The sequence below is a fragment of the Streptomyces sp. NPDC058335 genome (assembly GCF_042723915.1).
Taxonomy (GTDB): Bacteria; Actinomycetota; Actinomycetes; order Streptomycetales; family Streptomycetaceae; genus Streptomyces.
Map to the genome: position 1 here is coordinate 1 of NZ_JBHXHX010000005.1, position 87,527 is coordinate 87,527.

Consider the following 87,527-nt stretch of genomic DNA (forward strand, 5'->3'; position numbering starts at 1 on the left):
ACTATCGATGTCCTGCGGTACCCGGGTTCAACACATCGACCCGGGCGATCCTGATGGCGCTCGGCTCCTCCGTTCTTCCCTCTGCGATCAACTGCTTGCCAAACAGGGGACTGCGTACTGCTGGTACTGCTCCACTGCGAACTGCTGGTGATGCGAACTGCTGGTGATGCGAACTGCTCAGTGGCCTGTGACAGCGCCACCGTCACTCTCCGGCAGCCAGCCCCGTCGCCCGTCCTGCGTCTGCTCTGGCTTGGAACCCCACTGCCGGACCTCCCGGTGCGCGCGTCCGCAGCCGACGCCTTCACCGAGGTACCGCTCACTCACTTCACTGCTGGTCCTGCACACGGCGGCCCCTGATCACTGCGGGCCACCCGGTCCGGTCGTCAGTCCCGTCGCCGTCCTGCAACAAACCTGGCTTCGACACTCCACCACCGAACCGCCCTGCCAACTGCAACTGCGCACTACAACCTGCGTACTGCAACTGCGTACTTCTGCCCGCCAGTTCGTGTCTGCCGGGCCCTGCGGTCCTTCTGGCTACGAGAGAAACCATAACCACACCACGACCCAATGTCTACTCCAGCCACGACAGATTTCCGCGCGCTCGACGGCAAGGTAATCGGCATCGGTGGTGGCACCTGCACCCTGGAACCGGTCGACCGGCCAGCCGCGCCGCCCCATGAGCCGCCAGGCGGCCGGCGGCAAGAGCGTGAGCACCCTTCCCGCCGGTAGCGCCAGGGGGTCGGCGCCGACCGGGGTGACCGGTGGCCATCCCAGCGGCTCGACCGGCGAACACCAGCCGTGCGGTGCCTGGTGGGGGCGATTTCGTGGCGTCGGATCCTCCCGTTCGAGGGCATGGCGATGGCCAGAAATGTAAATATAACTATTTCCGTAGTGTTGTGCTCCGGTCGAATGACTGGCAATTCCCTTCGCCCCGTTCAGGTTGGCTCGGAGATATTTCTGCGTAATATGCGGCGGCAGCAACGAACAAGGTTTTCCGGGCGATCGGCAGAGCCCGGTAACCCCACGGCCCCCACAGGAAATGGCCTTTCGATGAAGCTGAAGATCCCGCAAGCAGCTCGCCGCCGCACCCTCTCCGGTTTGCTGGCCTCGGCCCTCGCCGCAACAGTTTCCGCGGCGATGGTCTTCCTTACGCCAACGGCGGCGTCGGCTATCGCACTGCCCGTACCTCTGGGCACGGCCGCCAGTTACTCCGTGCTGGCAGGTGCGGGAGTCACCAACACCGGCAACTCGGTGCTCGCCCACGACCTCGGGACGCACCCGACCCCGTCCATCACCGGATTCCCGCCCGGCCAGGTGGGAGGTGCCATCCACGCTGCGGACGCGGCAGCACTCCAGGCCAAGGCCGACCTCCTCGTGGCGTACAACAACGCCGCCGGCCAGGCGCCGGACTTCGCCCTTCCGGCGGGAATCGGCGGGGGTCCGGCGCTGCTTCCCGGCGTCTACCGCGCCACGGCCGGTGTCGGTATCACCGGCGACCTGATCCTGGACGGTCAGGGAAGCTCCGACGCGGTCTGGGTCTTCCAGATTCCCGAATCCCTGACGACGGCAACCTCCAGCCGGATTCTCCTCACCAACGGCGCCTCGGCCTGCAACGTGTTCTGGCAGATCGGCGAAGACGCGTCGCTCGGCGTCACCACCAGCTTCGTGGGCACCCTCATGGCCGAGAACTCGATCACCGCGAACCAGGGAACGAACGTCGAGGGCCGGTTGTTGGCCCAGGTAGGTTCTGTGACCCTCAACAACAACAGGATCTTCCTCGGCGGGTGCGCGACCTCCACCACTGGTGGAACGACGACGGGAACCACCACCGGCACGACGACGGGAACGACCACCGGCACGACGACCGGAACGACCACGAGCGGCGGTCTTCTCGGCGGTGGCCTGGTCAGCGGCGGCCTCCTGGGCGGACCCATCGTCGGGACCGGCGGCACGTCGGGCAACGTGGCCGGCAACACGTCCGGGAACACCGCGGGTAACAACGCCGGGAACACCGCTGGCAACACCGCCGGGAACACCACGGGCGGTAACACCGCGGGCAACAACGCCGGGAACACCACCGGCGGGCCCGGCGGGCACGACAAGGCGCCGGGCGGGCCGGATCACGACGACAAGCCCGGAAAGCCGGGCCACGGCGGCAAGCTCGACCTCGGGCAGTACGTCCGTCCCGGTCAGCTCGACCACGGCAAGCAGCACGACGAGAACTTCGGCTACGACGACGTGCCCAAGGGCCACGAGGGCGACGACCACTCCAAGGGCCACGAGGGCTAGGCAGCGCACCGCGGCCGGTCCGCTCACGGGATGACGGCGCGCGGCGGAATTCTCATCGAATCCGCCGCGCGCCGTCGGTGACAGCCGGCGCAGAGCGCAGGTGCGAGCTGCTGAAACGAGAAGGACAGGGTGCGCGGTGTCGAGCGGAATTAACTCAATGGACGTGAAGGAAGTTCAGCACTCCGAATCAGGTCCGGTCGTGCGGGAATGTCCTGACGCCACGGCCGCGCCGCCCGGGTTCTCGAAACGTGCTCGTGCACTAAAAGCCGGGGTGTGCACCGCCGTCGTACTGTGCCTGGCAGCGAGTATCGTCCACGTGGTTCTGGTGTTCCTTCACGTGGCACCGGCCAACCCCGTATCCCAGCGATACAGCCCGATGATCAATTCTTGGGTGTACCCCTACTTCGAACAGAACTGGCGGCTTTTCGCCCCGGACCCCGAATCCGTCAACCGGCAGATCCTGGCGAGAACCGCACGCACCGACCGCGACGGATCGGTGCACGTGAGTCCTTGGTTCGACCTGACCGCCATGGACACTTCCGCGGTCGCGCATCAACCGTTCCCGAGCCACACGGCACAGAACATGTTGCGCCGCGCCTGGGCCGGCTACGTCGACTCGCACGGAGGAGACGACAAGGCGCGCACGGAACGCGCCCTGATGATGCAGAAGTACCTGGGCAACATCGCCGCGGACCGCGCCGCCGCCCACGACGGCGGAGCCTTCGACTTCATTCAGCTCCGCGTCGTCGCACGGCCCATCGCCGCGCACGGCACCGCCGCCGCCGCCGGCGATCGTCCCCCGACGCCGGTCGAGAACCGGCTCCTGCCCTGGTGGAAGGTGACCGGCCATGGAGAATGAGGCCCGAAGGACCACGTCCCCTGTCGCCAACCGGTGGCTCGCCGACCGGATCGGCGCCGCGTGGGACCTTCTGACCGGTCGGCCGGTGTCCCTGTACGCCGCGTCGGTGCTGCGTATCGGCTACGGACTGCTCTACCTGGTCTTTCTGCTGCGCGAGTTCCCCCACCGTGCCCAGATCTGGGGCCCTGACTCTCCGTGGACGCCCGCTCTGGCACACCAGCTCTCCGAGCAGACGGGGTGGAAGAGCGTCCTGACCCTGTCCGACGACCGCGCCTACTTCGAGTTCTGCTACGTGCTGGCCCTTGTCACGTCCGCACTGTTCATGCTGGGCTGGCGGACCCGTGCCACGTCCGTCCTTTTCGCCGTCTTGGTGGCGTCGTTCCACGGCCGGGCGATCTTCATGACGGACGGGGGCGACAACCTGGTCCTGCTCATGGCCCTCTACCTCGTCCTCACCGCGTGCGGCCGACGCTGGTCCCTGGACGCGCGCAGAAACAGGCTGAAGGCGGTCCGTGCGGGCAGCCCGCCGGAACCGGCGGGGAGCCCCTTCGCACGGCAACTCCACGATTCCCGAACCACCTTGACCACGGTGGTGCACAACTGCGGCATGTTCGTCATCGCGGCACAGGTCTGTTTCCTCTACGGGTCAGCCGGTCTGTACAAGGTGCAGGGAGCCACCTGGGCCGGCGGCACCGCACTCCACTACGCCCTGAATCTCGAACTCTTCCGGCCCTGGCCCGCGCTCTCCCACTTCGTGGCCGAGTACACCCTCCTGGTCGCGATCGCCGGCTACACGACCGTGCTCTTGCAGGTGGCCTTCCCGTTCGTACTCTTCGGCAGGCTCAAGTACCCGGTTCTCGCCATGTTGCTGGGCATGCACGTCGGCATCGCCGTGCTCATGGGGCTGCCCCTCTTCTCCGGCGCGATGATCATCGCGGACGCCGTGTTCCTTCCCGACCGCTTCTACACCTTCCTCCCGCACCTCTGCCGACGCGCGGCCCGGCGGAAGGACAGGTGGCGCCCCGAACCCGGACAGGCAGCGGGGGCCGGAGTCGTACCCGCGCAAGGCCGGACCGGCGGCGCAGTCGGCTCGCAGCATGTACCTCCGGCAGGTCGGAAAGACACCACGCCTGCCATCGGGCCCGCGTCTCCCCAGGTCCCCCCGGCGAGCGGCTGAGTCGGAGGCGTCGTCCAGCCCTGGGCCGGGCCGGAGCGACCTGGAACACGGGGACCCGACCGTTGCTCAGCAGCCCCGAAGGTACCCGGTGGCGTCCTGGAAGAAGCCGTGCGAACAGGTGGACGCGTAAAGACCGACAGGGCCACGCCACACCTGGGGGCGGCCCACCACCGGGACGGTCAGCCGCGCCGGTCTCTGCCCCTGGTCGGGAGCGACGGCCGTACCTGCCAGCCGGGGGATGCCGGGCGGGGGCCCGTGTCCAGGGTGCCGCCCAGGGCGGTTACTCGTTCTCTCAGGCCTACCAGGCCGAAGCCGCCGCCGTGGGCCTCACCGGGAGTTGGGTGCCGCCTCGGCCGTCGTCGGTCACCGTGACCTCCAGGCGGCCCGCCTCTGGTGCAGGGCGACGGTGACCGTGGTGGCGTCGGCGGCGTGCGTTCGTCAGGGACTCCTGGACCACGCGGAAGGCCGCCGCCTGAACCTCGTGCGGGAGGTCGTCGAGGGGGCGTCGACGGTGAGGGTGGGCCTCGGGGTGGTGAACGCACCGGTCAGGTCGGCGATGCCCGCCATGTCGCCGACCGGGCAGGACGGCGGCCGGCGGCCAGACGCTGTAGCCCTCTTCGGACGCGATCTCCAGATCCACACCGACCGCACGAGCAGGACCCCGACTGCGGCTCCACGGGCGCAGCCTCGCGGCGAGGCGGTTCTCATGTTCCTCACGGCAGGCGGCCCGCCTGCCCCGCGGATCGGCCGAATGGTCGAGGCGGGCGGGTCGTTCCGGGTAGTCGTGGGGGGGTGGTGGGGCAGGGGCGGTCGCCGTCCCACCTGGGTGTTCGGGCTCCGCGCGCGGCTCCGGCGACCTTTCGGCGTACGGGAGTTGAACAATCGCCGCGCGAGCCGCTTCGGTCGCCGACCCGTCCTTACGCTGACGCGCGTGCATGGACAGCGGCAGACGGCGGACGACCACCGGCGGGGCGGCTCCCCCGAGCGGGCGCCCCGGCCTGCGCGCGTGGCGGCCGCGGCGAACCCGCTGCTCGGGCTCCAGCAGACGGCGGGCAACGCGGCGACCGCACGCGCCCTGACCGCGGGCGGTCGCTCCGAGGCCCGCGGGGCGCGGGGGCCCAGTGGCGCGCTGGGCGCGAGTGGGGCGCGCGGTCGGTCGGTCGCCGTGCCCGCCCCGATCGCCGAGGTCGCCGACGACTCCCTCGAACTCCCAGCCTACTTAAGGGACTTCGAGGCCCCGGGGCTCTCCTCGGCGTACGGGCTCACCGGGCACGAGTTCGTCTCCACCACCCTCGTCACCGTCATCGGCCACCGCGACGAGACGATCACCGATATCGCCGACATCGCCGCGGAGCTGGCCGGGCGCCCCGAGACCTTCTCCGGGCGGGGCCGCGCGTTCGCCCTCACCGGGCCGCGCGGCCAGGACCGCTACGACGTCACCGTCACCCTGACCCCCGCCGACGACGACCGTCCCGGCACCTTCGCCCCCGGCGGCGGCGACCCCCTCGACGCGGCCACCAAGATCGACGTGCATCACAACACCTCCGCCACCGTCGCCCAGTCCGCCGGCTCCTCCGCCGGCTCGGGCGCGGCCGTCACCGCGTTCGGGCTGGCGCCCGTCGCCCCCGGCGTCTGGGTCGGCGGCGCGATGACCGCGACCGCGCAGCCCTTCCAGTCGTCCCGGGACACCCGCACCCAGCGCGGCACCGCCGAGCCGCGCGTCCTGCGCAGCGACAAGGGGTCCGTCGAGGTTCCCCGCCGGGTCCGGTACGGCGTACGCATCGCCAAGGACGGCACCCCCGGCGCCCAGACCTTTTCCGGAACCGGTTCCCTCACCATGCGGGTGCCCACCGAACACCTCGTGCCGGTGACCGCCGGGGCGCCGCGCCGCCCGCGCCGACTGCGCGCCGAGACCGCCCGCAAGGTCTCCCTGGCCGACTCCATGGCCCCCCTCGCCGTCGCCGACCGCGCCGCCCCGCACGGAGGGGGCGGCGGCCTTTTCGACGCGGTCGCCTCCGTGCTGCACCCGTCCCTGACCTGGCCCGGAGCACCCGGCCGGGCCCGGCTGTACGAGGCCACGGCCACCGCGACCGTCCTGGAGGACATGCCCCGGCTGCTCCGCGACGGAGTCATCGGCGAGGACCTGACCAGCCGGGACGGGTCCACCACCGGGACGTACCGGATGCGGGCCGCGATCACCGAGCTGGCGCCCGGCTGGGCCACCGGCAGGACACAGTTGCGTACCCACCAGCAGACCCAGCACTCGGTGACCGACGCGGCGGGCAAGGGCCGGGGCGGCACCTTCGGCGTCGGGCCCGCGATCGGTGTCGGCGTCCTCGGCAACGCCGCCGCCGTCCGCGGTACGGCGATGCCGCTCGCGGGCGCCCGCAAGGCGCGGTTCACCGTCGCCGAGCAGACCGTGTCCAGCCGGCAGGGCGCGGAGGTGCGCGGCGACAAGGTCCTGTACCTGGGCACCGTCCGGTTCACCGTCGAGGGCACGGGGCCCGAGTCGCCGCTCGTCCGGGCGGGGCGCGGCGACCGCACGGCCCAGCACGCGATGAAGGTGTGGATCAGCCTGCGCGCCGACGAGGCACGGGAACTGGGGCTGCCGCTGCCGGAGGGGGTGAGCGCGGGGGACTTTCTCACGCGGCCGGAGCGGGACGGGACGGAGGGGGCGGAGGCGGCACGTCTTCGGAAGGGGGAGGCCGGAAGTTCGACAGGGCCGGGGACCCTCGCCGGTGAGGAGGCGACGCGGGCGGCCGGGCGGGACGGCGAGGCGGCGCGGGTGGTCGGGGGGTCCGAGATGTCCGACGTACCCGAGGTGCCCTCGCACGTCGTGCGGCATCTTCCCTTCGGGGCCATGGGCTCCAGCGTGGCCATCAGTCAGCTCGACACCGCACCGATGATGAAGGCCGTCCTCGACCTGTTCGGCACCGATCCGCGCCTGGCCGGTTATCTGCCCGCGTTCGGCGCCGACCGGCAGCCCGGGAACGTCGGCGCGGAGGAGGCGGAGGTCCAGCGGCAGAACTACCGCGAGCTGGTCACCGTTCTGTCGGAGACCAACCTCCGTGTCAACAAGGACCAGTTGCTGTCCACGGGCGTACGGGTGCGGCTGCGCCGCAAGACCCGGTTCCACGCCCACGACGTACAACTGCGGGTCACCGGATCGCTCCGCGAAACCGGTTACCTCGGTGACGCCAAGGACTGGTTGGTGCGCAGCCACACCGGCGTCACCTCCAACACCCAGAGCGGGCGCGCCAGTTCGCGCACCATCGGCGGGATGGCCCTCGGCCAGTTCCGGCTGGTCCCCGGCGCCCTCACCGCCTCGGTCCGCGCCGACCGCACCCGCACGACGACCCGGCGCGGGCAGGGCGGGCCGACCGTACGCACCGACGTCCTCACCAACGGCTCCGAGGACGCGAGCGCGTTCGGCGGGGCTCTCGGCCTGAGCGTCGACGTCACCATGACCAGCCGGCAGCGCAAGGCCGCCCGCGCCCTCACCCCTGGCGCGCCCGGCCAGGACACGCCCGAGGCCAGGCTTCTCGGCGGACTGCGCATGGACGAGCAGGACGTCCGGCTGCTCACGCCGACCGCCTTCACGATGGACGGCGCGGGCAAGGAACGGCTCGACTCGGCGACCGGGGCGCGTGCCGCCGCGCACCGGGACGTCCGTACGGAGTTCGCGGCGGCCGGCATCGGTGACCTCGCCGGGCTCGCCCCGCGGCAGATGGGCGGCAAGGGGGTGCGGGACTGGACGCTGGTGGAGACGGTCGGCGACGGCGGGCCCGTACGCGAGCTGGCGTTCGAGCTGCTGGCGAAGGCCGCCGCCCGCGGCAAGGAGGCCCGCGAGGACCGGGCCCTCCAGACGGAGGGCCTCGCGCCCCGGAACACCCTGGAGGAACGCTTCAGCCCGCAGGCCGTCACCGCCGCCCTGCGGCAGGGCGTCTCCGCCGGGTGGGTCGTGAAGAACCTGCGCCATCCGCGCCGCCTCGCCGGGCTGTCCGGCGCGGTCGGCACCCGGTTCGCGCTCACCGGCCCGAGGATCGTGCACCAGGCGACCGGGCCCGGCACCGAGACGTTCGTGCTGGGCGGCCACCAGGTCACCGGGCAGGAGGGTGTCAGCCACAACACCGCCTTGCAGGGCGGGCTGATGGGCTCCGAGAACGGCGCCGAGTGGCGCCTCGGGCAGGGCGTGGCCGCGGGCCGCAGCCTCGGCAGCGGCGACACCTCCGCCCTCACCCTCTCCGGCACGGTCGAACGCAACGCCCACACCTCGCGCAAGAGCCCGCTGTATCTCGTGCAGTGCGATCTCGTGCTGCGCATGGTCGCGGAGGTCACGGTCACGGGCGGCGGGCCGTACGTCGCGCGCGGCGGGCGTACGGTGCCGGGCGCGGTCGCCGTGTGGCTGACGGAGGCGCAGGCGCGGGCAGCGGGGTTGCGGGTGCCGGGGGCGGGGGCGGGGGCCAGGGTTGCGGAAGCGGTTTCCGACGGGCGGGGCGGTTCCTCACGGAAGGGCAAGGAGCCCGAGAGGGCCGGGGGGACGGCGGCGGCCGAGCGGGCCGGAAGGGCGGGGGAGGCCTCGGCCGCCCTCGGGTCCGGGGCCGCGCCCCTCGTGCCGCCCGCTCCCGTGCCCGGTCTCGCGCGGAACCTGCCGCTCGGCTTCGGGATGATCGAGGACCTGCCCGACTTCGTGCCGCTGCTGGAGCGGATGCGGGGCCGGCTGGACCGGTCCCTCGCCGACGACCTGCTGCCCCGCACGCAGTCGGCGGACCGCAACGACAACGTGCAGCGCCTGCTGCGGGTTCTCGACCGGGACGGTTCGGCGGGCCTGCTGTCGAGCGCGATGGACGGCGGGGTGGGGGTGGAACTCCTCGACGGGCGCAAGCGGCCGTACCGGGCGGTGTTCGCCGTCCGGCGGACGGGGCCCGGCACGTACGTGGACACGGCGTCCGACGGGCGGGACATGGAGTACATCACCTCCGCCGCCGCGCAGCAGGCGTCCGCCCACGACGAGAGCGACTCGCGGGGTGTCGAGGCGGTCCTCGCGGGTGCCGGAAAGCCGGACGGCGGGACCGGGCAGTTCAAGAGCGTCGGCGGGGCGGCCGGTCTGGGCCTCGGGTGGAGCGACGCGCGGCGTACGGCGTCGGCGGGGCGGGCACAGCTGGGCGTGAAAACGGTTGCCGAGGCGAAGGCGCCTTCGTCGCGGATGAACGTACCGATCCAGGCGTCGCTGGAGGTCTGGTCGGGCGACCGCCGGGTGGCCCTCACGCGGTTGGACGGCCTGTCGCTGACGCACCGGGTGCTCAACGCCGACCTGCACGCCCTGTCCCGGATCGCGCCGGTGCCGCCCGCGCAGGCCGGGGTCCGTCGTGCCGCCGGAGGGGACGACGCGCGCGCCGACCGGCTCGGGCCGTGGCGGGCCGGCGGCTTCCGGCTGCCGATGGAGGCGCAGGTCAACGGCTTCTCGGGGGCGCCGAAGGTGCAGCAGGCGGTCGACGAGGCCGTTCAGCGGGCGGGGGGCGGTAACCGCTTCCGGACACGCGGCGAGGCGGCGTACCACCTGCTGCGCGAGGCGGTGTCCACGGAGTGGCTGATCTCGGCGCTGCCGCTGCTGACCGCGGCGGGTGTGGACCTGCCGCCGGTGCACGCGACCGGCGCGTCCGGCCAGGACCTGCGCACCTCGCTGCACGCCCGGCTGCGGAGCGGGCGGGTGCTGGGCGTCGGCGACGAGATGACGTTCGAGACGGTGGCGCAGAGCGGCCTGGACGCGCCGCGTCCCACGGGCGCGGACGGGCAGCAGTCGAACGAGCACGGCTCGACCGCGCGCGGCCTGTTCGGCGCGGGCGTGCTCAACGCCGACCAGTTCCGCATGAACCAGCTTCTCGGCACCGTCGACGGCTCCGGCAGCGCGACGGCGACCGCCGCGAACGCGGCCGGCTCGATGCCGGTCCACAAACCCAGGTCCGCGTCCGTACTCGCCCAGTTCACACTGGACGTGCGCGTGGTCGCCCGCGTCACCGACCGCGTCCGAGGCGGCACCGCGTCGACCGCCGTCCAGGACCTCACCCTCCCCACCCCGGTGATCCTCCGCCTCCCGGCCCCGACAGCCCGCCACCTCCTCACCGACCACTCGAACGCGGCCCACCTGGAGGACAGGGACGACCTGCTCGGGGTGCGGGCGGCGGCGGAGGGGACGGACGGTTCGTAGGCATCGCCGACAGGGAGACCGACCGGAATGCCGTCCCTATACTCGAGCCATGGACCATGAACTGGAGCGTGCCGCTCTCGTCGCGCTGCTGCGGCGTGGCGATCGCACGTGGTCCCAGCTCACCGACCAGGTCGAGGCGGTGGGAAGCGCCCGCGACGTTCTCAACGACGCCCTCGACGTCTCCGGCCAGGGTGCTCTCTTCGACACCGGGCCCGCCGTGGACCTGGATGCCGTCGCCGCCGAGATCGCCACGTGGGAGCGCGAGGGCATGCGGCTCGTGACGATCCTGGACGAGGACTACCCGCTCTATCTGCGGCTCGTCCACCAGCGGCCCCCGTTCCTGTTCCAGCGGGGAACGTCCGTCGAGGACGACCGGCGGGTCGCTGTCGTCGGTACCCGCACGCCGACCCCGCAGGGCGTCGCCCACGCCCGCGCCATCGCGGGTGGACTCGCCGAGCGCGGTGTGACCGTGGTCAGCGGCCTGGCCGCAGGGATCGACACCGCCGCCCATGGCACCGCCCTCGCCGTCGGCGGCCGTACGGTCGCCGTCGTCGGTACGGGCCTGCGGCGCGTCTATCCGGCGCAGAACGCCCGCCTTCAGGAGGAGATCGCCGAGAAGGGTCTCGTGATCTCCCAGTTCTGGCCGGACGCACAACCCTCGAAGGCGTCGTTCCCCATGCGCAACGCCGTGATGAGCGGTTACAGCCTGGCCACCGTGGTCGTCGAGGCGGCCTATCGCAGCGGCGCCCGCATGCAGGCCCGCCTCGCCCTGGAACACGGCCGCCGGGTCTTCCTCATGCGCTCCCTCATGGTCCACGAGTGGGCCCGGGAGTACGCGGACCGTCCCAACACGACCGTCATCGACGGCCCGGACGACGTATTCGGCCAACTCGACTCGCTCGTCCCCACCACGGGCGAGCTCACCTGGGCCTGACGGGGACCGCATGGCAACCGTCGGCGAGTTATCCGCCCGTTACGCCAACTTCCTAGTCCACCCGCTGCTGCCCGGCCCCGGTGTCTGCCAGATCTGCCGTGGCACGGCGAAGGCAGGCTACCCCCACTGCCGGCCGTGCCAGGAGGCCAGAAGAGTCCTCGGCAGCGGGGTCGCCGACGCCGTGGTCCCGGTCAGCCTCGCAGTCAAGAGCGGGCAGTACGCCAACGAACTGTGGCGCTACAAGAACGCGGCGGGCGCGCAGCAGCAGTACTTCCGTACGGGGCTCGCCGCCGTGCTCTGGCACTTCCTCGCCCTGCACGAGAGCTGTATCGCGGCTCACTGCGCGGTACCCGCCTTCGACGTGGTCACCACCGTGCCCAGCACCAGCGGCCGTGCGGGCCACCCCCTTCGCACCATGGTGGCCGACATGATCGGCGCCACCCGCGCGCGCCACCGTGACCTCCTCAGACCCGCGGCGGACGCGCCCACGCTCGGTCGTACGGCATCTGCCTCGCGCTATGCCGCCGCCGGACTCTGGGGCGAGAACGTCCTGCTCATCGACGACACCTGGGCCTCGGGGCAGCACGCCCAGTCCGCCGCGGCGGCTCTGAAGGCGGCCGGCGCCGCCACCGTGGCCGTGGTCGTCCTCGGGCGGCATCTCAACCTCACCTTCGGGGAGACCGCCTCGCTCGTCGAACAGGCCCGCCTGCGCAGCTTCTCCTGGGGTGTCTGCGCGCTGCGCCACTGGCAGCATGCCCGCGTCTGATTCCACCGTTCAGTGCCCCTCCGCCTCCCCCTTCAGCGCCTCCCCCAGTTCGCCCCGGCGGCGGATGCCCAGTTTTCGGTAGGCGCTTGTGAGGTGGGTTTCCACGGTGCGGCGGGCTATGTGGAGGAGGTCGGCTATCTCTGTGTTGGTGCGGCCGGTGGCGGCGAGTTCCGCGATGCGGCGTTCGCTGCCGGTGAGGGAGGCGGAGCCGGTGTGGGCGGTGGTGGTGCGGCGGGCGCCGCCCGCCCGCAGGGCCTCCTCGGCTCGGGAGCGCAGGCGTACGGCGCCGAGGCGTTCGGCGCGTTCGGCGGCCTCGCGGAGGCTGTCGCGGGCGCGGGACCGGTCGCCGGTGGTGGACAGGAGGCGGCCCTGGGTGAGGAGGGCGGCGATCAGGTCGGCGTCCGCCGGGGAGTCGCGGAGCAGGGCCACCGCCTCCTCGGCGAGTTCCAGGCCTCGTCGGCCGCCGGTCACTCGGGCCAGGACGCGCAGGGCCCGGCCGACCGTGCGCGGGGTGTCCCACACGCGGGCCAGCCGCAGTTCCTCCTCGGCCAGGGCGACCGCCTCGCGTGGGCTGCCGAGGGCCAGCCGGCAGCGGGCCGCCGCCGACCGCCAGGGCGTGACCACGGGGCTGAGCACGGCGCGGGCCGACTGGCGGCGGCCGCACTCCAGGAAGTCGTGCAGGGCGCCGGTGATGTCTCCGTGGGAGAAGCGGAGGGTGCCGCGTGCGTACAGGAAGCGGTTCAGCTCCCAGGAGTCGGGCGCGCCCCGCAGGTCGAAGCGGGCCGCGAGGTGCCGTGCCTCCGCCGTGCGGCCGGTTTCGACGAGGGCGAGGAGGGCGTGGGCGTGGGCGTTGGTGGGGCCGCCCGTGGCCGGAGCGTGGGAGCGGGTGTGGGTGTGGGTGTGCGGATGGGTGTGGGGGCGGGTGCCTGTTTCGGTAGCGGTTTCTGTTTCGGTAGCGGTTTCCGTACCTACAGCCGTTTCCGTACCGTCAGCCGCTTCCGTGCCCGCGTCGGCCTCCGACAGCAGGCGGGTGTACTCACCGCGGGCCGCCGTGATGTCCAGGCGGACGTCGTGCAGGGCCCGTTGCATGGGGTGGAGGAGGGAGGGGCGTTGGCCGGCCAGGCCGCGCTCGACCAGGCGTTCCGCCTCGTCGAGTTCGTCGGCCCACTGGGCCACGGCCGCCACGGTGCCCAACAGGAAAGGCTCGGCAAGCGGTTCCGCAGGTTCGGTCAGCAGGGCCCGCAGCCGGGCCATCGCCGCCCGCGCCGAACTCGCCCCGGCGGTCGCCGCGTAGCGCACCAGCAGGGCCTGGCCGGTGGCGCCGACCAGTTCCGGTGAGCGCTCCGCGGTGTCGGTCAGCCAGCGGTAGGCCTCGCGGCGGACCGTCTGGTCCTGGTCGGACAGCAGCGCGGACGCCGTCCGCACCGTGCGGACCAGTTCGGGGTGGCCGGTCAGCCCGTCCTCCACTCCGCGCAGCACCTCCACCGCCGCCCGGACCTCGCCGCGGCCCGCGAGAGCCGTGCCCAGCGCGAGGGCCGTACGGACCCGGTCCCGGGGTCCCGCCGGGAGGTTGAGCGCCTCGGCGAGCCGGGGGAGGCCGGCCGGGGCGTCGGCGGAGGCGTACTCCAGCGAGCCCAGTTCGGTCAGCAGCCGTTGCCGCAGGTCGTCGGGGAGGGGTTCGGCGAGGGCGCGCCGCAGGTAGACGACGGCGTCGTCGGGGCGCCCCTCGCGGACGGCGACGGCGACGGCGTCCCGCAGCACCCGCAGCGCCCACGGCGGTCCGACCGGCCCGCTGCCCAGCAACTGCCGGGCCACGGCGTCGACCCGGTCCCCGCGCCGCAGCATCGCCTCGGCGACCGCGAGATGCGCGGCCCGGCGGCGGGCGCCCGGCCAGCCGCTGAGTACGGCGTCCCGCAGCAGGGGGTGGGCGTAGCGGGGCCGGCCCTGCGCGTCCCCCCGCAGCAGCCCCAGCCGTGTCATCGCGGTGAGCCACCCGGCCACCCGGGCGGGGTCCGCGCCGGTGGCGTCGGCGAGAAGGGCGGCCGTGGTGGCGAGGGGGGCGGGGGAGACCGAGCAGATGGGGGCGACCGTACGGGGCGGGGCCTGGTCTGCCTGTTCCAGGGCCGCCAGGGTGCGGGCGGTCTCCGCCGTCGTGGGGCCCGTGGTGTCCAGCCACCAGGAGACGGCCGCCGGGTAGGCGCCGGGGTACAGGGCGGCGCAGGTATCCGGTACGGGGGACGGCGGCGGGGTGTCGTGCAGGTCGTCGAGGAGGGCGTGCAGGAGCAGGGGGCTGCCCGCGCCGGCGCGCACGCAGTCGGCGGTCCATTCGTCGGGGGCCGTGGGGAAGGCGGCCCGGACCAGTCCGGCCGCGGCGGTGTCGGTGAGCGGGGCGAGGGTGTGGGTGCGGATCAGGGAGGGGGAGAGGGCGTGGGTCAGTCCCGGGGGCCGGGGGTCGATGTCGTACTGGCTGCGTTCGGTGGCCACCACCAGTACCGGTAATCGGTCGACGCGGCGGGCGGCCTCCACCAGCCAGCGCCGGGAGGCCTCGTCGGCGAGGTGGACGTCGTCCACCGCCACCAGCACCGGCGACCGGGCGGCGTACGAGCGCAGCAGACGCCACAGCCGGGCCGCGCTGCCCCGGTCGTCGAGGTCGGGGGTCAGGTCGGCGAACTCCGGTACCGGACCGAGGAGCTGGAGGACGGAGGAGAACGGTACGGCGGTGTCCTCGGGGGAGCAGCGGGCGCGCAGCACGCGCAGGCCGCGGCCGGCCGCGTGGGCGACGGCGGCCTCCAGCATGGCGGAGCGGCCGGTTCCGGTGGCTCCGCGCAGCAGGACGAACCGGCCGCCGCCCGCTCGGGCGCGCTCGGCCTCGGCCGCGAGCAGCGCGTGCGCCTCCTCGCGTTCCCGCAACGGTCCGGTCATGCCTGCCTCCTGGGCTGGACGGGAATTCCCGCGCACGGGTTCCGACGGGGGCGTACGGTCGTTGTGGCGATGCTCACGGTGCGGAGGGGACGGTTCCACGGACCCCGCACCTCGCCCCCTGAACCCCCTCTGACCTGCTGTGATATCCGCGCTCGGCGTTTCTCGTGGTGGCCGGTCCGCTGGTCTCGTGGTGCGCCTCGTGGTGCTCCACGATTGCGCCCGCCCCAGCGGTCACAGAAGTGTGGAACATGTCCTCCCGCCTCCGGCCCGCGCCGAATGGCGGGCTCGTGAACAGGGGGGAAACGGTTGCTCAGCGCACCCCGGACATCCGACATCACCAGCGTCGTCATCAGCGCACATACCGGTACCGGCACGGGTATCAGCGGCACCCCGCGCCGTACGCCCGTCTCCGTGCAGGCCTGCGATCCCCTCTCGCGTGAGGGAGCCGTCAGCCAGCTCCGCTCCCGTCCGGAGGTCGAGATCCGGGAGGAGTCCGGCGTCGGCACGGTGTCGCTGCTGATCGAGGACTGCCTCGACGAGGCGGCGCTGGCCCGGCTGCGCCGGGTCGTGCGCAGCGAGGGCGGGCGCGCCGTGCTGGTCGTGGGCACGATCCGCGAGAACGAGTTGCTCGACGTCATCGAGTGCGGGGTCGGCGCGATCGTGTGGCGCCGCGAGGCCACCGCGAACCGGCTGGTGCAGGCGGTGACGGCCGCCGCACGCGGCGACGGCGACCTGCCCGCCGATCTACTCGGCCGGCTGATCAGCCAGGTGGGCAGCCTGCACCGGGGCGCGGCGAACCGGCCCGGCGCCCCCTCGCTGGGGCTCGCGCCCCGAGAGGTGGACGTGCTGCGGCTGGTCGCCGAGGGCCTGGACACCGGAGAGATCGCCAGCAAGCTGTCCTACTCCGAACGGACCGTCAAGAACGTCATGCACGGACTGACCACGCGACTGCATCTGCGCAACCGGGCGCATGCCGTGGCATATGCCCTGCGGGAAGGCTACATCTGACCGAACGGGCACTCGAAGGCGGACACGCGGGCAGCGCCTTCTGCCCGCCCGCCGACCCCGGCGCGCCTGCGGCCTGACCGACCCGCACGGCACACTCGGCAGATGGGCCCCGCGGGCGAGGGAACGGGCGAAAGAACGGCCGAAGAAACCTGCTCGGCACGGCGGTTGAGGAGCACACGACGGTGATCCACGAGGTGGACGAGGTCCTCAAGGGCCTCCTGGGCGGCGGCGCGCTGGCGGGTTCCGACATCGACGTCTCCTTCGAGGCGCCGACCCGCGACTGGGCGGCCCGTCGCAACGCCCCCACGATCAACGCCTACTTGTACGACATCCGCGAGGACGTGGCCCGCCGGCAGCGCGGCCAGGTCTCGGTGCGGGACGAGCGGGACATCGTCGTACGGCGCCGCCAGCCCCCGCGCTGGTTCCGGCTGTCGTACCTCGTGACGGCGTGGACGCGGACCCCGCAGGACGAACACCGGCTGCTCTCCGCCGTGTTGGCGACCGTGCTGCCGCGCGAACTGCTCCCCGCCGACGAACTCCCGGGCGCACTGGGCGCCCTGGGCCTCGCCGTGCCGTTGACGGTCGCCGGGCTGCACACCGAGTCGCGGTCCCTCGCGGAGATCTGGTCCGCGCTCGGCGGTGAACTCAAGCCGTCCCTGGACCTGGTGGTGACCGCGCCCTTCCCGGCGTACCCCGAGTACGACGCCGGACCGCCGGTCACCGAGGGCGCGGCCGTCCGCGTGCGCGGCCTGGACGGCGACCCGCCCGCGTCCGGCGAACGCGCGCACCGCCCGCACCAGGTGGCGGCCGCCCGAGAGGCCCGCAAGCGCCCGTGACCGACATCCCCCCGCCGACCCCTCTGCTCGCGCGGGTCGCCGAGCTGCGCGCGCGGGTCGCCGAGCTGGTCGACCACCGTGCCGCCGGCGACCCCACCGCCGACGACCCCCTGCGCGGCCTCTACCTCTCCGAGGAGGCGGTACGGCACCTGCTGGCGGCGGAGCCACCCGCCCTCGCGCCCCCGGACACGGTCCCGCCGTCCGCCGCCGGTGACCCGCTCGACCGCCTCGCCACCCGGCTCGCCCTCACCCCCCTCGACACGGCGATCCTCCTCATCGCCCTCGCCCCCGACCTCGACCGGGGCTTCGAGCCGCTCTACGGCTATCTCAACGACGACGTCAGCCGGCGGCGGGCCACCGTCGGGCTGGCCCTGGAGCTGTGCGGGACGCCCACCCACCTAGCGGCGGCACGCGCCCGGTTCCACACCGCCGCGCCCCTGCGCACGCTCGGCCTGCTGGACGTCGAGGAACCCGAACGCCCCTTCCTGTCCCGGCCCTTGCGCGTCCCCGACCGGCTCCTCGCCCACCTCCTCGGCGACGACACCCCGGACGCCGCCCTGCACGGCCACCTCCTGGCCATGCCGGACGTGCTGCCCACCGACGACGCCGACCACACCCACTTCGTCGCCCGGCTCGCCGCCCGGCTGCGGCACGGCCCCCTCACCGTCCATCTGCGCGAACACCGCGAGGGCGACGGACTGGCCGGAATCGCCGCCGCCCTGGCCGCGGCCGGCCTCGGAGCACTGCGCTACACCGGCCCCGAGGACCGCGTCCCCGAGCTGCTGCGCGAGGCCCGGCTCGGCGGCCGGGCCGTCGTCCTGTCCGGCCTGCCCGAACAACCGGCTCCGCTCGTCGGCGCGTTGACGGCGGCGAGCGACGTGACCGTGCTGCTGACCGACCCCCGCCCCTATGACCCGCACTGGAGCGCCCACGACCCGCTGGTCCTGGACGCCCCGCGCCGGCAGGCGGGCTCCACGGCGGCCTGGGCGGCGGCGCTCGGCCCGGAGGCCGGCACGTTCGATCTGGCGACCGCCGTGGCGCCGTACCGGCTCGGCGGGGAACGGGTCGCGCGGGCCGCACACGCCGCCCTCTCCCTCGCCGCCTTCGACGGCGGCCCGCTCACCGCCGCCCATGTCCGCCTCGCCGCCCGGCAGCAGTCGGCGTCCGGGCTGGAGCGGCACGCCCGCCGGATCCGGCCCGAGGTCGGCTGGGAGGACCTCGTCCTGCCCGACCGGCCGCTGACCCAGCTGCGCGAACTCGCCCTGCGCGCCCGCCACCGCGACCGGGTCCTCGGCGAATGGCGGCTCAGCGCGGGCGGCGGCCGGGGCCGGGGCGTGCTCGGCCTGTTCGCGGGCGAGTCCGGCACCGGAAAGACCCTGTCCGCCGAGGTCGTCGCCGCCGAACTGGGCCTGGACCTCTACGTCGTCCAGCTGTCCTCCATCGTCGACAAGTACGTCGGCGAGACCGAGAAGAATTTGGAACGCATCTTCACCGAGGCCGACCGCACCGACGCCGTGCTGCTGTTCGACGAGGCCGACGCCGTCTTCGGCAAGCGGTCCGAGGTGAAGGACTCGCACGACCGGTACGCGAACATGGAGAGCGCCTACCTGCTCCAGCGGCTGGAGTCCTTCGACGGCATCGCGCTGCTCACCACCAACCTGCGCGCCAACATCGACGAGGCCTTCACCCGCCGCCTCGACCTGGTCGTCGACTTCCCGTTCCCCGACGCCGAGCAGCGCGTGGCCCTGTGGCGGCACTGCCTCTCCCACGTGCCGTGCGCGCCCGGCATCGACCCGTCCCCGCAGGCCAAGGACTTCGAGCTGGCCGGCGGCTCGATCCGCAGCGCCGTCGTCACCGCCGCCTACCTGGCGGCCGGGCGCGGGGAGCCGGTCGGCGAGGGGGATCTGATGGAGGGGGCCCGCCGCGAGTACCGCAAGGCGGGGCGGCTGGTGCCGGGAGGGGCGGGCTGGTAGGCCGCCCCTCCCCTGGCACCGTAAGGGACTACTTCACCCGCCACTTCTGGTTCGGCGTGCCCGAGCAGGTCCACAGCTGGAGCTTGGACTCGTTGCCGGTGCCGCCGTCCTTGACGTCGACACACTTGTCGGCCTGCGGATTGACCAGGTCACCGGCGGTGCTCAGCACGAACTGCTGGGCGGGGTTGCCGCTGCACCGGGCCAGCTGGATGACCGCCCCGTCCTCCCGCGAACCCCAGGCGACGTCCATGCACATGCCGAGCGAGCGGACCGTGCCGTCGCCGTTGAAGACCCACTTCTGGTTGGCGGTCCCGGAGCAGTCGTAGATCTGGAGCGGGGTGCCGTCGCGCCCCTTGCCGTCCCGCGAGCCGGTGACGTCGATGCACCGGTCGGAGGCCTGCCCGATGATCAGCTGCCCCGGCACCGGCTTCGGGCTGGCCTTGGGCGCCGTACCGCCGCCGGTCGTGCCACCGCTGCCGCTGCCGCCCGATCCGGACGAGCCGGTGGACCCTGAGGTGCCGGTGTCGTCCTCCTCCGCCGGGACCGAGGGGGCCTCGGGGCTCGGCAGGGGCGCGGCCGAGGCGTCGGTCTTCGGCGCGGACGGCGCCGATTCGACCGGGCTGGGCAACGCCGTGGAACCGGCTTCCGCGAGTTTCTCGGTGGCGCCGCTGGTGACGGCCGGCTTGTACGCCAGCCAGATCATCACGAACGCGATCGCCAGCGCGACGCTCACGCTCAGCGCGGTCGCCAGCCAGCGCGGCAGGAACCCGCGCTGCACGAACGTCCCGTCCACCGCCAGCGGCACCACACCCGACCGCTGCACGGTGAGGGCGTACGGCCGCTGCTCCTTCGACCCGAACCAGATGATCTCCCGCGGGCGGAGCGTCGCGTCGACGAACACCGCGCGCCCCGGCTCGATCTGTACGCTGCCCGGCCGGATGTCGTACGACAGGTGGTCGCCGTTGTCGCCGCCCGCGACGGACGCCGTCAGACGGGTGTTGCCGAGGTTGTCGATCGCGAGGCGGGGGCGGCCGCGGAACCGTCCCTTCACGGTGGGCGGCACCAGCTCGGCGCGCACCTCCGTGAACGGGGTGACGGTCAGATTGCCCTCGGGGACGGTCACGGCGTCCGGGTGCTCGGTCGGCGTGATCCGCACGGCGTACGGGTTCGGGCCCGCCGTCGCGTCCGGAGTGCGGGGAGGAGCGAACGTCAGCTCCACCGTTCCCGTCGTACCGGGGAACAGCCGCAGGGTCGGCGGCTCCACCGTCGTCCAGGGAGCCACACTCCCCACCGGCTCGAAGCGGTACTCGTCGACGACGTCACCGGTGTTGCGCACCCGCAGCCGTACGCGGGTGCTGCCACCAGGGTCCACCGTCGCGGAAGCCGGTTCCAGGGAAGTCCACAGAGTCACCTGTCGACGCTAAGCCGGGGGGCGGCGGCCCGTCAGGAGGCTGAGGGGCAGGACCGCTGCCCGAAGGGGACGGGCGGGATGCCCCGTTCGTAGCCCTCCCATAGCCCCCGCAGCCGCCGCAGCCTTGAACGGCTCAGACGGTGAGGCGGACCGCCTCCAGGTTCTGGGCCTCCTCCATCGGGCTGCCGCCGTACATCCAGTCGGCGGGCTTCGTGCAGCCCAGGCCCATCCAGCCCTTGTTCGCGACGTGGGTGTTCTGGCAGACCGAGCCGTCGTTGACCTTGATGGTGAAGCCCTGGAGCGGGGAGACCGCCTCCTTCGTCGACCCGATGTACATGTCGATCCCGTCGGCCGCCGACGACCACTTGTCGCCCGTCAGCCACTCCTCGACCACATGGGCGCCGTTCCCCGCCGTGCCCTTCGTCCCCGACACGGCGATGTTGAGCGCCTTGATCGGCAGGTCCTTGCCGACCGTGCCCGCCTCGGCGCCGTCGCACACCGGGTCCTGCCAGCCGCGGTCGGCGACGTAGGCGCGGTAGCAGATGTGCCGGCCGTCGCTGCGGGCCGCCATCTCCTGTACGGCCGTGGCGGCGGTCCGCTCCTTCGGCTTCTCCTCCTCGGACGCGCCACCACCGCCGCCACCGCCACCGCCTCCGCCGGCCTGAGGGCTGGCCGAGGCCGCGGGCTCGTCCTCGGACTTCTCCGCCGGGGGCGGCGGCGGGCTGGTGTTCACATTGCCCGGGGCGCTCGGGCTGGGCGGCGGGAGCGTGCTGACGCCGGCCTGCTCCAGCTTCTCCGCGGCCAGACTGCGGACCTGGGGCTTGTAGGCCAGCCAGATCATCACGAACGCGATCGCCAGCGCGAGACTGAGGCTCAGCGCGGTGGCGAGCCAGCGCGGCAGGAACCCGCGCTGCACGAACGTCCCGTCGATCTCCAGGGGCTGGGCCCCCGACCGCCGTACGGCCAGACTGTACGGCTGCTCCTCCTTCGACCCGAACCAGATGATCTGCCGGGGGCGGAGCGTCGCGTCGACGAAGACGGCTCGGCCGGGCTCGATCTGTACGTTGCCCGGCTGGAGGTCGTACGCCAGGCGGTCGCCGGTGTCGGCGCCGCTGAGGGAGGCGGTGACGCGGGTGTTGCCGAGGTTGTCGATCGCGAGGCGGGGGCGGCCGCGGAACCGTCCCTTCACGGTCGGCGGCACCAGCTCGGCGCGCACCTCCGTGAACGAAGTGACCGTCAGATTGCCCTCCGGGACGGTCACGGCGTCCGGGTGCTCGGTCGGCGTGATCCGCACGGCGTACGGGTTCGGGCCCGCCGTCGCGTCCGGAGTGCGGGGAGGAGCGAACGTCAGCTCCACCGTTCCCGTCGTACCGGGGAACAGCCGCAGGGTCGGCGGCTCCACCGTCGTCCAGGGAGCCACACTCCCCACCGGCTCGAAGCGGTACTCGTCGACGACGTCACCGGTGTTGCGCACCCGCAGCCGTACGCGGGTGCTGGCGCCGGGGTCGACGGTCGCGGAGGCAGGTTCGAGAGAGGTCCACAGGCTCACGCGCCTCACGCTAAGGGGTGCCCCCGGCGCCGGTCAGAGGCCTGGGGGCAGCTCCATGTGCCCCCTGGCCCGGGGGAGTTGCCCTCGGGGTCCGGCAGGCGAGGTCGGCAGCGGTACCACCCATGGGCTCCGCCCCCTGCCTCCCCGGCCGATGCCCACCCACACCCGACTCGGTGACTCGAAAGGCGGCGGTCCGCCACTGAGCCCGTCCGGGGAGTTCGAGGACGCCGAGGTCCGGGGGGACGGGGGCGGAGAAATCCCCGGATCTCGCCCCCCTCTGCCCCCAGGTCTGCCCCCAAGGTCCTCCCCACACCCCCACCCACCCCCACAGGATGGATGGTTACCGTCACCGTGGCCTCGTCCCAGGGATTCGTATGCGTAGCCAGGATCAGTCGCCGGACACGACCAGGGCCGCCGTCCGGGGCCCGCGGATCCCCCGCGGCACTCGGACCGGGCCCCTGCCCCTCAACCACGCCGTCGGCACCCGCTCGCCCGAGGCGATCCTCGCCCTGCAACGTGCCGCCGGCAACACCGCCGTGGCCGCCGTCGCGGAGCAGGAACGCCACACCCACGACGCCGGCTGCGGGCACGCCCCGGTCCAGCGCAGCGCCGTGAACCAGGTCATCGCCTCTCCCGGTTCCCCCCTGCCCACCCCCGTCCGCCAGGACATGGAGTCCCGTCTCGGCGCCGACTTCACGGACGTACGCCTGCACACCGACGCGACCGCCCGCCGTTCCGCCGCCGAGGTGGGCGCCCGCGCCTACACCTCCGGCAGTCATGTCGTCATCGGCGACGGCGGTGCCGACCCGCACACCCTGGCGCACGAGCTGACGCACGTCATCCAGCAGCGCAAGGGCCCCGTCGCGGGCACGGACAACGGCAGCGGCCTGCGGATCAGCGACCCTTCGGACCGCTACGAGCGGGAGGCGGAGGCCAACGCCCACCGGGTGATGTCGGCCCCGGCACCGGAACGGCGGGACGGGGAAGCCATGTCCGGGCCGGCCCGGTCCGCGGACCACGGGAACACCGTGCAGCGCATGCGGATGCCCTGGCAGAAGCAGGAACAGAAGCAGGAACAGCAGGGCCCGGCACCGGTCACCCTGCGCATCGGTGACGAATCGGTCACCACGACCCGCCAGGGCGCCTACTACCACTTCAGGACGCCGGCCGGCGGGAACGCCTTCATCCACGACCTGTCGGTGACCAACGGGGCCGTCGATCCGGAACTGGCGGGGCACATCACGCGCTACCTGAACGGCGGCCTGGTGCTGTACCGCGGCATCCCCCGCTGGCACCCGACCTGGCACCAGGTGATCGGGGACGGCGCCATCCCGCCCCTGGGCTCCGGATGGCTGCCGGACTTCGACACGCACAACACCTCGTTCGTCCCCTTCGCCCCCAGGGAGGACATCGCGCGCGGCGCCGCCGTGGGCGCCTCGGGCATGGGCCGGGGCGACCGGGCCCAGTTCGTGGAGGGATACGGCAGGCAGGGCGAGCACGAGGTCGGCATGATGGTCACCGTCGTGGTCGGTCCGGAGCACGACGTCGGCTTCTACAACGGCGGTGAGATCCAGGCCCGCGGTCCGGTGGACCTGCGGAGCATGCAGGTCTTCACCATGGGAACCGATGTGCAGGAGGCGCTGACCGGCACTCCCGGCGATCCGCCCGATGCCCTGCGGAACACCCGGCCGCCCACGCCCACGGACGCCGAGAAGGACGGCTACCGCGCGGAGTTCGGCGGCCTGCGGAAGTAGGACGGGCATGCCCGCGCCGCGGGACCGCCCGGCCGGGGCCGCCCGCCGCCGTTGCCCCTGAGGGCAACCCCCCTGCCCCCACTTCGGCACCGGAGGCCGTTTCGGCGGACGCGCTCCGCGCGTGACCGTGAGAGACGTCCTGACGCGTACCCCGAGGAGAGCACAGCATGCCGTCCTACCTGTCGCCCGGCGTATACGTCGAGGAGGTGGCCAGCGGCTCGCGCCCCATCGAGGGAGTGGGTACCTCGGTGGCGGCCTTCGTGGGCCTCGCCCCGTCCGGTCCCCTGAACGAGCCGACCCTGGTGACCAACTGGACCCAGTACGTGGCGGCGTTCGGTGACTTCACCGACGGCTACTACCTCGCGCACTCGGTCTACGGCTTCTTCAACAACGGCGGCTCGGCGGCGTACGTCGTCCGGGTCGGCGGCAGCCACGGGGGCGCCGCCGGTGACGCGTCCCCGGCCGCGGTGACCGGCTCCGCGGCCCCCGCGGCGCTGCCCGCGGGTGAGCCCGCGCAGCTCGGCACCTTCACCGTGACCGCGAACGCGGCCGGCCAGTCCGGCGGCCCGCTGACCGTGGAGGTCGCCGACCCGGAGGGCGAGGGCCCCGCCGAACGCTTCAAGCTGATCGTCAAGGACGGCGAGAAGCCGGTCGAGACGTTCGACGTGACGGCCAAGCGGGGCAACCGCTCGTACGTCGTCACGCAGGTCAAGGAGCGCTCGAAGCTCATCACGGTGGCGGAGGCCGCGCCGTCGGCGCAGCTGGCCCGCCCCGACAACCAGACGGTGACGCTGGCCGCGCCGCCCGCCGCCCCGGCCGCCGCCGGTACCGGCACGGAGGCCCCCCGGTCCGCGGGCCCGGCGCAGTACCTCGGCGACAGCGCCGACCGCACCGGCTTCGGCGGCCTGGAGGCCGTCGACGAGATCTCCATGGTCGCGGTGCCCGACCTGATGGCCGCCTACCAGCGCGGCGCGATCGACCTGGAGGCCGTCAAGGCGGTCCAGCTCGGGCTGATCGCGCACTGCGAGCTGATGGGCGACCGCGTCGCGATCATCGACCCGCCGCCGAGCCTGAACGCCCGCCAGATCCGCGTCTGGCGCCAGGAGACGGCCGGCTACGACTCCAAGTACGCCGCCCTCTACTACCCGTGGATCAAGTCCTTCGACCCGGCGTCCGGCCAGTCCCGGCTGATCCCGCCGAGCGGCCACGTCGCCGGCGTCTGGGCCCGCAACGACGCCGAGCGCGGCGTCCACAAGGCCCCGGCCAACGAGGTCGTACGCGGCGCGGTGGACCTGGAGATCCAGATCACCCGCGGCGAGCAGGACCTGCTCAACCCCATCGGCGTGAACTGCATCCGCGCCTTCCCGGGCCGCGGCATCCGCGTCTGGGGAGCCCGCACCCTCTCCTCCGACCCGGCCTGGCGCTACCTGAACGTCCGCCGGTACTTCAACTACCTGGAGGAGTCGATCCTGATCGGCACCCAGTGGGTGGTGTTCGAGCCGAACGACCACGCCCTGTGGGCGCGGATCCGACGCAACGTGTCGGCCTTCCTCGTCAACGAGTGGCGCAGCGGCGCCCTGTTCGGGGCCCGGCCCGAGGACGCGTACTACGTCAAGTGCGACGAGGAGACCAACCCGCAGGAGTCGGTCGACGTCGGCCGCGTCGTGTGCGAGATCGGCATCGCGCCCGTCAAGCCCGCCGAGTTCGTCATCTTCCGGCTGGCCCAGTTCTCCAGCGGCAACGGGGAGCTGGAGGAGTAACCGCTCCTCCCTCGCTCCACTGTCAGCAGTCAACTCCCCCAGAAGGACAGCCAGATGAGTCTCCAGCCGGGTGACGCTCTCACTTCGCACAATTTCGGCCTCCAGATCGACGGCGTGATGGTCGAGTACCTCGCCGAGGTCAGCGGCCTCAGCCTGGAACAGGACGTCATCGAGTACCAGCAGGTCTCCGCGCAGGGCAAGCCGGTCACCAAGAAGCTGCCGGGCGTGAAGAAGGCCGGGACCTGCACGGTCGTACGCGGTATGACGCAGTCCGCGGCGTTCAACACGTGGATCACCGAGTCGATCAACGGCGTGATGGGCTCCGCCCGCAAGAACGCCACGATCATGGTGATGGACTACCAGAACAACCCGGTCAAGCGGTACAACATGCGCAACGCCTGGTGCAGCAAGATCGACACCAGCACGGTGAAGGCCGGCGAGGCCGCCGCGCTGACCGAGACGGTGACCATCACGTTCGAAGAACTGGTCATCGAGTAATGCGACGTTCCGTTCTGCGGGCGGCGGCGCCCGCGGGCGGGGAGCAGGAGAACACCCCGCTCCCGCCCGCGGCGCCGGCGCCCGCGCCCGCGCCGGTCGTGCAGCAGCGCCTGCGGACGGAGTTCCCCTTCGAGCTGCCGCGCGGCTACGTCGACGAGGCGGGCACCGTCCACCGCGACGGCGTGATGCGGCTGGCGACCGCACGGGACGAACTCGTCCCGCTGCGCGACATCCGCGTCCAGGAGAACCCGGCGTACCTGTCGGTGGTCCTGCTGGGCCGGGTCATCACCCGCCTCGGCACGCTCCCGCTCGTCCACGACGGGATCGTGGAGAACATGTTCGCCTCCGACCTGGCGTTCCTCCAGGACTTCTACCGCCAGGTGAACGCGGAGGGCCACACCCGCGCGACCGTCGAGTGCCCGCACTGCGCGGAGTCCTTCGAGGTCGAACTCGGCGGGAGCCGCCTGGGGGAATCGTGACGTACGCGACCGACCGGCTGCACGAGGAGATCGCGTACGTCGCCTTCCACTTCCATTGGGGCCACGACGAGATCCTGGACCTGGAACACCACGACCGCCGCCGCTACACGGACAGCATCGCGTCCCTGGTGACGCGCGCGGAGGGCTGAGCGATGGGCTTCCTGGACCGCTTCCGTCGCCCCACGGACAGCTCTGCGGGTGCCGGTACGGCGTCGGGGCCGGGGCCGGACGTGCCGGATGCCGGTGCGGCCACCGTGCCGGTACGTCCGCGTCCTGCCGCCTGGTCCACGTTGCCGCCCGTGCAGCGGGCGGCGGGGGGCGGGGGTGCGGCGGGCATCGCCGACGCCGGCTTCGGCAGCCGCCTGGCCACCTGGCGGAACCCCTCCTTCACCGGTTCACCGTCACCGGCGGTCCTGGACGGCCGGTCGGGCGGCCTGCTGGACCACCTGACCTCGGCGCCGACACCGGCATCGGCACCGGCTCTCGCCGAGCGCCCGGCGGCGGTGGTGCCGGTGGCGGGCGCGGCATCGGCGCCCACGCCTGCGGCGCCCTCGGCGCCGTCCGTCCAGTCCACCACCGTGATGCCGGCACCATCGGCTCGGCCCGCTCCCGCCGCCCCCGCGCGGGGCATCCACGTGCGGCCCGCCCCGCCCCGCCCCGCGGCGACACCGGCTCCGCTGACCAGGTCGACCGCCGCGCCGCTGCAGCGACGCACGCTGCCCGCACGGGTTCCGTCCGCCCCGGTCCCGGCCGCCACCGGTACCGGCACAGACACGGAGACCGGCGGCGCACCCACGGCACCCGGCAAGGAGCCGGCCCCACCGGCCTCGCCGCGCCCGGCCACCTCGCCAGGTCCTGCCGGGGCAACGGGCGGGGTCGAGCACCCGGTGTCCGGGGTGGGTGAGCGGGTGGCACCTGTTGCCCCGGTGGCCCCGCTGGTGCAGCGGTCGGGGGCCGAGGGCGGGGTCGGTGCGGGTACGGCGGTGAGCCCGCGGCCGGTGACCCGGCCGCGTTCCGCGGGTGCCGTCCGGCGAACTGGTCCGACTGTCGGTCCGGGTCCCTCGGCACGGCCCGGCGCGGCTCCCGCCCCGACGGCCGCCGGGACTCCGGGGAGCGGGCCGAACCCCGTCAACGTGCAACGTGCGACCGGCGCGCCCGCCTCGACACCGATCCGTGTCACCCCCACCGAAACCCCGAGGACCCCCTCGCCGTCGCCCTCCACCACAACTCCGCCCAGCACATCCCGTAACCGACCGCCGTCCGGCGCCACACCCACGTCCGGTACCGGGCCCGCCTCCGGTGCCGGGCTGACGTCCGGCACCGCACCCACTTCCGGCGCCGGGCCGACGTCCGGCACCGCACCCACTTCCGGCGCCGGGCCGACATCCGGTACCACACCCACCTCCGGCGCCGGGCCTGCCTCCGGTGCCGCACCCGTGTCCGGTGCCGGGACTCCGGGGAAAATGCCGAGCCCCGTCAACGTGCAACGTGCGACCGACGCGCCCGCCTCGACACCGACCCCTCCCGCCCCCGCCGAAACCCCGAGGGCCGCCTCGCCGTCGCCCTCCACCGCGACTCCTCCCAGCGCATCCCGTAACCGACCGCCCTCCGGTGCCACACCCACGTCCGGTGCCACACCCACCTCCGCCTCCGGAGCTGCCTCCGGTGCCAGGCAGACGTCCGGCACCACACCCACGTCCGGTGCCGGGGCCCCGGGAACAGTGCCGAGCCCCGTCAACGCACAACGTGCGACCGGCGCGCCCGCCTCGACACCGACCCCTCCCGCCCCCGCCGAAGTCACTAGGGGGACCACACCGGCTCCCGCCTCGCCGGTCCCGCCCGGCACGCCCTCTGCCAGGCCCACGTCCGGTGCCGGGCCCGCCTCCGGTTTCGGGCCCGCCTCCGGCGCCGAGCCCGCCTCCGGCGCCGGAACTCCGGGGACCGCTTCGAGCCCTGTCATCGCTCAACGTGCCACGGGCGAGCCCACCTCGACACCGGCCCGCCCCTCTCCCGGCGAAACCACGAGGACGACCACACCATCGCCCTTCTCGCCGGTCCCGTCCGGTGGCCGACCCACTCCCCCTGCCACACCCACCTCTGGCACCAGGGCTCCAGGGGACGTGCCGAGCCACGTCGTCGCACAACGTGCGACCGGCAGGCCCACTCCCACACCGGCCCGCCCCTCCCCCGGCGAAGCCACCAGGGCGGCTGCACCGGCGCCCTCCTCGCCCGTTCCGCCCGGTGCGGGGCTCACGTCGGGTGGCTCTCCGACCTCCGGTTCCGCGCCCACGCCCGGTGCCACGCCCCCCGCCGGTGCCGGGTCCCCCTCCAGTACCCGTCCCGTATCCGGTCCCCGCCCCGCAAGCGGCAGTCCGAGCACCGCACCGAGCGTGCAGCGCTCCCCCCTCGGCTCTACGACGCCGTCCTCCGCGCCTCTCCCGACGGCCAGCCCCTCCAGCCCACCGGCCGTCACCCGGCCCTCGCTCGGCACGCCGACCCCGCCGGTCGAGGCAGGGCCGGTCCTGGCCGACGTACCGGCGTCGACGGAAACCCCGAAGCCCCCCGCCGTACAGCGCGCGACCGTGTCCGGCGCCACGGCACCGGTCCCACCCCGCCGCACGCCGACCGCGCCTCAGCAGCCTGCCGTCCCGGGGCACACAACTCCCGTGCTCCACGAGGCCGTAGCGACCGGGCGGCCGACCAGCCCGACGGACGTTCAGCAGCCGGAAACGCACAGCGGCACGACACCCGCGGTCGCCTCGACTCCCGCCCCCGGCAAGCCAGTCGTCGCCCCCGCCCACACGCCACCGGCGCCCCCCGTCCAGCGGAGCGCTCGCCGGGCAGGCCTGGGCGCCCCCGCGCGAGGACCCGCGGGTCACGTCCAGGCGCCCTCGGCCCACGTGCCCCCGCTGTCGTCTCCCGCCGCTGCCCCGGTCCCCGCGGCCCCCGTGCGGAGCACCCCGCGCCCCGCCCTCGGCGCTCCGCTCCCCGCCCGGCCCTCGGGCGCGGTGCCGCTCGGCGCGCCCGCGGCTCCGCCGGTCGTGCAGCGCGCCACCGCGCCACGTGGCTCCACCGGACGCACGGCGACACCTCCCACACCGCTCCCCGGCATGTCCCTGCCCGGCAACGCCCCGGCACGGTCGGGCACCGCCCCGGCCGAGGTCCGCCCGGTCGCCCCCCCTGTCCCCCCGCCCGTCCAGCGAACGGCGCGTCCCATCGCCCCCCACGCCCAGTCCGCCGTACCGCGCACGACGACCACGCCGCCGCCCGGATCCACTGCCGGCTCCACCCCCGTCCCCACCCGGACAAGGCCCATGAAGACCACTCGCCCCGTCGCCGTACCCCTGCGCCGTATCGCACCCGGTGCCGATCCCCGCCCCGTCGTCCAGCCCCGCCGGGCGGCGCCCCCGGCCGCCCTCCCGGCCCTGCCGGCCGCGCAGGCCCCGCTCCCGCCGGCCCCGCCGCCCCGAGCCGCACCACCCGCCCCACCGGTCCAGCGCGCCCCGGCCCTCCACAGCCCGCCCTCGCCTCCACCCCCCACCGTCCCCGCACCCACCCATGCCCACGCCGACGCCCCGCCCCCCTACTCCGAAAGCCCTCCCCCGCCCGCCTACTCGGAGGTCCCCCGGGGTGGTTTCGACCCCCGTGCGCTCACCGACTTCCAGTTGGACGAGCTGACCCACCGTCTGACGGGCCGCATCACCCGCCTTCTCCGGACCGAACTCCGCCTGGACCGCGAGCGCATCGGCCGCCTCCGCGACCCCCGGCACTGACCGCGTACGCGACCGCCACCCGCCCCGAACGCACCGATCCCACCGCTGAGCGAGAAAGGCCCCTCGATGTCCCGCGATCTCGACCCGGGCTCCACCATCTTCTTCACCCTGACCATCGACGGGGAGAGCCTCGGTTACTTCAACGGGTGCGAGGGGCTGTCCTCCCAGGTGGAGATCGAGCACCGGCAGGAGGGCGGCAACAACGGGTTCGTCTGGCAGCTCCCGTCGCGCGTCACCTTCTCCACGATCCGGCTGACCCGGCCCCTCACCCCGGACACCACCAAGGTCGCCAAGTGGATCTCGTCGGTCACCACGGGCGTGACCCGGCCGACGGCCCAGATCGCGGCGCTGCGCGCGGACGGTTCGGAGGTGGCGCGGTGGGGCCTGATCGACGTGCTGCCGGTCAGCTGGCAGGGGCCGTCGCTGGACCCGGCGAATCCGGGCGTCGCGACGGAGGTCCTGGAGATCACCCACCACGGCTTCACGGACTGAGCGGAGGGGAGCAACGTCATGGCCAAGGGAAGCAAGGGCGGCGCCGGCAAGAGCCTCGTGCGGGCCACGCTGGCGATCCACGAGCCGCCCGTCGGTTCCAGCACCACACCGGGCGGGCTCATCAAGTCGTTCGGGTTCGACTTCAACCCGTCGCAGCTCCAATTGGGCCGTCGTGCCCAGTGGAAGGTGACGCCGACGGCGGCCGTCCGCGACGGTTCCGTACCGGAGTTCATGGGTCCGGAGCCGCGTGAGATGACCGTCGAGATCTTCCTGGACTCGTCGGACAAGCCGGGCAGCAACACGGTCCTGAAGAAGGTCGAGTCGCTCCTGGAGTGCTGCGAGGTGACGACCAAGAGCATCGCCGCGAAGCAGCCGTCGCCGCCGTGGGTGGTGTTCCAGTGGGGTTCGTTCTCGACGGCCCGCTTCACGTCGTACGTCAGCAGTGTCGATGTGAGCTACTCGCTGTTCGGGACGACGGGTGTGCCCATCCGGGCCACCTGTCAGGTGCGGCTGCACGAGATCCCCAGCAAGACGAAGGGGCAGAACCCGACGTCGGGCGCGCTGACCGCGCAGCGGGTGCACCGGGTCGTCGCGGGGGACTCGCTCCAGTCGCTCGCCTGGCGGGAGTACGGCGACACGGCGGCCTGGCGGACCATCGCCGAGGCGAACGGCATCGACGACCCGAACCGGCTGGCCAACGGCACCGAACTGGTGCTGCCCGCCGCCGAGGAGGTGCGTTTCTGATGGTGCAGTCGGCGTATTCGAGCGTCATCCAGGTCACCCTGGGCGGCCGGCCGCTCCCTTCCGACTTTGCGCCGCTCCTCGTCGAGGGGTGGGTGGACCAGGGGCTCGGGGTGCCGGCCGCGTTCCGGCTCACCTTCCGCGACCCCTACCACCAGGTCCTCGGCAAGCTGGGCGTGAAGTTCGGCACGCCGGTCGTCCTGGCGCCCGTCGCCGACGGTCAGGGCGCCGCGAACCCGCTGCTCACCGGGGAGGTGTGCGGGCTGGAGGCGGACTACGACGGCACCGGCTCCTTCACCGTGATCCGCGGCTACGACCACGGTCACCGGCTGATGCGTCAGCGCCGTGTCGCCGCCTACCGCAACCAGAGCGCCTCCGACATCGCCCGCAAGCTGGCCGCGCAGGACGGCGTGCCGGTCGGGCGGATCCAGGCCACGAAGACGGTCTACGAGTTCATCAGCCAGGCCAACGTCACCGACTGGGACTTCCTGGCCCGGCTCGCCGACGAGAACGAGATGGTCATGTCGGTCGACGCGAAGGGCAAGTTCCAGTTCGTGCGCCCGGACCCGGCCTCCGGCGCGCCGGCCACCTCCACCCCCGGCGACAAGAGCCCGTTCGTCCTGGAGGCCGGGACGGACATCCTGCGGCTGCGGGCCGCCGTCACCTCCGCCGAACAGGTCGGCACGGTCGAGGCGCGCGGCTGGGACGTCACGACGAAGAAGAAGCTCACCGCGACCGCACCGGCCAAGAGCAACCCGGGCATCAGCATCGGCACGACGCCCGGTGAGGCCGCCGCCAAGTTCAAGCCGGCGAAACTGGTCGACGCGCAACAGCCGTACGACCGGCAGTCCGAGGTGAAGTTCGCCGCGGAGGCCCTCGCCGACGAGGTGACCGGCTCGTTCGCCGAGCTGGAGGTCGTCGCGCGCGGCACCCCCAAGCTGCGGCCGGGCCTGCCCGTCACGCTCGCCGACGTCGGCGCCCCCTTCGAGGGCAAGTACACGGCGACGTCCGTACGGCACGTCTTCGGCGACGGCCGGCACTACGAGGCGTGGGTCACCGTCAGCGGCCGGCAGTGGCGGTCGCTGTACGGGCTCGCGTCCGGCGGCGGCGACCCGCACAACGGCCTGCGCCTGCCCGGCACCGCGAACGCCCTGGTCACCGACATCATGGACCCGCTCAAACAGGGCCGGGTCAAGCTCCAGTTCCCGTGGCTGGACGACGCGTACGTCAGCGACTGGACGCGGGTCGTGCAGTGGGGCGGCAAGGACGGCGGCTCGATCTTCCCGCTCGACGTGGGCGACGAGGTGCTGGTCGCCTTCGACCGGGGCGCCCTCGACCACCCGTACGTCATCGGCGGCCTCTACAACGGCAGGGACAAGCCGACGCCGGTCAGGGACGTGCCCCTGCACGACGGGGCGCGGCGCCGGGCCGCCCGGCACACCCTGTCCGACCGGGACGGCAACCGCGTCGACCTGCTCAGTCAGAAGACCGGCGGCCGCAAGCAGGGCGTGCGGGTGACGTCCGGCGACGACCGGCTCGTCATCAACCTGGACCGGACGAAGACCGAGATCACCGTCGACAGCAAGGGCGCGGTCAGCATCACCGGCTCCCGGTCGGTGACCGTGAAGGCGGGCACCGACCTCACGCTCAGCGCCGGCCGCAACCTCGCGATCAGAAGCGGCGGCTCCCTCACCCTCAGGGGCAGCCTGGTCAACATCAGGTCCCTGACGGGCGTGGTGTCGGTGGACGCGGCAGGCCTGCTCAACCTCAAGGCGGTCGGCGCCGCCACGCTCAGCGCGGGCACCACCGTCCAGGTCAACTCCACCACCAACGTGGGCATCCGGGCCGCGACGGTCATGCTCCAGGGCGCCGTACTCGTCAACGCCAAGCCGTACCCGCTGCCGTGACGACGCACCGACGGCACACCGTCGAAACCAGGAGAAGGCAGGTGGCCGTCTGATGGCCGAGCAATTCGTCGGATCGGGCTGGGCGTTCCCGCTCCGCATCGGCCCCACCGGGGGCATCGCCCTGGTCAGCGGCGAGCGCGAGATCGAGGAGGCGATCCGGCTGGTCCTCGCGACCGCGCCGGGCGAGCGCCCGATGCGGCCGGAGTTCGGCTGTGCCATCCACGACCTCGTGTTCGCCCCGGTCAACGAGGCCACCGCGGGCCGCATCCAGCACGAGGTGTACGCCAGCCTCGACCGCTGGGAGCCGCGCATCGAGGTCACCGACGTCGAGGTCACCGCGGGCGCGGAGCAGGGCGTGCTGTTCATCGACGTCCGCTACGCGATCCGCGGCACCAACAACCCGCGCAGCCTCGTCTTCCCCTTCTACGTCATTCCGTCCCACGACGAGCCGGACTCCCCGGCCTCCTCGGGTACGGCTTCCGAAAGCGACCGCTGATGGCTCTGCCCTCCCCCAATCTGGACGACCGCCGCTTCCAGCAGTTCGTCGACGACGCCAAGCGCTACATCCAGCAGCGCGCCCCGGAGTGGACCGACCACAACGTCTCCGACCCCGGCGTCACCCTCGTCGAGACGGTCGCCCACATGGCCGACCAGATCGTCTACCGCCTCAACCGGGTCCCGGAGAAGAACCACCTCGCCTTCCTCGACCTGGTCGGCATCCACCTGTTCCCGCCGTCCGCGGCCCGCGCCGACGTCACCTTCTGGCTGTCGGCGCCGCAGGAGGAGACCGTGCTGCTGCCGGTGGGCACCGAGGTGGCGACCGTGCGCACGGAGAGCGAGGAGGCGGTGGTCTTCGCGACGGAACGCGAACTGTCCGTCGTACCGTGCGAGTTGCGTCATCTCGTCGTGCAGCACCAGGGCGAGCCGGTCGCCGACCGGACCACCGACCTGGCCGAGGGCAAGGACCTGCTGTGCTTCTCGGAGGCGCCGCAGCCCGGCGACTGCATGCTGCTCGGCCTGAGCGCGGCCGTCCCGTACTGCGCGGTCGCCCTCGAACTCGACAGCCGGGTGGACGGCGTCGGCGTGGACCCGCGCCAGCCCCCGCTCGTCTGGGAGGCGTGGACGGAGGACGGCTGGCAGTCCTGCGAGGTCGACCGCGACGGCACCGGCGGCCTCAACCGGCCCGGCGAGGTCGTCCTGCACGTCCCCGCGGGCCATGTCCTGTCCCGCTCGGGCGGTCAGGAGGCCGGATGGCTGCGCTGCCGCGTCACCGAACCGCTGACCGGCCAGCCCTTCTACACCACCTCGCCCACCGTGCGCTCCGCCGAGGCCTTCACGGTCGGCGGCACCGCCCCCACGGTCCACGCCGAGACGGTGTACGACGAGGCGCTCGGCGAGTCGACCGGCCTGCCCGGCCAGCGCCTGCGCCTGGCGCACGCCCCGGTCGTCGGCGACGACCCGCCCCTCCTCCTCCAGACCGCCGAGCACGAGGGCTGGACCGACTGGCAGGTCGTCCCGCACTTCGCCGCGTCCGGCCCCGACGACCGCCATGTCACCCTCGACGCGGCGACCGGCGAGATCGCCTTCGGCCCGTCCGTGCGCGAACCCGACGGCAAACTCCGCCAGTACGGCACCGTCGCCCCCAAGGGCTCGGTGATCCGCGCCCGCCGCTACCGCACCGGCGGCGGCCGGGCCGGCAACGTGGCCCGCGGCTCCGTACAGGTGCTGCGCACCTCCGTGCCGTACGTCTCCGAGGTGGTCAACCGGGAGGCCGCGCGCGGCGGGGTCGACGGCGAGACCGTCGACGAGGCCAAGGTGCGCGCCCCCATCACCCTGCGCGCCCAGGAGCGTGCCGTCACCCTGCGCGACTACGAGGAACTGGCCCGCCGCGCCGCCCCCGAGACCGCCCGCATCACCTGCCTCGAAGGCGACCCCGACGAGCACGGGGCATACGCCGTACGGGTGCTGGTGGTCCCGCAGGCCGTCCCCGACCCGGGCGGGCGGCTCCGCTTCGAGCAACTTGTCCCCGGTGACGTTCTGTTGGAGCGCATCACCCGTCACCTCGACGAACGCCGCCTGATCGGCACGCGGCTGGCCGTCGGTCCGCCGTACTACCAGGGCGTCACCGTCGTCTCGACCGTGCACGCCTTCCGCGGCGTCGACACCGACCGGGTGCGCCGCAAGGCCCACGACGCCCTCTACCGGCACCTCGACCCGCTCACCGGCGGAACCGACGGCCGCGGCTGGCCCTTCGGACGGCCCGTCCAGTCCGGTGAGGTCTTCGCCGTCCTGCAACGCGTCCCCGGCGTCGAACTCGTCGACCAGGTCACCCTGCACCCCGCCGACCCGCTCACCGGCAAACGCGGCGAGGCCACCGACCGCATCGACCTGTCCGCGCCCGCCCTGGTCTTCTCCTACGACCACCGCGTCCGCGTGATCGGAGACGGCTCGTGAACCCGGCCGCGCGGGCGATGGGGGCGGTCCGATGAGGGGCTCGGTCGACGGGCTCGGCTCGTCCGCCCCGATCGGCGCGATGCTGCCCGCCGTGTTCGCCGACGACGACCTCGCCCAGCGGTTCGTCGCCGGACTCGACGAGGTGATCGCCCCGATCCACAACGTCCTCGACTGCCTCCCCGCCTACTTCGACCCCGCCCTCGCCCCCGTCGACTTCACCCGCTGGCTGGCCGGCTGGGTCGGCGCCGAGACCGACGGCACCGAACCCGAGGAACGGCTGCGGGCCGCGGTCGCCGCCGCCGCCTACCTGCACCGCGTGCGCGGCACCCGGCGCGGCCTCGCGGAGGCGATCCGGCTGGCCTTCGGCGTGCGGCCGGAGATCTCCGAGAGCGGCGGCGCAGCCTGGAGTGCCCGCCCGCTCGGCCCGGTCCCCGGCGAACCCCGCCCGCACCTGCACGTCACGCTCCGCCTGCCCGACCCCGGCCCGGCGGACGAACACCGCCTCGACGCCCTCGTGGCGGCCGCCCGCCCCGCCCACATGCCGTACACGGTCACCGTGACCGTCGCCGAAAGGACCCCCGAGAGATGACCACCCAGAACTGCGCCGAATGCGGCACCCGGGCGGAGCCGGGCCAGTCCTTCTGCGACGCCTGCGGGGCCGTCCTCGGCTGGACGGACCGCACCCCCGCCCGTACGGCGGCGGCCTCGCAGTCCTCCGGTGCCACGAGCCCGGCCCCCGCCCCGGCCCCGGCCCCGGCCCCGGCGGGCACGGGTACGGCTGACACCCCGGCCGCCCCGGTCGATTCCGACAGCGAGGACACGGCGGAGAACACCCTCCCGCCGGTCCCCGCGTCCGACGACACCGCGCCCACTGAGCCCGTGCCCGCCGCAACCGCCGCCGACGCCGCTCCCACGGTGCCGACACCCGAGGTCGCCGCCGCCGACGCCGACGCGATGAACGCCCGAGCCCGTTCCCTCCTGGTCCCCGTCGCCGACCCGGAGGCCCGTCCCACGCCGCCCCCGTCGGTCTCGCCGGTGCTGCCGGGGCGGCCGGTGGCGGACCGTCCGCAGGTGCGGGCGCCGGGTCCGCAGCAGGGTGACGAGAACGGCGTGCCGTGCCCCTGGTGCTCGACCCCGAACCGCCCCGACCGGCACTACTGCACACGCTGCGCGATGCCGATGACCAGGACGGAGGACAGCTCGGCCCGGCACCGCCCGTGGTGGCGCCGGGTGCTGGACTTCCGCAACCGTGAGACCCCGTGGGCGGGCGACCGGCCCCGACTGCGGCGCACCTTCGACCGGATCCTGACGTGGGTGGTGGCCGCCGCCGTCCTGAGCCTGCTGATCTGGGTCGGGGTGAGCGCCCCGGGCTGGGTCCAGGCCACCCGCGACCACTTCGCCAAGCGCGCCCCGGTCGCGCCCGACCAGTTCACGGCCTCCCGCTCCTACCCGGGCCACAAGCCCGACCTGCTCTTCGACAAGGTGAACAACACCTGGTGGGGGCCGGGTGTCACACAGTCCGGCGAGGGCCAGTGGATCGAGGCCCGCTTCGCCGAGCCGACCCGGCTGCTGGATCTGATCATCACGCCGGGCACGTCGACCCGCGCCGATCAGCTCTCCCAGTCGGCCCTGCCGCACCGCATCAAGGTGACGATCACGACGAAGGACGGCAGGACCACGACGCGGGACCTCACGCTCGACCAGAGCGCGGGCGGCCAGCGACGGGCGTTCCGCGTGGGTGAGGTGACGAAGGTGCGCTTCACACTGGAATCGGCGTACGGCGCCTCGGCGAGCAAGCAGGTGGCCATCGCGGAGATCGAGTTCTTCGGCCGGTCGAGCGCGAACTCGTCCTGACGGCGGCGGGGACGGGGGCGGCCACTGAACAGGTGGCCGCCCCCGTCCGCGTACCCCCGCGGCATCCCATCCCTGAGGCACCTGTACTTGCGTAACTCAAGCAATCTCTATATCGTTGCCTGAGTTAAGCAATCTACTCGCCCTCCGGAGGACCGCCGTGCAGACGCTGCTCGCCCCCCAGCCGACCGCGGCACCGGTCCACCCCCGCCCCGCCGCCGCCGCGAGGTCCACCCCGGCCGGCCCCGTCTCCGCGACGGGCCCCTTCGCCGCCTTCCTCCGCTTCGCGGTCGTCGGCGGCGGGATCGGCATCCTCTCCAGCCTGACGGTCCCCGTCCTGGCCGGTGGGATGCCATGGATCCTGGCGAACGCGCTGATCACGATCGCCTCGACCCTCCTGTGCACCGAGCTGCACGCCCGCTTCGCCTTCCACACCGGCCGCCGTGCGGGTCTGCGCCGGCACTGGCAGTCGGCGGGTTCGGCCGGGGCCGCCTACCTGGCGACCTCGGCCGCGGTGTTCACCCTGCACGCGGTGCAGTCCTCGCCCGGCATGCCGACGGAACAGATCGTCTACCTCGGCGCCTCGGGCCTGGCCGGGATCGCCCGCTTCCTGATCCTTCGCCTGTTCGTCTTCTCCACGGGCCGGGACGGCACGCCGGACATTCCGACCGTGACGGCTCAGGACGCCGTCGACCCGTCCACCGCGGTCTCCGTGTGCCGGACGAAGTCGTCGACGAGCCGGTGGAAAAGCCCGGCGAGCACCTCCAGGTCCCGTGGCCACCAGTCGGCCAGGGCCATCCGCATGCCGCGGAGGCCGGCCTCCCGGATGCGTTCCACGGCAGCAAGGCCCGCACCGGTGAGCGCGATGAGCTGTGCGCGACCGTCGTCCGGGTCCGGCATCCGGGCGACGAGGCCCGCCTTCTCCAACTGCGTGAGCTGGCGCGTGACATGGGAGGCCTCCACCGTCAGCCGGGCGGCCAGCATGCCGGGCCGCAGCGGGTCGGCCTCCGCGAGGTGCCGAAGGATCGTCACGGCGGCCCGGTCCAGGGGCAGGTCGGCGATCGCCATCAGCCGCTCGTGCTGCCGGGCGCGTCCGGCCAGATAGGCGACGCGGGTGAGGGCCCGCTCCATGTCGATGACATCGGCGGGGACCTGGGGTGCGGAGGTCGGTGTCGGCATCTCTTCACGGTAACAGATAGTTGCCTAACTCAAGCAAGTCACGTCGCGAACAGGATCCCGCTCATGCCCTCCGCCGCCCCGGCCACCCGTTCCCGCGTCAGCGACGCAGCGCTCGCCGCCACCCTCTTCGCCTGCTCGTTCCCCGGCAGCGCGATCACCTTCCCCGGCCGGCACCCGGACCTCCCCTGGTGGCCGGGCGTCCTGCTCGCCGCGGCCGCCTGCGCGGCGGTCGTACGGCGCCGCAGCCATCCGCGCGGCACCGTGACCGTCACCCTCGCCTGCGCGGTCGCCGCCGCCGCGCTCGGCCATCCGCTCACGGTGCTGCTGCTCGCGCCGCTCATGGTCGCGCTGTACTCGCTGGCCGCCGGCACCGACCGCCGGACCGCCAACACCTTCGCCTTCACCGGCGCGGCCCTGCTCGTGGCCACGGGCCTGCTGGCCGGACCGGACGGCGAACCCCTGGTCCTCAAGCTGCTGGGCCCCACCGCCTGGCTGCTGCTGCCCACCTCGCTGGGCACAGTGACCCGGCTGCGGACGGCGTACCTGGACGCCGTGCGGGCGCGCGCGGAGCACGCGGAGCGCACCCGCGAGGAGGAGGCGCGGCGCCGGGTCACCGAGGAGCGCATGCGCATCGCCCGCGATCTGCACGACGTGGTCGCCCATCACCTGGTCCTCGCCGGACTCCAGGCGGGCGCGGTGGCCCGCCGGCTGCCCTCCCGCCCGGAGGAGGCGTCCCGGATCGTCGCCGACCTGGCGGATACGACCGCCTCGGCCCTGCGCGAACTCAAGGCCACGGTCGGCCTGTTGCGCCGGGAAGGGGACGACGCGGCGGACCACACCCGGTCCCCGTCCCCGCGTAAGACGCCAGGGCTGGCCCAACTCGCCGAACTGGCCGACTCGTTCCACGTGGCGGGGGGGGTCCACGTCAGCGTCCGTACCGAGGGTGAGCCACGTCCGCTGACCGCGGGCGCGGACCTCACGGCGTACCGGATCGCGCAGGAGGCTCTCACCAATGTCGCCAAGCACGCCGGGCCCGGCAAGGCCGAGGTGCGGCTCGTCTACACCGACGATCACGTGTCGGTCAGTGTCACCGACGACGGCGGCGCGGTCGCCCGCCGGCTCCGGCACCCGTCACCCGGCGGGGAGGGCTACGGCCTCATCGGCATGCGGGAGCGGGCACGTTCGGCGGGCGGGCGGGTCCGGGCGGGGCACCGGCCGGAGGGCGGCTTCGAGGTCCTGACCGAACTGCCGCTGGCGCGGGCGGACATGGGGCAGCCGGCCGAGTCGGGGACGTCGGGTAAACAGAACGAGTCCCGCCCCGCTTGACACGGGAGGGGACTCGTTCACCGGAGCGCCGGGCAGGCCTTGCACCTGCACCTCCCCACAGGAAGTGGGGCGTCTTTCCTTGGACCACCGACGCAGAACCGATTCACCGTTGTTGTGGCGACCAGCTCAAGATCAATGTTACACGCGGTCCCACGTCTCGCCAACTCGGCCCGAAGGGACTCCGTCAGCCCATCTCACCGACGTCCAGGTCCGGTCCGACGACCAGCGTGACGACCCCCGCCTGCGCGTCCGCCGCCGCGGCCGACCGTGCCTTGGGCAACCGTGAGGAGAGCACCGCGGCCTGCTTCTCCAGCCCGGCCGGGAAGCTGACGGACGTACTGGTCACCGTCTCGGGGGCGTTGCCCGTACCGCTCACGGTGAAGCCCATGGTGCGCAGCTTCTCGGCGACGGCCGCGGCGCGCCCGGACTGCCCGGTGCCGTTGAGGACCCGGACGCTCACCTGGGAGGCGTACACGAGGTTCTTCGTCGCCGCCTGCAACTGGGCCTTGGTCATCTCCTTGTCCTTGGCCAGGGAGGTGAACAGATCGGCCGCCTGCGGGTACTGCCAGACGACGTTGGCCTTGTCGGTCGGAACGTCCGCCTCACGCGGGTAGTTGGGCACGGTGAGGAAGGCGAGCCGGTCGCTGGGAATGCCCTTGAGTTCGTTGGCCAGCCCGTAGATCGGCTTGATGCCCGCCAGGTCCGGGTCCGTGGTCAGCGACTTGGTGGCGGACTGGAGGAAGCCGTACAGGGCGTCGGGGCTGGTCAGCTTGGACTGGGCCTTCGCCGCGAGGGCGTCCATGAACTCCTGCTGGCGGCCGATGCGGCTGATGTCGGAGCCGTCGCCGACGCCGTAGCGGACGCGGACGTAGCCCAGGGCCTTCTCGCCGTCGACGTTCTGGCAGCCGGCGTCCATCTCCAGCTGGGCCTTGTCGGACTTGATGGGCTCCTTCGGGCAGACCTCGATGCCGCCGAGCGCGTCGACCATGCCCTTGAAGCCGGAGAAGTCGACCGACATGAAGTGGTCGATACGCAGGCCGGTGTGGGCCTCGACGGTCTTGATGCTGCACGCGGCGGCCCCGGCGACCTCGCCGGCACTGCCGCCGATCGCGAACGCCTCGTTGATCTTGGCCTTGTGCGGGTCGGAGGTCTTGCCGTCACCCATGTCGCAGGACGGTATGTCCACCCAGGAGTCACGCGGGAAGGACACCACGGCGGCCCATTTCCGGTTCGCCGGGATGTGCAGCACCATCAGCGTGTCCGACTGCATGGTGGTCAGGTCCTTGCCGTACTTGGCGTTCGCGCCGTCCCGGCTGTCGGAGCCGACGACCATGATGTTCTTCGAGCCGGGGCTGAGGTTCTCGGGCCGGTCGTCGCCCAGCTTGTCGTCCACGGCCGCGGAGTCGATGTTGTTGTTGAGGTCGTTGTAGACCCACGCGCCGACACCGCCGACGCCGAGGACGACCACGGAGGTCACCCCGGCGCCCCAGGCGAGGAACCGCCCGCGCCGAGTGAGCCGCGTCCCGCCGGGTCCGCCCCGGCCGCCGCCCTGCCTCGCCCTGGTCCCACGGCCGGTCGCCTCCACCGGAGTACGTCCACGCCTTCTCGTCCCGCTCACCGGTGCTCGCCTCCGCCTCGGCCGTTCTTCACCCCGTACCGTGCCTGGATCGTCGGCCTCGCTGGTCACCGCCGAACGTCGGAACCCTACATGCGTCAAGGAATACGTCCGAAAAGCTCAGCCGACTCAGAAGACGGCCCAAGCCCCACAAGGGTTGCCCTGCGGGTGCCGCTCCCGTCAGGTCGCCGTCGGGCACCGGTGGCCGTTGTCCGGCAGGCCCATCGAGTGCAGTCGGGGTTCGCCGGTCTCCGGGACGACGAACACGAACCTGGCGGAGGTCGCGGGTACACGCAGGCCACGCTGGTTGCCGAAGGTGTGCGCGGAGTCGACCTCCCAGAGGCAGCCGGCCCGGTCCAGCGCGGCGACGACGTCCGCCTCGGTCGGCTCGCCGGGGAACATGCCCGGGTGTGCGGGCAGTCCGACGGTCTCCGTCCACGTCTGGACGGTCATGAGCCGCACCTGGCGGCACCGGCAGACGAGGACCTCCAGGCCGCCGTACCCGAAGAGGCGGGGCCCGCGCCTGTTCCGGAGCAGCTCCCGCGGCTCACCGAGGGCCGCGGTGACGTCGTCCCAGGACGCGTCGACGTGCACGGGACCCAGGCGGGCGGTCAGGGCGACGGAGGCGAGCAGCTCGGTGAGGGTCACCGGCGGAGCGTCCCAGCAGGTCAGGGCAGCTGTCCAGCCGTATCGCCCCCGCGGTGGGCGTCACCCACCGCGGGGGCGGGACGGTTACGGGGCGTCGATCAGGTCCACCGGCGGGACCGAGACCGTCCGCGCGCCGGGCGTGCCGGCGAGGACGACCTTGCGGAGGGAGACGTTGTTCTTGAGGTCGGTCTCCTGGAGGCGGTTGGCCGGGTTGGCGATGACCTGGATGTGGTAGGTGCCGTTCGGCAGGTCGGTGATGTCGAAGGACTGACCGGGACGGTACTGGGTGTACGTGTCACCGGAGCCGACGTCGAGGACCTCCCGCACGGAGATGGAGTTCTGCTGGCCGCACGCGGTCGACAGATCGGTGTTGTACGGGTGCCAGTTGGCGTTCTTCACCGTGTAGTCCACGGCGTCCGTGTTGGCGAGGCAGAACGCCTCCTTGCCGCTGCGGACCTCCTTGGACTGGTCCTCGCTGAGCAGCCGGTAGCTGGCGAAGTCGGTGAAGTGCCAGTGCTCGTGGCCGATGCGCGGGTCCCACTCCATGGTGCCGGTGGGGGTGTAGCCGACCTGCTTGCCGTCGGCGTCGTAGAAGTACTGGTAGGCGTCCATGAGGTCCTCGCCGGGGCTGCGGAAGCCGTCGACGACGAGCGGGGCCGGACCGGCGTTCCACACGTTCGCGCTGAAGGCGAGGTAGTCCTTGCCCGGTACGTCGCCGTCCTCGCCGTCGGTGACGGTGATGTCCCAGGCCGGCAGGGACCGCAGGTCGGGCTTCGGCACGTTCGCCGGGACGCTCGCGCGGCCGGTGGGCGCCTTGGCGTTCGCCTTCAGCGCGGGCGCGATGCGGGAGCCGTCGGTGTGCCCGGCGCCGTCACCGAGGTGGTCGGCGAGGCCCCGGTCCTCGAGGGCGTGGGAGAGGGCGGGCGGGGTGGGCGCGTCGGCGCCGCGGGGCCCGTAGTGGTGCCCGGCCCCGTGCCCGCCGGCGGCGTGAGCCGCATGGTCCCCGTGCGCGGAGGACCGCAGCCCCGCACCACCACCCTCCTCCCCGTCGCTCTGCTCCCGGACCGTCACCTTGATGCTCGGCCGCTCGTCGGGGATGCCGAACAGGTCGCGGTACTTCTTGGCGACCGCCACCTGGGCGGTGTACTCGCCCGCCGGGAGGTCGACGCGCTCGTCGTAGTCGACGGTGGAGGAGTTGGCGGCCCAGCCCTTCTCGACACCCCACACCGAGCCCAGGGTGAACGGGTTGGTGGGGCAGCTCTGCGGATAGTGCGAGGTCGCCGGGGCGTCCGGACGGACGCGGCCGGAGGCGTTGTTGGGGCAGAAGTTGCCCTTGGTGGCTGCCACTTCCTTCCCGGCGGCATCCTTGACGGACACCTCCAGGAACCCGGGCAGCCCGCTGAAGTCCTGCACGAGCCCGGCGGGCAGCGCCTTGGTCTTCACCTTCGTCCCGTCCCGCAGGATCTGCTGGGCGACGACGGGCGTCTTGTACGACTTGCGCGTCACCTTGAACTCCAGCGGCGCGTTCTCCACCTGGACGTAGGTGCCCAGGTCCAGGAAGACCCCGGGCGGCTCCCCCTCCCAGTTCCACCGGTCGAGCGTCACGGACTTCGACGCGGCGATCAGCTTGAGCTGCGGCACACCGGGCTTGGCGGCCTGCGGTGCCGCGCCGGCGCCGGGGGCGGCCCCGGCGACGGCGACGACGGCAAGCGCGGCCCCCGCGGCGAACGCCGCCCGCTTGAGATTCCTACGGTCATGCTGACTGGTCATCGGTTCCTCGTCTGCGAGTGCCATGGTCAGTGGCATCGGACTGGACAGCCCGCGGACCCACCCACCGTACGAACGCACCCCATGCGCCCCGGGAGAGCCTGTGAGCACCCTGTGAGAGAGGTAAACCCCTTACCCAGGTTGCCTGTTGCCCCCAACTTCACCCGAACCGACGACCGGCCGACCCGACCGATCTGCCCGCTCGCCCCGACCGACCTGACCGCGAGGTCAGCCCGTGACCAAGCCGTCCGCCGCGGGCGCCCTGCGCGGAGCAGGGTGTTCCAGGTGGACCACGACCGTGCCGTAGAAGCGCTGCACGGCGTCGTCGACGCTGCGGATGAAGCCGGACTCCGCATTGCCGCGCCCGCTGCCCATGCCCTTGATGAGGGTGAGCCGGAAGCCGGTGATCTTCGCGCCGTTCCTGGGCAGGAGGTCCGCCGGTTCCGGACGGAGCTTCTCGAGAGTGCCTCGCGGGCCGCCCGTCTCCTCCTCGACCAGGGTCTCCACATGGAGATCCGCCGGTGCCTCCGCCAGCCGCCGCACGAGCCGCTTCGCCCAGGTGAGCGGGTAGCCCTGCTCGGGTGCGGGGACCTCGATGGACGTGCGCAGCCGGCCGGTCCGCAGGTCGGCACCGACCGCAAGCACCCCCGGCGTCCCCTCGATACGCAGCTCCGCCTCCAACTTCCCCTCCGCACAGAGCTGGTCGGCCATCCGGGCCCGCCGGTCCGCAGGGTCGGTCCCGCGTCGGGCACGCTGGACGGGCAGCACCTTCTGGCCCAGGCCGCCGCCGAGTCCCAGGGAGACCTGGCGGATGAGACGCTCCCAGCTCTCCACGACCTCCAGGGCGCGCGGGTCGCCCTGGCAGAGGGTCTCGTCGTCTATGCCCCTGCGCACGGGCACCCAGGCCGAGCCCATGTTCTGGAACCCGTGGCAGCCGGAGTTCTCGTGCTGGAGGTAGTGCAGCAGTTCCTTGAGCAGCCAGGCGTGCGCGGTGTTGCCGACGCCCTCGTGTCCGATGAGCAGCTGCGCATGGTGGGTGACCTCGGCCCAGGACAGATGGCGGAGCGCCACCTTGTGCTTGCGGCGTCCGTCGATCTTGACATCCACCAGGGGACGGCCCTCGAGCGCGACGTCGTTGGAGAGCGTGATGACGGCCTCGTAGCCGCGCCGCGCGGCGATGTCCATGTAGGCCTGGACCTGGTCGGACCTGAGCGCGTTGCCGTTGGTCTTCGTCTCGACCAGCGCGGTCCACAGCTTGCCTGCCCGCTCTACCCGGATGACGCCGTCCGGGCGTCGGGGGGTGTCTCCGTGCGGCAGCGGCACTTCGGTGAACGTCTCCATCCGGCCCGCCGGGGCGCCGAAGCCCGCGGTGAGGCGTCGGCCGAACTCCGGCACCTGTGCCATCACCGACAGCAGCACGGAGGTCGCCCGCGTCTCGCGGTCACGGTCGCTCTTGAGCGCGGACACCGGGAAGAGGCGGGCCTGTTTCCAGGACTCGTTCTCCGCGAGGGACTTCTTCGCCGCCTTCGGCAGCGTGACCTTCTTCTTGGCCGTTCGGGGCCGCGCAGGCGTCTTGTCCGGCACCACGTCGTCCGCGGCCGTGCGCGGGGCGGGAACCGCGGGGAGGGTCGCCTCGGGCGCGGCCTCGACGGCGGCCGGGACGGACCCGGCCCCGCTGGTCGCCGTCTTCCCGTCCGTCTTCCCGTCGCCGGAGACCTCGTCGCCCGCGTCTCGGTCCACAGCGTCGCCTGAGGCTTCATCGGAGGCGTCGTCGGCAGCGTCATCGATGTCGACGCCGAAGTCGGTGGCGAGTCCGGCGAGTCCGGCGTCGTAGCCCTGTCCGACCGCCCGGAACTTCCACTCGTCCGCGCGCCGGTACAGCTCCCCGAAGATGAACGCGCTCACCGAGCCGGCGTCGTCGATCGCGAACCGGAGGAGGTCCTCCCCTGACCCGTCGGCCATGGTGACCCTGAGGTCGTCCAACTCCCCGAATCGGGCGCCCTCGTGGCGGCTCGCGGCGACGACGATCCGTTCCACGTCGGCCGGGATCGCCGTCAGGTCGAATCCGATCCGGTCCTCGCTGCCCTCACCGACCGGTGCCTTGCCCAGGAGCTGCACGCTTCCGTCCGGGGCGACGGGGTTGTTGTAGAAGTAGAAATCGGCGTCGCTGCGAACCTTTCCGTTCCCGTCGAGCAGCAGGACGGACACATCCGCGTCCCCTTCGCCGGTCGGGCTCGCCCACCCCAGGCTCACGATCACCGCGTCGACGTCCTCGCTGAGCGCCGACAGTCCTACGTTGGCGCCTTTGACCATCTCGTGCATAAATCCCCCCAGACCACGCGCGGCGAGCGCCCGAAAGCCCCTTCACCCGCCCACCACGCCCCACCTGCGTGACGTGCGACACAGTGCGTCGCAGGGGGAACTGTAGTGCCCGTAAGCCGCACCGAGGGGCGATCCGCTGGAAAGGCCCCTGCGACGGACGGGCCTCCTGGCTACGGAGCGGGGCACGTTCATCGGCCCGGTACGGGTACGGGCACCGGCGCCGAGGAACGCGTTCAGCTAGTCGTGCTTCGCGGTCGGCTTCCAGTCCTGGGCCAGGAGGCCCAGGAGGACCTCGTCGAGGAACTCGCCCATCACCCAGGCCGAGGCGCGCAGCACGCCCTCGCGGACGAAGCCGTTGCGTTCGGCGGAGCGCAGCATCGCGGCGTTGTCCGACAGTGTCTCGATCTGTAGCCGGTGGAGGCCGCGCACGGCGAAGCCGTAGTGGCACAGCGCCGCGACCACGTCGGTGCCGTAGCCCTTGCCGCGGGAGGTCGGCAGCAGTCCAAGGCCGATGTGCGCGGTCCGGTTGTGGTTGTCGATGCCCCACAGCACCGCGGTGCCGACCAGTGTGCCGCCGTCCAGCTCCACCACGGAGAACGGGACGTGCCCTTCCTCCTTGTCGTCGACCACGAGCCGCGAGTCCTTCGAGCCCGGTGTGATCGGCCGCCACGGCCGGCCTTCGGACCGCGCGGAGTTGACCACGTCGTCGTACAGCTCGGCCCGCAGGATCGGGATGTCCTCCTCGTGCCGGGCCCTGAGCCCGACCTTGCTGCCTCGTAGCATGCGAGCTTCCTATCCGAGTGGGACCGCAGGCGGCAATCCGATAAGGCGGCCGTAGCATCCCCGGCATGGACGAATGGGGGCTGCGGCCCGCCGGCCCGGCTGATGTCGATGTTGTCGCCGAGTTGCGGGCCGTGGTGTTGCGGGGGGATCTGGAGCGGCTCGGGCGGTTCGACGAGTCGCGGGTGCGTGGGCGGTTGCGGGACGGGTTCGTGCCGGCGCACACGCGGGTCATCGAGGTCGGTGGCGTGTTCGCCGGGTGTGTGGCGGTGCGGCCGGAGGCGGACGCGCACTGGCTGGAGCACTTCTATCTCGCGCCGCACGTCCAGGGGCGGGGTATCGGCTCGGCCGTTCTCGGCCGGCTGCTCGGCGAGGCGGACCGCGGCTCGGTCCGGCTGCGTCTCAACGTCCTCCAGGGCAGCGCGGCCCGGCGGTTGTACGAGCGGCACGGGTTCGTGATGGAGCGGGAGGACGCGGTGGACGTGTTTCTGGTGCGGGAGCCGGTTGCCGGGCGGGGCTGACGGGACCGAACTGCTCTCCGGCTCCGACCCCGTCCGAGTGCCCTGGGGCGGGTTCGGTCTGCCGGTGCCGCCGCGGTCGTCATCATGAGCCGGTGTCTCAGCTCCTGCGTGTCGTTGTCGGGGCGGTTCTCGTCGCCGCCGCTCTGGTCGCCTGGCCCGCCTGTGTGCCGTCGGGGGGCGGGCCGGCGGTGCCCGCGGGGGCGTTCGGGGCCTATGTGGGGTACGACGCCGTCGGGGTGCGGCGGATCGCGGGGCTGGACGGGTGGGTGGGGGCGGCGACGCCTCGGGTCGGGCGGGCGTATCTGCCGGGGGACCGGTGGAGCAACATCGAGGGGGCGCCCGGATATCTGGAGTACTGGGCGCGGTGGCGGACGGCCCGCGCGGACCGGATGTTCGTGCTGAACGTGCCGATGCTGGAGCGCACCGAGGAGCATCTGCCCGACGACGTCGTCCGGGAGGAGCTGCGCAGGGGTGCGCGCGGTGACCACGACGGACACTTCGCGGCGCTCGGGCGGCGGCTGGTCGCGCTCGGGGTGCCGGACAGTGTGCTCGTCGTCGGCTGGGAGATGAACGGGATCACCTACACCCACCGCTGCGGGCCCGATCCCGGTGCCTGGAAGGCGTACTGGACGCGGATCGTGGCGGCGCTGCGGTCGGTGCCGGGGCAGCGGTTCCGGTTCGAGTTCACGCCGAGCCGGGGGCGGGACGCCGTGCCGTGGACGGACTGTTACCCCGGCGACGCCCACGTCGACATCATCGGCATGGACGCCTACGACCAGCCCGAGGGCATGTCCTTCGAGGAGCAGGTCGCCGAGCCGTACGGGCTGGCGGCGCACGTGCGGTTCGCGGCGGAGCACGGCAAGCCGGTGTCGTATCCGGAGTGGGGGCTGTTCCGGAACGGGGACAACGCCGCGTACATGCGCGGCATGCTCGGCTGGTTCGCCCGGCAGCGGCCGCTGTACCAGACCATCACCGACTACTGCCCGCACGGCGTGTGGCGCTGTCGGGACAATCCGCGGGCGTCGGCCGTCTACCGGGCGGCGGTGTCCCGGTGACGGCGGGTCCGTTCGGCTGAACCGCCCGCGCGCCGTCCCGTCCGCCCCCACCCCCCGGTCCGATGATCCCGAAATGCGACGAGAACACCACGCGCGCCTTCCGCGGATGTGTTTCGCTCCCCCGCGGAAGCCCTCGGCCTCCCTCCCGTCCGTCCTGGCTGCCGTGCTGATCGCGGGCGTGCTGGTCGCGCTCGCCGCGGTGCCCGCCGGGGCGGGGAACGACGCGTTCCGCAAGGAGACCACTCGCACCGTCCGGGCCCACGAGAAGGCCCGCGCCCACGTCGACCGGCTCCGCGCCGAGGACGCCCGCGCCTCAGAGGTCAGATCCGCCGAACGCCGCCGCAAGGCCATCCGGGCCGGGCTGTGGGACGCGCTGTGGTCGGTGGCCCGCGACGCCGGCGATCCCGTCGCCGTCGACCCGTCGGGACGCGCCGGCCGCTGCCCGGCCGCCCGCACCCGCAGCCGCGCGCCCGAGGGCCGCGCCGGGAGCTGGACGGCGCCGACCCGCCGCTACCGGCTCTCCGCCGGCTACGCCGCCCGCGGCTCCCGCTGGGCCCACCGCCACACCGGCCAGGACTTCGCCGTGCCCACCGGGACGCCCGTGTACGCCGTCGGCCCCGGCACCGTCCGCGCGACGACCTGCGGCGACGGCTTCGGCAACCAGGTCGTCGTGCGCCACCCCGACGGCTACTTCACGCAGTACGCCCACCTGTCCCGCATCGACGTCCGCAAGGGCGGGCGGGTCGCGGCCGGACAGCGCCTCGGCCTCGCCGGCGCGACCGGCAACGTCACCGGCCCGCACCTCCACTTCGAGGTACGGATCACGCCGTACATGGGGTCCGCGGTGTCGCCCCTGTCCTGGCTGCGGAGGAAGGCGGTACTGGTCGGTGGCTGACGGCCACCCCCCGGCAATGCCGGGGGCTGCCCCGCCGACCTGGGGCAGCCCCACCGTGCCGGCCGGGGGAGTTCGGTGCCGGGCGCCTTGCCATGACAGCCGTGGGGGAACGGGCCTGCCCGACCCCCCGCACCTCCCGATCCCCCGGGCGGCATCACCAGGTTGCCCGCCCGCGCCGAGCGGCGCACACGCCTCCGCCGAAGATCCGTACACGGACCCGGGACCGGACCGGCCACCCGCCGTACCTACGTAGGGCGGGGCGCGTCACGGCCCCGCCACCGCCGGGATCTCCGTCCGGGAGGTGATGCCCAGCTTGGCGAGGATGTGTTCGACGTGGGCGTCGACCGTGCGCTTGGAGATGACGAGGCGTTCGGCGATCTCACGGTTGGACAGGCCCCGTGCGACGAGCGCGGCGACCTCGCGTTCGCGGCGGGTGAGGGCGTCGATGGAGCGGGCCTCGGTGCGCGGGGCGGGCGGGCCGGGGTGTGTGACCTCGGGGATCGGGGTGTCCGCGTTCGCGCGGACCGCCTCCAGCACCTCCCGGCCCGACAGCCGCGCGCCCGTCTCCCGCCACCGCTCCGCCTTCTCCGCGCCGAGGGCGGCCCGCACCGCCTTCCGCGTCTCCTCCTGCTCCTCCAGGAGCCGGGGCAGCAGCGCGACGGGGTCGCCGCCCAGCCGGCGGGCGTGCTCGGCGTATCCGAGGAGCCAGCAGGCCCGGACGTGACGTTCCTCGCGGGCCGCCAGCCAGGCGAGGCCGAGGCAGGCCAGCCCGACGACCAGCACCTCCCCGATCTCGGCCGCCGCCTCCAGCCCGCGCCGCAGGCACTCCTCGCTCTCCTGGTCCTCACCGGTCAGCGCCAGGATGATCCCGCGGGTGGTGACCGTCGAGCCGTACAACTGCCGTTCCCCGCGGCCCTCCAGGTACGCCAGCCCGATCGCGCACAGTTCCAGCGCGCCGTCGGTGTCGCCGAACACCGCGCGCAGCAGGGCGGCTTCGTAGTGGACGACGCCGATGCCGAGCCCGTCCCCGGACGCGAGGAGCCGCAGCCGTGCCGACTCGACCTCCGCCAGCCCCTGTTCGACGGCGCCGCCGAAGGCCGTCAGGGCGCCCAGATACGCCTCGGCGTTCAGCTCGACCCGGCTGTCCCCGGCCCGCCGGGCGGCCTGGTAGGCGAGCGGGAAGCGCTCCAGCGCGGTGACCAGGTCGGCCGTCCACACGGCGAAGATGCCCGTCATCAGGAGTCCCCAGGCACGTTCCGGGCAGTCCTGCGGGGTCAGTCCGAGCGCCTTGTCGATCCAGTGCCGGCCCTCCGACAGCGTGCCGGCGGCCCGCCAGTAGGGGCCGAGGCGGGTCGCCAGCCACAGCGCGTCCACGGCCCGCCCCTCGGTCCGGCAGCCGTACTCCAGCGCCGCCCGCACGTCCGCGACCTCCTCGCGCACGGTCCGGTGCAGGGCGACCTGCGCGGGGGAGAGGAACTCGTCCCAGAAGCGGGAGACGAGCCGCTCGTAGTACGCGAAGTGCCGCGCCCGTACGGCGTCCAGGGCGCCGTCCGCCCCGGCCGGGCGCCCGGCGCCGTACTCGCGGAGGGTGTCCAGCAGGCGGTAGCGGCCGCCGTCCTCGCGGATGCGCTGCACGACCGACTTGTCCACCAGGCCGATCAGCGCCTCCACCACCTCCCGGGTCGGCAACTCCCCGTCGCTGCAGACCTGTTCGGCCGCCGACAGTTCGAAGGAGCCGGCGAACACGGCGAGCCGTGCCCACAGCAGCCGCTCCTGCGGGGTGCACAGGTCGTAGGACCAGTCGATGGCCGTACGGAGGGTCTGGTGGCGGGTCAGGGAGGTGCGGCGGCCGCCGGTGAGGACCTCGAAGCGCTGGTCGAGGCGGGCCAGCAGCTCGGCGAGCGGCACGGCCCGCAGGCGTACGGCCGCGAGTTCCAGCGCGAGGGGGATGCCGTCGAGCCGGTCGACGAGCGCGAGGACGCGCTCGCGGTCGGCCTCGGTGACGGCGGCGACGGCCGCGGCCCGCTGGAGGAACAGGTCGGCCGCGTCCTCCCGGCCGAGCGGGGCGATCGGCACGCAGTGCTCGCCGGGCACGTCCAGCGGCTGGCGGCTGGTCGCCAGCACGCTGAGGCCGGGGGCCTCGCGCAGCAGGATGTCGCAGAGCATCGCGCAGGCGTCGACGAGGTGCTCGCAGGTGTCCAGCACCAGCAGCATGCGCCGGTCCCGCAGATGCTCCACGACCGCGTCCAGCGTGCTCATCCCGGCCTGCTCGGGCAGTTCGAGCACTCCGGCGAGGGTCGTCGGCACCAGTTCCGGGTCGTGCAGCGCGGACAGCTCGACGAGCCGCACCCCGTCCGCGAAACGGTTCCCGGAGGAGCCCGCGGCCCGCAACGCCGTGCGGCTCTTGCCGACCCCGCCCGGACCCACCAGCGTGACCAGCCGCGACCGCACCAGTCCCGCCCGGATCAGGGCGAGTTCCTCCACCCGGCCGACGAACCCGGTGAGTTCCACCGGGAGTTGACCACCCCGTCGCTGACCGAATCCGAATGCCATGCCGCCGCCCCCGTACGCCGTCCGACCCACAACCACCACAGCGTAAGCACATGCGTGCCGAGCGTGAACGGCGCCCGGTGATACCGGCGTGCGTAGGTATCACCCGCGAGGGGGAGCGGGTTCGAAAACCCGCGCGAGGGATGAGGGGGTGGGGGCGGCCCGGACCTACCGGGTGCGCCTCACGGCGCCGTCGGCCGGTACACCGCCAGCGCCCAGATCACGAAGACGTCGATCGCGATCAGGACGAACGACCAGACCGGGGCGTACGGGAGGAACAGGAACTGGAGGACGAGGCTGACGGAGGCGAGGAGGATGCCGGTGACGCGGGCCCAGGCCGCGCCCTTGAGGACGCCCCAGCCCGCCGCGGCGGCCACGACGCCGACGATCAGCAGGATCCAGCCCCAGCCGGTCAGGTTGATCTTGTAGACGTAGTCCCCGATCCGGCCGTACACGTCGTCCTCGGCGATCGCGGCGATGCCCTGGAGGACGGCGAGGATGCCGTTGACCAGCATCAGCACGCCCGCGAAGGTGACTCCGCCGGCGGCCAGGCCGTCCCCGGTGTGCGGTCCCGGGGGCCGGCTGCCCGAGCCGGAGGGGCCGGTGCCCTGGTGGGAGGGGTCCCAGACGGGGGAGCCCTGGGGATTCCTGGGCTGCGACGCGTCACTCATGGCCGTACCCCGCCTCTCTGTCCGATGTTCCGTTCTCCCCGACCATCCGTCCGGGTGACGGCCACCACCACGCGGACTACGCCGTGCGGGTGAGCCGGCGTGCGCGGGCCGCTGGGCCGACCTTCACTGGGGAGAAGACCCACCGATCCCCGACGCCGGAGGCGCCATGCCCGCCCACCGCACTCCCCTGGTCCGGGCAGCCGCGCTCGCCGTGACCTGCGCCACCGCATTCGGCGGCCTCACCGTTCTCGCCGGCTGCTCGGACGAGAACAGCCCTTCGGGCGTGGCGAGCCGGGCCGAGTCCGCCGCCGCCTCGCTCGCCTCGCGGGCCACGGAGGGCTTCGCGTCGGCGACCGCTGAGGCGGGCCGCAGACTCGACGGGATCAAGGGCGGCGTCGAGGCCAAGGACGACGTGAAGACCGGTGCCCCGAAGGCGGACGGCGACCGCAGCACGGTCGAGGTCACCGCCACCAACACCGACGACACGACGAGGTCCTTCTCGGTCCAGGTCGACTTCACCGACGACGGCGGCAAGTGGCTCGACACGGTCCTCGTCACCGTCTCCGACGTCCCGGCCGGGAAGACCGGCACGGCGACCGCCCGCAGCACCCACCAGCTCTCGGGCGAGGTGAAGGCGGAGGTGCCGCGGGCGGTGCGGTACTGAGGCATCGGGACAACGGGGCGTCGGCGCATTGACCCGGCGTTGACCACTCTCCGCCCCAGTCCTTACCCCTTCGCGGGCGACTCCTGACCCGCACCCGGCCTAGATTCGGCTGCATGTCCATGCCACTGCGGCCCGCGCAGCCCGTGCGGGCTCCGCTTCCCGTGCTGCCCTACCGCAAGCCCACCAAGGGGCGCGACTACTGGCTGATCGACGACGTCCTGCCCGACATCGACGCCGTGCGTGAGCGCTGCCTCGCCAAGGACGACTGGGTGAAGGGGCATCCGTACACCTCGGAGGCCTGGCCGGGGCTGCGGGCCATGCCGGGGCTGGAGCCCCCCGAACTCGCGCGCGTGGAAAGGGCGGTGAGACGGGCGACCGGCGCCGGGAAGCTGTGGGTGCGGCACACGCCCGGCGGCGGCACCCTCAACCACAACTGCGTGCAGGTCGTGGGGGAAGGGGAGAGCACGCCCCGTCCGCACACCGACTCGCGCTCCCTGTGCCGGTACGCCGCCGTGCTGTACCTCAACCCCGCCGCCCCCGAGGACTGCGGGACCAGCTTCTACCGGCAGTCCCTGCCCGGCGGCCGGCTCGGCGGCAACGTCGTGCGGGCCCCGCACGACAACCTCGTCGACGCGCTCGGCACGCGGTTCGTCGCGCCCGACGCCTTCGAGGAGGACGTACGCGTGGCGCACAGGTACAACCGGCTGCTGCTCTACCACGCCAACCTCATGCACAGCGCGACCGGTTACTGCGGGACGACGCTGGAGGAGAAGCGGATGACGGCGGTCTTCTTCTGGATGGCCTGACAGGACATGACCTGAGCTGACCTGTCACCGCGCGGGTCAGCCCACGACCGCCAGCTCGTGCGGGGTGCCGTTCAGGCGGCGGCCGCCCTCGTCCGTGCAGGTCACGATGTCCTCTATGCGTACGCCGAAGCGGCCGGGGAGGTAGATGCCCGGCTCGATGGAGAAGCACATGCCGGGCACGAGGGGCTGTTCCTCGCCCTCGACCAGGTACGGCGGCTCATGGGTGGTGACGCCGATGCCGTGGCCGGTGCGGTGGACGAAGTACTCGCCGTACCCGGCGTCGGCGATGACCGCGCGGGCCACCCGGTCGATCTCCTGGCAGGGCACGCCGGGCCGTACCGCCTCGAACGCCGCCTGCTGGGCGGTGCGGACGAGGTCGTGGACCTGCCGTTCCTCGTCGGTGGGCGGGCCGACGTGGACCGTGCGGGTGGTGTCGGAGCCGTAGCCGCCCTTGAGGCCGCCGAAGTCGAGGACCACCATGTCCCCGTCCCGGATGACCCGTTCGCCCGCCTCGTGGTGGGGGTTCGCCCCGTTGGGTCCGGAGCCGACGACCGTGAAGTCGACCTGGCTGTGGCCGTGTTCGCGCAGCAGCCGGGCCAGGTCGGCGGCGACCTCCGTCTCACGGCGGCCCGCGAACCGTACGGCCAGGATGTCCTCGTACGTCGCGTCCGCCGCCGCTCCCGCCGCCGCGAGCCGGGCCACCTCGTGCTCGTCCTTGACCGCGCGGAGCATGGGCAGCGCGGTGGTGAGGGCCCGGTAGGCGGTGAGGGGGAGGGCTTCCTGGAGGCCGAGGAGGTGCAGGGCCCAGGCCGCGTCGGAGACGCCGTAACGGCCGTGCGGGCGGAGCAGGCCGGCCGCGGCGGCGTACGGGTCCTGGCCGTCGCGCCAGTCGGTGACACGGACCGCGCCCGCGCCGGGGGCCGCCTCCGCGTCGGGACGTTCCAGGGCGGGGACCAGGAGGTGGGGCTCGGTCTCGGGGGTGAGGACGAGGAGGGTGAGGCGTTCGGTGATCGCGGTGGGCCGGTAGCCGCACAGCCAGAACAGGTCGGGGCCGGGGGTGACGAGCACCCCGGAGAGCCCGGCCGCGGCCGCCTCGCGGGCGGCGCGGGCCATGCGCTCGGCGTAGTCGTCCGGCGCGGCCGCCCACTCGGCCGCTTCGGCTGCCTCGTCGCTCATCTCGCGCCACCTCGTCCCGTCGGTCCCCGTCCATTGGAGCGGGTGCGGGTGGCGGGTGCGGGGCGGTGTACGGCCGTACGGGTGGCGGCCCCAGGCCTCCCCGGGCCTCCCTCACATCCATCGGGGCCTACCTCTTGGCAGGGACGGCCCGCTCGCTCACCTCGACCGTCAGGTGCGCCGAGAGCGCGCTCAGGAGGTCCGGGGCGTCGAAGAGGGCGCCGGCGGAGACGACGCCGGTGGCCCTGGTGCGGCCGGTGAGGATGCGCTCGACCGCCTCGACGACGAGCGGGGCGGTGACGGCGTAGATGTCCCGGCCGTGCGCCACGGCCCGCCGCTCGCCCGAGCCGGCGCGGACGACGACATCGACGAGGAAGGTCTGCGCGGACCGGCCGCGCTCGTCGACCGCGGTCGGCGCCGGGGTGTCCGGGGACGCCAGGTCCCTGGCCGCCTCCAGGGCCATCGCCGTGCGCACCTCGGGGATGCCCAGGTGGCTGGGGAGGGTGACGACGTCGGCCATGGTGAACTCGTCGACGACGGTTCGCAGACCCAGCGGGGCGGGGAACTCCCAGTCCAGCAGCGGTAGTTCGTCGTTGTGGTACTTCAGCTTCCCGCCCGTGTGGCGGACGCGGCGGCCGTCGCGGCGCTCGCTGGAGACCTTGCCCGCGAGGCGCGTGCCGGGGGTGGGGTGCCAGCCGCTGAGTCCGTAGACGACGCGCGCCTCGTCGGCCTCCGTCCAGTCGCCCATCGCCGTGGTGGCGAGCAGGTCGCCGAGGCCGCCGAAGAACGCCATCGCGGGGAGGATCACCGCTCCCTCGGCGCGGGCACGGTCCCCGTACCGCTCGAAGGTGTCGACGTTGGCCTCGATCTCCGCCGCCACGTCGACGTACGGGACGCCGGCGCGCAGGGCCGCCTCGATGACGGGACCGGCGGTCGTGGCGAACGGCCCGGCGGCGTTGACGACCGCCGCGGCACCGGCCAGCGCGCGGTCGAGCGAGGCCGGGTCCTCGGCGGAGGCCGGGCGGACGTCGAGTCCGGTGGGCGACGAGGCCGCCAGTTCCCGCAGCCTGACGGCGTCCCGTCCGGAGAGCACCGGGACGAAGCCGCGGTCCAGCAGCTCCGCCACCACGAACCGCCCGGTGTGCCCGTACGCCCCGAACACCGTCACCGTCTGACCCGATGCCATCGCTCTCCCCGTTCCTCACGTCGTGCTCTGCCGTGCCCACATCCTCGGCCGCGAGGTGGCCGGCGCACGAGTGTCCGGAACGACACGCCCCGTACACTTTCGGACATGGACACCGGGGGAACCGGGCGGACCGGCGGCGGCACCGTCGCGCTGGCCGTCACCGAGGGCATGCTGCACTTCGAACTCTCCATCGCCTACGAGGTTTTCGGCTTCGCACCCGTCGACGTGACCGTCCCCTGGTACGAGGTCTCGGTGTGCGGGACGGAGGCCGTGCGGGTCGGCCGGTTCCGGCTGGAGCCCGACGAGGGTCTCGACCTGCTGCCGTACGCCGACCTCGTGATCGTCCCCGGCTGGGCGGACGTCGACGTGGCCCCGCCCGCCGGCCTGGTCGACGCGGTGCGGGCCGCCCACGAGGCCGGTGCCCGCGTGGCCTCCCTGTGCACGGGCGCGTTCGTGCTGGCCGCGGCCGGTCTCCTGGACGGCAGGCGGGCCACGACCCACTGGGCCCACACCGACGTGCTCGCCGCCCGCCATCCGGCGATCGAGGTGGACCCGGACGTGCTCTACGTCGACAACGGGACCGTCCTCACCTCCGCGGGCAAGGCCGCCGCGCTCGACCTGTGCCTGCACCTGGTCCGCCTCGACCACGGCTCCGCGGTCGCCAACTCGGTCGCCCGCCGGCTCGTCGTACCGCCCCACCGGGCCGGCGGGCAGGCCCAGTTCGTCGCCGCGCCGGTCCCCGACCGGGACGACCACCCGCTGTCCGCGCTGCTGCCCTGGATCGTCGACCGGCTCGACCGGCCACTCACCGTGGAGGACCTGGCCCGCCAGGCGCGGATGAGTTCGCGCCACCTCGGCCGCCACTTCCGTACGGCGACCGGGACCAGTCCCCTCCAGTGGCTCCTCACCCAACGCATCCGCCGCGCCCAGGAGTTGCTCGAGACCACGGACGGCAGCGTCGACGCGATCGCCGAGGCCACCGGCATGGGCACGGCGGCGACCCTGCGACGCCACTTCAAGCGCACGATCGGCGTCCCGCCGGACTCGTACCGGCGCACGTTCCGGCGCACGATCCAGCGAGGTGACGCAGGTCACTCCGCCTGATGTCAGGACTGTGGGGGGCTGTCCGGTCAAGGAGGTGCGGGCACACGCACCGCACCCACGACGACACGGACGACACAGGAGTGCACCCATGGAAGCCAGGTTGAACGTCATGGCGAGCCCGGTCGCGGCCAAGGCCATGAAGCACATCGTCGCCGCCGCCATGACCCTCGGGGAGTCGACGGTGCCCGCCGCGACCCGCGAACTGGTGATGCTCCGCGCCAGCCAGATCAACGGCTGCGCCGGTTGCATCGACATGCACACCAAGGACGCCACGGCGGCCGGGGAGACCGCGCAGCGCCTCCACCTGGTCGCGGCCTGGCGCGAGGCGAAGGTCTTCACCGACGCCGAGCGCGCGGCCCTCGAACTCGCGGAAGAGGGCACCCGCATCGCCGACGCGGCGGGCGGCGTCCCCGACGAGGTCTGGGCCAACGCGGCCAAGCACTACGACGAGGACCAACTGGCCGTCCTGGTCACCCAGATCGCCCTCATCAACGCCTTCAACCGCGGCAACGTCATCACGCAGCAGCCTGCGGGGGACTACGAGGTGGGCCAGTACCACTGAGGCCGGCTCCTGGTGTCGGCTCGGGCGGGTGACCTCGCCGGGGCCGACGCCTGCGACCCGCCCGGTCAGAGAGCCGCGGGTACCGCCGGGAAGGTGACCTTCGTCAGCTCCTCCGACACCGTCCACAGCCGCCGCGCCACCTCCGGGTCGCTCGCCGCCGCCGTACGTCCCACCAGTGTCGGGCCGCCCCTCATCTCCGCCGTTCCGTCGGGGCCGACATAGCTCGCGCCGGGGAGATCCGCGGTGGCCGCGTACAGGGTGGGCAGGGCGCCCGCCCGGTCGTCCTGGGCGAAGAACCTGTTGCCGAGGCTCATGAAGGCGCGGGCGACGGGGTTCGCCGCGTGGCTCTGGAGGTTGGTGGCCGCGTATCCGGGGTGGGCGGCCAGGGCGCGGACGCGGGAACCCGACGCCGTGAGGCGGCGCTGGAGTTCGAGGGTGAAGAGCAGGTTGGCCAGCTTGGACTGCGCGTAGGCGGCGCGCGGGGTGTAGTCCGTGTCCCGGTCGAGGTCGTCGAAGCGGATCGTGGCACCGCCCCAGCGGTGCGCACCGGAGGAGACGGTGACGACGCGGTCGGTGATGTACGGCAGGAGCAGGTTCGTCAGCGCGAAGTGACCGAGGTGGTTGGTGCCGAACTGCATCTCGAAGCCGTCCCGCGTGCGTCGTTGCGGGAGCATCATCACGCCGGCGTTGTTGATCAGCAGGTCCAGCGAGCGGCCCTGCCAGGCGTCCGCGAAGTCGCGTACGGAGGACAGGTCCGCCAGGTCGAGGCGGCGCACCTCCGTGCTGCCGGTGAGGGTGGCCGCCGCCGTACGGCCGCGGTCCAGGTCCCGTACGGCGAACACCACGTGTGCGCCCGCGCGGGTCAGGGCGTCCGCCGCGGTGAGCCCGATGCCGCTGTTGGCACCGGTCACGACGGCCGTGCGGCCGGTGAGGTCGGGGAGGCGGGTCGCGTCCCATCGCTTGTTCTCGTCAGTTGCCATACCTCCAATGTAGACGCCGCCAACAATGATGGCAATGCCTACAAAGATGTCACTGCCAACAAAAGTGGCGGCGTCAACATCGGGATACGATGACCCCCATGCCCGAAAGCCGCCCCTACCACCACGGCGACCTGCGCGCCGCCCTCCTGGAGAGCGCCGAGCGCACCCTGCGGGAGAAGGGCGTCGGCTCCCTGTCCCTGCGCGAACTGGCCCGCGAGACCGGCGTCAGCCATGCCGCCCCCGGCCGCCACTTCAAGGACAAGCAGGCCCTGCTCGACGCCCTGGCCCTGGCCGGCTACGACCGGATGGCCAAGGCCCTGGACGCCGCCCACGACCCCACGCTCCCGCTCCAGCCCCGCCTCACCGCCCTCGCCCGCGCCTACCTCACCTTCGCCACCGAGAACGCCGAACTCCTGGCGCTGATGTACGCCCGCAAGCACGAACCCGAGGCCACCGAGCAGATGGCCGCGGGAGTGGACCGTACGGTGGGCGCCTTCGAACGGGTCATCGCGGACGCACAGCGGCAGGGCGAGGTCATCGAGGGCGACCCGCAACAACTCACCCTCTTCGCAGGCGCCGCCCTCCACGGCCTCGCCGCCCTGACGGCCGGCGGCATGCTCGACGCGACGGCGGTCCTCGCCATGACCGACGACCTGGTCCACGTCCTGCTGCACGGGCTCACACCCCGCTGAGGCTGTGCACCCGGCCCGACCGCGGCGCGCACAGACCCGCCCACCTCACGCCGCCGGCAGGTCGCACCACACGTACTTGCCCCGGTGCCCGAGTCTGGACAGCGGGTGCCAGCCCCATACGTCGGCGCAGGCCCGGACCAGCGCGGTGCCGCGCCCGTTCTCGGCGCCCGTCAGCTCCGCCAAGTCGCGCGGCGGGTCGGGAGGTTCCGGGTTCGCGTCCCACGCGCCGATCCGCAGGACGCCGTCCGCCCAGCCGACACGCAGGGCCGCCGGGCCTTTCGTGTGCAGTACGGCGTTGGAGACCAGCTCCGAGGCGATCGGCTCCGCGGTGTCCACGAGGTGGATCAGGCCGTACATGGTCAGGATCAGGCGCAGGGTGCGGCGCGAGATGGGGACGGCTCTGAGGTCGTTGGGGAGGGAGAGGGAGTACTCCCAGGAGTCGGAAGTGCGTTCAGGCATGCGTCAGCTCCGGGTGGGGGGTGGGTGAGTGAAGGCGCGGTGGCATTGCCGCGACCGCCATGGCAGGACGGTGCGGTGCGCTTCCGCAGGGTGTTCAACGCATCACCGACGGTAGACCTTAGATTTAAGAAACGGCAAGCCGATCGCGTAATCTGACGCCCGAACGAGTAGCGCCTACCGGTGCGTTGAACCAGGGAGTGGCCGATGGTGACGAGGCGCGAGCCCACTGCACGGCAGATGCGTCTGGCTGTCGAACTGCGCAGACTTCGTGAGGCAGCAGGCCTCACGGCCCGGCAGGCTGCGGCACTCCTCGGTGTGAACTCCGTTCAGATCAGCCAGATCGAGTCCGGCGTCTCAGGCGTGAGCGAGAAGCGCCTACGCAGTCTGGCTGCGCACTACGCATGCATGGACGAAGCGTTCATCGACGCACTGGTGGCGATGGCCACGGATCGGACAGGCGGCTGGTGGGAGGAGTACCGGCGCCTGTTGCCGTCGTCGTTTCTGGACTTGGCCGAGCTGGAATATCACGCCGCGCACCGAGTGGACTTGGAATTCCTGCATGTCCCCGGTCTGTTCCAGACGGAGGATTACGCCCGAGCCGTCTTCTCGTACGGAGTACCAGAACTGCCCGCGGGCGACCTTGAGTTGCGTGTTCGCCACCGCATGCAACGCAAGGTAGTCATCGAAGGGCCGGCACCCATCCCGTACGAAGCGGTGATCCACGAGGCTGCACTGCGCATCCGGGTGGGCGACCGCTCCGCCACCCGCGCTCAGCTCACCCGCATCCTGGAACTCTCGGACGCCGACAACGTCACAGTGCGGGTCATTCCGTTCGACCTCGACGGCTTCGCCGGGGCCTGGAGCGCCATGATGCTTGCGGGTGGTCCCGTGCCCAGGTTGGACACCGCGGCACGCGACGCAGCACACGGCACCGTTTTCATCGACTCCGAAGCCCAGCTCGGCGCGCTTCGAACACTCTTCCGTAAGGTGGAATTGGCGTCACTCGACCCCGATCGTTCGCGTGACTTCATTCACCGAGTTGCGAAGGAACTGTGAGGCACACAATGGCCGCCCCCCAGAACTGGCAGAAATCGTCCTTCTCCGGCGGAGCTGAGGGCAACAACTGCCTCGAACTCGCCTCCACCCCCACCACCCTCCACCTCCGCGAGAGCGACACCCCCACCACCGTCCTCACCACCACCCCCACTCCCCTGACCCACCTCCTCGACGCGATACGCGCCCAGGCCCTCTGAGGGAGAGGCCCGCGGGGCTGCCGGGCAGGTGCCTGGCAGCCCCACGGAGCGGTCAGTGTTTGAGGGTGAAGGTGAAGTCGTGCGACAGCTTGCCGGTCAGGCGCGCTACCGAGACGAGGTTTCCTTCCTCGATCAGTCTCTCGACCTCCGCTCGCGAGAGGCCACAGCCCTCTGCGATCAGCCGCACCGGCCGGACGGGTATCCGTGCCGCGAAGCGCACCGAGATGTCGATCACCGCGCGGTCCAGGTGGTCCGATCCGCCGGTGTCGAGGCGCCAGGCGTCGGTCCAGTCGAGGGCGATGTGGTTACGGCGCCGTAGGGCCGGGTCCTGGAGCAACTCGGCTGCGAGGCCGAGGTCGTTGTCGTGCAGTCGGGCCAGCAGCTCGGGTCGTACGGAGCGCACGTTCGTCCGCTCAAAGACCGTGAGCTTCGCCGTTTCCCCGCAGGCGGTGCAGAGGACGAGGAGCCAGGCGTCGATGAGCTTGTGGTTGGCGTTGACGCGGAACTTGCCGTTGGCCCGGAAGTGTTCGGACGCGCACGCGTGGCAGCGGCGGAGCACGACGGGCAGGCAGGTGGGTGCGACCACCCAGGTTTCGAGCAGCACAGAGGTACACCGGTTTCAGTGTGAGAAGACCGCAGCAAAAAGGAGCGCGGCGCAGATGCGCGACGCGCGACGATTCAGCACTCGGGGGGTCTCACACGGTGTACAAGGGCGTGTCCTCGACTGGGCGACATGGTCCGGCAGCACGGTAGCGGCGGTCGGTGGTGCCGCTCCACCGGTTTTCGAGCGCCTGTGTCAGTCGCCCATGACGTCCATGGCCTCCACGGCGTCCATGACCTTCACCGGGTCTCCGACCGTCACCCTTCCCTCCCGTACGACGGCGAAGTACGCGCCGAACACGATCCCGTCCTCCCCCTTGCGGTAGTCCACCAGTGTGCGCAGGGGTTCCGGGCCCGCCCGGCGGCCCGTCTCCTGGTCGACCATCGTGATCGCGCAGCGGACCGTCAGTTCGGTGAAGGCGAGTTCCGTTTCGCCGATCGAGAGGCGGGCGGCCGTGTCCTCCGTATGCGGGGTGCCCCAGCCGTCCACGACGAGGTTGGGGCGGAAGCGGTTCATGGGGAGCGGGGCGGCGCCTCGCTCGGTCAGGTGACCGTTCAGCCGGTCCAGGCTCGCGCGCGAAACCACGTGCAGACGGCTGTGGTTGGCCGCGGTGCCGCCGGGGGCCTTGCGTACGCGCAGCAGCCGGCTCGGGCGGCCCAGGACCCCCGTCACCCACGCGGCGGCCTCCTCACCCTGGTCGACAGCGCCGTACGGCTGTCCCGGCAGGTCCGTGACCTCCTCGGCCTCACCCCTCCCGTCGACCATCAGGTCGCCCCGGTCCGGCGCCCGAAGGGTCAACTCCCCGAATTCGCCCACGGGGTGGGGGGTGATCAGCGCCAGTCTGGGGTCCCCCCACTGCCAGCGCAGCTCTCCCGCCTCGTCGACGATCACGTACGCCCGGTCGTGCGGGAGTCCGTCGGGCGTGATCCGCGCCTCGGACACCGTGATGCCCGCGCAGCCCTTCACCGGGTAGTACGTCAACTCGGTGACCTTCGACTGACCTGTCACTACTGTCGCTTCGGTCACTGCGACTTCCCTTCCCCCGTCGGCTGATACGACAATTTTTGCCGGACGCGGTGAGTTCCGGGGGCCGTTCGTCCGTACTCCTGTGTGTTGGACCCGCCGGGCAAGGACGAGCACGGGCGGTGTCTCCGATCAGGCAGGAGGAACGGTGCGCTTTTCGCGGAACGCGATGGGGACTGCCTTCGTGGGCGGCGCCCTGAGCTTGACCCTCGCGGCTCTGGCCTATCCGTCGATGTTGGGGCTGGACACGGTGTCCAACTCCAACGACCGGATCATCGCCAACACCCAATGGGGGCCCCTGACGGAGGGCGACCGCGACTTCGTGGTCAAGGTCCGGGCAGCGGGGCTCTGGGAGTACCCCCTCGGCCTCATCGGTCTGCAGAAGGGGCAGAGCCCTGCGGTCAAGACGGCCAGTGAGCACCTGATCGACGGTCACGCCTCCCTCGACACGACCTGTCGCAAGCTCGCGCCCATGCTGAACATCACCCTGCCCAACGTGGCCAGCCCGCAACAGGTGGCCTTCGTCAACCAGATCAACGCGAAGACGGGCAAGGACTTCGACTACGAGTTCGCCAACATCCTGCGCCAGACGCACGGTTCGATCTTCAACACGATCGCGAAGGTGCGTTCCACCACCAAAAACACCCTCATCCGTGCCCTGGCCGACCAGGCCAACGACACCGTCCTGGACCACATCACGGTGATGGAGAAGACCGGCATGGTCGACTTCGACCAGACCCTCTTCCAGCAGACCACTCCGCCGAAGCTCCCCCAGTCGGACCTGACCCCGCCGCCCCCGCCCGCGGGCCAGCCCCTCGTCGTCCTCACCCCGCCGCCCACCGCCACGTCCACACCTGTGGACATCGACGGCGCGGCAGCGGGCGGCGGGGTGAACCCGGCACCCGCCCCCACGCCGACGCAGTGAGACCTCCAGCGTCCGGGACTACGCCAGCCACACCGTCGTGTCCGGGCCGATCCGGCCGTCGCCGTCCGGCGGGGCGCTGCTCAGCAGCACCTCACCGGGCGGGCACGGCACCGGCACGTCCGACAGGTTGGCGACACAGCGCCAGCCGTCCGAGCGGGCGAAGGCCAGCACGCCGGGCGGAGTGCCCTCCGCCCAGGTGAGGTCCTCGCCGTCCAGCAGCTTGCGGCGCAGGCGCAGGGCAGTGCGGTACAGCTCCAGGGTCGAGCCGTCCGTGCCGTCCTGCGCCTGGACGGCGTACCGCGCGAAGGACTCCGGCTGCGGCAGCCAGGCGCCACCCGCGCCGAAGCCGTACGACGGGCCCGTGGTCGTCCACGGCAGCGGCACCCGGCTGCCGTCGCGGCCCTTCCGGACCCGGCCGCTCTGTTCCCACAGCGGGTCCTGGAGGACCTCCACGGGCAGGTCGGCGACCTCGGGCAGGCCGAGTTCCTCACCCTGGTAGAGGTACGACGATCCGGGCAGCGCCAGCATCAGCAGCGTGGCGGCGCGGGCCCGGCGCAGGCCGGCCTCCTCGTCGACGTGCGGGGCGTGGCCGTCGGACAGCAGCCAGGCGTTCTCGTCCGTGCCGGACGGAAGCATCAGGCGGGAGGCGTGGCGGACGACGTCGTGGTTGGAGAGCACCCAGGTCGCGGAGGCGCCGACGGCGCGGGCCTCTGCGAGCGAGGACGTGATCACCTCGCGGATCGCCTGCGCGTCCCAGGGCGCCTGCAGATACTCGAAGTTGAAGGCCTGGTTCAGTTCGTCGGGGCGGGCGTACAGGGCGCGGCGGGCGCCCGGGACCCATGCCTCCGCGACCGCCGTACGGGGCGGGGAATAGGCGTCCAGGACGCGGCGCCAGTCGCGGTAGATCTCGTGGACCTCGTCGCGGTCGTAGAAGGGGTGGGTGCCGGGCGGGATCGTCGTGAGGACGTCCTCGCCGCTCGGGCCGAGGTCGCCGAGGTCGCGGAGCGGCTCGCTCAGGTCCTTGACCAGGGCGTGGGCCACGTCCACGCGGAAGCCGTCGACGCCCCGGTCCGACCAGAAGCGCAGGGTGGTGCGCACGTCCTCGCGGACCTCGTCGTGGTCCCAGTTCAGGTCGGGCTGCTCGCGGGCGAAGAGGTGGAGGTACCACTGGCCGTCCGGGACGCGCTGCCAGGCGCTGCCGCCGAACACCGACTGCCAGTCGGTGGGCGGGAGTTCGCCGTGCGCGCCGCGTCCGTCGCGGAAGACGTAACGGTCGCGGGCCGGGGAACCGGGACCGGCCGCCAGGGCCTCCTGGAACCACGTGTGCAGGTGCGAGGTGTGGTTCGGGACGATGTCGACGATCACCTTCAGGCCGAGCCGGTGCGCCTCGGCGGCCAGCGCGTCGAAGTCGTCCAGGGAGCCCAGGCGTGGGTCGACGTCACGGGGGTCGATGACGTCGTAGCCGCCGTCGGCCAGCTCGGACGGGTAGAAGGGGCTGAGCCAGAGGGCGTCGACGCCGAGCGCGGCGAGATGCGGGAGGCGCTCGGTGATCCCCCTCAGGTCACCGAGGCCGTCGCCGTCGGCGTCGGCGAAGCTGCGCGGATAGACCTGGTAGACGACGGCCTGGCGCCACCAGTCGGGGTTGCGGGTGGAGAAGTCGGGGGTGGTCTGCTGGTCTGCCTCGGGTGTGGGCACGAAGTCGGTCACGCAGACAAGCCTGTCCACTTTGCCGGGAAGGAGAACGTCCGCACCTTGCGGAGGGGATCGTTCCGCACGTGGCGGAGCTGTGACGGAACCTTGAACTCCCCTGGTACGCCCCGGATGGCGCGGTTCGGAAGAAACACGGGGCCTCAGTCACTTGCGCCACTACACCCCCTCGACGACCGTCAGCCACAGCTTCACGTAGCGGTCCACGTCGACGCCCAGCGCCACGTCCACCAGGGCCTGTTCGCGCGGGCCGTGGTGGATCTCGGATTCGCCGGGGCGGGGGCGGCGGTCGACGACGGTCTGGCCCCGGGTGGCGCCCGGGGCCAGGCTCACCTCGACCGGGAGCAGCTCCGTGGTCAGGCCGTCCGGGTCGACGACCGCGCAGACCGCGCCCGCGTCGCCGAGGCCGCCCATGGGGGTGGGGTCGCCCGAGGTCGCCGGGTCGCGGTGGGCGAGGAGTTCGCCCGCCATCCGCAGGCGGGGATCCGGACTGGCGCGCAGCCGCTGGACGTCACCGGCCGGGACCAGGACCTCCTTGAAGACGTCCAGGCCGTACATCGTCATCGGCACCCCGGCCGTGAGCAGGATCGCCGCCGCCTCCGGGTCGTGCCACACGTTGAACTCCGCGACCGCCGTCGCGTTGCCGGTCGCCACCGCGCCGCCCATGAACACGATCCGCTCGATGTTGCGCACCACCTCCGGGTGCGTACGCAGCAGCAGGGCGATGTTCGTCAGGGGCGCGGTGGGGATCAGGGTCACCGGCCTCGGCGACGCCAGGATCTCGCGCCGCAGCAGCGTCACCGCGTCCACGTCGACCGGGCGGCGGGTGGGCGCGGGCAGCCCCAGGTCGCCCATCCCGTCCTGCCCGTGCACATGCCGTGCCGTGCGCACCGGCTCGATCAGCGGGCGCTCGGCACCCCGTGCGACCGGGATGTCACCGGCCCCGGCCTGCTCCAGCACGGTCAGGGTGTTGCGGACCACACCCTCCACATCGGTGTTCCCGGCCACGCAGGTGATCGCCCGCACGTCCAGCCCGGGATGCCGTACGGCGAACAGCAGGGCCAGGGCGTCGTCGACCCCGGTGTCGCAGTCGATGATCACCGGAATGGGCTGACCGGTCACGGCGGCGCTCCTCTGCGTCTGTGCGGGCTGTCACGTCTGTGACCTTACGCAGCGGGCCACAGTTCGGCTCCGCGATCCGCGATGCGGGCGGCGATCCGGTCCAGCAGCTCCGCCACGGGCAGCGCCCCCGGACGCCTCCCGTCCCGCAGCCGTACGGCCGCCAGGCCCGCGTCGGCCTCCCGGTCCCCGATCACCGCCTGGTACGGCACCAGCCGCGCGGCCCGGATGCGGGCGCCGAGGGTGCCGTCGCCGGGGCCGGACACCTCGGCCCGCAGTCCACGGGCCACCGCCCGCCCTACGACCTCGTGGGCCCGTTCCTCCTGCGCCTCCGCGACCGGCAGGACGGCCAGCTGCACGGGGGCGAGCCAGGTCGGGAAGGCGCCGCCGTGCTCCTCCAGGAGGTGGGCGACGGCCCGTTCCACACTGCCGATGACGCTGCGGTGGACCATCACCGGGCGGTGTTTCGCGCCGTCGGGGCCGATGTAGTGCAGGTCGAAGCGTTCGGGCTGGTGGAAGTCGATCTGCACGGTGGACAGGGTGGCCTCGCGGCCCGCCGGGTCGGTGATCTGCACGTCGATCTTCGGGCCGTAGAAGGCGGCCTCGCCCTCGGCTGCCTCGTAGGCGATGCCGGAGCTGTCGAGGACCTCCCGCAGCAGTGCGGTCGCCCGGCGCCACAGCTCCGGGTCGGCGACGTACTTGCCGCCCTCGCCGGGCAGGGAGAGACGGTGGCGGGAGGCGCGGATGCCGAGGTCGGCGTAGGCGCGGGCGATCAGGGCGAGGGCCGCGCGGGCCTCCTCCACGGCCTGCTCCAGGGTGCAGAAGATGTGCGCGTCGTTGAGGTGGATCGCCCGGACGCGGGTCAGCCCGCCGAGCACGCCGGACAGCTCCGCGCGGTACATTCCGCCCAACTCCGCCATTCGGATGGGTAGTTCACGGTAGCTGTGGGAGCGGGAACGGTAGATCAGCGCGTGGTGGGGGCAGAGACTGGGCCGCAGGACGACCTGCTCCGCGCCCAGGTCCATCGGCGGGAACATGTCGTCGCGGTAGTGGTCCCAGTGACCCGAGATCTCGTACAGGTCGCGCTTGCCGAGGACCGGCGAGTACACGTGCCGGTAGCCGGCGGCGCGCTCGGCCTCCCGGACGTACTCCTCCAGGGTGTGGCGCACGATCGCGCCGTCCGGGAGCCAGTAGGGCAGGCCCGCGCCCATCAGGGGATCGGTGTCGAAGAGGTCCAGCTCGCGGCCGAGCTTGCGGTGGTCGTGCATGGTCGTCGCTCCTGAGGTGAGGAGGCGAGCACCCGCACGACGAAGCCCCGGGGCACTCGCCCCGGGGCTTCGGACATCGCAGTCCAGTGGTCAGCGCGCCGGGACACTCTCCGGCGTCGTCGTGAGAGACGGGTGGGCGGCGCGCTTCATGCGGCGACCGTAGCAACGGCCGGAGTCGCCGGGCGAGCGAATAACCAGCCGGTGGGGGCTGCGATTAACCCGGACGGACCGCCGCGCTGGTCGGCCGGCGGTGGCGGTGGTGCCGTGAGAGGAGCACCCCGCGGTGCCGGGACGGACTCCCTCGCGCCCCGCCCCGCGGAACCCGACCACCCGGTGCGCACCGGCCACTCCAGGAGGCACCCCCCGATGACCCGCCGTACCCTCCTCGCCTCCGCCCTCGCCGTCACCGGGCTGCTCACCGTCACCTCCTGCGCCACCCTCGGCCTGGAACACCCGCCGACCGCCCGGCCCGCCGCACCCACCGTCGAACGGTCCTCCGCCCGGCCCACCGCGCCGGTCACCTCCCCCGTCCTCACCGACGCGCAGGCGCACGAGGCGCTCATCACCGGCACCGACCTCGGCGAGCCCTGGACCGCGACCCGTGGCACCGCCACCTGGCGGGACGGCATGCTCAAGGCCACCACCCCGACCGCCGACTGCCAGAAACTCCTCGACGGCCTCTACACCGACGAACTCCTCGGCGCCCCGCCCCTGGCGGTGGTCGCCCTCGACGACGCCGACACCGGCGCCCAGCTCCGCTACCAGCTCACCGACCGGCGCCCCGCCGACGTCGACCGCACCCTCGACTGGCTGAAGACGCTCCCCGAGAAGTGCGCCCGCTTCTCCGCCAAGGCCCCGGACGGCACGGTCCTCGACGCGACCGTCGTCGAGCAGCCGCTGCCCGAGGTGGGCGACGTCCGCCAGGGCCTGCGCGTCACCCTCACCAACTGGAACACCGAAGGCGACCCCCTCGTCCTCGCCCTCGACGTCGCCACCGTCCGCGCGGGCCAGGACACCTTCACCCTCACCAACGGCGGCCTCACCGACGTCCCCAACGAGGCCACCCAGGCAGCGGTCCAGCTGGGCGTACAACGACTGACAGAGGTACGGAAGCAGGGGCGGGTGCAGGTGTAGGGCCACGGCCGGCCGGGCTCCCGCCGGCCTCACGGCCGGCCCGGCGTGCGCAGGCGGGCGTCCGCGCTCGGCCGGAGACCCGCCCCGCTCACGCACCGCGCCGGGCAGACGGCAGGGGCGGGGCAAGATGGCGGCCGGGGGCTGCGGGCCGGAACGTGGCTGGGGGCCGGAGGCCGGATTGCCGAGGGCCCGATGTTCGCCGAAGGCCGGATGGCGGCTGCGCCTCACCCCGCCCGAGCCGGGCCGCCGGGGCTATCCCCACCAGTGGCCCACAGGGCGGAGGCAGCGGCCCGCGCTAGGCCGAAGACCTGCCGATCACGCACCGCGCCGGGCAGACGGGCAACGGGCGGCGGCCGGGGTCGGGGACCGGGTACGGAGGCCGTTCCGGGCCGGGAACCGGAGTCCGGACGGCGGCCCGGCCGGGACCCGGAGGCCAATGGGCGGCGGCCGGAGGTCGGGAGCCAGGCCCGGATTCATGCGGGGGCTCTCCCGCCGGAGCCGGGGGTCAGTCCCGTTCGGGCGGGCTCGAAACAGCAGAGGGGACAGCGCCCGGAGGGCGGGGGCCGGGCGGTCGGAAGGGGAGCCCCGCCCAGCCCCGCTCAGCGCAGCTGTAGAGCCCGCCCCTCAGTCCCCGTCGAAGCGGGTCGTGCCGTGGACCATGTCCTGGGACAGGTCCAGGACCGTGCGGCCCTCCGCGAAGGCGTGGGCGCGGAGGAGGGCCAGTGCCTCGTCGGGGCTCACGCCCCGTTGGGCCATGACCATGCCGATCGCCTGGTGCACGCCGTCGTGGCCGGTGGCCAGGCGGCTCAGCCAGACGTCGTCGCCGTACCGGCCGGCCTCCTCGCCGCGGGGCAGGGCCATGAGCGCGACCGTCAGGACGTCCGCCACCAGCCGCGCCGTACGGACCTCGTCGGCGGCCAGTTCGCCGGGGCTGTCCCGGTACAGGTCCAGGGTGCCCACGCACACCGCCCGGTCGCCCAGGGGCAGCGCGTACACCGCACGCACCCCGGCCGCGGCCGCCTGCTGGGCGAACACCGGCCAGCGGGAGGCGTCCCGGCCCGCCGTGAGGTCGGACGCGAACACCGGCGCACCCGTCTCCGCCGCGTGCAGACAGGGGCCGTCGCCCAGCGTGGCCTGCACCTCCATGAGATGCGCGGCCCGCTCACTGCTCGCGCCCACCGGTACCGGCATCCCCTCGCCGCGCAGCGACACGCTCGCGCCGATCACCGGCAGCAGTCGTACCGCCGCGGTGCACAGCCGTTCCGGTACGTCGCCGGGCTCGGCGCCGCGCAGCTCCTGGGCGATCACCTCGGCGATCCGCTGCCGGTTCCGGTCGGGCACGGTGATCACCTCCGCCCGCGGGTACGGCTCCGGTCTCTTCGTCGCCCGCCGGGTACCGCTCTCACGGGCGGGGGAAACCGGCCGGGCTCAGGCCTTCTCATAGGGGTCGGCGGGCTGCTTCACCTGCGTGACCGTCCCCGCGTCGAGGACCGGCGGCCAGGCCTCGTCCGAACCGAGGGCGCCCTTCGGACGCCAGGTGCCGGTGACCGTGACCCAGGTGTCGGCGGGCAGCGCGTCCGCGCCGCGGACCTCGGCCTTGCCGGTGGTGGCGTCGGCCGCGCAGCAGGCGACGGCGAGCCGCGTGACGTACCAGGCGCCGTCGTCGCCATGGGTGACGAAGCCGGTCAGCCGGACGGTACGGCCCTTCAGCGACCGGCCGCTGTCGAAGATCGCGCGCGAGCTGAACTCGCCGACGGTCAGCTCCACCGGGTCCCCGGCGGGCAGCGCCGGGAAGGCCCCCACGCCCTGCGCGGCCCGCTGGGCGGCCTCCCGGTCCGCGCTGTACGAGCCGAGCGCGGGGGGCGGGAAGAGGAGGAGCGCCACGGCGGGGAGGGTGAGGAGCCAGGCGACGCGCGGGCCGTGCCCGTGCCCGTCCTGCTCCGGTCCGCCGCCGCTCACGAACGCCGTCACCAACCCCAGCAGCACCAGCGCCGCCCCGGAGACGATCAGGTACGGCCGCAGCCCCGCCTGCACGTACCTCAGGTACAACTCGCCGGACAGAGTGATGCGCAGGACCGCCCCGCCGGTGAGGAGCAGCAGGGCCGCCGGGCCGTACCGCCTCACAGCAGCCACCACCCCGTGAGCACGCCCGCCGCGACGGCCACCACCCACGTCACCGACGCGAAGCGGACGGCGAAGGCGCGGCCGAACGTGCCCGCCTGCAACGCGAACAGCTTCAGGTCGACCATCGGGCCGACCACCATGAAGACCAGCCGGGCGGTCGCCGGGAAGGCGCTCAGGGAGGCGGCGACGAAGGCGTCCGCCTCGCTGCACACGCACAGGACGACCGCGAGCAGCGCCAGCAGCAGCACCGACAGCCAGGGCGAGCCGGTGAACAGGTCGAGCAGCGAGCGCGGGACGACGATGTTGAAGGTCGCCGCGGCCGCCGCGCCCAGCACGAGGAAGCCTCCCGCGTGCAGGAAGTCGTGCTGGAGGCCGGTGAGGAAGGCGCGGGCGCCGGTCGTGGGGTGCGGGCCGCCGGCCCGGCGGGGCAGGTTCAGCCACTTCTCCTTCCCGAAGCGCGCCCACAGCCAGCCCATGACGACGGCGGTGCCGAGCGAGGCGAGCAGCCGGGCGAGGACCATCTCCGGCCGGCCGGGGAAGGCGAGGGAGGTCGCGACGAGCACGACGGGGTTGATCGCGGGCGCCGACAGCAGGAAGGCGAGGGCGGCGGCCGGGGCGACCCCGCGCCGCATCAGACTTCCGGCCACCGGCACGGAGGCGCACTCGCAGCCGGGCAGTACCGCCCCGGCCAGCCCCGCGACAGGCACGGCCAGCACCGGACTGCGCGGCAGCAGCCGCCGCAGCACCCGCTCCGGCACGAACGCGCCGATCGCCGCCGAGACGACCGTACCGAACAGCAGGAACGGCACCGCCTGCACGACGACGGCCGTGAAGACCGTCCACCAGGCGGCCACCGGCGGGGTGGAGAGGTCCAGCGCGAGCGTCGGGCCGAGCACGGACGCAACGGTGGCGACGGCGAGCAGCGCGGTGCCGCCGAGCACGGCGTACACGAGCGCCCGTACGACGATCCGCAGGCCGTCGGCTACCGTCCGCTGATTCCGCACGCCCGCCCGTTCCGCCGCCGTCCGCCTTACCGCTGTCGCGGGCACGCTAACGAGGTCGTCTGTGCGGGACCCCGGGTTCAGCGAGGAGCCGGCTGTGACGGGCCGGGGGCTGGTAACGCGACAGGCTCGCTACAGCGGAGGCTGGGCCGGTGCCGGGCCCAGGGTCGTCGTACCCGGGGCCGTACGGTGCCCGAGGCCCGTGCGGTAGGCGTCCAGGGCGGCCTCCACCCGGCCCGTGCGGCGCAGCAGGTCGCCGAGGAGACGGCACAGGTCGGCGAGGTCACCGGCGGCGCCCGCGCGTTCCAGCAGGCTCAGGGCGCGGACGTAGTGCTCCTCGGCGGAGTCGGTGTCGCGGGCGTCCTCGGCGATGATGCCGAGCAGCCGGTGCGCGCCCGCCGCGTGCACGGCGCCGCGCTCGGAGGAGAGGTCGCCGAGCACCTCGCGCAGCAGGGCGGCGGCCGCCTCGGACTTGCCGCGGCGGTGCAGGACGTCGGCCAGCTCGACGGCGACCTGACTGGTGTAGAGGGCGGCGCGCTGGGCCGACAGCATGGCCTGCGCCTGCTTCAACTCGTCCTCCGCGCGCTCCAGTTGGTTGTTCTGGGCGTAGACGTAGCCGCGCATCCAGTGGCAGTTGGCCAGCTCGGTGCGCAACTGGAGCTGGCGGTACAGTTCGGCGGCCTTGGCGAGGGAGGCGTCGGCCTCGGCGAGACGGCCCTCGGCGAGGAGGGTACGGGCCACCGAGCGGTGCATCCGGGCGACGAGCGCGGGGTCGCCGACCTGGGGCGCGAGGGCGAGGGCGAACTCGGCGGCCTGGGCGGCGCGGGCCTGGGCGCCCATGTCCATGTAGGGGCCGATGACGGAGGCGTAGAGCAGCAGCAGCGCGTCGGGGTCGTGCAGGCCGCCGCGGTTCAGCTCGTCGAGGGTGGACTCCAGCAGGTAGACGGCGTACCGCAGCTCCCCGGCGAGGTAGTGGGCGACGGCCCGGCCGCGCAGGGCGGGGACCCGGGCCGGGAGCGGCGCGTGCGCCAGGCACTCCTCCGCCCGCTCGAAGTGCCGCCGGGCCGTCTCCAGCTCGCCGGCGTCGATCCCGCACTCCCCGAGCCCCAGCAGGGCGGTGGCCTGCTCCTCCACGAGGCCGTGCTCCTCGGCCTCCGCGAGCAGCTCCGCGTACTGCCCCGCCGCCTGCTCCGCCTCCCCGGTGGCCAGGGCCCGCTGGGCCTCGGTGAGGCGCAGCCGCAGGTCGGTGACGAGCCGGGCGGAGCGGCCGGTGGCCAGCTCCTCGAAGTCCACGCCGAGCCGCTCGGCGATGTGCTTCAGCGCCTCGTCGGAGGGCCGCACCCGGCCGGCCTCCAGGGTCGAGACATAGGCGGGGGTGTACGTCGGCTGGGCCAACTGTCGCTGCGTCAGTCCCTGTTCGACCCGCAGCCGCTGCACCCGGCGTCCGATGACCTCCGGTTCGTCCCGCTCTCCCACGGCCCGAATCACCCCAACTCCCCCTGACCCTCTTGCCGTTCGGCGCGCGCAGCCCCTAGGTTAAACGGCGTGTTAAACATGCTTAATACACGGTTGACGTAACGGCCGCTGCCGTTGTCGCTTTTTGTCCGCCGCCTTTGCACGCCGTCTTTTGTCCACTGTCGCCGCCGACATCGAGAGGTTGCCGTGCCAGGACGCACATCCGCACCCTACGGGCGCCCCTCCTGGAGATACGCCAGAGCCGTCGCGGCGGCCGTCACAGCGGCGGCGGCCCTGATCGCCGCCGCCAACGCGGTCCCGGCCCGTGCCACGGACACCCCCCGGCTGTCGACGGGCGGCGTGGAGCACGTCGGCAAGTGAGGGGCGGGTGCGGCGAGGTGCCGGACGTTCAGCTCTGCGTCTGAAGGTGGCGGAGCTGCTCGCGGACGTGGTCCAGGGCGCCCTCCCGACGGCCCGGCACCCGGCCGCGCAGATCCGCGAGCGCCGGGCCGAGATCGCGGGCCCGGTCCCGGTCCGTGATGCGCCCCCACTGGTGATGGGCCCGGTCCACGGCCGCCTCCACCGGCACCGCGTCGGCCGGCTGCCCCGCGGCCAGCCGCGCCGCCGCGACCGCCATCCAGGTACGGCAGCTGCGCTCGGCGTCCCCCGCGAACATCGCCAGGTCCGCCCGCACCTCGGACCAGTGCAGGGCCTCCTCCGACCCCGCCCCCTGCGCCAGGAGAGCGGCCTGCTCCCAACGGGCGGCGAGAGCGTCGGCGGCGGGGTGATCACCGGCCTGGACGGCATTGGTGATGGCGGCATGGGGGTCGCCGGTCAGCCCGTCCGGGGGCACCCCCTCCGGGGCAGTTCGAGGACGAGGCCGTTCGGGCCGAACCGGGGGTCTGGGGACGAAGCCCCCGGGGACGGGACGGGAAGGGGCCGCGGGGGCGGAACCCACCCCGGACCCGCCGCCGGCACCCGCACCCGCACCCGCACCGCCACTCCACAGCACCAGATCCCCCACCTCCCCCTCTCCCGCGATCCGGGCCAGCGCCATCTGATGCAACTGCTCCAGCCCCGGCCGCCCCCCGCTCCGCAGCACGGTCGCCACCGCCTTCATGTACGTGGGCGCGGCCACCTTCCGCCGCCCGGCCGGCGGAGCCACCCGCCCGTACACGGCGACCCCCGGCCCGCACTCCAGCCCCCGGCCCCGCAGCCACCCCCACGTCTCCGCGTCCGCGTGCAGGTCGAGCAGCAGCGTCGTCGTCCCGGCCGACCGTAGCCGCAGCTCCTCACGGAACCAGTGCCAGGGGAAACCGGTGTAGCGAACGGTCGACGGCGTCGTACGGGCCAGCGCCAGATGCGGCAGCCGCTGCCTGCGGTCGAGCTGGAGCTGACCGGTGACGAACACGGTCAGCGGTCCGGGGGCCGCCGCCGCGGCCCGCAGCCGGGTCAGCACGGCCTGCGGCTCCAGCGGGTCGGCGAGTTCGACGACGTTCGCGGTGTCGGTGCCGGCCAGCACGGCGGGCGGTACGGCCGCGAGCACGGGGAGCACGGACGCCGCGTCCACCAGGCATCCCCTGCCCACGGGTGAGGCCGCGAGCAGCAGCACGGTTCCGGGCATCGTCCCTCCCCCTGTCGATCACGTACGTCAGCACCGTAACCGCTGCTGCTGCAAAGGGGGGCCTCAGGTCTGCAAACGTCCCCCTGCGGGGCCTTGGTCGCCGTCCGTGCTCCCCGCACCCCGTCGCCGCACCGCGAAGATCGTCGTGTCGTCGATGAGACGGCCCCCGCAGTGCCGCAGTGTGCGGTCGCGGACGTAGGCGACCAGGCGGCCGGGTTCGGCGGTGCGCGGCTCGCGGGCGAGGCCGGCGGCGACGTCGTCGGCGAGCGGATAGAAGGCGCCGGTGCGGTCCCGTGCCTCGGTGACACCGTCGGTGACCAGCAGCAGCGTCTCCTCGGGGGCGACGGCGGCGCGCAGCACCGGCGGGGGGTCGCCGGAGGTGAGTTCGGCGAGGCCGAGCGGGAGTCCGCCGGCGTGCGGCAGCCGTCGTACCCCGCCCGGACCTGCGGCGAGCGGCGCCTCGTGGCCGAACACGACGACCTCGACCACCCCCTGCTCCTCCGCGGGGAAGCCCAGCAGGACGGCCGTGGCGAAACGGTCCCCGTCGGCGCGGCCGAGCGCGGCCGTGTGGGCGCGGTGGCGCCGCATCCGGACCTCCAGCCGGTCGGCGACCGTCGCGAGGTCCGCCTCGTGGTAGCCGGCCTCGCGGAAGGTGCCGAGGAGTGCGGCCGCCGCCTCCACCGCGCCCAGCCCCTTGCCCTGTACGTCGCCGAGGAGGACGCGGGTGCCGTGCGGTCCGGGCTGGATGTCGTAGAAGTCGCCGCCCACCCGGGCGTCGGCATCGGCGGCCAGGTAGACCGCGGCATGGTCGAGGCCGCCCCAGCCGGGCGGCAGCGGGCGAAGCACCGTACGGCGGGTGGTCTCGGCGATGTGCCGCATGTGCAGCATCCGGCGCTCGCCGCGCACCCGGACCGCGGCGGCCAGGACGGAGAGGACCCCGCCGACCAGGACGAGGACGAAGTCGGCGGGGCCCTCCCGGTACTGGTAGGGCCAGGCGGCGTCCGCGCCGACGTAGGTGACCATCGCCAGCACCGCGAAGAGGGCCGTCGTCCACACCCCGCACAGCGCGGCGGCGATCGCGGCGACGAAGACGCACCAGGAGACGATGCGGAACTCTCCGCTGGTGTTGAAGTCGACGACGGCGATGGCGACCAGCGTCAGCAGCGGCACCAGCCAGGTGACGCTGTGGCCGCGGAACTGAAGCAGCTTCTGGCGCTCCAGGACGTCCCGGCCCGGGGCGCGCGGGTGGCGGGCGAGCAGCCCCTGGCGCCCTCGGTCGCTCACCGCTTCAGCGAAACACGCTCGCGCGGGGGCCGCATCCCGGCCGATCCCGGTCGGCGCCCCCGGGAAAGGCACGGCGCCCCCGGGAAGAGCGCGGAAACCGCATCCCACCGACTTGCCACCGCCCCTCCCCAGGTGTGCCCTGGAAGCCGGGGGCGAGGAGAGAGGAGTGCTCCCATGGCTCATGCGGCACCCACACCGGGCATGCGGACACCCGGCACGCGAGCCCCGTCCGGGACCCCGTCCAGGGCAGGCGAGGCGACCGATGTCTTCGGTGAACGGACCCACCTGGTCATGAAGTGGGCGGTGCCCGTCGTGCTCGGGCTCGTCTTCGGCTACTGGGCCGCGGCGAACCGGCGCAGCGCCGGGCCGATCACCGGCTGGAACATCCTGTTCGGCTTCGTCGCCGCGCTCGTGTTCATCGCGCTGTACGTCGCCGTCCGCGCCGTGGCCCCGCGCCTGCGGCGCGAAGTGCACGCCCTGATGTGGGCGGTGTTCGCCGGCTGTGCGATCGGTTTCCTCATCAACCAGAGCGGATCGAGCGTGCTGTACTCCGCGGGCGTCGCGCTGGCGGTCACGGCGGGCTTCTTCGCGGTGATGTTCTACCGCTACTACACGCACGAGGACGCGCAGGGACACCACCTCGGGTAGCTCCCGTCCCCTGCCGCGCGTGTGCGTGGGCCCCGGCGGTTCTCGCCGGGGCCCACGTCTTCCCTCATCCCTCGACTCACCGGGCGAGCGGGGTCCACACCCACCCGTCCGACGAGGTCTCGGTGGCCCTGAAGGTCCACGAGCCGCCTTCTCCCCCAGATCCATGAGACACCCGTTCGGGTGAACGCTCCACCGGAGGACGGAACCCCCAGGTCCGGCGCGAGCCACCCGACTGGCCGCCCCCGCTCGCGCGCCGGGCCCGTACGCCCTTGCCTGGAGGCGTGTCCCGACGTCTGCGGACCGCCGTGTCGGCCGTCCTGATCGCCCTGTCCTGCCTCCTGATGCCCTTCGGCGCACTGGCGGCCTGGGTGGCGTACGGCCTCACGGACACCGGCCGGTACGTCACGGCCATGGCGCCGCTCGCCTCGGACCCGGCCGTACAGGACGCCGTGGTGGACACCGTCGGCGACGACATCCTGCGCAGGGTCGCCGACGAACGCGGCCCGCTGCACCCCGAGATCACCCCCTTCGTGCAGGACGCGCTGCGCTCCTTCACCCACACCCGCGCCTACCGCACCGCGTGGGAGGCGGGCAACGAGGCCGCGCACACCGCCGTGATGTCGGCCCTGCGCGGGGACCGCGACCGCGAGGTCACCGTCGACCTCGCCCCGGTGGCGACCCGCGTGCGCGCCCAACTGATGGCGGACCACGTGCCGTTCGCCGAGCGGGTGCCGCTCGCGCACACCCGCGTCGCCCTGCTCCCGGCCGATGAGCTGGCCACCCTCCGGAAGGGCTACCACGTGCTCGACCTCGCCGGTTTCTGGCTGCCCCTCGCCGCCGTCGTCCTCGCCGTGACCGGCATCGCCGTCGCGGCCTGCCGCCGCCGCGCCCTCACCGCTGCGGCGCTGGGCACGGCGCTGGGCGGCGCGTTCCTCGGCCTCGCGATCGCCGTCGCCCGCCACCTCACCCTCACGGACCTGCCCGACCAGGCCCGCCGCCCCGCGGCGGCCGCCGTCTACGACGCGCTCACGGCCACCCTGAGCACCGCGTCCTGGTTCCTGCTGGGCGTGGGCCTGACGGTGGCGGCCGGGGGGTGGCTCACGCGGTACGTACGGGTGGGCCGCCTGGTCCGCCGCCGCCGGGCGGCCCCGACTCCCGTACCAGCCACGCCAGTCGGCGCAGCGCCCGCTCCAGCTCCCCCTCCGTCGCGGACGCCAGGCCGAGTCTGACCGCGTCCGGGGTGCGGTGCGGGTCGACGGCGAAGGCGGTGCCGGGGGTGACGGCGATTCCGTGCGCGGCGGCAGCGGCCGTGAAGGTGTCCGCCCGCCACGGCGCGGGCAGCTCCCACCAGGCGAAGTAGGCGTGCGGGTCGGTCCGTACGGCCGGCGTGCCCAGGTGGGCCGCGAGGATCCGCTGCCGCCGGGCCGCGTCCGCCCGCTTCGCCGCCACCAGCCGTTCCACGGTCCCGTCCTCGGTCCACCGCACGGCCGCCTCCAGCGCGAACCGCCCCGCACTCCATCCCCCGGACCGCACGGCGGCGGCCACCGCGTCGACCCGGTCCGGCGGTACGACGAGGAAGCCGGCGGTCAGCCCCGGCGCGACCCGCTTGGACAGGCCGTCGACGACGTGGGTCAGGCCGGGCGCGTGGGCGGCGAGCGGGATGGCGCCCGGCCGGAGGAAGGACCAGATGCGGTCCTCGACGACGGGCAGCGCCAGCTCCACCGCCGTACGGGCGAGTTCGTGCCTGCGTGCCTCGCTCATGGTCAGCGAGGTCGGGTTGTGCAGGGCCGGCTGGACGTACAGGGCGGAGAGGGGAGCGGCGCGGTGCGCGGCGCGCAGGGCGTCCGGCCGCAGTCCCTCGCCGTCGCCGCCGACCGGCACGAGCACGATCCCCAGCCGCCCGGCGATCTCCTTGACCAGGGGATACGTCAGCTCCTCCACGCCGACGCGGCCACCCGGCCGGACCAGGGAGGCGAGCGCGGCGGCGATGGCCTGGCGGGCGTTGCCCGTGAAGAGGAACCGTGCGGGCTCGGGGCGCCAGCCGGGGACGGTGAGCAGCCGGGCCGCGGCGTCTCGGGCGGCGGCGGTGCCGTCGGCCGCGGCGGTACGCAGCGCCTCGGTCAGCACGTCGGCCCGCAGCAGCGGCGCCAGTCCGGGCGCGAGCAGCTTCGACTGGCCGGGCGCGGAGGGGTAGTTGAGTTCCAGGTTGACCGGCGCGGCCGTGGCCGGTTCGACCAGGGCACGCCCCTCGGGGGCGGCCGGCGCGGCCCGCACGAAGGTGCCCCGGCCGACCTCGCCCACCACCAGCCCGCGACGCACGAGTTCGCCGTAGACGCGTCCGGCCGTCGACGGGGCGATCCGGTGTGCGCGCGCGAACCGCCGCTGGGGCGGCAGCCGCTGCCCCGGCACGAGCCGCCCCCGCGCGATGTCGTCGGCGATGCGATCGGCGATGACGCGGTAGTCGCTCACGGCTTCCCCCTCCGGTTCGGCATTGCACCGAGGGCAAAGATCTTATTGCACCGAGGAGTTGGCGGACCTAGGGTCGGCGCATGGCACCCTTCCTCGCATACGAGGACGAAGGCACGGATACCGCAGGACGTATCCCCCTGGTCCTCGTCCACGGCCACCCCTTCGACCACACGATGTGGGCCCCGCAACGGGAGGCCTTCGCCCCCGCCCGCCGCGTCATCGCCCCCGACCTGCGCGGCTACGGTGCCTCCCCGGTCACCCCCGGCACCACCCTCCTCTCCCGGTTCGCCCAGGACATCGAGGACCTCCTCGACGACCTGAAGGTGGACACCTTCGTCCTGGCCGGGCTGTCGATGGGCGGCCAGATCGCGATGGAGTGCTACGACCGCCTCGGCGACCGCGTCCGGGGCCTGGTCCTCGCCGACACCTTCGCCGAACCCGAGACCGCCGCCGGCAAGGCCGCCCGCAACACCCTCGCCGACCGTCTCCTGGCCGAGGGCATGCACGGCTACGCCGACGAGGTCCTCCTCAAGATGGTCGCCCCGCACGCCCCGCACGCCGTCAGGGCGCACGTCCACCGCATGATGACGTCCACACCCCCCGAAGGCGCCGCCGCGGCCCTCCGGGGCCGGGCCGAGCGCCCCGACTACCGCCCCCTCCTCCGCCGCGTCACCGCCCCCGCCCTCGTCGTCGTCGGCGCGGACGACGAGTTCACCCCGGTCCGCGACGCGGAAACCCTGCACGCCCTCCTCCCCGACGCGACCCTGCATGTGATCGACCACTGCGGCCACATGCCCAACCTGGAGCTTCCGCAGGAGTTCAACGCGGTGCTGGGGGAGTTCCTGGAGCGCGTGGACAAGGGGTGACGCGGCCGGTGACCCGGCAAACCCTTGGCCCGCCGGCCGTCCCCGCCTCTACCGTCACCGCATGAGCGACACGACGACAACGACGACGACCCTCTGGCGGCCCACCGGGCCCGAGGAGCTGGCCCTGGTGGAGGCCTCCGGGTGGCGGAGGTGGCCGCCGCGGCTGCCCGAGCAGCCGATCTTCTATCCCGTCCTGAACGAGGACTACGCGATCCGCATCGCCCGCGACTGGAACGTCCCGGCGTCCGGGGTCGGTTACGTCACGCGGTTCGAGGTGGAGAGCGACTTCCTCACGCGGTATCCGGTCCGGCAGGCCGGGGGAGAGACCATCCTGGAGCTGTGGGTACCGGCGGAGGAGCTGGATGAGTTCAACGCGCACATCGTCGGGACCATCGACGTCGTACGGGAGTTCCGCTGACCTGCGACGGGGGCGCGGGCGGATGTCCGGGGCGTGGTGCGCCGGGCTGCTGTTCGCCGGGGTGAGTGCCGTCGTCGCGTGCCGGGCGGCCGACACCGACGCCATGACCCCGGTTCCCCAGCTGCTCGCGTTCCTGCCCTGGCTGCTCGTCCCCACCGGGGCCGGGCTGCTGCTGTCGCTGCTCGCCCGCTGGTGGACCGGGCTGGTGTGGGGCGTCGTCGTGCTCGGCCTGCTCGCCTGGTTCATCGAGCCGTACGGCAACGCCGACGAACCCGAGGGACTCGCCGTCGCCCGGCTGCGCGTGCTCGCCTCCAACGTGGAGTTCGGCTGGGCGACGGACGCCCTCGTCACCGCCGTACGACGGGAGAAGCCCGATGTCGTGTTCGTGTCGGAGTGCGAGTACGGCTGTCAGGCCACCCTGCGCGGAGAACTCGGGAAAGCGTTTCCGTACCGGCAGGCCGTCGAGGGGGACACCTCCGTCGGGTCGGTCATCCTCAGCCGGTACCCGCTGACGCCCGCCCCGGTCGTGCCCGGCGTGATGGGCATGCCCGGCGCCGTCGCCGACGTCGACGGGCGTCCCGTACGGCTCCAGCTCGCGCACCCCAAGCCGCCGCTGCCCCGCCAGGTCACCGTGTGGAAGCGGGAGCTGGGGCGGCTGCGGGACTTCGCCGACGACCACCAGGGCGACGGGCCGCTGATCCTCGCCGGGGACTTCAACGCCTCCCAGGACCACGCCGCGTTCCGCCGGATCCTCGACACCGGACTGCGCGACGCCGCCCGGCTCGCGGGCAGCCCCCGGGAGCCGAGCTGGCCCACCCGCACCACCCCCGTCTTCGGCACCCAGATCGATCACGCCCTCGTCTCCGGGGAGTTCTCCGCGAGCCACGCCCGCTTCCTCGACCTCCCCCGCACCGACCACCGCTCGCTGCTCGTCGACGTCACCCTCCACCAGCCCCGATAGGCCCGGCGGCGGACGGCCATACTGAGCCCATGTCCCGCGACCTTCCCATCGGCCTCACGCCTCCCGACTGGCTGGTGCGGAACCTGCGGCCCCAGCAGGCCCCCGTCAACAAGCCCGCCGTCGCCCGCGCCGCGCTCGCCATGGCGCTGCCCCTGCTGATCGGACTGGCGCTCGGACAGCCCGAGTACGGTGCGCTCGCCTCCATGGGCGCCCTCTCCGGCGTCATCGGCGACACCGCCGACGCCTACCGGATACGCATCCTCAACATCGCGATCCCGCAGGCGTTCGGGGCGGTCGGCATCACCCTCGGCGCGGCCGTGTACGGCCACGGCTGGCTCGCGGTGACCGCCGTCACCGCCGTCGCCCTCGTCTCCGGGATGATCTCGACGATCGGCGCCGTCGCCTCCGTGTCCGGGTTGCTGCTGCTCCTCAACTCAGTCGTCGGCGCGGGCCTGCCCATGCCCGGCGCGTGGTGGCTCGCCCCCGTCCTGATGACCGGCGGCGGCCTCCTCGTCCTGCTCCTCGCCCTGCTGGCCTGGCCGCTGCGCTCCGGCGTCCCCGAACGCGCCGCCGTCGCCGGCACGTACCGCACGGTCGCCGGCCTCCTCGCCGCCTCCGGCAGCACCGCCCCCGGCGCCTACGAGGACGCCCGCTACGCCGTCACCCAGTCCCTGAACCAGTCGTACGACCTCGTCCTCGCCCACCGCGCCCGCCACCACGGCCGCAGCCCCGACCTGACCCGGCTGCTCGCCCAGTTGAACGCGATCACCCCGGTCGTCGAGGCCGCCCCCGCCGCCCATCTCGCCGGCCGGCCGCTCCCGCCCGAGATCCCGGCGGCCGTACGGCATCTCGCGCAGGCCGTGGAGACCGGCTTCACCGGGCCGATAGGGCTCGGCCTGCCCACGCCCACCGAGGAGACCGGCCGCGCCGTCGACCACGCCCTGCGTCACACCGCCGAGGTCGTCGCCGCCCCCGACGTCGATCCGTTGGGCCTCGTCGACCGGCTCGGCCGCCCCGCCGCGCTCCGCGTCCGCGCCGCCCGCGCGGCCCACGACGTGATGCTCTCCGCCGCGTCCTGGCGCTACGGCCTGCGCCTCGCCCTGTGCATCGGCCTGGCCCAGGTCCTCGTGTCGATCGTCACCGTGCCCCGCTCCTACTGGGTCGCCCTGACGATCACCTTCGTCCTCAAGCCCGACTTCGGCTCCGTCTTCTCCCGCGCCCTGCTGCGCGCCCTCGGCACGGTCGCCGGCCTGGTCGTCGCGGCGGCGGTGCTCTCGCAGGTACCGAGGGGCTGGTGGGACGTACCCGTGATGCTCCTGCTGGCCCCGCTGATCCCCGCCCTCACCCCGCGCGGCTACGGCTACCAGACCGCGGCCATCACCCCGGTGATCCTGCTCCTCTCCGACGTCCTCAACCACCAGGGCACGGCCCTGCTCCTGCCCCGCCTGGTGGACTCCCTCATCGGCTGCGCGATCGCCCTGGTCGCCGGCTATCTGCTGTGGCCGGAGAGCTGGCACACACGGGTGGGCGACCGCCTCGCCGACGCCGTCGCCGACACGGCCCGTTACACGGAGTCCGCCTTCGGCAGCCACGTCGACCCCCCGGCCCGCGCCCGGATGCGCCGCCGCCTCTACCGCGACCTGTCCGTCATCCGTACGGAGTTCCAGCGCGCCCTGACCGAGCCGCCGCCCACCGGGGCACGTGCCGCCGCGTGGTGGCCGCTGGTCGTCGCCGTCGAGAGGATCGTGGACGCGACGACGGCGGCCCGGGTCCGTGTGAAGCACGGAGCCGAGCCGCCGTCCGAGGCGGAGATCACCCACGTGGCCCGCCAGCTGCGCGAGCTGTCGGACGGCCTGCGGGACACCGACGTCCTCTACCCCGTCCGCACGGACCTCACGGGCCCGCCGGACAGCGTGCTGGAACCCCTCCGCCAGGAGGTGGCGGCGGCGCGGACGATCGCCTCACCGCACCAGCCGTAGTCACCGGTGCTCCCCGTGCCAACGGGTGTCTCAGACGCCGATGTCCTCGCCGTCCTCGCGCCACACCGACACGACCGCCGGGCGGACGATCTTGCCGGGCCCGTCGGGCCAGGTGCTCTTCGGGTTCTCGACGGATGCGCCGTCCAGCTCGCCCGGGTGCTGCACGGCGACCAGCACCCGCCGCTCCTGGATGAGCGGACCGCAGGTCTCGGCGCCGGTCGGCACGGTCAGGAACTGCTTCAGCTCACCACGCCGCGAGCCGCGGGTGGCGACCCCGAACAGCCCGTCGTGCGAGCCGAGCTGCGCGCCGTCCGTGGAGATCCACAGGTTGCCGTGCGGGTCGAAGGCCACGTTGTCCGGGCAGGAGATCGGGCTGACGGCGTCCTTGGGGAAGCCCGCGAAGTACGTCGACGGGTCCGACGGGTCACCGGCCACGAGGAACAGCGACCAGGCGAACCTCGTCGACTCCGGCCGGTTCCAGCGCTCGGTCAGCTCCAGGACGTGCCCGTGCTTGTTGGCGTTGCGCGGGTTGGCCTCGTCCGCCTTGGCGTTGGCGCCGACACCGCGGTTGGAGTTGTTGGTGAGCGCCACGTACACCTTGCCGGTGACCGGGTTGGGCTCGATGTCCTCGGGGCGGTCCATCTTCGTCGCGCCGACCTTGTCACCGGCGAGGCGGGTGAAGACGAACACCTCGTCGGCGGTCATGCCCTCGACGTGCGAGACGGCGCCCTTCGCGGTGGCGGTCGCCAGTGGGATCCACTCGCCGGCGCCGTCGAACTCTCCGTCGGCGGGCAGCTTGCCGGTGCCGTCGATCTCGATCGCGGGGGAGTCGCCGGTGAGCTTGGCGACGTACAGGGTGCCCTCGTCGAGCAGCGAGAGGTTGTGCTCGCGCACCGAGCGGCTGCTGCCGTGCTTCATCCGCTTGCTGCCGACGAACTTGTAGAAGTAGTCGAAGCGCTCGTCGTCACCGGTGTAGACGACGGGACGGCCGTCGTGCGTGAGCCGGATGGTCGCGGCCTCGTGCTTGAAGCGGCCGAGCGCGGTGTGCTTGCGCGGCGTGGACGACGGGTCGTACGGGTCGAACTCGACGACGTATCCGAACCGGTGGGCCTCGTTCGGCTCCTGGGCGACGTCGAAACGCTTGTCGAAACGCTCCCACTTGCGCTCGGTTGCGCCGGTCCCGATCCCGTAGCGCTTGTCCGTCGCCCGGCCGCTGTTGGCGAAGTACTGGTTGAAGTTCTCCTCGCCGTGCAGGGTCGTGCCCCACGGGGTGGTGCCGCCGGAGCAGTTGTTGAGCGTGCCGTAGACCTTGGTGCCGGTCGGGTCGGCGGAGGTCTTCAGCAGGTCGGACCCGGCGGCCGGCCCGGTCAGCCGGAACTCGCTGGTGGCGGTGATCCGCCGGTTGAGGTGGTGTCGGGGGACGGCGACGAGCTTGCCGGTCCGCCGGTCGCCCTCGACGACGACCGCGGACAGACCGTGCGCGGCCCACGCGATCTCCACCTGCTGCCGGGTGGGGTTGGCGGCGTCGTAGCCACGGAACATGAGCACCTCGTCGGTGTACTCATGGTTGGCGACGAGCAGCTGCCGGTTCCGCTCGCCCGGCAGCGGCAGCAGCGCCAGGAAGTCGTTGTTGTACCCGAACTGACCCGCCTGCGCGGCCGCGGTCTGGTTCTCCGGGTCGAAGGCCGGCGCACCCCGCAGGATGGGCTCGCCCCAGCGGATCACGACGTTCTGCGTGTATCCGTCCGGGACGACGACGGCGTCGAGGGTGTTCGGCGCGACGCTGCTGTAACGCAGCCCACGAGCACCGGAGGGCTTGGACGGCTTCGTCGGCTTCGTCGGCTTCACGTGGTCGGCGGTGGCCGCTCCGGCGGGACGCGCGCCCCCGACACCGGCGGCACCGGCGGCGCCCGCCACGGTGACGACGGCGGCGGCGCGCATCATCGAGCGGCGGCTGAGCGCCCCGGCGATGACATCGCCGACGTACTCGTTGTCGCTGGTGTTGGGCACCTCGTGGAAGCAGGCGTCACCACACCGGAAACGACAGGTCATGGCAGAACGTCCGCCCGGATGGGACTGGGACGGCGTTCCGATCAACGGCAGCAGCTTGCGCACCTTTAATCTCCCCTTGCGTGCACTTGGTGTGAGCGTGACGGTAGGGGTACATATGTGCGGAGGCGCTGACGCCGGGTGAACGGTGAGTGAATCCGCGGCAGCCAGAAGGGTGTTCACCCGGTCGAGGGGCGGTATTGACACACCCGCCGTACGCCCACTCACCCCTGCCGAAGATCACCACCAGGGGCCGCTAACCTTACGTGTCCGTCCTGGCCAGGGATTGACGGGATCAACTCACGCGAAGGGTTGCGCACATGGGCATTCTCACTCTCCTGCGGAACGCATTCGGCCGTTCTCGCAAGGAGCGGACCGCAGAGGCGGAGGGTGCGGCACGGATTCCTTCGCAGACGGAACCCACGAACCACCCCGAGCCGCAGCCGACCACGACGACCCCCACGACGGTCGTCCCCACCCCCCCGACGACGGCCCACGTACCGGAGCCCCGCACGGCAGCAGAAGAACACGAACTGGTAGCAGCGGCCTTCGACAAAATCACGGTCCCGGACCCGACCCCGCCGTCGGCTCCGAAGACTGAGGAGGCAAAGCCGGCCACCGCGGAGGAGCCGGTCGCCGCGGAGGAGCCGGTCGCTGCGGAGGAGCCGGTCGCTGCCGTCACGGAGACGCCGGCACCTGAGGTGGAGCCTGAGCCTGTGGCGGAGACGCCGGCACCTGAGGTGGAAACCGTCGCGGAGACGCCCGCACCGACGGTGGAGCCTGTCGCCGAGACACCGGCACCCGAGGCGGAGCCCGTCACGGAGCCTGCCGCACCTGAGGTGGAGGAGCCCGTCGCGGAGACGCCCGCCCCCGAGGCGGAGCCCGTCGCCGAGGAACCGGCCGAGGGCGTGACCGAGCCGGTCACGGAGGAGCCGGAGGCTGTTCAGGTGCCCGAGGTCGCGGAGGTCACCGAGCCCGCGGCCGCCGACGGCGAGGACGCCCCACAGGGGCCACCCGCAGACG

71 protein-coding genes and 2 pseudogenes are annotated in these 87,527 nt (G+C 73.1%); 43 read left to right on the top strand and 30 right to left on the bottom strand.

The features are described 5' to 3' along the window. Positions 1 to 534: 534 nt before the first annotated feature. Entirely contained in the window at positions 535 to 981 is a 447-nt protein-coding gene (locus ACFWJX_RS10275; RefSeq protein ID WP_383239730.1) for a hypothetical protein, read from the bottom strand. A 69-nt stretch (positions 982 to 1,050) separates the two neighbouring features. Here ACFWJX_RS10275 and ACFWJX_RS10280 point away from each other — a divergent pair, with 69 nt between their 5' ends. The 6 genes from ACFWJX_RS10280 to ACFWJX_RS10305 all read left to right on the top strand — a co-directional run bounded on the left by ACFWJX_RS10280 (position 1,051) and on the right by ACFWJX_RS10305 (position 12,233). Then, positions 1,051 to 2,289 carry an ice-binding family protein gene (locus tag ACFWJX_RS10280; protein WP_383239733.1) on the top strand — a complete coding sequence of 413 codons (1,239 nt, stop codon included), beginning with the start codon at positions 1,051 to 1,053 and terminating at the stop codon, positions 2,287 to 2,289. Positions 2,290 to 2,446: 157 nt separating this feature from the next. Next, entirely contained in the window at positions 2,447 to 3,148 is a 702-nt protein-coding gene (locus ACFWJX_RS10285) for a DUF5819 family protein (RefSeq protein WP_383239736.1), read from the top strand. Beyond that, complete coding sequence (locus ACFWJX_RS10290; protein WP_383239739.1) at positions 3,138 to 4,325, top strand: HTTM domain-containing protein; 1,188 nt, start codon at positions 3,138 to 3,140, stop codon at positions 4,323 to 4,325. The genes ACFWJX_RS10285 and ACFWJX_RS10290 overlap by 11 nt, the downstream gene beginning before the upstream one ends. Positions 4,326 to 5,256: 931 nt before the next feature. Beyond that, entirely contained in the window at positions 5,257 to 10,533 is a 5,277-nt protein-coding gene (locus ACFWJX_RS10295) for a hypothetical protein (protein WP_383239742.1), read from the top strand. A gap of 49 nt (positions 10,534 to 10,582) precedes the next feature. Beyond that, a complete protein-coding gene (locus ACFWJX_RS10300) occupies positions 10,583 to 11,467 on the top strand; it encodes a DNA-processing protein DprA (protein ID WP_383239745.1) in 885 nt (294 codons plus the stop codon). A 10-nt stretch (positions 11,468 to 11,477) separates the two neighbouring features. Then, positions 11,478 to 12,233, top strand: a complete 756-nt coding sequence (locus ACFWJX_RS10305) for a hypothetical protein (RefSeq protein WP_383239747.1) — start codon at positions 11,478 to 11,480, stop codon at positions 12,231 to 12,233. A gap of 9 nt (positions 12,234 to 12,242) precedes the next feature. On the opposite strand, the gene ACFWJX_RS10310 is transcribed toward ACFWJX_RS10305, so the two are convergent. Next, positions 12,243 to 15,155: an AAA family ATPase gene (locus tag ACFWJX_RS10310; RefSeq protein ID WP_383239749.1), complete on the bottom strand. Its 2,913-nt coding sequence runs from the start codon at positions 15,153 to 15,155 to the stop codon at positions 12,243 to 12,245. 348 nt (positions 15,156 to 15,503) lie between these two features. On the opposite strand from ACFWJX_RS10310, the gene ACFWJX_RS10315 reads away from it, so the two are divergent. The 3 genes from ACFWJX_RS10315 (at position 15,504) to ACFWJX_RS10325 (ending at position 18,972) form a co-directional block, all read left to right on the top strand. After that, positions 15,504 to 16,163, top strand: coding sequence for a LuxR C-terminal-related transcriptional regulator (locus ACFWJX_RS10315; RefSeq protein ID WP_383240793.1), 660 nt, complete (start codon positions 15,504 to 15,506; stop codon positions 16,161 to 16,163). Between the two features lie 182 nt (positions 16,164 to 16,345). After that, positions 16,346 to 16,999, top strand: a complete 654-nt coding sequence (locus tag ACFWJX_RS10320; RefSeq protein WP_383239752.1) for a DUF4255 domain-containing protein — start codon at positions 16,346 to 16,348, stop codon at positions 16,997 to 16,999. Continuing rightward, on the top strand, positions 16,996 to 18,972 hold the full coding sequence (locus ACFWJX_RS10325) for an AAA family ATPase (protein WP_383239755.1): 1,977 nt from the start codon (positions 16,996 to 16,998) through the stop codon (positions 18,970 to 18,972). The genes ACFWJX_RS10320 and ACFWJX_RS10325 overlap by 4 nt, the downstream gene beginning before the upstream one ends. A gap of 28 nt (positions 18,973 to 19,000) precedes the next feature. Here ACFWJX_RS10325 and ACFWJX_RS10330 read toward each other — a convergent pair whose 3' ends face one another. Further along, entirely contained in the window at positions 19,001 to 20,383 is a 1,383-nt protein-coding gene (locus ACFWJX_RS10330; protein WP_383239757.1) for a ricin-type beta-trefoil lectin domain protein, read from the bottom strand. Positions 20,384 to 20,516: 133 nt separating this feature from the next. Then, positions 20,517 to 21,932: a hydrolase gene (locus ACFWJX_RS10335; protein WP_383239760.1), complete on the bottom strand. Its 1,416-nt coding sequence runs from the start codon at positions 21,930 to 21,932 to the stop codon at positions 20,517 to 20,519. Positions 21,933 to 22,306: 374 nt separating this feature from the next. Here ACFWJX_RS10335 and ACFWJX_RS10340 point away from each other — a divergent pair, with 374 nt between their 5' ends. From ACFWJX_RS10340 to ACFWJX_RS10360, 5 genes are all read left to right on the top strand, one after another. Beyond that, positions 22,307 to 23,686 carry a DUF4157 domain-containing protein gene (locus ACFWJX_RS10340; protein ID WP_383239763.1) on the top strand — a complete coding sequence of 460 codons (1,380 nt, stop codon included), beginning with the start codon at positions 22,307 to 22,309 and terminating at the stop codon, positions 23,684 to 23,686. A 167-nt stretch (positions 23,687 to 23,853) separates the two neighbouring features. After that, positions 23,854 to 25,446, top strand: a complete 1,593-nt coding sequence (locus tag ACFWJX_RS10345; protein WP_383239766.1) for a phage tail sheath subtilisin-like domain-containing protein — start codon at positions 23,854 to 23,856, stop codon at positions 25,444 to 25,446. Between the two features lie 54 nt (positions 25,447 to 25,500). Further along, the gene (locus ACFWJX_RS10350) at positions 25,501 to 25,944 is read left to right on the top strand and encodes a phage tail protein (RefSeq protein WP_073499531.1); all 444 of its coding nucleotides are present in this window, start codon (positions 25,501 to 25,503) and stop codon (positions 25,942 to 25,944) included. Then, positions 25,944 to 26,423, top strand: a complete 480-nt coding sequence (locus ACFWJX_RS10355; protein WP_383239769.1) for a hypothetical protein — start codon at positions 25,944 to 25,946, stop codon at positions 26,421 to 26,423. The genes ACFWJX_RS10350 and ACFWJX_RS10355 overlap by 1 nt, the downstream gene beginning before the upstream one ends. Beyond that, complete coding sequence (locus ACFWJX_RS10360) at positions 26,420 to 26,572, top strand: DUF6760 family protein (protein ID WP_167534914.1); 153 nt, start codon at positions 26,420 to 26,422, stop codon at positions 26,570 to 26,572. The genes ACFWJX_RS10355 and ACFWJX_RS10360 overlap by 4 nt, the downstream gene beginning before the upstream one ends. On the opposite strand, the gene ACFWJX_RS10365 is transcribed toward ACFWJX_RS10360, so the two are convergent. Next, positions 26,527 to 27,138: a hypothetical protein gene (locus ACFWJX_RS10365; protein ID WP_383239772.1), complete on the bottom strand. Its 612-nt coding sequence runs from the start codon at positions 27,136 to 27,138 to the stop codon at positions 26,527 to 26,529. The two genes, ACFWJX_RS10360 and ACFWJX_RS10365, sit on opposite strands and share 46 nt — an antisense overlap. 2,599 nt (positions 27,139 to 29,737) lie before the next feature. On the opposite strand from ACFWJX_RS10365, the gene ACFWJX_RS10370 reads away from it, so the two are divergent. The 8 genes from ACFWJX_RS10370 to ACFWJX_RS10405 all read left to right on the top strand — a co-directional run bounded on the left by ACFWJX_RS10370 (position 29,738) and on the right by ACFWJX_RS10405 (position 37,644). Then, positions 29,738 to 30,196 (top strand): extensin, encoded by a 459-nt coding sequence (locus ACFWJX_RS10370; RefSeq protein WP_383239775.1) that lies wholly within the window; start codon positions 29,738 to 29,740, stop codon positions 30,194 to 30,196. Between the two features lie 66 nt (positions 30,197 to 30,262). Then, on the top strand, positions 30,263 to 30,688 hold the full coding sequence (locus ACFWJX_RS10375) for a phage tail protein (RefSeq protein WP_073499605.1): 426 nt from the start codon (positions 30,263 to 30,265) through the stop codon (positions 30,686 to 30,688). A gap of 18 nt (positions 30,689 to 30,706) precedes the next feature. Beyond that, the gene (locus ACFWJX_RS10380) at positions 30,707 to 31,432 is read left to right on the top strand and encodes a LysM peptidoglycan-binding domain-containing protein (protein WP_383239778.1); all 726 of its coding nucleotides are present in this window, start codon (positions 30,707 to 30,709) and stop codon (positions 31,430 to 31,432) included. Beyond that, positions 31,432 to 33,336 (top strand): VgrG-related protein, encoded by a 1,905-nt coding sequence (locus ACFWJX_RS10385; protein ID WP_383239781.1) that lies wholly within the window; start codon positions 31,432 to 31,434, stop codon positions 33,334 to 33,336. Before ACFWJX_RS10380 ends, ACFWJX_RS10385 begins: the two co-directional genes overlap by 1 nt. 52 nt (positions 33,337 to 33,388) lie before the next feature. Further along, positions 33,389 to 33,832 (top strand): GPW/gp25 family protein, encoded by a 444-nt coding sequence (locus ACFWJX_RS10390; RefSeq protein WP_086773005.1) that lies wholly within the window; start codon positions 33,389 to 33,391, stop codon positions 33,830 to 33,832. Then, positions 33,832 to 35,790, top strand: a complete 1,959-nt coding sequence (locus ACFWJX_RS10395; RefSeq protein WP_383239784.1) for a putative baseplate assembly protein — start codon at positions 33,832 to 33,834, stop codon at positions 35,788 to 35,790. The genes ACFWJX_RS10390 and ACFWJX_RS10395 overlap by 1 nt, the downstream gene beginning before the upstream one ends. Positions 35,791 to 35,821: 31 nt before the next feature. Further along, complete coding sequence (locus ACFWJX_RS10400) at positions 35,822 to 36,379, top strand: phage tail protein (RefSeq protein WP_094103972.1); 558 nt, start codon at positions 35,822 to 35,824, stop codon at positions 36,377 to 36,379. Continuing rightward, entirely contained in the window at positions 36,376 to 37,644 is a 1,269-nt protein-coding gene (locus tag ACFWJX_RS10405) for an NADase-type glycan-binding domain-containing protein (RefSeq protein ID WP_383239787.1), read from the top strand. The genes ACFWJX_RS10400 and ACFWJX_RS10405 overlap by 4 nt, the downstream gene beginning before the upstream one ends. Before the next feature lie 675 nt (positions 37,645 to 38,319). Here the strand turns inward: ACFWJX_RS10405 and ACFWJX_RS10410 are convergent. Further along, positions 38,320 to 38,820 (bottom strand): MarR family winged helix-turn-helix transcriptional regulator, encoded by a 501-nt coding sequence (locus tag ACFWJX_RS10410; RefSeq protein ID WP_383239790.1) that lies wholly within the window; start codon positions 38,818 to 38,820, stop codon positions 38,320 to 38,322. A 63-nt stretch (positions 38,821 to 38,883) separates the two neighbouring features. Between ACFWJX_RS10410 and ACFWJX_RS10415 the strand changes: the two genes are divergently transcribed. Further along, positions 38,884 to 40,146 carry a sensor histidine kinase gene (locus tag ACFWJX_RS10415; protein WP_383239793.1) on the top strand — a complete coding sequence of 421 codons (1,263 nt, stop codon included), beginning with the start codon at positions 38,884 to 38,886 and terminating at the stop codon, positions 40,144 to 40,146. Positions 40,147 to 40,330: 184 nt separating this feature from the next. Here the strand turns inward: ACFWJX_RS10415 and ACFWJX_RS10420 are convergent, their stop codons facing one another. The 5 genes from ACFWJX_RS10420 to ACFWJX_RS10440 all read right to left on the bottom strand — a co-directional run bounded on the left by ACFWJX_RS10420 (position 40,331) and on the right by ACFWJX_RS10440 (position 47,281). Beyond that, complete coding sequence (locus tag ACFWJX_RS10420) at positions 40,331 to 41,623, bottom strand: LCP family protein (RefSeq protein WP_383239796.1); 1,293 nt, start codon at positions 41,621 to 41,623, stop codon at positions 40,331 to 40,333. A gap of 318 nt (positions 41,624 to 41,941) precedes the next feature. Beyond that, positions 41,942 to 42,409: a hypothetical protein gene (locus tag ACFWJX_RS10425; protein WP_383239799.1), complete on the bottom strand. Its 468-nt coding sequence runs from the start codon at positions 42,407 to 42,409 to the stop codon at positions 41,942 to 41,944. Positions 42,410 to 42,493: 84 nt separating this feature from the next. Further along, positions 42,494 to 44,179 (bottom strand): lysyl oxidase family protein, encoded by a 1,686-nt coding sequence (locus ACFWJX_RS10430; protein ID WP_383239802.1) that lies wholly within the window; start codon positions 44,177 to 44,179, stop codon positions 42,494 to 42,496. 225 nt (positions 44,180 to 44,404) lie between these two features. Next, positions 44,405 to 46,498 (bottom strand): TerD family protein, encoded by a 2,094-nt coding sequence (locus ACFWJX_RS10435; RefSeq protein ID WP_383239804.1) that lies wholly within the window; start codon positions 46,496 to 46,498, stop codon positions 44,405 to 44,407. Between the two features lie 237 nt (positions 46,499 to 46,735). Continuing rightward, positions 46,736 to 47,281 carry a GNAT family N-acetyltransferase gene (locus ACFWJX_RS10440; RefSeq protein ID WP_383239807.1) on the bottom strand — a complete coding sequence of 182 codons (546 nt, stop codon included), beginning with the start codon at positions 47,279 to 47,281 and terminating at the stop codon, positions 46,736 to 46,738. 65 nt (positions 47,282 to 47,346) lie between these two features. On the opposite strand from ACFWJX_RS10440, the gene ACFWJX_RS10445 reads away from it, so the two are divergent. From ACFWJX_RS10445 to ACFWJX_RS10455, 3 genes are all read left to right on the top strand, one after another. Then, positions 47,347 to 47,799, top strand: a complete 453-nt coding sequence (locus ACFWJX_RS10445; protein WP_383239810.1) for a GNAT family N-acetyltransferase — start codon at positions 47,347 to 47,349, stop codon at positions 47,797 to 47,799. A gap of 92 nt (positions 47,800 to 47,891) precedes the next feature. Further along, positions 47,892 to 48,854, top strand: a complete 963-nt coding sequence (locus ACFWJX_RS10450) for a glycoside hydrolase family 26 protein (protein ID WP_383239813.1) — start codon at positions 47,892 to 47,894, stop codon at positions 48,852 to 48,854. A gap of 73 nt (positions 48,855 to 48,927) precedes the next feature. Continuing rightward, entirely contained in the window at positions 48,928 to 49,749 is an 822-nt protein-coding gene (locus ACFWJX_RS10455) for a M23 family metallopeptidase (RefSeq protein WP_383239816.1), read from the top strand. Between the two features lie 264 nt (positions 49,750 to 50,013). On the opposite strand, the gene ACFWJX_RS10460 is transcribed toward ACFWJX_RS10455, so the two are convergent. Together ACFWJX_RS10460 and ACFWJX_RS10465 are read right to left on the bottom strand one after the other, a co-directional pair. Continuing rightward, entirely contained in the window at positions 50,014 to 52,302 is a 2,289-nt protein-coding gene (locus ACFWJX_RS10460) for a LuxR C-terminal-related transcriptional regulator (protein ID WP_383239819.1), read from the bottom strand. Positions 52,303 to 52,481: 179 nt separating this feature from the next. Then, positions 52,482 to 52,970 (bottom strand): hypothetical protein, encoded by a 489-nt coding sequence (locus ACFWJX_RS10465; protein ID WP_383239822.1) that lies wholly within the window; start codon positions 52,968 to 52,970, stop codon positions 52,482 to 52,484. A 166-nt stretch (positions 52,971 to 53,136) separates the two neighbouring features. Between ACFWJX_RS10465 and ACFWJX_RS10470 the strand changes: the two genes are divergently transcribed. Both ACFWJX_RS10470 and ACFWJX_RS10475 read left to right on the top strand, forming a co-directional pair. Further along, positions 53,137 to 53,634: an FxLYD domain-containing protein gene (locus ACFWJX_RS10470; protein WP_383239825.1), complete on the top strand. Its 498-nt coding sequence runs from the start codon at positions 53,137 to 53,139 to the stop codon at positions 53,632 to 53,634. A 113-nt stretch (positions 53,635 to 53,747) separates the two neighbouring features. After that, a complete protein-coding gene (locus ACFWJX_RS10475; RefSeq protein WP_383239828.1) occupies positions 53,748 to 54,440 on the top strand; it encodes a DUF6445 family protein in 693 nt (230 codons plus the stop codon). Between the two features lie 36 nt (positions 54,441 to 54,476). On the opposite strand, the gene ACFWJX_RS10480 is transcribed toward ACFWJX_RS10475, so the two are convergent. Beyond that, positions 54,477 to 55,616, bottom strand: coding sequence for an aminopeptidase P family protein (locus ACFWJX_RS10480; protein ID WP_383239831.1), 1,140 nt, complete (start codon positions 55,614 to 55,616; stop codon positions 54,477 to 54,479). Between the two features lie 127 nt (positions 55,617 to 55,743). Beyond that, entirely contained in the window at positions 55,744 to 56,799 is a 1,056-nt protein-coding gene (locus tag ACFWJX_RS10485; protein ID WP_383239834.1) for a saccharopine dehydrogenase family protein, read from the bottom strand. Positions 56,800 to 56,904: 105 nt separating this feature from the next. Here ACFWJX_RS10485 and ACFWJX_RS10490 point away from each other — a divergent pair, with 105 nt between their 5' ends. Next, positions 56,905 to 57,903 (top strand): helix-turn-helix domain-containing protein, encoded by a 999-nt coding sequence (locus ACFWJX_RS10490; RefSeq protein WP_383239836.1) that lies wholly within the window; start codon positions 56,905 to 56,907, stop codon positions 57,901 to 57,903. Between the two features lie 88 nt (positions 57,904 to 57,991). Further along, on the top strand, positions 57,992 to 58,465 hold the full coding sequence (locus ACFWJX_RS10495) for a carboxymuconolactone decarboxylase family protein (RefSeq protein WP_383239839.1): 474 nt from the start codon (positions 57,992 to 57,994) through the stop codon (positions 58,463 to 58,465). 65 nt (positions 58,466 to 58,530) lie between these two features. Here the strand turns inward: ACFWJX_RS10495 and ACFWJX_RS10500 are convergent, their stop codons facing one another. Then, on the bottom strand, positions 58,531 to 59,445 hold the full coding sequence (locus tag ACFWJX_RS10500; protein ID WP_383239842.1) for an oxidoreductase: 915 nt from the start codon (positions 59,443 to 59,445) through the stop codon (positions 58,531 to 58,533). Between the two features lie 89 nt (positions 59,446 to 59,534). Between ACFWJX_RS10500 and ACFWJX_RS10505 the strand changes: the two genes are divergently transcribed. Further along, positions 59,535 to 60,137, top strand: coding sequence for a TetR/AcrR family transcriptional regulator (locus tag ACFWJX_RS10505; protein ID WP_383239844.1), 603 nt, complete (start codon positions 59,535 to 59,537; stop codon positions 60,135 to 60,137). Positions 60,138 to 60,182: 45 nt separating this feature from the next. Here the strand turns inward: ACFWJX_RS10505 and ACFWJX_RS10510 are convergent, their stop codons facing one another. Further along, positions 60,183 to 60,596 (bottom strand): ATP-binding protein, encoded by a 414-nt coding sequence (locus tag ACFWJX_RS10510; RefSeq protein WP_383239847.1) that lies wholly within the window; start codon positions 60,594 to 60,596, stop codon positions 60,183 to 60,185. 204 nt (positions 60,597 to 60,800) lie between these two features. Here ACFWJX_RS10510 and ACFWJX_RS10515 point away from each other — a divergent pair, with 204 nt between their 5' ends. Together ACFWJX_RS10515 and ACFWJX_RS10520 are read left to right on the top strand one after the other, a co-directional pair. Beyond that, positions 60,801 to 61,652, top strand: coding sequence for a helix-turn-helix domain-containing protein (locus ACFWJX_RS10515; protein ID WP_383239849.1), 852 nt, complete (start codon positions 60,801 to 60,803; stop codon positions 61,650 to 61,652). Positions 61,653 to 61,660: 8 nt separating this feature from the next. After that, a complete protein-coding gene (locus tag ACFWJX_RS10520; RefSeq protein ID WP_383239852.1) occupies positions 61,661 to 61,849 on the top strand; it encodes a DUF397 domain-containing protein in 189 nt (62 codons plus the stop codon). Positions 61,850 to 61,901: 52 nt separating this feature from the next. On the opposite strand, the gene ACFWJX_RS10525 is transcribed toward ACFWJX_RS10520, so the two are convergent. Both ACFWJX_RS10525 and ACFWJX_RS10530 read right to left on the bottom strand, forming a co-directional pair. Beyond that, positions 61,902 to 62,450, bottom strand: a complete 549-nt coding sequence (locus ACFWJX_RS10525) for a DUF1062 domain-containing protein (RefSeq protein WP_383240795.1) — start codon at positions 62,448 to 62,450, stop codon at positions 61,902 to 61,904. 195 nt (positions 62,451 to 62,645) lie between these two features. Continuing rightward, positions 62,646 to 63,476 carry an MOSC domain-containing protein gene (locus ACFWJX_RS10530; RefSeq protein WP_383239855.1) on the bottom strand — a complete coding sequence of 277 codons (831 nt, stop codon included), beginning with the start codon at positions 63,474 to 63,476 and terminating at the stop codon, positions 62,646 to 62,648. Positions 63,477 to 63,642: 166 nt separating this feature from the next. Between ACFWJX_RS10530 and ACFWJX_RS10535 the strand changes: the two genes are divergently transcribed. After that, on the top strand, positions 63,643 to 64,398 hold the full coding sequence (locus tag ACFWJX_RS10535; RefSeq protein WP_383240798.1) for a DUF4142 domain-containing protein: 756 nt from the start codon (positions 63,643 to 63,645) through the stop codon (positions 64,396 to 64,398). 18 nt (positions 64,399 to 64,416) lie between these two features. Here ACFWJX_RS10535 and ACFWJX_RS10540 read toward each other — a convergent pair whose 3' ends face one another. The 3 genes from ACFWJX_RS10540 to thrS all read right to left on the bottom strand — a co-directional run bounded on the left by ACFWJX_RS10540 (position 64,417) and on the right by thrS (position 68,492). Continuing rightward, complete coding sequence (locus tag ACFWJX_RS10540) at positions 64,417 to 66,105, bottom strand: glycoside hydrolase family 13 protein (RefSeq protein ID WP_383239858.1); 1,689 nt, start codon at positions 66,103 to 66,105, stop codon at positions 64,417 to 64,419. A 159-nt stretch (positions 66,106 to 66,264) separates the two neighbouring features. Continuing rightward, positions 66,265 to 67,227: a nucleoside hydrolase gene (locus tag ACFWJX_RS10545; protein WP_383239860.1), complete on the bottom strand. Its 963-nt coding sequence runs from the start codon at positions 67,225 to 67,227 to the stop codon at positions 66,265 to 66,267. Between the two features lie 44 nt (positions 67,228 to 67,271). Beyond that, positions 67,272 to 68,492, bottom strand: a complete 1,221-nt coding sequence (thrS, locus tag ACFWJX_RS10550) for a threonine--tRNA ligase (RefSeq protein WP_383239863.1) — start codon at positions 68,490 to 68,492, stop codon at positions 67,272 to 67,274. 366 nt (positions 68,493 to 68,858) lie between these two features. Between thrS and ACFWJX_RS10555 the strand changes: the two genes are divergently transcribed. Next, a complete protein-coding gene (locus ACFWJX_RS10555; protein WP_383239866.1) occupies positions 68,859 to 69,626 on the top strand; it encodes a hypothetical protein in 768 nt (255 codons plus the stop codon). Positions 69,627 to 70,250: 624 nt separating this feature from the next. Here ACFWJX_RS10555 and ACFWJX_RS10560 read toward each other — a convergent pair. The 4 genes from ACFWJX_RS10560 to ACFWJX_RS10575 all read right to left on the bottom strand — a co-directional run bounded on the left by ACFWJX_RS10560 (position 70,251) and on the right by ACFWJX_RS10575 (position 74,227). Further along, the gene (locus ACFWJX_RS10560) at positions 70,251 to 70,967 is read right to left on the bottom strand and encodes a GAF and ANTAR domain-containing protein (RefSeq protein WP_383239869.1); all 717 of its coding nucleotides are present in this window, start codon (positions 70,965 to 70,967) and stop codon (positions 70,251 to 70,253) included. Between the two features lie 87 nt (positions 70,968 to 71,054). Then, entirely contained in the window at positions 71,055 to 71,750 is a 696-nt protein-coding gene (locus ACFWJX_RS10565; RefSeq protein WP_383239872.1) for a TIGR03943 family putative permease subunit, read from the bottom strand. Continuing rightward, positions 71,747 to 72,754 (bottom strand): permease, encoded by a 1,008-nt coding sequence (locus ACFWJX_RS10570; RefSeq protein ID WP_383239875.1) that lies wholly within the window; start codon positions 72,752 to 72,754, stop codon positions 71,747 to 71,749. The genes ACFWJX_RS10565 and ACFWJX_RS10570 overlap by 4 nt, the downstream gene beginning before the upstream one ends. 129 nt (positions 72,755 to 72,883) lie before the next feature. Next, complete coding sequence (locus ACFWJX_RS10575) at positions 72,884 to 74,227, bottom strand: helix-turn-helix domain-containing protein (RefSeq protein ID WP_383239878.1); 1,344 nt, start codon at positions 74,225 to 74,227, stop codon at positions 72,884 to 72,886. A 186-nt stretch (positions 74,228 to 74,413) separates the two neighbouring features. Between ACFWJX_RS10575 and ACFWJX_RS10580 the strand changes: the two genes are divergently transcribed. After that, positions 74,414 to 74,587: a hypothetical protein gene (locus ACFWJX_RS10580; protein ID WP_383239881.1), complete on the top strand. Its 174-nt coding sequence runs from the start codon at positions 74,414 to 74,416 to the stop codon at positions 74,585 to 74,587. A gap of 28 nt (positions 74,588 to 74,615) precedes the next feature. Here ACFWJX_RS10580 and ACFWJX_RS10585 read toward each other — a convergent pair whose 3' ends face one another. Together ACFWJX_RS10585 and ACFWJX_RS10590 are read right to left on the bottom strand one after the other, a co-directional pair. Continuing rightward, positions 74,616 to 75,830 (bottom strand): hypothetical protein, encoded by a 1,215-nt coding sequence (locus ACFWJX_RS10585; RefSeq protein WP_383239883.1) that lies wholly within the window; start codon positions 75,828 to 75,830, stop codon positions 74,616 to 74,618. A gap of 63 nt (positions 75,831 to 75,893) precedes the next feature. Next, a complete protein-coding gene (locus ACFWJX_RS10590) occupies positions 75,894 to 77,114 on the bottom strand; it encodes a PP2C family protein-serine/threonine phosphatase (RefSeq protein WP_383239886.1) in 1,221 nt (406 codons plus the stop codon). 174 nt (positions 77,115 to 77,288) lie between these two features. Here ACFWJX_RS10590 and ACFWJX_RS10595 point away from each other — a divergent pair, with 174 nt between their 5' ends. Together ACFWJX_RS10595 and ACFWJX_RS10600 are read left to right on the top strand one after the other, a co-directional pair. After that, on the top strand, positions 77,289 to 77,762 hold the full coding sequence (locus tag ACFWJX_RS10595) for a hypothetical protein (protein ID WP_383239889.1): 474 nt from the start codon (positions 77,289 to 77,291) through the stop codon (positions 77,760 to 77,762). A gap of 281 nt (positions 77,763 to 78,043) precedes the next feature. After that, positions 78,044 to 78,979 (top strand): annotated as a pseudogene (locus ACFWJX_RS10600) (hypothetical protein); the annotation flags it as partial. On the opposite strand, the gene ACFWJX_RS10605 reads toward ACFWJX_RS10600, so the two are convergent. Continuing rightward, on the bottom strand, positions 78,861 to 80,231 hold the full coding sequence (locus ACFWJX_RS10605) for a PLP-dependent aminotransferase family protein (RefSeq protein ID WP_383239892.1): 1,371 nt from the start codon (positions 80,229 to 80,231) through the stop codon (positions 78,861 to 78,863). The pseudogene ACFWJX_RS10600 and the gene ACFWJX_RS10605 sit on opposite strands and share 119 nt — an antisense overlap. Before the next feature lie 80 nt (positions 80,232 to 80,311). Here ACFWJX_RS10605 and ACFWJX_RS10610 point away from each other — a divergent pair, with 80 nt between their 5' ends. The 4 genes from ACFWJX_RS10610 (at position 80,312) to ACFWJX_RS10625 (ending at position 84,455) form a co-directional block, all read left to right on the top strand. Continuing rightward, positions 80,312 to 81,097, top strand: a complete 786-nt coding sequence (locus ACFWJX_RS10610; RefSeq protein WP_383239895.1) for an alpha/beta fold hydrolase — start codon at positions 80,312 to 80,314, stop codon at positions 81,095 to 81,097. A gap of 61 nt (positions 81,098 to 81,158) precedes the next feature. Beyond that, positions 81,159 to 81,515 (top strand): hypothetical protein, encoded by a 357-nt coding sequence (locus ACFWJX_RS10615; protein WP_383239897.1) that lies wholly within the window; start codon positions 81,159 to 81,161, stop codon positions 81,513 to 81,515. 22 nt (positions 81,516 to 81,537) lie between these two features. After that, positions 81,538 to 82,476 (top strand): endonuclease/exonuclease/phosphatase family protein, encoded by a 939-nt coding sequence (locus tag ACFWJX_RS10620; RefSeq protein WP_383239900.1) that lies wholly within the window; start codon positions 81,538 to 81,540, stop codon positions 82,474 to 82,476. Positions 82,477 to 82,505: 29 nt separating this feature from the next. Further along, the gene (locus ACFWJX_RS10625) at positions 82,506 to 84,455 is read left to right on the top strand and encodes an FUSC family protein (RefSeq protein ID WP_383239903.1); all 1,950 of its coding nucleotides are present in this window, start codon (positions 82,506 to 82,508) and stop codon (positions 84,453 to 84,455) included. Positions 84,456 to 84,485: 30 nt separating this feature from the next. On the opposite strand, the gene ACFWJX_RS10630 is transcribed toward ACFWJX_RS10625, so the two are convergent. Next, positions 84,486 to 86,570: a PhoX family protein gene (locus ACFWJX_RS10630; protein ID WP_383239906.1), complete on the bottom strand. Its 2,085-nt coding sequence runs from the start codon at positions 86,568 to 86,570 to the stop codon at positions 84,486 to 84,488. 254 nt (positions 86,571 to 86,824) lie between these two features. Here ACFWJX_RS10630 and ACFWJX_RS10635 point away from each other — a divergent pair. After that, a pseudogene (locus ACFWJX_RS10635) lies at positions 86,825 to 87,527 on the top strand (Toxic cation resistance protein); the annotation flags it as partial.

Coding starts and splice junctions, on each gene's coding strand:
- ACFWJX_RS10280 (WP_383239733.1), top strand. CDS start 1,051: ATGAAGCTGAAGATCCCGCAAGCAGCTCGCCGCCGCACCCTCTCCGGT.
- ACFWJX_RS10285 (WP_383239736.1), top strand. CDS start 2,447: ATGGACGTGAAGGAAGTTCAGCACTCCGAATCAGGTCCGGTCGTGCGG.
- ACFWJX_RS10290 (WP_383239739.1), top strand. CDS start 3,138: ATGGAGAATGAGGCCCGAAGGACCACGTCCCCTGTCGCCAACCGGTGG.
- ACFWJX_RS10300 (WP_383239745.1), top strand. CDS start 10,583: ATGGACCATGAACTGGAGCGTGCCGCTCTCGTCGCGCTGCTGCGGCGT.
- ACFWJX_RS10305 (WP_383239747.1), top strand. CDS start 11,478: ATGGCAACCGTCGGCGAGTTATCCGCCCGTTACGCCAACTTCCTAGTC.
- ACFWJX_RS10310 (WP_383239749.1), bottom strand. CDS start 15,155: ATGACCGGACCGTTGCGGGAACGCGAGGAGGCGCACGCGCTGCTCGCG.
- ACFWJX_RS10340 (WP_383239763.1), top strand. CDS start 22,307: ATGCGTAGCCAGGATCAGTCGCCGGACACGACCAGGGCCGCCGTCCGG.
- ACFWJX_RS10345 (WP_383239766.1), top strand. CDS start 23,854: ATGCCGTCCTACCTGTCGCCCGGCGTATACGTCGAGGAGGTGGCCAGC.
- ACFWJX_RS10350 (WP_073499531.1), top strand. CDS start 25,501: ATGAGTCTCCAGCCGGGTGACGCTCTCACTTCGCACAATTTCGGCCTC.
- ACFWJX_RS10355 (WP_383239769.1), top strand. CDS start 25,944: ATGCGACGTTCCGTTCTGCGGGCGGCGGCGCCCGCGGGCGGGGAGCAG.
- ACFWJX_RS10370 (WP_383239775.1), top strand. CDS start 29,738: ATGAAGACCACTCGCCCCGTCGCCGTACCCCTGCGCCGTATCGCACCC.
- ACFWJX_RS10375 (WP_073499605.1), top strand. CDS start 30,263: ATGTCCCGCGATCTCGACCCGGGCTCCACCATCTTCTTCACCCTGACC.
- ACFWJX_RS10380 (WP_383239778.1), top strand. CDS start 30,707: ATGGCCAAGGGAAGCAAGGGCGGCGCCGGCAAGAGCCTCGTGCGGGCC.
- ACFWJX_RS10385 (WP_383239781.1), top strand. CDS start 31,432: ATGGTGCAGTCGGCGTATTCGAGCGTCATCCAGGTCACCCTGGGCGGC.
- ACFWJX_RS10390 (WP_086773005.1), top strand. CDS start 33,389: ATGGCCGAGCAATTCGTCGGATCGGGCTGGGCGTTCCCGCTCCGCATC.
- ACFWJX_RS10395 (WP_383239784.1), top strand. CDS start 33,832: ATGGCTCTGCCCTCCCCCAATCTGGACGACCGCCGCTTCCAGCAGTTC.
- ACFWJX_RS10400 (WP_094103972.1), top strand. CDS start 35,822: ATGAGGGGCTCGGTCGACGGGCTCGGCTCGTCCGCCCCGATCGGCGCG.
- ACFWJX_RS10405 (WP_383239787.1), top strand. CDS start 36,376: ATGACCACCCAGAACTGCGCCGAATGCGGCACCCGGGCGGAGCCGGGC.
- ACFWJX_RS10410 (WP_383239790.1), bottom strand. CDS start 38,820: ATGCCGACACCGACCTCCGCACCCCAGGTCCCCGCCGATGTCATCGAC.
- ACFWJX_RS10415 (WP_383239793.1), top strand. CDS start 38,884: ATGCCCTCCGCCGCCCCGGCCACCCGTTCCCGCGTCAGCGACGCAGCG.
- ACFWJX_RS10430 (WP_383239802.1), bottom strand. CDS start 44,179: ATGACCAGTCAGCATGACCGTAGGAATCTCAAGCGGGCGGCGTTCGCC.
- ACFWJX_RS10435 (WP_383239804.1), bottom strand. CDS start 46,498: ATGCACGAGATGGTCAAAGGCGCCAACGTAGGACTGTCGGCGCTCAGC.
- ACFWJX_RS10440 (WP_383239807.1), bottom strand. CDS start 47,281: ATGCTACGAGGCAGCAAGGTCGGGCTCAGGGCCCGGCACGAGGAGGAC.
- ACFWJX_RS10445 (WP_383239810.1), top strand. CDS start 47,347: ATGGACGAATGGGGGCTGCGGCCCGCCGGCCCGGCTGATGTCGATGTT.
- ACFWJX_RS10455 (WP_383239816.1), top strand. CDS start 48,928: ATGCGACGAGAACACCACGCGCGCCTTCCGCGGATGTGTTTCGCTCCC.
- ACFWJX_RS10460 (WP_383239819.1), bottom strand. CDS start 52,302: ATGGCATTCGGATTCGGTCAGCGACGGGGTGGTCAACTCCCGGTGGAA.
- ACFWJX_RS10465 (WP_383239822.1), bottom strand. CDS start 52,970: ATGAGTGACGCGTCGCAGCCCAGGAATCCCCAGGGCTCCCCCGTCTGG.
- ACFWJX_RS10470 (WP_383239825.1), top strand. CDS start 53,137: ATGCCCGCCCACCGCACTCCCCTGGTCCGGGCAGCCGCGCTCGCCGTG.
- ACFWJX_RS10475 (WP_383239828.1), top strand. CDS start 53,748: ATGTCCATGCCACTGCGGCCCGCGCAGCCCGTGCGGGCTCCGCTTCCC.
- ACFWJX_RS10480 (WP_383239831.1), bottom strand. CDS start 55,616: ATGAGCGACGAGGCAGCCGAAGCGGCCGAGTGGGCGGCCGCGCCGGAC.
- ACFWJX_RS10485 (WP_383239834.1), bottom strand. CDS start 56,799: ATGGCATCGGGTCAGACGGTGACGGTGTTCGGGGCGTACGGGCACACC.
- ACFWJX_RS10490 (WP_383239836.1), top strand. CDS start 56,905: ATGGACACCGGGGGAACCGGGCGGACCGGCGGCGGCACCGTCGCGCTG.
- ACFWJX_RS10495 (WP_383239839.1), top strand. CDS start 57,992: ATGGAAGCCAGGTTGAACGTCATGGCGAGCCCGGTCGCGGCCAAGGCC.
- ACFWJX_RS10500 (WP_383239842.1), bottom strand. CDS start 59,445: ATGGCAACTGACGAGAACAAGCGATGGGACGCGACCCGCCTCCCCGAC.
- ACFWJX_RS10505 (WP_383239844.1), top strand. CDS start 59,535: ATGACCCCCATGCCCGAAAGCCGCCCCTACCACCACGGCGACCTGCGC.
- ACFWJX_RS10510 (WP_383239847.1), bottom strand. CDS start 60,596: ATGCCTGAACGCACTTCCGACTCCTGGGAGTACTCCCTCTCCCTCCCC.
- ACFWJX_RS10515 (WP_383239849.1), top strand. CDS start 60,801: ATGGTGACGAGGCGCGAGCCCACTGCACGGCAGATGCGTCTGGCTGTC.
- ACFWJX_RS10520 (WP_383239852.1), top strand. CDS start 61,661: ATGGCCGCCCCCCAGAACTGGCAGAAATCGTCCTTCTCCGGCGGAGCT.
- ACFWJX_RS10535 (WP_383240798.1), top strand. CDS start 63,643: ATGGGGACTGCCTTCGTGGGCGGCGCCCTGAGCTTGACCCTCGCGGCT.
- thrS (WP_383239863.1), bottom strand. CDS start 68,492: ATGCACGACCACCGCAAGCTCGGCCGCGAGCTGGACCTCTTCGACACC.
- ACFWJX_RS10555 (WP_383239866.1), top strand. CDS start 68,859: ATGACCCGCCGTACCCTCCTCGCCTCCGCCCTCGCCGTCACCGGGCTG.
- ACFWJX_RS10585 (WP_383239883.1), bottom strand. CDS start 75,830: ATGCCCGGAACCGTGCTGCTGCTCGCGGCCTCACCCGTGGGCAGGGGA.
- ACFWJX_RS10595 (WP_383239889.1), top strand. CDS start 77,289: ATGGCTCATGCGGCACCCACACCGGGCATGCGGACACCCGGCACGCGA.
- ACFWJX_RS10610 (WP_383239895.1), top strand. CDS start 80,312: ATGGCACCCTTCCTCGCATACGAGGACGAAGGCACGGATACCGCAGGA.
- ACFWJX_RS10615 (WP_383239897.1), top strand. CDS start 81,159: ATGAGCGACACGACGACAACGACGACGACCCTCTGGCGGCCCACCGGG.
- ACFWJX_RS10620 (WP_383239900.1), top strand. CDS start 81,538: ATGTCCGGGGCGTGGTGCGCCGGGCTGCTGTTCGCCGGGGTGAGTGCC.
- ACFWJX_RS10625 (WP_383239903.1), top strand. CDS start 82,506: ATGTCCCGCGACCTTCCCATCGGCCTCACGCCTCCCGACTGGCTGGTG.